The following is a 107,878-nucleotide window of genomic DNA, read 5'->3' on the forward strand; positions in this document are numbered from 1 at the left end:
CGTCGATGTCCGGGTAGGCGCACTCCTGCTCGACGACGAACACGTCCTGTCGGAGCCGCAGGATCTCGTGCAGCGTCACGATGTCGAGGTTGCGCGTCGGGGCGGAGAAGATCGAGACCACGTGCGGCCTTTCCTGAGAATTTCTTCCGTGACCGGTTCCGGTCCGGGATCGATCGGCGTACAGTGCCGGTCAACCACTCTACGTGCGCAGCCGAGATCAGGAGGTGAGCGCATGGACCAGCCGTTGCGCGACCCCTGGCGCGCGCTGCTCCGGACCGCCCTCGTGGGCGTCGGGGTCGCCGCTGCGCTCGTGCTGCTCTCGCTGCTCCTCGGTGCCCGTCCGGCCGCAGCAGCCGAGGGGGCTCCGCAGCAGCGCGGGCTGGTCAGCGGGCTGGTCCAGGACGTCGGCGACACCGTGCAGGGAGCGACGCAGGCCGTCGACAGTGCGGTCGCCCCCGTGCGGCAGGCCGTCGCACCGCCCGCCGCTGCCCCGGTGCCAGCGGCTCCGGCTCCCGCAGCTCCCGCCCCCGCTGCTCCGGCTCCCGTCGCTCCGGCTCCTGCCGCCGCGGCTCCCGCCCCGGCGCGTCCCGCCCCGCCGGCACCCCCGGTCGCGCAGCACACCGCACCGACGGCCCCGGCGACGGCGATCGCGCAGCACACCAGCACGCAGACGCCGACCACCCAGCAGACGACGACCGCACAGCAGACGCCGGCGGCCCAGCAGGCCCCGACCACGCCGCAGGCGTCGCCGACGCCGCCGACCGGCACCGCCGCGATCCCGGCCACGCCGACGACCGCCGGTGGTGAGGACGTGGCGAGCAGTGCCTCCCGGCCGCTCACCGACACCCTCACCGGCGCCCTCCGCCCCGTCACCGAGACGGTGCAGACGGTCACGGGAGCACGGCCCGTCACGGGCGTCGTCGACACGGTCGACAGCGTGGTCGGCGCCCTCCCGGTGACCCGCGACCTGCTCGGTGACGACACCGTCGGCACCGTCACCGCGCCGGTCACCGGAGCGGTCGACGACGTGGTCGACCGTGTCGGGACGACCGTCGGATCGCTGCCCGGCACGGTCGAGCAGGTCCTCCCGCCCGTCGAGGACGCGCTCCCGGTCCTGCCGCTCCCGGTGACGCCGGTCCTGCCGCTCCCCGTCACGCCGGCCCCGCTGCCGCCCCTCCTGCCGGGAGGCACGGCGCCCGTCCCCGGGACCGCGCCGACCCCGGTGGGCGGCACGGACGAGCAGCCGGTGCGCGTCCGGCACGACGCGCCCACCCCAGCCTCCGCCGTCGCCGTGGACGGCGCCAGCGGCCCACCGACGGTGGCCGGTGTCCCGACACCACCGGGTGACGTCGCACGCGACGGCGCTCCGGCCACCGAGCACGTGGCGGTCGCCACCGTCGTCGGTGCTGCCGCCCCGGCCGCTCCGGTGCCGGCCGCGGCGACCGTCGGCGGGGCGGCGCTGCTCGTCCCGGCGGACGGCGACGGCCACGAAGGCCTCCCGTCCGGCCCGGGCGTCTCCGGTGCCGCGGGCGGTGCCACCTCCGGCTCCGCGGGCGCCGCGCCCGTCGGGCTCGACGGCACCTCCGGTGTCCGGTTCTCCCTCGCCGTGGGGTCACGCGGCAGCCTCGCCGACGACGTGGTCCCCGCGTCCGTCGTCGGCGACCACGACGTCGCTCCTGACTGAGATCGGTGCGCCTGTCCAGCACGGCAGGCATGCACCACCCGACCGCGATCGCGGTCGGAGGACAGATCTCGATCAGTGAGGAACGAACGACCATGAACAAGTACGTCTCGAGAGGGCTCTGGTTCACCCTCTTCGTCGGCGGCCTGACGCTCGGGGGGACCGCGGTGGCGAACGCCGCCACGACCTCCGGTGACGACGGCCTCCTGTCCGGCACCCAGGTGGCACCGTCGATCAGTGCCCCGGTGTCCGTCTCCGGGAACGCCCTCGGGGTGCTCGGCGACGCCGTGTCCACGACCGGCTCGGCTCCGGCTCCCGCTCCGGCTGCTCCGGCTCCGGCTCCTGCCCCTGCCCCGGCCACCTCGGGTGACGACGGCATCGCGTCCGGTACCCAGGTCGCGCCCGTCGTGACGGCACCGGTGCAGGCGACCGGCAACGCGGTCGCCGTGGGGGGCGACGCCGTGGCGACCGCTCCGGCGCCCGCTGCGGCTCCTGCGCCCGCCCCGGCTCCTGCTCCTGCTCCGACGACGACCGGCTCGGACGCTGTCGCGTCGGGGACGCAGGTCGTCGGTGACGTCACCGCTCCGGTGTCGGTCACCGGCAACGCCGTCGGTGTCGCGGGTGACGCGGAAGCCGCTCCGGCGTCCGCTCCGGCCGCGGCGACGAGCAGCCCGGCGGTCCCGGAACCGGCAGCCGAGCCGGTGACGTCCGGTTCGGACGGCATCGCGTCCGGGACGCAGGTCGCCCCGGTCGTGTCCGTCCCCGTGACCGTCGGCGGCAACGGCATCGGGGTGCTCGGTGACGGCTCCGCGACGGGGACGGCGCCGACCGCTGCCCCGGGTTCGGGTTCGGGTTCGACCCCGGTAGCGGGTGGCACGACGTCCGGTGACGACGCTGTGCTCGGTGGCACGCAGGTGTCACCGATCGTCGACCTGCCGATCACGATCGGCGGGAACGGCATCGGCGTCGTCGATGACGGCACCAGCACCGGCACCGGCACGACCGGCACCGGCGGGGGTTCGGGTTCGACCCCGGTCGCGGGTGGCACGACGTCGGGTGACGACGGCGTGGGCTCCGGGACGCAGGTCGCCCCGGTGGTCGCGATCCCGGTGACCGTCGGTGGGAACGGCATCGGCGTCGTCGGTGACGGCACCAGCACCGGCACCGGCACGACCGGCACCGGCTCGGGTTCGGGTTCGACCCCGGTCGCGGGTGGCACGACCTCCGGTGACGGCGGTCTGCTCGGCGGGACGCAGGTGATCCCCGTGATCAGCGTGCCGATCACCGTCGGCGGGAACGGCATCGGCATCGTCGGTGACGGCACCAGCACCACGACCCCGGGCACCGACCCGGGTACGGACCCGGGCACCGACCCCGGTACGGACCCGGGCACCGACCCCGGCACGGACCCGGGGACCGACCCCGGTACGGACCCGGGGAACGACCCCGGTACGGACCCGGGGAACGACCCCGGCACGGTCCCGGGGACCGACCCCGGTACGGACCCGGGCGTGACGCCCGGTGACACGACGGGCGGGACGACCCCCGGCACCTCGGTGCCGGAGGCGACCACCGTCCCGGTCGCGAGCACGGAGGTCACCGCGGCCGGCGCGGTCACGGCGACCAGCGCCTCCCGGTCGACCGTGGCGTCCTCGACGGGGACGACCGCCGCTGCTGCGCCGGCGGCGCAGCCGGAGCTCGCGTACACCGGAGCCGGCTCGCAGACGGTCCCGGCGGGCATCGCGTTCCTGCTCCTGCTCCTCGGAGCCGGCGTGCTCGTGCTCCGCAGGCGCATCGCCTGACACCAGGGAGTCGGAGGGGCGTCGTCCGCGGCGCCCCTCCGACCCGTGTCCGCGAACCGGATGCCGCTGTGGAGCGCCTGGAGCATCCCTGGGAGCGATCAGTGCCCAACCTGTGCGCAGTGGAAGCGCTTCCGAGGCTGTGCGGCAGCGGTGCGGGGCCACGATGAACCCGTGCTCCACGAACTCCTCCGCGTCCCGATCACCGGCAGCCGCCTGCTCGTCCCGGTGTACGTCCTCGCAGCCCTCCTCGCCGGGTGGGTCCTGGTCGGTCCGGTGCACGAGCGGCACCGGCTGCGTCGTGCCGCGGTCCGGGTCGGGGGAGCGGCGGTCGGAGGGGCGATCGGCCTCGTCGCCGTGTGGTGGACCGGCGACGTGCAGGACGACTTCGGCGTGCAGTTCACCCCGGTCACCCGGATGTGGGTGGCGTTCGCGTTCGCGGGCGTGGCGCTCCTGCTCGTCGTGGCGGTGCAGGGCGGGTGGCTCGCACGGGTCCTCGCCGTCGCCGCTGCCGGTGCGCTCGTGCTGTCGGCGGGCCTCGGTGTCAACGTGGACTTCGGGTTCTACAAGAACATCGAGCAGGCCGTCGCGACCAACCCCTACCGGAGCCGGGACCTGCCGCCGCTGTCGGACCCGGGGTCGCACCTCGAGGTCGACGCGGCGGACTGGCACGCGCCGGCCGGCATGCCGTCGAAGGGCGAGACCGTCAGCGTGACGATCCCGGGGACGGTGTCGCACTTCCGGGCGCGCAAGGCAGTGGTCTGGCTCCCGCCGGCCGCACAGGTGGCCCACCCGCCGCGGCTGCCCGTCCTCGTCGCGCTCTCCGGGCAGCCCGGGCAACCGGCCGACATGTTCCAGACCGGCGACCTCGGCAGCTTCCTCGACCGCTACGCCGCCGCGCACCACGGTCTCGCCCCGATCGTCGTGTCGCCGGACCAGCTCGCGGCGCCGAACCGGAACCCGATGTGCGTGGACTCCCGGCGCCTCGGCAGGAGCGCCACCTACGTGATGACCGACACGGTGCACTGGATCGAGCGGCACCTGCCGGTCGCCAGCGGAGCAGGAGCCTGGGGCATCCTCGGGTTCTCGCAGGGCGCGACGTGCACGATGCAGTTCTCCACCGAGCACCCCGACGTCTTCGGTGCGGCCCTGGCGATCTCGAGCGAGCTCGCCCCGGTGACCGGCGACGCGCAGCGGAGCACCGCGTTGGCGTTCGGTGGTTCGGCTGCCGCCTACCGTGCCGCGGCGCCCGTCGCGATCATGGCGGCGCACGGGCCGTACCACGACCACCTCACCGTCTTCGGCTACGGTCAGGACGACGCCCCCTACCGGGCGTCGACCGAGACCCTGCACGCCGCAGCGGTCCGTGCGGGCATGCAGACGCAGGTCATCGTTTCGCCGGGTTCGGCGCACGACTGGAACACCGTGCGGTACGTGCTGGCCCACGGACTGCCGGTCGTCCTGGCACACCTCGGTCTCCCGCAGGAGGACGGTGCGCTGTGAGCAGGACCACGTCAGGAGCGGCCGCCTTCGGGTCGCGGATCGTCAGGTCGACCCGGCGGCACCCGGTCACGGCGGTCGTCTTCGTCCTCGTGCTCCTCACCTCGATCGCGGGCCTCGTCGTCCGCGTCGTCGGGCACACCGGCTCCCTGGACACCGTGCACTTCGGACCCTTCCGGGTCTTCGCCGTCACCACCGGGGCGCTGGCGCTCGTCCTCACCCTCGCCGGGGTCGTGGCGCTCGTCGGGGCGTCGGAGCGACTGATGGGCAGCAGGCGGACGGCCCTCGCGTTCGTCGTGACCACCGTCGTCGGCACGGGGCTCGGCGCCCTCACGGCCCTCGTCGACCAGGACGACCGCGCGGCCGGCGCGCTGCTGCTCGGACGCGCGACGAGCTTCGACCCGTGGACGGCCATCGTCGGGACGATCGTCACCGCGAGCGCGTTCGCCGGCCCGCTGTGGCGCCGACGGATCCGGGTCAACGTCGTCGCCGTCGTCGCCGCGCTGCTGCTGTACGCCGGACACGCCTCGGACCTCTACGCATCGCTCGCGGCGGCGGCCGGGTGGCTGCTCGGCGACCTGCTCCGCCGGGGCCCCGCCCGGATCGGCTGGACCAGGAGCTCGCACCGCGAGACCCGGGTCCTGCTCGGCACCGTGGTCCTCGTGTCGGCCGTGGGTCCGGTCATCGCGCTCCTCTCCCGTGCCCGCGTCGGGCTCCTGGCCCCGCTCGCGGCCGTCGTCGGCACCGGGCCGGTCACCCCCGTCCACGGCTGCCACGCGGACAGCGCGTCGGGCGAGTGCCTGCGGGGGCTGCTGGCGTACCGGGCCACCGACCCGTGGACGCTCGTGCTCGCGGTCGCACCGCTCCTCGTGCTCCTCGTCGCCGGCCTCGGGCTGTTCCGGGGGAGTCGCTTCGCGGTCTGGCTCGCCGTGGTCGTCGACGTCGTGCTCGCCGTCGCGGCCGCCGTGACCTACGGGCTCCTGCCCGCCGGGGCGGCGGAGCTGCACGGGGCCGAGAACCGGTTCGTGGTCACCGTCTCGGTGACCGCCTCCGTCGTCGTGCCGCTCGCCACCGCGCTCGTGCTCGTGCTGCTCCGCCGTTCGTTCACGGTGCTGCCCGCACGGCGACGCGTCGTGACCTTCGCCGTGGTCGTCCTCGTCGCACTCGGCGTGGTGACGACCGTCGTGCTCGTCACCGCGGCGTCCACGCGCGAGACGGTCGCGGACCCGCTGCGGCTCGTCGTCGCGGCGCTCGGCCCGCTGTCGCCCGTGGTGTTCTGGGACCGGCTGGCGTCCCTCGACCCGGCGCTGCGCTTCGTGCTCGGCGCCGCTGGCCCGGTGCTCTGGCTGGTCGTGGCCGGTGCCGCCGTCCGTCCCACGGGCGCCGTCGAGCCGGACGCCGACGTCGACGGACTCCGCGAGAGCCGACTCCGCGCCCGCACGCTGCTCGAGGCCGCCGGCGGCGACACCTTCGGGTGGATGACCACCTGGCAGGGCAACGCGTACTGGTTCAGCGAGGACGGCCGCGCCGGTGTCGCGTTCCGCCGCAACGGGCGGGTCGCGGTGACGGTCGGCGGTCCCTTCGGGTGGCCGGACGCCCGCGACGCGGCGATGGTCGCGTTCGCGCGGTGGTGTGACGACAACGGCTGGACCGCCGTCTTCTACGGCATCGGGACCGAGGCCGCCGGGACCCTCACCGCGCAGGGGTGGGAGACGCTGCCGGTCGCGGAGGACGCCGACCTCGACCCCCGCACGTGGACCACGAGCGGCAAGAAGAAGCAGGACGTCCGCACCGCCGTGAACAAGGCGGACCGCGAGGGCATCACCGCCCTGTGGTCCTCGTGGCAGGACCTGCCCCCGGCGACGGTCCGGCAGATCGAGGCGATCTCCGAGGAGTGGGTCTCGGAGCGCGAGCTGCCCGAGATGGGCTTCACGCTCGGTGGCGTCGACGAGATGCGGGACCCGGCGGTGCGCACGCTCGTCGCGCTCGACCCCGAGGGCACCGTCCTCGCCGTCACGAGCTGGCTGCCGAGCCACCGGGCCGGCAGGGTCGTGGGGTGGACGCTCGACGTGATGCGGCGCACGGGCGCGGCCCCGAACGGGGTGATGGAGTTCCTCGTCGCGAGTGCGGCGCAGCGGATGCGCGAGGACGGCGTCGAGCGGCTCAGCCTGTCCGCCGCACCGCTTGCGCAGTCCGCGGAGGGTGCCCCCACGGGCGAGGGTGTGCAGGACCTGCTCGACCTGGTGGGCGGCGTGCTCGAACCGGTCTACGGGTTCCGCTCGCTGCTGCGCTTCAAGGCGAAGTTCGGGCCGGAGCTGCACCCGCTGGTGCTCGCCTACCCGGACCCGGTGGCGCTCCCGGCGATCGGTGTCGCCGTCGTGCGGGCCTACCTGCCGGACCTGTCCCTGCGGCAGGCGGTGGCGCTGGTCCGCGGGCGGAGCTGAGACCGGTCCGGCCGTGTCGGACCGACGCCGGCGTCCCGCACGCACCACGGGACGGACGGGAGGCCCGTGGCGGCGCCGCCCCGCGCCTCCCGTCCGTCCCGTGCCCGGCAGGCATCTCCGCGTCACACGGGGCAACGGCCCCGGACGGGCGCCCGGTGTGTGGGGTATCATTTCAGTCACGCAAGCGCTCCGGGGTCGGTGCAATTCCGAACCGGTGGTGACAGTCCACGAGCTGACGCAGGGTGCGAACCCCGCCGATGTTGACCCGGCGGAACTCCGGGACCGACGGTGAGAGTCCGGACGGGAGGAAGCGCAGGCGGACAGGACGTGCCCTCGTACCCGGGGTGCCACGACCCGTCCGTCCATGCCGACGATCGTCGAGCACCCCCGGAGTCCCGTTGAGAGGACACCAGTGTTCACCGGCATCATCGAGGAACTCGGCACCGTCACCGCCGTCGAGCAGCACGGCGACTCCGTCGCGCTCACCGTCCGCGGCCCGAAGGTCGTCGCCGACGCGCGGCACGGCGACTCCATCGCCACGAGCGGCGTCTGCCTGACCGTGGTCGAGCAGACGGACGAGACCTTCACCGCCTTCGTCATGAAGCAGACGCTCGACATGAGCGCGCACGGCGCGCTCGACGTGGGTGATCGACTCAACCTGGAGCGAGCGGCCTCGGTCGGCGACCGACTGGGCGGCCACATCGTCCAGGGGCACGTCGACGGCACCGCCACGGTGCTCGAGACCGCCGACGGTGACGGCTGGCGGCGCGTCCGGTTCTCGCTCGCCCCCGACCTCAGCCCGCTCGTCGTCGACAAGGGGTCGGTCGCGATCGACGGCGTCTCGCTCACGGTCAGCGCCGTCTCCGCCGAGGACGTCCCGCCGACCGATGCCTGGTTCGAGGTCAGCCTCATCCCGGAGACACTCGAGGCCACGACGCTCGGTACCCGGGTGCCCGGCGACCGGGTCAACATCGAGACCGACGTCCTCGCGCGACACGTCCGCCGCATGCTCCGGCTCGACGCCGCCACGGCTCCCGTCCCGGAGGCACGGTGAGCGCCCTCGACGCCCCGCACGCCGAGCAGGCGGTCGGGCCGCACCTGTCGAGCATCGCCGACGCGGTCGCGGCGATCGCCGCCGGGCGTCCGGTGATCGTGGCCGACGACGAGCACCGTGAGAACGAGGGCGACGTGATCCTCGCCGCCGAGACGGCCTCGCCGGAGTGGATCGCGTGGACGGTCGCGCACTCGTCGGGCTTCATCTGCGCCCCGGTCAGCGCCGAGATCGCCGATGCGCTCGACCTGCCCCCGATGGTCGCGCACAACGAGGACGTCCGCGGCACCGCGTACACGGTGACGGTCGACGCTGCGGTCGGTGTGACGACCGGCATCAGCGCGCACGACCGGGCACGGACGCTGCGGGTGCTCGCCGACCCGACCTCGGTCCGGGACGACCTGCACCGCCCGGGACACGTCGTCCCACTGCGGGCCCGACCCGGCGGCGTCCGTGAACGCGCCGGGCACACCGAAGCCGCGATCGAACTGGTCACCGCAGCCGGGCTCCGGCCCGCGGCGGCGATCTGCGAGATCGTCGGCGAGGACGGCGAGATGATGCGTCTGCCGGGCCTCGTCGAACTCGGGGCGCGCGAGGGCGTGCCCGTCATCACCATCGCCGCACTCGTCGAGTGGCTCGAGGCGGCAGACCGGGCGGCGGCGGAGTCCGCACCCCAGGAGGGAACGACACGATGAGCGGAGCAGGAGCGGCGGAGCGCGACCACGTCGACGGGACGGGCGTCCGGGTGGCGATCGTGACCGGGCAGTGGCACGAGACGATCGCCGGGGGCCTCCTCGCCGGAGCCCAGCGGGAGGTGCAGCGCCTCGGCGCGACCGCACAGGTCGTCCCGGTGCCGGGGAGCTTCGAGCTGCCGGTCGTCGCGAAGGCGGCGCTCGAGAGCGGGTTCGACGCGGTCGTCGCCCTCGGGGTGATCATCCGCGGGGGCACCCCGCACTTCGAGTACGTGTCGAGTGCGGCGACGGACGGTCTGACGAGCGTCGCGCTGCAGACCGGCAAGCCCGTCGGCTTCGGCGTGCTGACGCTGGACGACGAGCAGCAGGGCATCGACCGCGCCGGTCTGCCCGGGTCGAAGGAGGACAAGGGCGCCGAGGCCGCGCACGCGGCGATCGCCACGGCCCTCTCGTTGCGGAGCCTGCGCCAGATGGCCTGACCCGCGACGGCGAGGAGCGGCCGAGCGGGCACGAGCCCTGCGGGGCGTCAGGGTCACCTCCTCGCGCCCACCGCACAACGGGAAGCACCTCGCGCCACGCAGTTGCGTGGCGCGAGGTGCTTCCCGTTGTGCTGGAGCAGTTGCAACCACGACGTGCTCGTGCCCGTCCGACCGCCCGTCCGACCGCCGTCCCGACCGCCCGTCCGCCACGGCGCCCGCACGGACGACGACGGCCCCGCACCCTCCGGAGAGGTGCGGGGCCGTCGCGGTACGGCTGTGGTTACTTCTTGCCGAAGACGTGGATCGGCAGGAAGAACGAGAGGCTCATGAGGACGAGGCCGCCCATGAAGACGAAGGCCTGCCCCGACTGCACCTGGAACGCGAACCCGAACAGGTACATCGACACCAGCAGCAGCAGGATCGAGAAGAAAGCGGCGATGACGCGGCCCACGGTGGTACCTCCGGTTCGAGCGGGTGGATCGGGACCAGTCTATCCCCAGGAAGGAGCGGACCGGTTCACGGACGTCCGGGAGACGCCGACGTCAGGCTGCGGGCCGGGTCGCGATGAGCCGGTCGACGACCGCGAGCAGGGCGTCCATGTCGACGGTGCCGCGGTTCGGGCGGACGTCGGTCGCGATCGCGGCGCCGAGGGACGCCTGGTGGTAGAGCCCGTCGCCGAGCAACTTGACCGCCTGCGCCGTGGGGACGTCCCCGAGTGCGTCGACCAGGGTCTCCAGCCACGCGTTCTCGGTCTCGTCGAGGGTGCGCCCGGCCTCCTCGTACCCGGCCTGCTGCAGCCGGCTGGCCGCGAGCAGGGCGAGGTCGAGCTCGCTGCCCACGAAGAGGCAGTTGCGCACGAAGTACCGCGCAGCGCCGTCCTCGGCGTCGCGCATGCGGTCGACGTCGATGGCGGACAGGTCGGACAGGCGCTCGCACAGCCCCTCGACCAGCGCTGCCTTCGACCCGAAGTGGTAGAGCAGCCCGCCCTTCGAGACACCGGCCCGCGCGGCGACGGCGTCGAGGGTCGCCGGACGCTCGCCCTCCTCGCACACGATGGCGACGAAGCTGTCCAGGACACGGTCTCGGGCACTTGCCATGCGGACGAGTCTAGGGAACCGTCCGGACCGTGACGACTGCCGGGTTCCGTGAACGTTCACGAACGGGTTGTCCCGCAGCATCTGCGCGGCTAGCGTCGCCGTGACCGTGAAGGTTCACGACACGAACAGGATCCGCATGTCAGCGCAGACCGCGACCCCCTCCAGCACGCCCGCCGACGGCCCCGGGACGGACGGCTCGGCGACCCCGGCCCCGACCAGAGCGGGCTGGGCCGTCCTCGGTCCGGGTGGCATCGCCCGCCGCTTCCTCTCCCAGCTGCCCGCGAGCACCGGTACCCTCGTGGCCGCCGGCAGCTCCTCGACCGACCGGGCGCAGGCGTTCGCGGACGAGGCGGCCGACCACGGCTTCACCGACGTCCGAGCGGGGGAGTACGACGCCGTGCTCGCCGACACCGCCGTGGACGCGGTGTACGTCTCGACCGTGCACACCGGCCACGCCGACCTGGTGCTCCGCGCCCTCGACGCCGGCAAGGCCGTGCTCTGCGAGAAGCCCCTCGCCCCGAACCACGGCACGGCGATGGCCCTGGCCGACGCCGCCCGCCAGGCCGGACTGCCGCTGGTCGAGGCGTACATGTACCGCTTCCACCCGCAGACCGCCGCACTGCTCGACCTCGTGCGCGAGGGCGTCGTGGGTGACGTCGTGCACGTCGACGCGTCCTTCGCGTTCCGCAGCGAGGAGCGCACCGGTCGGCTGTTCGACGTCGCCACGGCCGGCGGCGGGATCCTCGACGTCGGCGGGTACCCGGTGACCATGGCCGCCGCGGTCGTGCAGGCCGCCACGGGCGTCGCTGTCGCCGAGCCCGTCGAGCTGACCGCCACCGGCACCCTCGGGCCGACCGGCGTCGACGAGTGGACGGTCGCGCACCTGACCTACCGCGACGGCACCACCGCCAGCGTCCGCACCGGCGTCCGCGTGCAGGACGAGAACGCCGTCACGGTGCACGGCTCGCGCGGTCGCATCGTGCTGACCGACCCGTGGACGCTCTCCGCCGACCCGACGATCACCGTCCACACGGTCGACGAGGAGCCCCGCACGCTCTCCTTCGCCGGTGCGCAGCCCTACGCGCTCGAGGCCGACGCGACCACGGCGGCGCTGGCGTCGAACGCGGTCGAGGCGGCGCAGATGACCCTGGACGAGAGCCTCGCCACCGCCCGCACGCTCGACCGCTGGCGCGCCGCGATCGGCCTGCGCTACCCGTTCGAGGCCGAGACCGCCGACGTCCCGACGGTGAGCGGCCGTCCGCTGCGCGTCCGCGACGACGCCCCGATGCGCTACGGCGAGGTCCCCGGCGTCGGCAAGCGCATGTCCCGCCTGGTGATGGGTGTCGACAACCAGCCCGACCTCGCCCACGCGAGCGCGATCTTCGACATGTTCGTCGAGCAGGGCGGCAACGTCTTCGACACCGGCTACGTCTACGGCGGCGGGGTGCTCGAGGGACGACTCGGCCAGTGGATCCAGAACCGCGGCATCCGCGACGACGTCGTGGTCATCACGAAGGGTGCGCACACGCCGTACTGCGACCCGGAGTCGTTGACCCGGCAGCTGCTGGAGAGCCTGGAGCGTCAGGGCACCGACCACGCGGACATCTACATGATGCACCGCGACAACCCGGACGTGCCGGTGGGGGAGTTCGTCGACGTCCTCGACGAGCACCGTCGCGCCGGCCGGATCCGCGTCTTCGGCGGATCGAACTGGACGCCGGCGCGCTTCGACGAGGCGAACGCCTACGCGGCGGCGAACGGGAAGCACGGCTTCGAGGTCCTCAGCAACCACTTCGGCCTGGCCGAGGCGTACGACGTGCCGTGGGACGGCTGCGAGCACGCCACGGACCCGGCGTCGAAGCGCTGGCTCGAGGAGCGCCAGGTGCCGCTGCTGCCGTGGTCGTCGCAGGCCCGCGGGTTCTTCACCGGCCGCGCCGCCCCGGACGACACGAGCGACGCCGAACTGGTGCGCTGCTACTACTCGGACGACAACTTCGAGCGGCTGCGTCGCGCCCGTGAGCTCGGCGAGCAGTACGGCGTGCCGGCGACGGCGATCGCCCTGGCGTACGTGCTGCACCAGCCGTTCCCGACGTTCCCGCTGTTCGGGCCGCGCACGATCGCCGAGGCCCGCTCCTCGATGACGGGGCTGTCGGTCGAGCTCAGCGCGGAGCAGGTCGCGTGGCTGGACCTGCGCGCCTGAGCCGCACCGTCGGCCGGACCCCGGCGCGCGCCACGATCCACGACGTCGCGGCCGCGGCCGGGGTCTCGCGCCAGACGGTCACCCGCGCGGTGAACGGCCTGTACGGCATCAGCCCGGCGACGAAGGAGCGTGTGCTCGCGGCGGCGGCGGCGCTCGACTACCGCCCGTCGCGCTTCGGCCGTGGGCTCGTCACGGGTGGCGACCGCCAGCTCGGTCTCGTCGTCGACGACCTCCGGAACCCGTACTCGCCGGAGCTCGCGGCGGCGGTGCTCCGGCTCGCTGCGGGTCGTGGGTGGGACGTCATGCTGGCCGACGCGGGGCTCGCAGGCGACTCGGACCGCGCGGTCCAGGCGCTCGGGGTCCAGACGGACGTGGTGCTCGGCTACCTCGGTGCCCGGGCGCCCGAGCTCATCGAGCGTCTGGGCACCGTCCCCGTGGTGGAGCTCGACCCTGCCGGCGAGGTCCTCCGCGGTGCCGTCCGCATCGACCCCGCCGAGGCGGTCGAGGACCTCGCCGACCACCTCGTGCACACGGGGGTCCGGCACCCGGTGATCGTCGATGCGTCGGACACCGGCCGTCCGAGCGGTCGTGGCCGGCTGATGCTCGACGCCCTCCGGCGCCGTGGGTACCTGCCCGAGATCGCGATCGCCGACGCCCCGACCTCGGAGCTGGGCGCGGCGATGACGACCAGGGCGCTCGAGCGCTTCCGTCGCGTCGACGCGGTGCTGGCCTTCAACGACCTCATGGCGCTCGGGGTCCTGGGTGCCTGCCGCCGGGCCGGCGTGGACGTGCCGGGCGACGTGCGGGTGGTCGGGGTCGACGGCCTGGCGATCGGCACGCTCGTCGCGCCGACCCTCACGACGCTCGCGGTCGACCTCGACGCGGTCGCGCGCGAGGCCCTCGACCTCGCCATCGGCATGCTGGCCGGTGACCTGCCGCGCTCCGGCGCGGCGGTGCAGCGCACGGTCCGCCACCGGCTGCTGGTGCGCGAGTCCGCCTGAGCGCGCACGGTCGCCGACGGGAGCGGAGGGCGGACGGGAGGCTCGTGGCGGTCCGGCCACGGGCCTCCCGTCCGCCCGTTGGTTGCACTTGCAACCACAACCGTCCAGACGGTACACTCATGGAGTCCTGACGGGGCGCGTGACCACTTCCGCGTCCCGTCTCGTCTGCCCCACCGAAAGTGTCCGCCGTCGACCTGGTCCGGCTCGTTCCCCAGGGAGTCACCGTGTCCACTCTGCTCACCAGCCCCGTCGCCACCGCCGTCACCGGCAGCCGCGCCCGACGGTTCGCGGCGCTCGCCGTCCTGATGCTGCCGGTGCTGCTCATCTCCGTCGACAACACCGTGCTGAGCTTCGCGCTGCCGACCATCGCGCGCGCCCTCGACCCGAGCGCGACGACCCAGCTCTGGATCGTCGACGCCTACCCCCTCGTGCTCGCCGGCCTGCTCGTCGTGATGGGCAGCATCGGCGACCGCATCGGGCGACGCCGGATCCTCGTGATCGGCGCGACCGGGTTCGCACTGCTGTCCGTCGCGGCGGCCTTCGCGACCGAGGCCTGGATGCTCGTCGCAGCCCGCGCCGTCATGGGGGTCTTCGGTGCGATGCTCATGCCGGCGACGCTCTCCATCATCCGCAACGTCTTCGTCGACGCCGGGGAACGGCGGATGGCGCTCGCCGTCTGGTCGACGATGTTCGCGGCCGGCAACGCACTCGGCCCGCTCGTCGGCGGCGTCCTGCTCGCGCACTTCCACTGGGGTGCGGTGTTCCTCGTCGCGGTGCCGATCCTCGTCGTCATGCTCGTCGCGGTGCCGTTCACCGTGCCGGAGTCGCGCGACCCGCAGCCCGGCCCCGTCGACGTCCCGAGCATGCTCCTGTCGCTCGGCGCCCTCGCCCCCACCGCCTGGGCGATCAAGTCGGTCGTGCACCCCGAGGAGCGCGGGTTCGCGATCGCGCTGCTCGCCGTCGGCGTGCTCTGCGGGATCGCCTTCGTCCGCCGCCAGCTCCGCTCCCGCGCGCCCATGCTCGACCTGCGGTTGTTCCGCAGCACCGCGTTCACGGGCAGCGTGCTCATGAACATGGCCGCGATGTTCTCGCTCACCGGCTTCCTGTTCTTCATCGCGCAGCACCTGCAGCTCGTCGCCGGGCTCGACCCCTTCGCGTCCGGTCTGGTGCTCGTGCCCGGTTCGGTGCTCACCATCGTCGCCGGACTCGTCGTCGTGCCGATCGTCGCGCGGGTGGCACCCCGCTGGGTCGTGGCCGTCTCCCTGACGTTCTCGGCCGCCGCGTACGCGATGGTGTCGGTCCTCGGACACCACGCGTCGATCGTCGCGCTGGCGTTCGCCTTCGTGCTGCTCGGCATCGGCATCGGGGCGTCCGAGACCGTCACGAACGACCTCATCATCTCGACGGCCCCCGCGGACAAGGCCGGTGCCGCGTCGGCCGTGTCCGAGACCGCGTACGAGATCGGCGCGGTGCTCGGCACGGCCGTGCTCGGGACGATCCTCGCGACCGCGTACCGGTCGCACGTCGTGGTGCCGGACGCCCTCGCCGGCTCGGCCCGGACAGCGGCGCAGGAGACCCTCGGCGGTGCCGTGTCGGCCGCCGCCGACCTCGGAGGCTCGGCCGGTCAGGCGCTGCTCGAGAGCGCTCGTGCGGCGTTCGACTCCGGTGTGACGATCACCGGCGCCGTGGCGGCGGTGCTCATGCTCGTCGCCGCGGCGGCCTCCGTGGTCATGCTCAAGCGCGACTGAGCCGGGTCGTCCGGCGCGCCCGGGATCGGACGAAGCTGGGAATCGTTGACCGGAACCCCGGTCGAGGTCCTACGTTGGGAGGTGGCCGCGCAGCCGCGGCCGATCCCACCCGGAGGAACACCACGACTGCCATGCCCGACGAAGCCCCGGCCACGACCGCCGACGCGTACAAGGCCGCCTTCCGCGGACACCCCGCCGGTGTCGCGGTCATCACCGCCGAGGGGCCGGACGGTCCCACGGGCCTGACCGCCTCCAGCGTCGCGAGCGTCGCGGTCGACCCACCCGTGCTCGTCTTCTCGCTGTCGACCAAGTCCGGCTCGGCCGGCGTCGTGCTCGGCGCGGACGTCTTCGTCGTGCACCTCGTGGACTCGCTCAGCGTGGGCCTCGCCAAGCGGTTCGCCGCGACCGGCAGCCCCGCAGCGGACGACCCGATGTGGGGCACGCTGCCGACCGGGGACCGGTACCTGCCCGCCGCCGCGACGGCGCTGCGGTGCCGATCGCGATCGACGACCGAGATCGGCTCGTCCACCGTCGTCGTCGCCGAGGTGCTCGACATCGTGGTGGGTCAGGCGCACGGTGAGCCGCTCGTCTACCACAACCGGGAGTTCCACTCCCTCTCCGAACGTTCCCGGCTCTCCTGAGCCGCGGAGCCCGCTCCACCAACCCCAGATCGAAAGGACCTCGAATGGCCGAGTACACCCTGCCCGAGCTGCCGTACGACTACGCCGCCCTCGAGCCGCACATCAGCGGCAAGATCATGCAGCTGCACCACGACAAGCACCACCAGGCCTACGTGACCGGTGCGAACACCGCGCTGCAGCAGCTCGGCGAGGCGCGCGAGTCCGGCAACTTCGGTGCGATCAACAAGCTCGAGAAGGACCTCGCGTTCCACCTCGGCGGCCACGTCAACCACTCGATCTTCTGGACCAACCTCGGCCCCGACACGAAGGTCCCGGAGGGCGAGCTCGCCGCCGCCATCGACGAGTTCTTCGGCTCGTTCGAGCAGTTCCAGGCGCAGTTCGCCGCCGTCGCCAACGGCATCCAGGGCTCCGGCTGGTCGGTGCTCGCGTGGGACCAGGTCGGTCAGAAGCTCGTGACCTTCCAGCTCTTCGACCAGCAGGCCAACGTGCCGCTGGGCGTCGTGCCGATCTTCATGCTCGACATGTGGGAGCACGCCTTCTACCTCGACTACCTCAACGTCAAGGCCGACTACGTCAAGGCCGTGTGGAACATCGTCGACTGGGAGAACGTCGCGGCCCGCTTCGCGAACGCCAAGTCGCAGTCGTTCGTCACCCTGTGACGCGGCTGCCGGTCACGTGCTGACCGGCTGACGGACGGGAGGCGCGGTGCCGGCTGGCACCGCGCCTCCCGTCCGTCTGTCGGTGCCGATCCGTCCGACGGTGCCGGGCGGTCCGACGGCGCCGGTCCGTCCGACGGTGCCGGTCCGTCCGACGGTGCCGCTCGATCCGACGGTGCCGGTCCGTCCGTCGTGCCGTGTGGCCGTCAGGCGGCCGCCAGGCGGACGGACGACGCGAGCTCCTCGGCGATCGCCCGCAGCGCCCCGTCCACGTCCGAGCGGTCGGGGTCGACGAGTGCGCTCCACTGGGCACCGCGTGCCGCAGCGACCACCGCCCGGGCAGTCCGCTCGGCGTCCGTGCCGCACCGGCCGTGCGCACGGCACCAGGCCGCGAGCTCGTCGACCCGTCGTCGGTGGAGCCGCTGCTGGCGGTCACGGCCGTCGAGGCCCTCGACGCAGCCGAGCTCGAACGTCAGACGGGCTGCGAGTCGCCGCTCCGGGGTGTCGAGCCCGCCGAAGACGGCGAGCAGGTGGTCGGTGAGCGCGCACGGCTCGGCGGCGGGGTCGAGCGCCCGGTCCTGGTCGACGGACAGGTGGTCGACCACGGCGTCGATCAGGGACTCCCGCGAACCGAAGTGGTACACGATCGGGTACGCGCTCGTGCCGAGCACCCGGCCGAGGCTGCGGACGGAGGCGTCCTCGAGCTTGGTGTCCTGCAGGTGCCGGGCGACCTTCGCGACGATCGCGGGCTTCAGGGTCGGGTCGGGTCTCCTGGGCATGGCGTCTCCCGCGAGGTCGAGTGATCGGTCGGCGACCGTGCGCACACGATCACCTGAAATGTTAGCCGATCACCGGCCGGTCCGCGTGGTTCAGTGCTCGGCACGCTCCGGCGTCACCGTCAGGCTCTGCACCCGACCCGCCGCGAGGGGGGCGAGCCGGATCTCGATCCGCAGACGGCCGGCGTTGCCGGGCAGCCACCAGCGCAGGTGCGACGGCACCGAGGACTGCTCGTCGACCGGTGCGGCGGCGAGGTCTGCACCGACGGCGTGCGCGGACTCGAGCAGGGCGCGCCGTCGAGCGGTCCACGGGCGGTCGAGGGGGACGTTCGGCGTGCAGACGGCGGCGCCCAGGTCTGCCGCGCTGTCGTCGTCGACGGCCGGGTCCGCCCAGGCCTGCAGCAGCGTGGTGACGGCCCGACGCGCGGTGTGCGTGGCCTCCGTGGTCTGACGGACGCCCGGCGCGGCTGCTGATCCGCTCGTGGTGGTGGCGGCCGCCGGCGCCGCCGAATCGGCGTTCACCGCCGCGGCGAGCAGCAGGTCGAGTGCCCGCTCGGCCGGCGCCGAGACCTTCGCCTGCGTGGCGTTCTCGAACGCGACCACGCCGAGCCCGTGCTCCACCGACCACCGAATGTGCGCGGAGAAGCCGGGGTAGCCGCCGGAGTGCGACACGATCTCACCCGCGCGGTCGTCCTGCTCCACGAACAGTCCGAACCCGTACGCCGTCGGTCGCTTCGCCGCGGGCACCACCGAGGACGGCACGATCCGCATCGCCTGCTGCATCGCGCGACGGTCCGCGGGGGAGACCGGCCCGTCCTCCGGCGCTGCGGTGGACGCCGACGCGAGGTACCGGGCCCACCGCGCCAGGTCGCGGACGGTCGAGAAGAGTCCGCCGATGGGCGAGAACGCGCCCGGCCCGGTCATCGGCTGCGGGGTCCACGACCCGTCGTCGTCGCGCTGGCCGACGACGACGAAACCGCGCGCCTCGGCGGCGCTGAACACGGTGTCGGTCAGTCCGAGCGGCCGGAGCACGCGGTCCGTCACCGCCCGGGCGTACGGCGTGCCGGCTGCTCGGGCGATCGCGCGCCCGAGCAGGGCGTAACCGGTGTTCGAGTACGCGAACCGGGTGCCCGGGACGGAGTCGAACAGCAACCCTGCCCGGAGGACGGCATCGAGGGCGTCGTCGTCGATCGACTCCTGCCGGTCCGCCCACGGGTCGTCGGTCGGCAGCCCGCCGGACATCGTCAGGAGCATCCGGAGCGTCGGCACCGGGGCGTGCGGCGACGGGAGGGCGACCTCGGCGAAGGCGGGTACGGCGGTGGTGATCGGGTCGTCGAGGGCGACGGACCCCTCGGCGACCAGGGTGAGCAGCGTCGCCGCGGTCACGCTCTTGGTGCACGACGCGATCCGGTAGACGGTGTCGGCGTCGGGCGCGCGCCCGTCGCCTCGGTCACCGTGCCCTCCGGACGCGACCAGGCCCTCCCGGTCGAACACGCCCCAGACGCTGCTCGGCGCGACCCGGTCGGCGACCCGCGCGGCGAACAGGGCGTCGACCTCGGCGAGCACGTCGCGCGGGACCGTCATGCGCGACGCATCTGGTCGTAGGCGTCCAGTGCACGTTGCCGGGAGGCCTTGAGGTCCACCATCGGCTCGGGGCGTTCCTCGTCCGCGGGGACCCAGCGCCGCACGTACTCCTTGTGCGGGTCGAAGCGTTCCATCTGCCGGTCGGGGTTGAACACGCGGAAGTACGGCGCGGCGTCGAAGCCCGAGCCCGCGACCCACTGCCAGTTGCCCGCGTTGTTCGCCGGGTCGGCGTCGACCAGGGTGTCCCAGAACCACTGCTCGCCGACGCGCCAGTCGACGAGCAGGTTCTTCACGAGGAAGCTCGCCGCGGCCAGCCGGACGCGGTTGTGCATCGCCCCCGAGTGCCAGAGCTCCCGCATGCCGGCGTCGACGAGGTCGAAGCCCGTCCGCCCGTGCCGCCAGCGGTCGAGCTCGTCGTCGTCGACGTCACGCCACGGGAACGCGTCGAACTCGCGGCGGACGTTCACGGTCGCGATGTCGTCGCAGTGGAAGTACTCGTTCCAGTTGAACTCCCGCCACGCGAGCTGGCGGAGGAACGCCGGGGCCTGGCGGCGCTGCTCGGGCTCGAGCTCGCCGTGCAGGCGGTGCCACACCTGGTACGGGCTGACCTCGCCCCAGCGCAGGTGCGGCGACAGGTCGCTGGTCGCCGCCATCGCGGGCTCGTCACGCTGGTCGTAGTCCTCGAGCGCGTCGTGCACGAACTGCTCGAGCTTGCGGTGCGCCCCCGCCTCGCCGGGCTCCCACGCGTCGCGGAGGCCGCCGGCCCAGTCCGGCTCCGTCGGGAGCAGTGCCCAGTCGTCGAGGTCGTCGGAGTCCACGTCCGCGGGAGCGGGCAGGTCGCGCGGCTTCGGCAGCGGGTGCCGCGGTTCGGGCATGGCCTGTGCCGCTCGCCAGAACGGGGTGAACACCTTGAACGGCTCGCCCTGACCGGTGAGCACCGTCCACGGCTCCCAGAGCAGGTTCGCCGCGAAGCTGTGGGCCTCCGTGCCGTCGTCCGTCAGGGCGCTCTTGATCCCCGCATCGAGATCGCGCTCGACCCTGCCGTACCGACGGTTCCAGTAGACGGCGTCCGCCCCGGCCTGCGCGACCACCTCGGGGACCACCCGCGCGGCACTGCCACGGCGCAGGACGAGCCGCGAGTGCCGGGACCGCAGTTCGGCGTCGAGGGCGGCGAGGGAGTGGTGGAGCCACCAGCGGCTCGCGGCGCCGACGGGACGGATGCCCGCGGACTCCTCGTCGAGCACGACCACGACGGTGACCGGGCCGCCGTGGTCGATCGCGGCACGGAGCGCCGGGTTGTCGCCGAGCCGCAGGTCCTCGCGCAGCCAGACGACCGCGCCGCTCACGCGGACACCGCCTCGGACGGACGGGGACGGGGACCGGTACCGCCGGCTGCGGTGCGCAGCTTCGTGCACAGCTCCGTGAGGGTGCGGAGTTCGTCGTCGTCGAGTCCGGCTCCGACCTGGTCGGCGATGGTCTGCGCGTGCTGCACCGCCACCGAGCGGTAGACGTCGAAGCCGTGTGCCGTGAGGGCGACGATCACGCCGCGCGCGTCCGACGGGTCGGGTTGCTTCTCGACGATGCCGCGCGAGGCGAGGCGGTCGACCAGGCGGCTCACGCTCGGCTGTGTCAGGAGCAGGTGACCGGTCAGGTCGCGCATCCGGCAGCGTCGTCCGGGCTGCGTCGACAGGTTGAAGCAGACGTCGTACTCGTTGAAGGAGATCTCACCGCCCGGGAAGTCGGTGTTGAGTGCGCGCATCACGGTCACCTGTGCCCGGAACAGGGCTTCCCAGGCCGCGACGGCGGTCGCCTTGTCGCTGCGGCGTACGTCGTCCACGGTCGTCGTCCCTCCGGTCGTACGGTCGGTCCACACTACCGAGGGGCGTGTGACACCGGTCGGGTCGCGGGGGACAGCGGACCGGGCCGGGATGTGACGAGGGCCGGGACGTGACGAGGGCCGGTCGCCTTCTGAGCGACCGGCCCTCTCCCTTGCACCAAGAGTGTCCTGCAATCACATTCCGCAGGCGGTGCCACAGCAAACACTGCCTGCGACTCCGACTGTATAACGGCGAGGTAACGGCGCGCCAGCGTGTCCGGGCTCCGTTCGCTGCGAGTTCGCCGAACGTCGTCGGAGCAGATCAGAAGAGGTCGGGCGACGGCGTCGAGGCGTAGCGCACCGCGACGTCGGCGTGCCGGTCGAAGCGGTAGCCGACGCCGCGCACGGTCCGCACGATCTCCTCGAACGCACCGAGCTTCGAGCGCAGCCGACGCACGTGCACGTCGATGGTGCGCTCGTTCGGGGTTTCGTCCTCGTCGTCGGACCACAGGCCCTCGATGATCGCGGCACGGTCGACGGTCTGGCCCTCGCGCAGCACGAGGAACTGCAGGAGCTCGAACTCCTTGTAGGTCAGGGGAGCGGCTTCGCCGTCGAGCGTCACGCGCTTCCGGGAGATGTCGATGACGACACCGGTCTCCTCCGGCTCGGGCTTCTCGGCCTGCTTGCGGGCGGCCACGGCGGAGCGGTCCTGCAGCGCGAGACGGACCACGTCCACGTCGCGGCCCCCGGACCCCTCGGCGGCGACGGCGACGGCGGCGTAGGTCTCCGACGACGGGACGAGCTGGGCGGTGAGGGCCTTGAGCTGCTCGACCACGGCCGCGAGGCTCGTCCCGGCGGCAGCGGCCGCGGCCTCGTCGATGCCGACGTAGAGCGCGAAGCCACGCGCCTCGGTGCCCTCGGGGAGCGCCCGGTTCCGCTGCGGTGCGACGACCGGGCTCGTCGGGATCCCGCTCGGTACCGGCGGGGCGACGGGCGTGCGACGCGGACGGATCGGCGTGACCGTGCCGAGGTCGGTCGGCACCGTGGTGGCGGGACGGAGGGCGGTGCGGGGCTGGGGGATCGTGAGCGACATGGCGGTTCTCCGGGCGGGGCTGCGGTGCGGTGCACCGTGCGGTGTCGAGTGCGTCGGTCCGGGTACGGCTGATCGCCGTGTCGCCCAGCGGTCCTGCGGTGGACCGGGGCCTCCCGGGAGGTACGGGTGGTCTGCGCTCCGACGGGACGCGGTGTGGGGGGCGTCGTCGAGGTGCTGTCACCCGGGGATCACACGCGCGCGACCGGGGTGGTGTCGCGGGGGATCCGGCTGGAACGGGTACCGATCAGGCACACATTCGACAACGCATGACCGCCGACGCCGGCATCATGGTGCCGGCGTTCCCCAGGGCCTCGGAGAGGACTCGGGAGGACACGGTTGCAGTCATGGGACGAGTATCCGCGGTATACCAAGGCGCTGTCAACCGTCCGCACGGACGGTGACGAGAGCGGACAGCCGGTGGTCGGGCGGACCCCGCTGCCGGACGGGAGGCGCGCTGCCGGCCCGCCACGGGCCTCCCGTCCGCCGTCGCGTGGGCGGGGCGCGGTGCGCGTGACGCGGTCTGCGCGCGAGACGCCGCTTCTCGCGCGAGACGCCGCCCTTCGCGCGAGACGCACCTGGAAGCGGCGGTGTCTCGTCGAGTCGGCGGCGTCTCGCGACGACGACACCGTCCCGCGCGAGCGCCGAAGACGCGAGACGCCCCCGTCGACACGGCCGGAGCCGGGTCGACGGGGGCGTCGGGGGAGCGGGTGCTACTCGGCCAGGCCGTACAGGCGGTCGCCCGCGTCGCCGAGACCCGGGACGATGTAGCCGTTCTCGTCGAGCTTCTCGTCGAGGGCGCCGAGGACGATGCTCACGTTGCGGTCACCGACGGCCTGCTCGACGGCGGCGAGGCCCTCGGGTGCGCCGAGGATGCAGACGCACGTGACCTCCTCCGCGCCGCGGTCGAAGAGGAAGTCGATGGCGGCGGCCAGCGTGCCACCGGTCGCGAGCATCGGGTCGAGCACGAAGCACTGCCGACCGGACAGGTCGTCGGGCAGGCGCTCCGCGTAGGTCTGCGGCTCGAGCGTGTCCTCGTTGCGGGCCATGCCGAGGAAGCCGACCTCGGCGGTGGGGACGAGCTTGACCATGCCCTCGAGCATGCCGAGCCCGGCGCGCAGGATCGGCACGACGAGCGGACGGGGCTTCGCGATCGCGACACCCATCGTGTGCGCGACGGGGGTGTCGATCGGCGTGGCGGTGACCCGGACGCTGCGCGTGGCCTCGTAGGCGAGCAGCGTGACGAGCTCCTCCGTCAACGCACGGAAGGTCGGGGAGGGTGTGGTCCGGTCGCGGAGCACCGAGAGCTTGTGGGTGATGAGCGGGTGGTCGGCGACGTGGACTCGCATGGTGTCGAGCGTACCGTGCCGATGGGGCAGGATCGACGCGTGGAGCACCCAGCCGGACGACCGTTCACCGCGGCGATGGACCGAGCGCTCGACGAGGCGCGTGCCTGCCTGTCGACCGGGGACGTGCCGGTCGGTGCCGTCGTCCTCGACGCTGCGGGCGAGGTCGTCGCGGTCGGCCGGAACGAACGCGAGGCCCGGCAGGACCCGACCGCCCACGCCGAGGTGCTCGCGCTGCGGGCGGCGGCCGAGGCGACGGGGGACTGGCACCTCGCCGAGCACACCCTGGTCGTCACGCTCGAGCCGTGCCCGATGTGCGCCGGTGCCGCACTGGCCGCGCGCGTGCCGAGGATCGTGTTCGGTGCCTGGGACCCGAAGGCCGGGGCGAGCGGCAGCGTCTACGACATCGCGCGGGACCGGCGTCTGCCGCACCGTGCCGAGGTCGTCGCGGGCGTGCGTGAGCAGGCCTGTGCCGACCTGCTCGACGCGTTCTTCCGCGATCGCCGCTGACGGCTCTGCCCTGACGGCCCTGCCCGGACGGCTCTGTCCGGACAGGCCTGGCTCGACGGGCCTGCGCTCAGTCGGCGGCGCGGATGACGATCGCTTCGGTGGGCGGCCGCGGTCCGGTCCGGAGGACGTCCGGCTCGACGTAGATCACGCGGGCGACCGGCACCGCGGCGCGGATGCGCTGCTCGACGGTGTCGATGCCCGCGGCCACGTCCCCGAGCCGGCGGTCCCCGTCGACCGCGACCTTCATGCCGACCATGAGCTCGTCCGGCCCGAGGTACAGCGTCTTGAGGTGCACGATCGACTCGACCTCGGGACCGTCGAGCACGGCGGCCCTGATGCGCTCCACGTCGGCGACGCTCGCGCCCTCGCCGACGAGCAGGCTCTTCGTCTCGATGCCGAGCACGACGGCGACCGCGATGAGGAGCAGGGCGATGAGGACCGTGCCGATCGCGTCGAACACCCCGTTGCCGGTGAGCACGGTGAGCCCGACGCCGAGCAGTGCGAACACGAGACCGGTCAGCGCCGCGGTGTCCTCCAGCATGACCACGGGGAGCTCCGGGGCCTTCGCCCGACGCACGAACTGCACCCACGACTGCGAGCCCTTGTGCGGACGGGCCTCGCGCAGGGCGGTGCGGAGCGAGAAGCCCTCGAGGCCGATCGCGACGACGAGCACGGCGACGGGGAGCCACCAGTTCGTGATCGGGTGCGGGTCGGCGAGCTTCTCGATGCCCTCGTACAACGAGAACACGCCGCCGATGGTGAACAGGATGATCGAGACGACGAACGCGTACACGTACCGTTCGCGGCCGTGGCCGAACGGGTGCTCCTGGTCGGCTGCGCGGCGGGCACGGCGGCCGCCGAGCAGGAGCAGGAGCTGGTTCGCGGAGTCGGCGAGGGAGTGCACGCCCTCGGCGAGCATCGCGGCGGACCCGCTGATCGCGGCCGCGACGAACTTCACGATCGCGATGCCGACGTTCGCGGCGAGTGCGGCGACGATCGCCCTCGTGCCTCCCGAAGCGCTCACGGGTGTCCCTTCTCCCTGCCGTGCACCGGGCCCGCACCGCAGGCGGCCCCCTGACGGACCGATCCTAGGCGTGGGCGCTGGGTAGGGTCGGGACCATGACGATCGAACTGCCCCGCACCGCCATGCTCGGCGTCGGCTCCATGTCCGGCAGCGTCCTCGAGGGACTGCTCGCCGCCGGCCTCGACCCCGCGACCGTGACGCTCACCACCCGGTCCGGAGCGTCGGCGGCGGCATGGCGCGAGCGTGGGCTCGAGGCGTCGGCGACGGAGACCGACCCGGACGCGAACCGGCAGGCCGTCCGCGGGGCCGGGCTCGTCGTCCTCGGGGTCAAGCCCTACATGATCGGCGAGGTCCTCGACGAGGTCGCCGCGTCGCTCCACCCCGGTGCGGTGGTCGTGAGCGTCGCGGTCGGCACCACGCTCGCCTCGATGGAGGCGCGTGTCCCGGCGGGCGTCCGTGTGGTCCGGGCGCTGCCGAACACCCCGATCGGCGTCGGCCACGGGGTCACCGGCATCAGCGCCGGGTCCACGGCCGACGACGACGCGGTCGGGCTCGCCTCGAGCGTGTTCGCCGCGTCCGGACAGGTCATCGAGGTGCCGGAGTCGCAGCTCGACGCCCTGTCCGCCGTCTCCGGATCGGGGCCCGCGTACGTGTTCCTGCTCGTCGAGCAGTGGCAGCAGGCCGCCGAGTCGCTCGGGTTCACCCCGGAGCAGGCCGCGACGATGGTGCAGGGGACCGTGCGGGGAGCCGTCGAACTCCTCGCCGCGTCCGGGCGGGAGCCCGCCGACCTGCGCCGCGCCGTCACCAGTCCGAAGGGCACCACCGAGCGCGCGGTCGCCGTCCTGCAGGAGGCCGACCTCGCCGGCACCTTCACCCGCGCGTCGCGCGCCGCGATCGCCCGGGCCGAGGAGATCGCCGCGTCCTGACCGCGGGTGCCGGTCAGTCCGTCCGGCGTGACCACGGGACGGACGGGAGGCCCGTGGCCGTGTCCGCCACGGGCCTCCCGTCCGACGTCGGGTCGCTACTCGAGCGCGGCGAAGCGCTCCAGGTCGGTCTCGGTCCCCGAGACGATGATGACGTCGTCCTCGCCGATGACGCTGTCCGGGGTTGCCGGCACGAACGCCCTGCCCGGCGACTTGATGCCGAGCACCGTGAGGCCGTGCCGGGTCCGGATGACGGTCGTGGCGAGGTCCTTGCCGCGCACGGCGCGCGGCGGGAACATCTTGACGACCGCGAAGTCGTCGTCGAACTCGATGAAGTCGAGCATCCGACCGGACACCAGGTGCGCGGTCCGTTCGCCGGCCTCGCGCTCCGGGTACACGACGTGGTTCGCCCCGATGCGGGACAGGATCGTGCCGTGCGAGCGGCTGACGGCCTTCGCCCAGATCTGCGGGATGCCGAGGTCGACGAGGTTCGAGGTGATGAGCACGCTCGACTCGAGGTGCGAACCGACGGCCACGACCGCGATCGCGAAGTCCTGCGCGCCGATCTGCCGCAGGGCGTCGATGTCCGTCGCGTCCGCCTGCACGGCGTGGGTGACGCGGTCCGACCACTTCTGGACGAGGCCGGCGTCGGTGTCGACGACCAGGACCTCGCGGTGCTGGCGCTCGAGCTGACCGGCGGTGGCGGCGCCGAAGCGGCCGAGGCCGAGGACGAGCACGGGGGCGTCGTGGCTGACGGCTCCGGTGACGGGGTGGGGTGCGCGACGGTCGGCGCGGGGACGGCGGTCAGCCAACGATCGGCCTCTCCTCGGGGCGGCGGAACAACTGCCGGCTCTGGCTTGCGGCCAGCGCGGCGGCGATGGTCACTGTACCGACCCGGCCCAGGAACATCGTGGCGGCGAGGACGTACTTGCCCGCCTCCGGGAGCTCGGCGGAGATGCCGGAGCTCAGGCCGCAGGTCGCGAAGGCGGAGATGACCTCGAAGAGCACGCGGTCGAGCGAGTCGCCGGTGATCTGCAGCAGGACCACGGTCATGACGGCGACGATCGTCGCCCCCCAGAGCACGACCGCGACGGCGACGCGCAGGACGTCACCGGGGATGCGGCGCCCGAACGCCTCCATGCCCTGGCGCCCGCGGGCCTCGGCGACCGCGGCCAGGAAGAGCACCGCCAGCGTCGTCACCTTGATGCCGCCGGCCGTCGACGCCGAACCGCCACCGATGAACATGAGCATGTCGGTGACGAGCAGGCTGGCGCCGTGCATCTGCTCGACGTCGATCGTGGCGAACCCGCCGGACCGCGTCATCGTCGAGAAGAACAGCGCCTGGAACGCGGTGTGTCCGGCGCCGGCGTCCCCCAGCGTGCGGGGGTTCGAGGCCTCGAGCGCCGTGTAGACGGCCGCGCCGAGGACGAGCAGCACCGCGCTGGTGGCCAGCGTGAGCTTCACGTGGATGGGCCACCGCCGCGGCGTGCGGAACTGCTTGGTGACGGCCCGGATCACCGGGAACCCGATCGAGCCCGCCACGACCGCGACCATGAGGAGCGACAGGAACCAGTAGTCGTTCGCGAAGGGGGTGAGCCCCTCGGCGTTCGGCGAGAAGCCCGTGTTCGTGAAGGCCATCGCCGAGTAGTAGAAGGCGTCCCCGACGGCGGTCCAGAACGGGTAGCCGGCGGCGAGCGTGGACGGCAGCAGGAGCACGCCGATCGCGATCTCGATCGTCAGGGTGCTCACCGCCACGGTGAGCAGGAGCGTGCCGACCTCCCCGAGCCGCACGGCCTGCCCCTCGGGGACGGCGCCGGAGTGCGTGCGGAGCGGGTTCGAGTCGCCGGCGGCGATGAGCTTGGCACGGAGCCCCAGCCGCCGTGTCACGACCAGGCCGAGGATCGAGGCGAAGGTGAGGACGCCGACGGCGCCGATCTGGGTCCCGACGACGATGAGCACCTTGCCGAAGACCGACCAGTGCGTGGCCATGTCGACCGTCGCCAGCCCGGTCACGCAGACGACCGACGCCGCCGTGAACAGTGCGTCCGCGAAGTGCGTCGGGGTCCGGTCCGCAGCCGCCCAGGGCGTCATGAACAGGGTCGTGAAGATGAGGATCAGCGCGACGAACACCAGGATCGCGAGCCGCGACGGCGACGACCGGAGGACGCCGAGGGCACCGTCCAGACGCCGTCTCACCCCGCTCGTCGGCGTGTGCCGGTTGAGCGGCTCGGTGCGGTCGAGCATCCTGTGCCTCCGGAGCCGTGGGCAGGTCAGCGGTCATGGTACATGCGTACGGGTCCGGCTAGCCTTGCCGCATGGCCGACATCTTCACCGTCGTGGCGGACCCGACCCGGCGCGAGCTGCTCGGGGCGCTGCTGACGGCGTACGGCTCGGACGCCACCGGCGGCGAACTCAGCGTCGGGCAGCTCGTCGAGAAGATCGGCGTCAGCCAGCCGACCGTGTCGAAGCACCTCCGCGTCCTGCGCGACCACGGTCTCGTCTCCAGCCGTGAGGAGGGCCAGCACCGCTTCTACCGGCTCGACCCGGAGCCGCTCGTCCGGCTCGAGGAGTGGGTCGTCCCCTTCACGGGAGCGGTCGACGCGGACGGTACCCCGGCGACGACCTCGTGGACCCTCGACGGGCAGCCGGTCTCGTTCCGCCGGACCGGCACCGCAGCGCGGTCCACCGTCGAGGTCGGCACCGAGCTGGGTCGCGTCATGGCGGAGGCCTCGCACCGCGCGACCGCCGCGTTCTCGGGTGCGCAGCAGGGCTGGGAGCGTGTCGTCGACCGCAGCCGGAAGCGCTTCACGCGCCGCGGTGAGGACGACTGACCGACCGGTGGGAGACCTCTCGCGCAGCACGGTCGAGCGTCCGCTCGGAGTCTCCTGGACACGTGGTCCCACGCGCCCCTACACTCGCCCTTGACCACACTGGTCACACCGACCCCGCGCGACCCGCGGGTACCCGAAGGCGGACCATGACCGGCAGTTTCGACGACGTGCGCTTCCTCACCGTCGCTGAGGTGGCCGAGATGATGCGCGTCTCGAAGATGACGGTGTACCGCATGGTGCACGCGGGAGAGCTCCCCGCGATCCGGTTCGGCCGGTCCTTCCGCGTCCCGGAGTCGGCGGTCGCCGAACTCCTGCGCGGCGGCATCGCCGACGTCGGCTGAGGTCGGCCCGGCGCGCGCCCGTTCGACAGGACCGCTGCGCTCCGCTAGACTCGGCCGGGTTGATTTTCCGCGGTCTCTTCGGGCCCGGTGTCCACACATCTGCATCGTTCCGAGCGAGGTCCACTATGGGTTCTGTCATCAAGAAGCGTCGCAAGCGCATGGCGAAGAAGAAGCACCGCAAGCTCCTTCGCAAGACGCGTCACCAGCGTCGCAACAAGAAGTAAGTCCAGTACTTGCACCCGAAGCCCCGGTCCGCCGGGGCTTTCGTGTTCCCGGGCGCGTTATCGTGGGGGACATGCCCGCCGTGACGTTCCTGACGAAGCCCGGCTGCCACCTCTGCGACGACGCCCGTCCGGTCGTGGAGCAGGTCGTGGCCGCCCACCCCGGTGTCACCCTCGAGGAGCGGTCGATCCTCGACGACGACGCGCTGCGCGAGGAGTACGCCGAGGACATCCCGGTCGTCCTCGTCGACGGCCGGGTCCACAGCAACTGGCACGTGGACGCCGACCGGCTGCACGGTGCCCTCGAGAAGGCAGAGAAGGCCGAGGCCAGCGCATGATCCACCACGTCGTCTCCTGGACCGTCCGCGAGGACCTCGACCGCACCGCGACGATCGAGCACGTCCGCGAGCTCCTGACCGGGCTCGTCGGCACGATCGGCTCGATACGGTCGCTCGAGGTCGTCGACAACGTGGCCTACCCGGGGAAGAACCAGGACCTGGCCGTCGTGGCGACGTTCGACGACCTGGCCGGTCTCGACGAGTACCAGTTCCACCCTGACCACCAGGCGGCGGCAGCGGAGATCCGCGAGCTCGTCACGGGGCGGGCGGCCATCGACTGGGAGAGCTGACCCGCGCCTCCCGGCCCGCACGTGACGACGGCCACCCTCCTGTCGGAGGGTGGCCGTCGTCGTCGGTGGTGACTACGGGGTCAGGCGCGTCGGTCCGCGGAACAGGTAGGTGACCTCGCGGATGGACGGCTCGTGCAGGGCGAGCATGAGCACGCGGGCGAGGCCCATGCCGAAGCCGCCGTGCGGCGGGACGCCGTAGCGGAAGAAGTCGAGGTACCAGCCGAGCTCCTCGGGGTCGAGGCCCTTCTCGACGGCCTGCGCCTCGAGCACGTCGACGCGGTGCTCACGCTGGGCACCCGTGGAGATCTCGGCGCCGTTGAACAGCAGGTCGTAGCTGTTCGTGAGCGTCGGGTCGTCGGCGTGACGCATGTGGTAGTACGGGCGGATCGAGGCGTCGTAGTCCGTGACGAACACGAACTCCGAGCCGTGCGTCTCCTTCGCCCAGGCGCTGACGCGACGCTCGCCCTCGGGGTCCAGGTCGCCGTCCGCCCGCACGACGTCGTGTCCGCTGTCGGCGACGATCTTCCGGGCCTCGGCCAGGGTGACGCGGGGGAACGGAGCGGTCGGGACGACGAACTCGAAGCCGAAGACCTCCTCGATCTCCTTGCCGTACTTGTCCTTGACGGCGGTGAAGCCGGCGACGAGGAGCTCCTCGTGCATCGCCATGACGTCGGCGTGCGACTCGACCCACGAGATCTCGGCGTCGACGCTCGTGAACTCGGTGGCGTGACGGCTCGTGAAGGACGGGTCCGCGCGGAACGCGTCCGCGATCTCGAACACCGCGCCGAAGCCGGCGGGCTGCGCCATCTGCTTGAAGTTCTGCGGGGACTGCGCCAGGTAGGCGGTGGTCTCGAAGTACTCGAGCTGGAAGAGCTCGGCGCGCGACTCGGACGCCGACGCCATCAGCTTCGGGGTGTGGATCTCGATGTAGTCACGCTCGACCCAGTACGTGCGGAACGCGTGCTCCAGCGTCGTCTGGATGCGGAAGATCAGGTTCTGCTTGCGGTTGCGCAGGTCGAGGAAGCGCCAGTCGAGACGCTTGTCGAGCGAGGAGTCGTCCGCGATGGGCGTCTCCGGCTTCGCGGCGCTGACCACCTCGAGCGAGCCGACCTTGACCTCGAGCCCGCCGAGCTTCACGCGCTCGTCGTGCTTCAGGGTGCCGCGGACGTGCACGAAGGTGCCGTGCGCGAGCCCGGAGATCTCGTTCGTGACGGTGAGCCGGGCCTGGGCGTCGTCGTCGCCGTCCTCGGCCTCGCGCGTGGCGGGGTTCACCAGCTGCGCGGCGCCGGTCTCGTCGCGGAGGACGACGAACTGGACCTTCTTCTGGTCGCGGACGGTCTCCACCCAGCCGGCGACGGCAACGGGGCCGTCGGGGAGGGCGGCGAGGTCGGCGATGCGGGTGCGTTCGATCACGGTCGTCGAGTCTACGGCCTCCTCCACAGGTGGGGTCCCGGTCCGTTCTCTCCACAGCGTCGGCCGGGAGGCGTGGTTCGGCCCCGGCACGTCCGTAGCGTCGTCCGTGTGGTCGGGTCGCGAGTCGAGAGGGGATCCCGGATGACGGCAACGGGAGCGGGGCTCGCGGCCTGGCCGCCCGTCGCGGTGGCGGCGGTGGTCGCGGCTGCGGTCGGGTCGGTGCTGACGTTGGTCGGCGCGGCCGTGGGAGGCGTCTGGGCGCTGGTGCGGTGGCGGCGGGACGTCGGGCGCGAGGAACGCGACCGGGCCTGGGCGCGGTTCGTGTGGACGGTCGACCAGGTGTGCGACGGCGACGTCGGACGGGCCGAGGTCGGTCGGTTCAGCGCTCGGGCGATGTCCAGAATGCAGATCCTTCGCGCCGATGACGCCGCGATCGGCAAGATCGTGCTCGACCTCATCACGGAAGGGAACGCAGATGGCAGTGGAAGACCCGGTGGTCGCGCTCATCGAACGCGATCGTGACGAGTGGCGGCAGTTGATCCGACGGCAGTACCGCTTCCGACCCTGGGAGGCACGACGGATCATCCGGGTCCACGACGACCTGCTCCGGTGGCGCGATGAACTCCGGGCGGCACAACGGGAGCGGGCGCGGCTCATCGAGTCCGGTGAGCTGCAGGTCGACCGGTGACCGAGCGGTGTCTCCGGCTTGCCGGGTGTCGTCCGGGGCTCAGGGGAGCGTGGCGCGCAGCGTGCTGAGCGTGCCGATGAACTCCTCGGCCATGCCGGCCCGTTCGACGAGCTTCGCGTGCCGGGCGCGGGCGTCCTCGAGCGACGCGTCGAGGCGGGCGGCGAGTGCCGGCTGGTCCTCGGGTCCGGCGTCGGCGAGGGCGTCGACGACGCGCAGGAGCTCCGCCATCTCGTCCAGCGAGAACCCGAGCGGCTTCATCCGACGGATGACGAGCAGTCGCTCGAGGTCCTGCGCCGTGTAGACCCGGAACCCTCCGGTGGTCCGTCCGCTCGGCACGAGCAGCCCGACCTCGTCGTAGTGCCGGATCGTCCGCAGGGACATCCCGGCGCGCTCGGCGAGCTCACCGATGTGCATGGTGTCGCCCGGCGTCGGGGCGGGGGAGTCGATCGCGTGCACGGGAGCCATGGTGGCAGACCGCCGCGCGAGATCGCTCGGAGTGCACGTCTGCCCGGCGCAACCCTCCCCTCACGTCAGGGTATGGTCGCTGGCGATGTCCCTCGCACCGCTCGCCCCCGCGGCACCCACCGTCCTCACCGCGCTCCGGTCGCCCCGGCTCCTCACCCGTGAGGTCCTGGCCGGCGTGGTCACGGCGCTCGCCCTCATCCCCGAAGCCATCTCCTTCTCGGTCGTCGCCGGGGTCGACCCGGCCGTCGGCCTCTTCTCGAGCGTCGTCATCGCGGTGGTCATCTCGATCGTCGGCGGGCGACCCGCGATGATCTCGGCCGCCGCCGGATCGGTCGCGCTCGTGATCGCTCCGCTCGTGCGCGACCACGGCGTCGCCTACCTCGTCCCCGCGGTGGTGCTCGGCGGTGTGGTCCAGCTGGTGCTCGGCTTCCTCGGGGTGGCCCGACTGATGCGCTTCATCCCGCGCAGCGTCAACGTGGCCTTCGTCAACGCGCTGGCGATCCTGATCTTCACGGCGCAGTTGCCCAACCTCCTCGGCGACGACGTCCCGTTCGTGGTCTGGCCGCTGACGGCGCTCGGCATCGGCATCATCGTCGCGTTCCCCTTCCTGACCAAGGCCGTCCCCGCGCCGTTGATCGCGGTCGTCGTGGTCACGGCGATCACGATCGTGTTCGGGGTCGCGGTGCCGACGGTCGGCGACGAGGGCTCCCTGCCGACCGCGCTGCCCGGGTTCGGCGGCATCACGGTCCCGCTGTCGCTCGAGACCCTGCAGATCATCGCGCCGTACGCGTTCGGGGTCGCGATCGTCGGCCTCATCGAGACGCTCCTGACCGCGCAGCTCGTCGACTCCCTGACCGAGACCCGGTCCAGCGGCTGGCGCGAGTCGTGGGGCCAGGGCATCGCCAACATCGCCTCGGCGTTCTTCGGCGGCACGGGTGGCTGCGCGATGATCGGCCAGACCGTGATCAACGTGAAGACCGCCGGCGCCCGGACCCGGGTGTCGACCTTCACGGCGGGCGCGGCGGTGCTCGTCCTGACCATCGTGCTGCACGACCTCGTCGCGCAGATCCCGATGGCGGCCCTGACGGCCGTGATGCTCATGGTCTGCGTCGCGACCTTCGACTGGCACAGCGTCCGGCCCCGCACGCTCGGGCGGATGCCGCTCGGCGAGACGGCGGTCATGGTCGTGACCGTCGTGGTGGTCGTCGTCACCCAGAACCTCGCGACGGGTGTGCTGGTGGGCGTGGTCGTCGCGGCCCTCGTCTTCGCCCGTCGCGCGGCGCACGTCGTGTCCGTGGTGCGCGAGCCGGTCGACGAGCGCACCGTGCGGTACCGCGTGCACGGTGCCCTGTTCTTCGCGTCGTCCAACGACCTGGTGACGCGGTTCTCCTACGCCGAGGACCCGGAGCGGGTGATCGTGGACATGTCGGGCGCGCACGTGTTCGACGCCAGCACCGTCGCGGCACTCGACGGCGTGGAGCAGCGGTACGCGCGGCACGGCTCGACCGTCGAGGTCGTGAACCTGAACACCGGGTCGGTGGCACTGCACGGCCGACTGACCGGACGGCTGGGCTGACGGCAGCGACCGGGCAGAGCCGAACGGTCGCAGGGCTGAACGGTCGCACATCCGGTGAATCCGCTGTGGGGCGGGTGATGACGGTGGAGCGACCTAGACTGGAACCCATGCCCGCGACACGGATCCACCTCGTCCGGCACGGCGAGGTCCACAACCCGGGGCGCGTGCTCTACGGCCGGTTGCCCGGCTTCGGGCTCAGCGAACTCGGCGCCCGGATGGCCGGTGCATCGGCGACCGCCTGGCACGACGCCGGGGTCGACGTCCGACGGATCGTCGCGTCGCCGTTGCAGCGCACGCAGGAGTCCGCCGCGCCCTGGGCCGCCGCCTACGGGCTCGAGGTCTCGCTCGACGAGCGCCTGATCGAGCCCACGAACCGCTACGAGGGCCAGCGCCCCGGCTTCACGAAGCGCTCCATCGGACGCCCTGCGGAGTGGCCCTGGATCGCGAACCCGTTCCGGCCGAGCTGGGGCGAGGCCTACGAGTCCATCGCGAACCGCATGCTCGCCGCGGTCGCCTCCGCCTGGGAGAGCGTCGACGGCGGCGACGTCGTCCTCGTCAGCCACCAGCTCCCCATCTGGACCGTGCACCGCAGGCTCGCGGGGGAGCCGCTCTGGCACGACCCGCGCAAGCGTCGGTGCGACCTGTCCAGCATCACGACCCTCGAGCGTGTGCCCGCCACCTCGTCCGGTCGCTTCACCGAGGTCGGGTACGCGGACCCCGCGCAGTCCCTGCGTGCGTCCGCGGTCGACGAAGGAGCAGTCTGATGTCCGCACGCAGCCGGATCACCGCCGTCGCGGCCTCGGCGGTGATCGCAGCCCTGGCGCTCGCCGGGTGCTCGTCGTCGAACGACGACCTGTCCCGCCAGTACGGCAGCGGCACCACCCAGAACTACATCTCCGGCACCGGTGCGGTGACCGAGGTCGCGACGGACGAGCGGAGCGCCCCGGTCGACTTCACGACGAAGGACACCGACGGCGACACCGTGTCGGCGGAGGAGCTCCGCGGCAAGGTCGTCGTGCTCAACTTCTGGTACGCCGGCTGCCCGCCGTGCCGGGCCGAGGCGAAGTACCTCAACCAGGTGCACGACCAGTACGCCGACGACGACGTGGTCTTCGTGGGCGTCAACGTGCGTGACGAGGAGGGCACGGCGGCGGCGTTCGAGCGCACCTTCGGCGTCGACTACCCGACCGTCCTCGACGCCCGCGACGGTACCGTGCAGCTCGCGCTGTCCGGGCAGATCGCTCCGAACGCCGTGCCCGCCACGATCGTCCTCGACAAGCAGGGCCGCGTCGCCGCCCGCGTCCTCGGCGCGATCGACGGCAAGAGCATCCTGCAGACCCTGGTCAGCGACGAGCTCGACGGCAAGGCGTCCTGACCCGTGCCCGGCAACCCCTTCGCGGACGCGATCCTGAGCGGCCAGATGCTGGTCGCGTTGCCCGTGGCAGCACTGGCCGGGCTCGTGTCGTTCCTCTCCCCGTGCGTGCTCCCGCTCGTACCGGGCTACCTCGGGTACGTCGGCGGGATCGCCGAGGGTGGGCAGCGCCGCGGTCGGGTCGTGCTCGGCGTCGTGCTCTTCGTGCTCGGCTTCACCGCGGTGTTCGTCGCCTACACGACGGTCTTCGGTGCGCTCGGCTTCTGGCTCGTCCGGTGGCGTGACCTCATCACGCAGGTCCTCGGTGTCGTCGTGATCGCGATGGGCCTGGTGTTCATCGGACGCTTCACCTTCCTGCAGCGCTCGATCAAGCCGTCGTGGACCCCCGCGACTGGCCTGGTCGGGGCGCCGCTGCTCGGCATCGTGTTCGGCCTCGGCTGGACCCCGTGCCTCGGGCCGACGCTCGCAGCGATCAACCTGCTCAGCGTGCAGTCCGGCAGCGCGTGGCAGGGCATGTGGCTCGGCGTCGCGTACTGCCTCGGGCTCGGCATCCCGTTCGTCCTCGTCGCGCTCGGCGCCGGGTGGGCGACCGGCGCGATCCGCATCGTGAAGCGTCACATGCGCACCGTCAACATCATCGGAGGAGCGATCCTGATCGTCATCGGTCTGCTCATGGTCACCGGCATCTGGTCGGCCGTCATGTCGAGCCTCGGGGCGGTGATCCAGAGCTTTGTCCCCGCGGTCTGAGCGCGACACCACCCCCGAGCGGTCGGGTAGCGGACCGGGGTCCGCGGACGACGTGTCCGCGGGCGCCGACCCGATGCGGCCGTCCGACCACGTCGACAGTGCCGCACCGGCCCCCGGAGCGGACGACGGCCCGACGCAGCCGAAGCTCGGGTTCGTCGGCTACGTCCGCTTCTTCTGGCGGCAGCTGACGAGCATGCGCACGGCGCTCTTCCTGCTCATGCTCCTGGCGCTCGCGGCGATCCCGGGATCCCTCGTGCCGCAGCGCACCGCCGACCCGAACGGCGTCGTGCAGTACAAGGCGGACCACCCGCAGCTCTTCCCCGTGCTCGACACACTGCAGGTCTTCGACACCTACACCTCGGTGTGGTTCTCGGCGATCTACCTGCTGCTGTTCGTCTCGCTCATCGGGTGCATCGTCCCGCGCACGAAGCACCACTGGCAGGCGCTCCGGACGCGACCGCCGAGGACGCCGGTGCGTCTCGGCCGACTCGCCGGCTACCGGTCCGTCCCGGTCGAGGCGGACGCGACCACGAGCCTCCCGTCCGTCGACGACGCCGTGACCCGCGCGGCGGCACTGCTCAAGCGGTCCGGCTACCGGGTCGAGCGGTTCGGCGACTCCGTGAGCGCGGAGCGCGGGTACCTGCGCGAGACCGGCAACCTCGTCTTCCACGCGGCGCTCGTCGGCGTGCTCGTGGCGGTCGGCCTCGGCGGTGGCTTCAGCTACACCGGGCAGCGACTCCTGGTCGAGGGGCAGACGTTCTCGAACGTCCTCGGCTCCTACGACTCGTTCAACCCCGGCCGCTGGTTCCGGCAGACCGACCTGCAGGGCTACAACCTGACGCTCGACAAGTTCACCACGACGTACGAGGAGAAGAACCTCGACGCCCTCGGCCAGGCACTGGACTACTCGGCGACGGTGACGAGCCGCGAGAAGGGCCAGGAGCCGAAGACCGGTCGCATCGGCGTGAACGACCCGCTGTCGGTCGGTGGCACGAACGTCTACCTGCTCGGCAACGGCTACGCGATGCAGGTCACGATCCGCGACGGCAAGGGGAACGTGGCGTTCCAGGACGTCGTGCCGTTCCTGCCCGAGGACGCGAACTACACGTCCACCGGCGTCATCAAGGTGCCCGACGCCTCGCCGTCGCAGCTCGGGCTCGTCGGGTTCTTCTACCCGACGGCGTCGAAGCTGTCGACCGGTGCGTTCGCCAGCGCCTACCCGGACGCGCAGAACCCGCTCCTGACCCTGCAGGTGTACCGCGGCGACCTCGGTCTCGACAGCGGCGTCCCGCAGAGCGTGTACTCGCTCGACACCAGCGGCCTCGAGCAGATCGCCGGGCGGCAGTCGACGACCCCGAGCATCGAGCTGAAGCCCGGCCAGACGAAGACCCTGCCGGACGGTACCGGCTCGATCACCTTCGACGGCGTGAAGCGCTACGTCTCGCTCGACGTGCACCACGACCCCTCGCAGGCGTTCGTCGCCGGGTTCGCGGTGCTCGCGGTGCTCGGTCTGCTCACCTCGCTGTTCGTGCCCCGCCGCCGCGTGTGGGTGAAGGCGGTCCCGCGCCGGGGAGCCGAGCACGGCGAGTACGACCTCGAGTACGCCGGCCTGGCGCGCGGCGAGGACCCCAACCTCGAGCGCGCCGTCGACGACATCGCCAAGAGGCACCTGTCGGACCTCGGAGTTAGGATCCCTGCGTGAACCCGGACATGACGACCAACCTCGCGACCTACTCGGTCGTCCTGACGTACTCCGCGATGGCGGTCTACGTCATCGCGTTCATCTCGTTCGCGCTCGACATGGCGAAGCGGTCGGGTCAGGTGGCGTCCGCCTCGGCTGCTGCGCCGGCAGCGCCCGCCGCGCGCACCGTCGCGACGGTGCAGGGCGGGACGGTCGTGCTCGAGAAGGTCGAGGCCGACCGGGGTCGCCCCGGCGGCGGCGGGACGAAGTTCGAGCGGGTCGGCATGGCGATGACGATCCTCGCGCTCGTGCTGCACGTCGGTGCCACGGTCCTGCGCGGCATCGCGGCCGACCGTGTGCCGTGGGGCAACATGTTCGAGTTCTCGCTCACGGGCACGGCGCTCATCACGCTGATCTTCCTGCTCGTGCAGCTCTGGCAGAACCTGAAGTTCCTCGGTGTGTTCATCACCGGTCTGACGATCATCCTGCTCGGCATCGCGACCGTGAACTACTGGGTGCCCGTCGTGCCGCTGCAGCCCGCGCTGCAGTCGTACTGGCTGGTCATCCACGTCTTCGTCGCGATCGCCGGGACGGGCTTCTTCGCCCTCGGCGCCGGGCTCGCCGTGGCGCAGCTCGTGCAGACGTACCGCCAGGGTCGTCCCGCGTCGAAGCAGCTCCGCTTCATGGAGACGCTCCCCGACGCCGAACGGCTCGAGGTCCTGACCTACCGCGTGCTGCTCGTCGGCTTCGTGCTGTGGACCTTCACGCTCATCGCGGGTGCGGTCTGGGCCGAGCGCGCCTGGGGCCGGTACTGGGGGTGGGACACCAAGGAGGTCTGGACCTTCATCATCTGGGTGGTCTACGCCGGGTACATCCACGCGCGTGCGACCCGCGGGTGGCGCGGTGCGCGGTCGTCGTGGCTGGCGCTCATCGGGTTCGCCGCGGTGATGTTCAACTTCTCGGTCGTCAACGTCTTCTTCAAGGGCTTGCACAGCTACTCCGGCCTGTGAGGCCGACCGGGCGTCGCTGCGGCGGCGACCCCGGGACGGACGGGAGGCGCGGTGCCATCGGGCACCGCGCCTCCCGTCCGTCGTGTCCGGGCGTTCCTGCCTCGCGTGAATGCGCACGATCTGTCACGCTCGGGGTCGAGGCCGACGAGTCTCGCCCGTCCGGCGGACGTGAGCGGCACGTCCTGCGCGCTCGTCGCCGCCCGGACACCGTTCGGTCGGTTGCTCCCTCGTCGTCGCCCGCGGCAGCCCGGTCTACGCGGCGGCGAGCAGGGCGTGGACGCGCTCCAGCCGCGCGAGCCACCACGCCGTCCGCTCCGGCGATGCCGCGTTCCGCGCCAGCAGCTCCCGCGACACCTCCGCACGGCGGACCGGCACCCGACCGTCGACCGGCAGCAGTGGCGTGTCGGTGACGTCCGTCTCGAACATGGCCGCCGTCCCGAGCCCGGCGGCGTAGCCGGGGCTCATCGCCGCCGCCGCGAGGAACGCCCCGGTCCCGAGCCCCACGGACGTGTCGAGCGCACTCGACACGACGCACGGCAGCCCCGCCTCGGCCACGATCGCCCGTGCCGCGGTGACCCCGCCGAGGGGCTGGGCCTTCACGACGAGCACGTCCGCCGCCCCCGCACGGGCGACGGCGAGCGGGTCCGAGGCCCGGCGCACGCTCTCGTCCGCGGCCACGGGCACGTCGAGTCCCGCGATCCGGCGTCGGAGCTCAGCGAGTTCCGGCACCGACCGGCACGGCTGTTCGGCGTACTGGAGTCCGTACGGCGCGAGTCGTTCGAGGGCCTCGACGGCCTGGTCGACGGACCAGAGCCCGTTGGCGTCCACCCGGACGGCCGCTTCCGGCCCCATCACCCGACGGACCTCGGCGACGCGGGCGACGTCGTCGTCGGTGCTCGTGCCGGGCTCGGCGACCTTGACCTTCGCGGTCGTGCAGCCGGGGTAGCGGGCCAGGAGGTCGGCGACCGCGTCCGGTCCGACGGCGGGCACCGTGGCGTTGACGGGCACGGCGTCGGCGGCGGGGTCGTGCTCGGTCCACCCGAAGTCGATCGTGCTCCGGAGCCACGCGGTCGCCTCCCGGTCCTCGTACTCGACGAAGGGCGAGAACTCGGTCCACCCGGTGGGTCCGCGGAGCACCAGGGCCTCGCGGACGGTGATGCCGCGGAAGCGGACGCGCATCGGGAGTGCGACGACGTGGGCGTCGGCGGTCAGGTCGGCGAGGTCGGGGAGCACACCCCATCCTCGCGCACGGGCAGGTGCGGTGCCCGGACGCGGTGGGCGGCAGGGGCTGGTCGCGCGTCCAGCGCTCCCGCCGGTTCCTCGGAGCCGACCGCCAGGGCCGGGCACTAGCATGCACCGGTCGGCCCAGCGCCGGCGTCGCCACGGACCACCGTGGCGCGTCCGTGAGGGGACCGAGGAGAGGGAGGGCCGGTGGCGTCGGATCCGCAGCAGCGCGCAGCCGCGCAGCGTGCAGCAGCGCAGCGTGCGGCCGCGCAGCCGACCGCGGCCCAGCGCGCGGCGGCCCAACGTGCCGCAGCCCAGCGCTCGGCAGTGCAGCGCTCCGGTGCCGCGCGACCGACGGCGCCGCAGCGCGCCGCCGCCCCCGGGACGACACGGCCGACAGCGAGCGCCGGGAGCCGGTCCGGTGACACCGGCGACTTCGAGCGGCTGATGCAGCGGAACACCGTCGACGCCCGGGCCCTCGAACGGTCCGCCCGGCGGCGTCGGAACCCGATCGTCGGCAAGATCGCCCTCGGGCTCGCCGTCGTCTCCGCCGCGGTCGACGCGAGTGCGTTCGCGGTCTTCATGGGCGGCGACACCACCTTCGCGTTCGGCATCTGCTTCGTGGTGGTCTTCCTCACCCTCATCGCTGCGGTGCTCGGCTTCATCGCCGCGGTCGGGTCGTTCGGCCGTTGGTACGGCGCGATCGGGGTCGTGCTCGCCTTCTTCGCGAACCCGGTCATCCTCATCGTGCTGCTCGTCGTCCTCGTGCCCGAGGCCCTCTCGGGCACCTAGCGCGGGACGGCACCGCACCACGGCCCGCCTCGGGTGCGGGCCGGCGCCGGGCGCCGGCGATACGGTGGGCACATGGCTGCTCCCGTCTCCGACCTGTTCGACCCCGACGTCTGGACCGCCGCACCGGTCGCTGAGCACTTCACCGACATCACGTACCACAAGCACGTCTCGCAGGGCATCGTCCGCGTCGCGTTCGACCGGCCCGAGGTCCGCAACGCCTTCCGCCCCCGCACCGTCGACGAGCTGTACCGCGCCCTCGACGACGCGCGACAGGACCCCCGCGTCGGTGTCGTCCTGCTCACGGGCAACGGCCCGAGCCCGAAGGACGGGGGCTGGGCCTTCTGCTCCGGCGGTGACCAGCGCATCCGCGGCCGCAGCGGCTACCAGTACGTCGGCGACGAGGGCGCCCCGCCGGAGGGCGTCGACCCCGCTGCCGCCCAGGCGTCGATGGGGCGGCTCCACATCCTCGAGGTCCAGCGCCTCATCCGCATGATGCCGAAGGTCGTCATCGCCGTCGTGCCCGGGTGGGCCGCCGGCGGCGGGCACTCGCTGCACGCCGTCGCGGACCTGACGATCGCGAGCGCGGAGCACGGCCGGTTCAAGCAGACCGACGCCGACGTGGGGTCCTTCGACGGCGGGTACGGCAGCGCCTACTACGCCCGCCAGATCGGCCAGAAGCTCGCGCGCGAGGTCTTCTTCCTCGCGGAGGAGTACTCGGCGCAGCGCGCGTACGAGATGGGCGCGGTGAACAGGGTGGTCCGGCACGAGGACCTCGAACGCGAGGCGATCCGGTGGGGCGAGACGATCCTCGGCAAGTCCCCGACCGCCATCCGCATGCTCAAGTACGCGTTCAACGCCGTGGACGACGGCATGGTCGGCCAGCAGGTCTTCGCGGGCGAGGCGACGCGCCTCGCCTACGCCTCCGACGAGGCGGTCGAGGGCCGCGATGCCTTCCTCGAGAAGCGCCCGCCGGAGTGGACGTCCTTCCCGTGGCACTACTGACCCCGCGGGCCCACCGGTGAACCGCGCGCTGGTCGCCGTCGGCGCGTCCGACCCGTCGGCGGTGCTGCGCGGCCTGGAGGCTGCCCTCGCCGGCGGACCCGCGCTGCTCCCCGTCGCCGAGGACGGCCCGGCGCTGCCCACGCGCCCGCCGTCGCACGTCGCCCGCCGGGTCGCCCTGGTGGTCGAGACGAGCGGTTCCACCGGGACCGGCAAGCGCGTGGCACTGTCGTCGGAGGCGCTGCTCGCGGGCGCCGCGTCCGCCGACGCGACGCTCGGCGGGCCCGGCCGGTGGCTGCTCGCGCTGCCGACGCACTACATCGCCGGGCTCAACGTGCTGACCCGATCGGTCACGGCGGGCACGACGCCCGTCGTCCTCCCGCCGGGACACTTCGACGGCCGGGCGTTCGCCGACGCGGCGGACCGGCTCGACGTCGGTCCCGAGGCGCCGCGGCGCTACACCTCGCTCGTCCCGGTGCAGCTCGCCCGCGTGCTCGACGACCCCCGCGCCACCGCCGCCGCGACCCGCTTCGCCGCCGTGCTCGTCGGGGGCCAGGCCACGCCCGCACCGCTCCGGCAGCGTGCCCTCGACGCCGGTGTCCGGGTCGTCACGACGTACGGCGCGAGCGAGACGAGCGGTGGCTGCGTGTACGACGGCACGCCGTTCGGGACGGTCCGCGCGGAACTCGTCGACGGCGCCCTCGAACTGGCCGGCCCGATGCTCGCCGAGGGGTACCTCGACGACCCCGAGCGCACGGCCCGGACCTTCGCCGAGCGCGACGGCCACCGCTGGTACCGGACCGGCGACGCTGCGACCACCGACGACGACGGACGGCTGCGGGTGCTCGGGCGGCTCGACGACGTCATCGTGTCCGGTGGCGAGAAGGTCCCGCTCGGGGCGGTGGAACGGCGCGTGCGCGAGCTCGCGGGCCAGGACGCCGCGGTCGTCACGCGGCGCGCGTCCGGGGAGTGGGGCGAGGTGCCCGTCGTCGTCACGGAACGTCCGCTCGACCTCGACGAGGTCCGCGCCCACGTTGCGGAGACCCTGGGCCGTGCGGCCCGTCCCGCGGAGGTCCTGGTCGTCGACGCGGTGCCGATGCTCGCGTCCGGCAAGCCCGACCGCCGGGCCGTCCGGGCACTCGCGGACCGCGGGGGCGCACCGACCCCCTAGCGGTCACGGATACGATGGTCGGCCGTGGCACGTACGAAGAACAGGACCCCGGTCAAGGGCCGCAGCGGCAACCCGGCGAAGGCCGCGGCACCGCAGCGCACGAAGCAGCGGGCGACCGCGAGCGACTGGATCGGCGGCGCCCGGCTCCGGACCCTCACGCTCGGCGTCGTGCCGGTCGTGCTCGGCACCGGCGTCGCGTTCGTCGACTCCGGTGAACCGGGCGACTTCGGGTCGTACCTCGGCCGCGACCACCACCTGGCGGTCGCCCTGCTCGCGCTCGCGGTCGCGCTGTTCCTGCAGATCGGCGTGAACTACAGCAACGACTACTCGGACGGCGTCCGGGGCACCGACGAGTTCCGCGTCGGCCCGGCCCGGCTCACCGGAGCGGGGCTGGCGAAGCCGCGCACCGTGCTCACGGTCGCGCTCACGTTCTTCGGACTGGCTGCGGTCGCCGGACTGGTGATCGTGCTGCTCACCGGCACGTGGTGGCTGCTCCTCGTCGGGGCGGCGGCGATCGTCGCGGCCTGGTACTACACGGGCGGGAAGAAGCCCTACGGCTACAACGCCCTCGGCGAGGTCTTCGTCTTCGTGTTCTTCGGGTTGGTCGCCGTGCTCGGCACCCAGTACGTGCAGATCCAGGCGGTCACCACGAGCGGCTGGGCGGCTGCGGTCGCCGCCGGGTTCTTCGCCTGCGCCGTGCTCATGGTCAACAACATCCGCGACGTGGACGAGGACCGACAGGCCGGCAAGCGCACGCTCGCCGTCGTCGTCGGCCGCCCCGTCGCACGGGTCCTGTTCGGCCTGTTCCTGATGCTGCCGTACGTGGTGCTGCTCTGGTTCGTGCTGCTGTACTTCCGCACCGGCTTCGCGTACTTCTCGCTCCTGCTCGCGCTCCCCGCGCTCGCGATCGGCGTCTCGTCCCGCAAGCCCCGCGAGCTCATCACGGCGCTGCAGCTGTCGTCGTTCGCGTCGCTCGCCTACGGCGTGGTGCTCGGCCTGACCCTGGTCCTCCTGCCGTAGCAGCGTCGGACGCGGGGACCGAGGTCGAGCCGCCGCTCGACCTCGGTCGCTCGAACGCCCGCCCGAACGACGAGGACCGGGACTAGTCCTCGTCGTGCTCGCGACGCGCGCGGTGCCGGTCGGCGTCCGAGACCGCTCGGTCGGCGGCGGGCGCACCGGTGTCGGCCGCGTCGGTGTCGGCGGCGTCGACGAAGTCGTCCTCGAAGTCCGAGTCGGCGTCCCGCTCCGGTCGACCCCGGCGAGCGGCGATGTCCGAGGTCACCCGACCGCGGAGCCCGGGCAGCGCGATGTACGACACGAGCAGACCGATCAGCGCGGCGCCGATCGCCGCCCAGTACCACCGCAGGCCGATGACGAACAGGACCGCCAGCGCCGCGGCGAAGATGCCGAGTCGGGCAAGGGTGTAGACGAGCCACGCTTTCACCCGATGATCCTACGTGGCGTCGTTCGTGCACCGGCTGACGGGCAGCCCGGTCCCAGGCGCGCTGCCTAGAGTCGTCGCATGGTCCGTCTGTGGTTGATCATCGCCGTCGCCGCCGTGGCCTTCACGGTCTACGCGGTCATCGACTGCGCGACCATGCCGCGGCAGCGCATCCGCTCCCTGCGGCGCGGGTGGTGGATCCTCCTCGTGCTCGTCCTCCCGGTGCTCGGTGGCCTGCTGTGGTTCGTGCTCGGCCGGGCGCCCGCCACCCCGGGGCCGACGCCCAGGTACCGTGGACCCGAAGACGACCCCGACTTCCTCGGCGGCCCGCGCGGCCCCGGGACACTCCGCACCGGAACGGACCAGGACGACGAAACCCTCCGAGACCTCGAGGACCAGTTCCGCGATGAACGACGCGACCGCGACGAACGAGACGACGACCGCCCCGCCGATCGCTGACGGGTCCGCGGGGTCCGGCAGCGCTGCCACCGACTTCGCCCTGGCACTGCTGCGGGAACTCGCCCGTGCCGGGGTGACCGACGTCGTCGTCAGCCCGGGCTCCCGGTCGCAGGCGCTCGCCCTCGCGGCGGTCGCGCTCGAGCGCGCGGGCGGCACGACGGTGCACGTCCGGCTCGACGAGCGGACCGCCGGGTTCTTCGCCCTCGGGCTCGCCGTCGAGTCCGGCCGTCCGGCCGCGGTCGTCACGACCTCGGGCACCGCCGTCGCCAACCTGCACCCTGCCGTGCTCGAGGCGCACCACTCCGGCGTGCCGATGGTCGTCCTCTCCGCCGACCGGCCGGACGAGCTGCGGGGCATCGGCAGCAACCAGACCACGGTCCAGCCGGGCATGTTCGGCCCTGCCGTGTCCTTCGTGCGCGACGTGCAGGCGCCCACCGCTGACGGCGCTGTCGACGCGGACGCCGTCCGGACGCTCGCCCGGGAGGCCGTCGCCGTCGCCGCCGGGCACACCGGGCAGCCCGGTCCCGTCCAGCTGAACGTCGCGTTCCGCGAACCGCTCTCCGCCGGGCTGCGTGCCGAGGACGTCGCCGCCGTGCCGCACGACGAGGTCGACACCGACCACGCCCGTCGTCGGGTGCACGCCGGACTGCCGGTCGTCGAACTCGCGCCGGACGACGAACCCGCGACGGTCGTCATCGCCGGACACGACGCCGGCGAGGACGCCGAACGGATCGCCTGGGAGCTCGGTGCGCCGCTGCTGGCCGAGGTGTCGAGCGGCGCGCGGTTCGGGCGCAACCTGGTCGTCGCCTACCGCGAGCTGCTGCGCGACCCCGAGCTCGGCGGAGCGGTCCGTCGCGCGGTCGTCCTCGGACACCCGACGCTGAGTCGCGAGGTCCCGGCCCTGCTGCAGCGGGCCGACGTCGAGACGATCGTGGTCCGCGGACCCGGGGCCGACCCGTTCGACCCGGCCCGTGCCTCCCGGCCGGACGCCGCGACCACCTTCGTGTCCGACGTGCGCGTGACCGGCCGCACCACCCCGGGACACCGCGCGTGGGTCGGGCGGTGGGTGACGACCAGTCGCGCGCTCCTCGGGGACGGTGACGCCGGTCCGGACCTCGACGCGAAGCGGTCGGGGGACCGCGCCGAGCGCAACCGGTACCTGCGCGACGAGGTCGCCCTGCGTCGCAGGCCCGTCGACCGCACCATGCTGGTCGACGCCGTCTGGGGCGCCACCTGGCCGCACGACCGGCTCGTCCTCGGTGCCTCGCAGCTCATCCGTGTCGCCGACGCGCACGTCCCGGGCAAGAAGGTCCGGGTGCACGCCAACCGCGGTCTCGCCGGCATCGACGGCACGGTCTCGACCGCACTCGGCATCGCGGCCGCGCTCGAACGGACGCCCGACTCCGTCGGCACCACGCGGGTGCTCGTCGGCGACCTGACCTTCCTGCACGACCTCGGGGCGTTCGTCACCGGGACCGAGGAGCCGACGCACCGCGTCCAGGTCGTCGTCGGCAACGACGGTGGCGGTGCGATCTTCCGCGGGCTGGAGGTCGCCGCGACCACCCCGGAGCAGGACATGCGCCGCATGATGACGACGCCGCAGCACGTCGACGTCGAGCGTGTCGTGACCGGTCTCGGCTGGTCCTACCGACGGGCCGGGACGTGGGGCGACCTCGAGGGTGCACTCACCGATCCGGCCCAGCGCCTGGTGGTCGAGGTGCCGCTGACCGACTGACCACGGGGGCCAGGGACCGAAGGCCAGGGGTCAGGGGTCGGGGGTCAGGCGAGCGCGTCGCGGATCGGGCGGAACTTCAGGGCGGTCTCGGCGACCTCGCGCGCCGGGTCCGACCCCGCGACGATCCCCGCGCCGGCCCACGCGCGCACGGTCCCGTCGTCGTCGATCCGGGCGCTGCGGAGCGCGAGCATCCACTCGCCGTCGCCGTTCGCGCCGAGCCAGCCGACCGGCCCCGCGTAGCGACCGCGGTCGACGCCCTCGAGCTCGGCGACCAGTCGGACGGCGACGTCGGTGGGGGTGCCCGCCACGGCCGCGGTCGGGTGCAGGGCGTCGGCGACGTCGAGCGAGGTGGTGCCGACCGGCAGGGTCGCGCGGACGTCGGTGGCCAGGTGCCACAGGTTCGGCAGCTGGAGCCGGAACGGCTCGGGGTCCGCGCGGACGTCGGTGGCGACGGTCCGGAGCGCCTGCAGCAGGCTGGTGATCGCGAAGCCGTGCTCCTCGACGTCCTTCGCGCTCGACGCCAGGGCCTCGGCCGCGGCCCGGTCGGACACCGGGTCGTCGCCGCGCGCGGCGCTCCCGGCGAGCACCCGCGCCGACAGCTCCGTGCCGTCGGTCCGGGCGAGGGTCTCCGGGGTCGCTCCGACGAGTCCGTCGACGGCGAAGGTGACGCACTGCGGGTAGGCCGCCGCCAGGTCGAGCAGGACCGCCCGTCGGTCGGCACCGGCGGGCAGCGTGCCGACCAGGTCGCGCGCCACAACGACCTTCTCGGCCTCGCCTGCGGTGATCCGACGGACGGCGTCCGCGACGGACGCGGCGTAGGCGTCCTCGTCGACCCGGCCGGGGCCGAAGGCGACCGAGACGTGCCCGCCGACGGCCGGCACCGGCACCGAGGTCCGCGAGAACGCGAGGGGCTGCGGGTCCGGTGTCGTGTCGACGGCGGTGAGCCAGGCCTTGCCGCGGCGCTTGCCGATCACCACGCGCGGCACGACGAGCACGCTCTGCTCGGCGGAGTCGTCGGCGAACGCGAAGGACCCGAACGCGACCAGCCCGGTGCCGCGCAGCTGCACGGGGTCGTCCACCGTGGCGCCCTGCACCAGGTCACGCCACACCGCCGACGCCTGCCGCATGCGGTCGGCTCCGGAGAACGTGAACCGGAGCGCTTCGCCGATCCCGACGATGCCGTCACCGCTCCGGACGAACGCCAGCGGCGCGTCCCGCAGGGTGTGGCGCAGGACGTCCCCCGGGTCGTCGAGTATCCGGGTCGAGACCGTGAGCGAGGGGGCCGCCGTGGTGGTTCGGGTCACGGACCGATCGTACGCGCGCAGCGACCCGCCGGACCCCGGCCGGGCGTCCGGGCAGCCCGGGGCCGCGACCTCTAGGATGGTGCGGTGAGCAGAGCGGACCTGAGCAAGCGGCCGGACGAGGTGGCGGCCATGTTCGACGACGTCGCCGCGAAGTACGACCTCACGAACGACATCCTCTCGGCGGGCAACGCCCCGCTGTGGCGCGTCGCGACGGTCCGTGCGGTCGACCCCCAGCCGGGCGAGCGGGTGCTCGACATCGCGGCCGGGACGGGCACGAGCGCAGCGGCGTTCGCGAAGAAGGGCGCCGACGTCACGGCGCTCGACCTGTCGGCGGGCATGATCGCGGTCGGGCGCGAGCGGCACCCGGAGATCACGTTCGTCGAGGGTGACGCGGAGCACCTGCCGTTCGACGACGACTCGTTCGACGCGGTGACGATCTCCTTCGGCCTGCGCAACGTCAACGACCCGATGCAGGCGATCACCGAGATGCTCCGGGTGCTCAAGCCCGGGGGCCGACTGGTCATCTGCGAGTTCTCCACGCCGCCCGTGGCGCTCCTGCGCTTCGGCTACGGCGCGTACCTCAAGCGCGTGCTCCCGGGCATCGCGCGGCTGTCGAGCAGCAACCCGGCGGCCTACCGCTACCTGGCCGAGTCGATCGAGGCGTGGCCCGACCAGCAGGTCCTCAGCCAGTGGCTGCGCGGCGTCGGCTTCACGATGGTCGCCCACCGCAACCTGACCGCGGGCATCGTGGCGCTGCACCGCGGCCGCAAGCCCGTCGCGGGCACGGTCCGCGAGTCCGTCGCCCGCCGGGCGAAGGCCCGTCGCGAGCACCAGCACACCGGCGAGCAGCCGAGCGTCGAACCCGGCGACGCCTGACCGGTCACCCGACCCCGAACACGGAGCAGCACTTGAACCCGAGCGTCCCGGTCGCACGCCGCGCACCGAGCCTCCGCGCCTCGCTGGGCATCGGCGAGCGGTTGTTCGCGACCCCGTCCGAGCGCCGCTTCATCAGCGCGGTCGACGACGGGCTCGAGCTCGTCGAGCAGGGCCTCGAGGAGGCCATGCGCTCGACTGACACCCTGGCGGACACCACGAGCCGCTACCTGCTCTCGGCGGGCGGCAAGCGCATCCGGCCGACGCTGACGCTGCTCATCGCGCAGCTGGGCAACGGGGTGACCGACGCGGTGGTCAAGGCCGCGGTGAGCATCGAGACCACCCACCTGGCGTCGCTGTACCACGACGACGTCATGGACGAGGCCCCGGTCCGCCGGGGGGTCCCGGCGGCGCACGTGACCTACGGCAACAACGTCGCGATCCTGACCGGCGACCTGCTCTTCGCACGTGCCAGCCTGATCACCGCCGACCTCGGGACCGAGGGCATCCGGATGCAGGCGGAGACCTTCCAGCGCCTCTGCATGGGGCAGCTGCACGAGACGACGGGCCCGCAGCCCGGGGACGACCCGGTCGAGCACTACATCCAGGTGCTCAGCGACAAGACGGGCTCGCTGATCGCCACGGCGGCCCGCGCCGGCGTGATGTTCTCCGGAGCCGACCGCGCCTACCTGCACGCCGTCGGGACCTTCGGCGAGAAGGTCGGCGTCGCCTTCCAGCTCGTCGACGACGTCATCGACCTCGCCCCGGCGAAGGACCGCACCGGCAAGATCGCCGGCAACGACCTGCGCGCCGGCGTGGACACCCTGCCGCTGCTGCAGCTGCGTCGCCTGGCCGCCGCCGACGACGGCGCGGCCGACCTGCTCGCCCGGATCGAGCACGACGTGAAGGACGCCCCCGACGACGCCGTGGACTCCGCGCCGTACCGGTCGGCCGTCGCCGCGCTGCGCGAGCACGAAGCCACCACCGCCACCCGCGCCGTCGCCGTCCGTTGGGCGGAGGAGGCGGTCGAGGCCCTGGAACCGCTGCCCGACGGCACCGTGAAGCGCGCGCTGACCCGCTTCGCCGAGTCCGTCGTCGAACGCAGCCGCTGACACGAGGGCCCGCCGAGGCCCACCGGGAGCACCCGCCCGAACGAACTGGAGACATCAGTGCCCACCCTGCGAATCGCCATCGTCGGCGCCGGTCCCGCCGGCATCTACGCCGCGGACATCCTGCTGCGCGAGGCGCACGGCACCGACGTGTCGATCGACCTCTTCGAGCAGCTCCCCGCGCCCTACGGCCTGGTCCGCTACGGCGTCGCACCGGACCACCCGCGCATCAAGGGCATCGTCAACGCCCTGCGGGACGTCCTCGACCGCGGAGTCGTCCGACTCTTCGGCAACGTGCGCTTCGGGGAGGACATCACCCTCGACGACCTCAAGCAGCACTACAACGCCGTGCTGTTCTCGACCGGCGCGATCAAGGACGCCGAGCTCGACGTCCCCGGGGTCGACCTCGACGGCTCCCACGGTGCCGCGGACTTCGTCAGCTGGTTCGACGGGCACCCGGACGTGCCGCGCACGTGGCCGCTCACGGCGTCGAGTGTCGCGGTGATCGGCAACGGCAACGTCGCGCTCGACGTGTCCCGCATCCTCGCGAAGCACGCCGACGACCTGCTGCCCACCGAGATCCCGGCGAACGTGTACGAGGGGCTGCAGGCGAGCCCGGTCACCGACGTGCACGTGTTCGGACGACGCGGTCCGGCGCAGGTGAAGTTCACGCCGCTGGAGCTCCGCGAGCTCGGTGAGCTCCGCGACGTCGACATGGTCGTGTACGACGAGGACTTCGACCACGACGAGGCATCGCTCACCGCGATCCAGACCAACAAGCAGGTCATGGTGATGAACCGTGTCCTGGAGCAGTGGCGCACGCGTGAGGTCGGGCAGGCCAGTCGCCGGCTCCACCTGCACTTCTGGGCGAAGCCCGTCGAGATCGTCGGCGAGGACGGCCACGTCACGGCACTGCGGTACGAGCGCACCCGGCCGAACGGCGAGGGCGGCGTCGAGGGCACCGGCGAGGTCCGCGAGCTCCCCGTGCAGGCCGTGTACCGAGCGGTGGGCTACTTCGGCTCCCCGCTGCCCGGTGTGCCCTTCGACGAGAAGACCGGCGTCATCCCGAACCGCGAGGGCCAGGTGCTCGACGAGGACGGCTCGCCGCTCCCGGGCGTCTACGCGACCGGGTGGATCAAGCGAGGCCCGGTCGGCCTGATCGGGCACACCAAGTCCGACGCGATGGAGACCGTCCAGCACATCGTCAACGACCAGGCCTCGTGGTGGACGCCGGCCGACCCGTCGCCCGAGGCGGTCCCGGCACTGCTCCGCGAGCGCGGCGTGGACTACACCGACCTCGACGGCTGGCACGCCCTCGACGAGCACGAGCAGGCCCTGGGCGCCGCGGAGGGTCGCGAGCGCATCAAGGTCGTCCCGCGCGACGAGATGGTCGACGTCTCGCTCCGACGCACGCCCTCGCCCACGAGCTGACCGCAGCACGATGACCGCGTCACGCCCCGCACCGCCCGCCGCGATGCGGGGCGTGCTCGTCGCGCCCGGTCGTCTGCAGGGCGTCGACGTGGCGCGGGCGCTCGCGCTCCTCGGCATGATGGCGGCCCACGTCGGCGGCATCGCCGAGGCCGTGGACTGGGGTGACCCCGGCACGTGGTCCGCCGTGGCGCACGGACGGCCCTCCACCCTGTTCGCGGTGCTCGCGGGCGTCTCGATCGGTCTGACGAGCGGACGGACGGATCCGCCAGGACCACCGGCCATCGGGCGGATCCGGGCACGGCTGGCGATCCGGGCCGTGGCGGTGGTCGCGGTCGGGCTCCTGCTCATGGCGCTCGGCACACCCGTCTACGTCATCCTGCCCACGTACGGCGCGCTCTTCCTGCTGGTGCTGCCGGCGCTCCGGTGGCGACCGGGCTGGTTGCTCGTCGCCGCGGCGGTGTGCGCGCTGCTGTCGCCCGTGGTCGCGCTCGCGTCGGCACCGTCCTACGCCGGCGCCGGCATGTGGGAGGTGCAACTCGGGCTGGTCTACCCGGTGGTCACCTTCCTGGCGTACGTCCTGGTCGGTCTCGCGGTCGCCAGGGTCGGACCGGAGGCGCGGCGTGCGCAGGTCGCGCTCCTCGCGTCCGGGCTGCTGGTCGCCGTCGCGGCCTACGTGGTCGGCAACGTCCTGGCGCCGGTCCCGGTCGACGCCGGGGTCGAGGCGTTCCCCGGGGTCCCGTGGGCGCCGGACGGCAGCGGGGGAGCCGTGGCGCTCGCGCAGCTGCTGCTGTCCCCGCGCGACCACTCGTCGTCGGTCGTCGACGTCGTCGGGACCGCCGGGGTCGCGGTGGCGGTGCTCGCCCTGTGCACCCTGGTGTTCGACGGCCGCGGCCGGACGGTCTCGCGGATCGCGTTCCCGCTCGCCGCGGTGGGGTCGATGCCGCTGACGGTCTACGCCGGGCACCTCGTCGTGATCGCGCTGCTGCCGGAGTACCCGGAGTCGGGCACGGTGTGGGCGGGGTTCGCGATCGGCTCGGTGCTGTTCGCGATGCTGTGGCGCACGTTCCTCGGGAGTGGACCGCTCGAGCGCGTGGTCGCTCGCCTCACCCGTCTGGTGCCGGCAGCGCCCTGACCGGGGAGGCGGGCGGTCGCCGATCCTCCCGGCCGTGGGTCCCTACTGCAGGGCGGCGGTGAGCCGCGCGACGTTGTCGAGGACCTGGGACCGGCGCGGGCGCTCGAGCCACGCGTCCAGGGTGAGCTCGAACGACGCGTCCTTGTACGCGGCCTGCACATCGCGGAGCGCATCGACGAACCGGCTGCCGCGCACCATCACCGAGACCTCGAGGTTGAGGCTGAACGACCGCATGTCCATGTTGCTCGACCCGATGACGGAGACGTCGTCGTCGATGGTGAAGTGCTTCGCGTGCAGGATCGTCGGCGCCCGGTAGAGCCAGATCCGGACACCGGCGCGCAGGAGCTCCTCGTAGTAGGAGCGCTGTGCGTGCCACGTCATCGCGTGGTCACCCATCTCGCCGACGAAGAGCTCGACCTCGACCCCGCGCTGGGCGGTCGTGGTGATCGCGTAGAGCATCGAGTCGTCGGGGACGAAGTAGGGCGAGGTGATGGACACCTTCTCCTGCGCGGAGTACAGCAGCGCGTTGAACAGGCGCAGGTTGTTCTCACCGTCGAAGCCGGGCCCGGACGGTACGACCTGGCAGTCGAGCGCGTCGCCGCGGTCGGCGCGCTGGACGGGGTCGCTCTCGCGGAGCAGGAGCTCGTCGGTCTCGCTGTACCAGTCCGTCACGAACAGGGCGTTGAGTCCCGCGACGACGGGACCCTCGAACCGGGCGAACAGGTCCTTGTAGACCATGCCCTTCTCGATGTGCGACTGCAGGTCGTACGACGGGTCGATGAGGTTCTGCGAGCCCGTGAAGGCCACCGAGCCGTCGATGACCATGATCTTCCGGTGGTTGCGCAGGTCGGGCCGCTGGAACTTCCCCTGCAGCGGCTGCAGCGGCAGCATGAGGTGCCACTCGATGTTCGCCCGGTCGAGGAACGCGAGCGTGTCCTTGTAGCCCGGGTACCCGCGGCTCGCCCAGTGGTCGAGCAGGAACCGCACGGTGACACCGCGTGCCTGGGCACGGGCCAGCGCCTCGAAGTACGGCCGGGTGGTGTCGTCGATCGTCGCGATGTAGAACTCGACGTGCACGAAGCGCCGAGACTGGTCGATCGCCCGCGTCATCTCCTGCACCGACTCGTACGAGTCGGGGTAGAGCTCGGCGGAGTTGCCGCCGACCAGGGGCATGGCGCCCAGCTCGCGGTTCAGCTTCGTCACGGACTCGAGCCACAGCGGCCACGGGTGGTCGCGGCGCACACGCTCGATGCCCTCGGTCTGCTCGAGGATGTACGCGTTGATCTCGGTCTGCTTCTCGCGCCGTGCCTTCGGCAGCTTCGTCGACCCGATGACCATGAAGACGATGAACCCGATGTAGGGGATCAGGAAGATCGCGAGCAACCAGGCCGTCGCGGTCTGCGGCTTCCGGTTGTAGGGGACGTAGATGATCGAGAAGACGCGGATCGCCAGGTCCAGCAGGACCAGGAGGACGGTGACCGCGACGCCGAGCCAGTGCTCCACGGGCGCGGCGCTAGCGGAAGTTGATGAACTGCAGCGGCACGTCGAACTCTTCACCCTTGAGGAGCTGGATCGTGTTCTGCAGGTCGTCGCGGCTCTTGGAGGAGACGCGGAGCTCGTCGCCCTGGATCTGGCTCTTCACGCTCTTCGGGGCGTTCGCGCGGAGGAACGCGCCGATCTTCTTGGCGACGTCCTGCTCGATGCCGTTCTTGAACTTCACCTCGATGCGGTACTCCTTGCCCGAGGGGTACGGGTCTCCGGCGTCCAGGCTCTTCAACGAGATGTTCCGCTTGATCGCCTTGGTCTGCAGCACGTCGAGGACGGCCTTGGCGCGCTCCTCGGAGTTCGCCTTGATGAGGACGTCCTCGCCGCTGAACGCGATCGAGGCGTCGGCGCCCTTGAAGTCGTACCGCTGCTCGATCTCCTTGGCGGCCTGGTTGAGGGCGTTCTCCGCCTCCATCTTGTCGACCTTGCTGACCACGTCGAAGGAACTGTCTGCCATGCGGGACAGCCTAACGGCGCGACGGGATCCCGGTTCGGTGGTCACGAGCACCCTCCGACGTCCGGTATGCTCTTCAGCGCGCCTTCGGTTGGTGACCACACCGGTCGGGTGCGCACACGGCAAGTTACCCAAGCGGCCAAAGGGATCTGACTGTAAATCAGCCGGCGTAGCCTTCGGGGGTTCGAATCCCTCACTTGCCACAGCGAACAGCCCCGTCCGATCCGGACGGGGCTGTTGCCGTTCCCGGCCTGGCGTCCTTCCGGGGCGTGATCCGGCAGGCTGGTGCCATGCCCGACAGCCTCGCTCCCGCCCAGTTCGCCGACCTCGCCGAGTCGATCGCCCGTGAGGCAGCAGCGCTCGCGGCCCGCCGACGAGCGGAGGGGGTCGAGGTCGCCGACCGGAAGTCGAGCATCGTCGACGTCGTCACGGCTGCCGACCGGGAGGTCGAGGACCTCGTCCGCACGCGGATCGCCGAGGCGCGTCCCGACGACGCCTTCCACGGCGAGGAGTCCGGCTCCGGTGCCGGGTCCACGGGGATCACCTGGGTGGTCGACCCGATCGACGGCACGGTCAACTACCTCTACGGCAGTGAGCAGTACGGGGTGAGCATCGGCGTCGTGCGGGGGAGCGCGGACCCGACGCAGTGGGAGGCGCTCGCGGGGATCGTCGTGGCGCCGGCGACCGGCACCGTGTTCCGGGCGGTGTCCGGCGAGGGCGCGACACGCGACGGCGTCCCGCTCCGCGTGTCGACCCCGTCGTCCCTCGCGGAGACGCTCGTCGCGACGGGCTTCGGCTACACCGCCGACCGTCGGCGTGAGCAGGTCGCGGTGCTGGCCGGCCTGATCGGCGAGGTGCGGGACGTCCGTCGCGCGGGAGCGGCGTCGCTCGACTGCTGCGCGGTCGGGGCCGGCACCGTCGATGCGTACTACGAGCGCGGCATCAACCCGTGGGACATGGCGGCGGGGTCGCTCGTCGCCGCCGAGGCCGGAGCGAGCGTCCGGATATGGGAGGCCGGCGGCACGCGCTCCTTCCTGTTCGCGGCCCCCGCCGTCGCCGACCAGCTGGAGTCCCTGGTCCGTCGGCTCGAGTCCGAGGTGCTCGCCGACTGACGGCCCGGAGGCGCACTCGCCGGGCGCCGGCAGGGTCCGGTGGGGCACCGCTCGCGGACGGTGCACGGTCGTGCAGACGACTGGCGGTGCGCGACGGCCCCTGCTAGCGTGCTCCAGTCCCGTTATCTGCTCGTTACACACGAGCGCCCCGTGCCCCGATCAGGATCAGCCTCGAACACATGCCCCACGCCTCCACGACTGCGCAGACGCCCACCCGCACCGAGACCGAGCCGGTCGTGCACCTGACGCGACGCGCACGCATCGAGGCCGAGCGTCGAGCGGCTGCGACCAGCACCCCGCGCTCCGCAGCGGCTCCGCAGTCCCCGGTCGACGTGCCGTCGTTCGACGAGCTCGTCGCCCCGACGACGCCCGCAGCCCCGGTCTCACCGATCGACCTCGCGCCGGCCTCAGCGGTCCGGCCGGCACCGTCCGCCGGAGCGGTCACGCCGCCCGCGCCGGTCTCGCCCGACGTCGCGCCGGCGGCGGACGCCTCGCGCGCCCCGACCCCGGTCGTCGATGCGGTCCGTCCGTCGGGAGCGCGACGTCCCGCGACCGCCCCGACGTCCGGCGGCAGGGCTCCGGAGGCCGGCCGCGGCCGTGCACGGCGCACCGCCGCGGCCGTCCGCGTCGACCGTGCGACCCGACACATCAGCAGCGCCTCGGCGTCGTCGGTGTCCACGGGCAGCACGCGCGGTGACGCCTTCCGCCGGAACGCCTCGCGGGTCACCGCCGTCGGCGCACTGCTGTTCGCCGCCGGGCTGGTCGTGTCGACGTCGCTGCCGGCGCAGGCGCTCTGGGTGCCGCCGGCGGACACCACCGCGGCTCGCGCCACCGCCACCGGCGGAGCACAGTCCCTCAGTGTGGGCAACGGTGCCGTGGAGGCCGAGACCACCCGCGACCAGTACTCGGTGACGTCCGCCACGCAGTACAAGAACGTCGACGCGTCGTCCTTCTCGAACGACCCGAACGGCTCGATCCAGTGGCCGTTCCTCACCGGGGTGCCGATCACGTCGGGCTTCGGCGGTCGTCAGGTCGAGGGCTGCTCGTTCTGCTCGACGAACCACATGGGCGTCGACTTCGCCCCGGGCGAGGGGACCCCGATCCGCTCCGTCGCCGCGGGCACGGTCATCAAGGTGCAGGCGCACGACGGCGGCTTCGGCAACGACGTGTGGGTGCAGCACGACGTCGACGGCAAGCAGTTCGTCAGCGTGTACGGCCACATGAAGGACGGCACGTTCAAGGTCGTCACCGGGCAGGAGGTCGCCGTCGGCGACGAACTCGGCGAGGTCGGGTCGACCGGCAACTCGACCGGTCCGCACCTGCACCTGGAGATCCACGTCGGTGGCGTCCCGGTGGACCCGCTGACCTGGCTCCGCGCCAACGCGAACTAGCGGAGGAGCGGCGGCACGCCCGGGCGACACGTCCGGTTCCCGACCACCGTCGCACGTCTGCTACGCTCGTCTGGTGCCGCCGAGCGGCACTCGCCCCGATAGCTCAGTGGTAGAGCACTTCCATGGTAAGGAAGGGGTCGTCAGTTCAATCCTGACTCGGGGCTCCGACCCGGAGCTGTTGTCGCTCCGGATCTCCGGCGGGGTAGCTCAGTTGGTTAGAGCACACGACTCATAATCGTGGGGTCACGGGTTCAAGTCCCGTCCTCGCTACTAAAGCCCAGATCAGAACGCAAAAGGCCCCCGCGAAAGCGGGGGCCTTTCTTGTGTCGTCAGGAACCGTCTGCCCACAAACTGCCCACATCTGGTCCGGCAGCTGCGTCGAGCGCCTCTGCCACAGAGTTGAGATCGTCGTCGAATAGGTCCGCGTACGTGTCGAGCGTCATGGCAGCGGAGGCGTGACCAAGCATCTTCTGCACCGCCTTCACGTTCGCGCCAGAGCTGATGGCCAACGACGCCGCCGTGTGCCTGAGCCCGTGAATGGTCATGGTCGACGGAAGGTGCGCGGTGGCTAGTGCCCGGTCCCACCATGACGACTCGCGCATGGTTGGCGTCAGCATGTAGGAGCCGTCTGGGCCGACGAACACCAAATCGGTGCCGCTCTTGCCAGAGCACGCGGCCTCGAACACGGTGCCGAGGAACGCCGGGAACGGCACCGAACGCTTCTGGTGCGTCTTCGGCGTACCGACCACCACTCGCCCTGACACGTACACAGCGTTCTGCACGATGCTCAGGCGTCTCTTCACGAGGTCCACGTCCTTGACTCGCAGCGCCGAGAGCTCGCCCCAGCGGAGACCTGTGTACGACAAGACCGCGACGACCCGACCATTCACCCCACCCGCGGCCTTCACCAGGGAGGCAACCTCCTGGTGACTCAAGTACGTGTGCTCCTTGCTGACCTTGCGCGGCAGGGTTACCCCTCGAGCTCGGTTGGTGCCGATCTTCTTGTCCTTCACGGCAACGTCGAGGATCCCCGCGAGGATGTCGTGGCAGCGTCGCACCAGTGCTGGCGACTTGGGCTTGATCGACTTCGGCTTGGCGCGAGGGTTCCCCGCGCCGAGCTCGATGATCCAGTCCTGTACATCGGAGTGATCGATGCTGGCGACGTTGATGCGCCCCCATCGGGGCTCGACGTGCAGACGCCAAGCTGACTCGTAGACAGCGAGCGAGGACGGCTTGAGGTGCGCTCGCGAGGCTAGCCACCGTTCCCCTAGCGCTGCGACCGTTTCGCGGCCGGCTGCGGGGTCGATGTAGTCACCGGCCGCCTTCTTCACTCGGACGTTCGCTGCGTACAGCTCAGCCTCGCGCTTGGTGGCGAAACCGCGCTTGTCGGTCTGTGATCCATCGGGCTTGCGGTAACGGACGCGGTAGCGCTTGCCCTTGGCTGTCTCGTAGGGCGTCACCGTTGCCATGTTGTGATCCCGTCTGTCAGTGCCATCAAGTAGCGTTCGAACACACGTTCGAATGAGGGGTTGTCGGAATGCTCACTGCTGAGTCCACGCTGATCGAGGCCATCGTGGAGTCGCGCGCCTCTGGGGTAGCGCTCGAGGTGCTGATCAACCGAGTCGCCTGCGAGCTCGAGCGATGATCTCGTCGGGGGTAATGCCAAGGACAGCTGCACTCTCGATGAAGATGCCGAGCGGCATCGACCGCTCCTTCTTGAGGTAGTTCCGCGTCGAGTCGTAGGGGCGGCCAAGCTTCTTGGCGAAGTCCTTCATCGACAGCCCGACAGCGCCGAGCTCGGCGTTGATCTGGTCGATGATGGCAGCCTGCAGCAGGTCGTCGTCGTTGGTCACGAGCACCACTGTATACCCCAAACGGCCAACGCGATAGCGCAAATTGACCAATTTCTAGCGTTGCGGTTGGCCAAACGACCATCTAGAGTGGCCTCATGACCAACGCAGACACCACCCGAGGCGTCGCGGAGCGGATCGAGAACATCCGGAAGATCGAAGGCCGAAGCGTCGCTTGGCTCTCCGAAGCTTCCGGAATCTCGTACAAGACCCTGCGGCGTCGGATCTACGGAGCTCCCGAGCAGTTCACCCTCTCGGAACTGTCGTCCATCGCTCGCTCGCTGAACACCGACGTCGAGCACCTCGTCGTCGCTCTCGAGCCGGCGGCGTGACATGTCCGACTGGATGACGCCCGAGCAGGTGCGCGACGAGTACGGATACGAGCTCGAGCACCTCAAGAAGCTCCGCTACGAGAAGAGGGGCTTCCCGTACTACAAGCCCACCGAGCGCAAGGTCCTCTACAAGCGCTCCGAGATCGACGCGTTCATCGAGAACGCGAAGGTCCCGACCGGGCTCAGTTCATGAGCCCCCGCCGCGCCGAGTACCAGGAGACTGTCTCCTACTCACAGGCACACCTCCGACTCAAGAAGGATCGCGGCCCAGCAGCACGGCACCTCTGCGTGAAGTGCGGCAACCACGCCCAGGAGTGGGCCTACATGGGTGGCTGCCCCAACGAATTGTTCGACCTGGGCAAGCACTACAGCACCGATCAGTCGCGGTACCAGCCCATGTGCGTCTCCTGCCATCGCCGGCACGATCGAGCGCTCGCAGACGGGCGCACCATCAGCACTTGCCCCCGCGGTCACCAATGGACCACCGAGAACACCGGTATCCGAGTCAAGCGCTCGAAGAACACCGGGCTGCGGTTCTGCAAGGCATGCAACCGCGAGCACGCCCGCCGATGGCGGGAACGCAACATCACTAGCCGCATCTGACACGCGGCCGCACTCTTTCGGCCGAACCAGGCCGGTATTCGTCGCGCCCTCGGGCCGACAAGTCGCATCAGCTACCGCTAGCCACGGGAACGCACATCGCTCGCGGATCGGCGGAACTCAACAGCGTCAGCCCCACCGAAGAAGGAGAGGGGCATCAGCGGAGACGCACACGGCACCCCATGGCCCGGACAACCCGTCGTCCCGCACTCACAGAACCACCGTCGCAGCGACGGGGCACCACACGAGCGCATCGCGCCGGGTGTCGAACTGCTGCGGCAGCTCGTCCTCAGGAGTCGGCGCGCAAGCGACCGTCGGGGGCACGTCGGGATCGGCACTCGACGGCGAGCACCAGCGCGCCCGGACCCCTAACCGGGCGCGCTCCCTCATCTACCCAGCGAAGGGAACACCAATGACCGATGTCTTCGCCGCCTTCCATGAGGCAGAGCGCGAATTCCTCGAACACCTCCGCACCTGCAACGGGTGCTCCAAGCCCGAACAGGAGACAGCCGATGCCTACCGCTCGCACCACTGACCCGTCCACGTCGCATGCCGCGGCGAGATCCGTGGCGAACGTCACCGTCGTGCAGTCCCGCATTTTCGACATCATCCGCGACGCAAGCCTGTTCGGCGGCGGGATCACGGATGAGGGGATCATTGCGACGTACTCCCGTCAGGCGCGGGTGAACGCGTGGACGATGCCGTCGCCGTCGTCGATCCGCACCCGCCGTAAGGAGCTCGAGGACCGCGGCGAGATCAGGCCGTACGTCGATGAGGACGGCAACGTCGTCCACGGTCACACGGAGCGTGGCCGCCTGGCGCAGATGTGGACGGTTGCCTGATGGCTGAGATCAGCGGCGACATGTTCGGCCGCGCTTGGCCTGGTGAGCCGTACGCGATCGAGTTCGAACCGACCGCCGAGCAGACCGCAGCCATCGAACGGCTCGCTGCACGACACGACTCGACCGACCTGCTGCCGATGCTGCTGGGGGTGACCGCATGAAGACCGCACTCGCACTCATCGCCCTCGGCATCATCGCTGGCCTGTTCGCGTCTGCCGCGGACCGGTACTCGCTGACGTGGACGTTCCTCGCGTGGCTGGTGTTCGTGTCCGCGGTCGGGTCGCTCCTCCGAGTTCACGCCGTCGTCAACGCAGAAGGAGAGGAAGACCGATGAGCTACGACATCGACCTTATCGTCGATCACGGCGACGGATACCAAACGAACGTGTTCGAAGCGAACATCACCTACAACTTGCGGCCCATGCTCGTTGAGGCGGGGCTAAAGGACTCGTTGCACTCGCTTAACGGGCTGACTGCCGAGTCGGCCGCCCCGCTCATCGGAGACGTGTGGCGGGAGCTCTACCGCCGACCGGACCACTACCGGCAGTGGGACAGCCCGAACGGCTGGGGGCTGCACAAGAACCTCGTCCCTTGGATGAAGCGGCTCTACATCGCTTGCCGCACTCATCCCCGCGCCATCATCCAAATCTCGTGATGACCGGCGCGCACGGCGTCCTCTGCGCTTGCACGGCCTGCTGGACCCTCGACGGCATCCACGACGACGACTCGTTCGGCAAGGCCATCGCCCGCGCCGCCGAGATCGACGACACCGACACCCGCGACTGACCGTCGCCATCATCCCGCGCGCCCCACCCGGAGAGCGCGCCATCAACCATGCCCAGGAGGCAGACATGAGCAACAGTTGGAAGGACGCCGCTGAGTCGTCCGACGCGGCCGTGCAGAACATGAGAGCCGGCAACCACGCCCTCGCGCAGACGCACGCGGTCGTCGCGATCATGCACCTGCTCAGCGCGATGAACAAGCCGGCGGAGTTCACGCTCAACGTCAAGCCAGACCTCTTCAGCCTCAACGACGCCGGCGCACGCATCAACGCGAGCCTCTGGAACGTGCAGCCGCCCACCCTCCCCACCGAGCCGGGCATCTACCAGGACCGGCACGGCCTCCCCTGGTGGAGGACCGCCGTCGAATCCGACGCACCGTGGATGAGCATCACCCACGGGCACTGCGACGACCGCTGGTTCACCGACCAGCACGCCGCGCAGCACGCACCCTTCACCCGGATGGAGGCAGTCGCGTGACAGCCGCCATCTACACCGACATGTCCGAGGACGTCTACCATGCGCGTCCCGAGCTGAGTTCGACGGGTGCACGTCGTCTGCTCGAGTCACCCGCTCGTTTCGACTACTGGCGTCGCAATCGTCAGCCCGGAAAGCAAGCGTTCGACGTCGGTCACGCCGTGCACGCGATGGTCCTCGGAGTCGGCAACGGAGTCATTGCCTACCCGGAAGAGCACATCACCGCGTCCGGGGCAGTCAGCACGAAGGCGGCGACGGTCGCTTGGGCGGAAGGACAGCGCGCTAAGGGACTCGTCCCTATCGCACCCGCACAGGCCCGCAGGGTAGGGGGCATGGCCGACGCGGTGCTCGCCCATCCTGCTGCACGTGCGATCGTTGAGCAGCAGGGCAACCCTGAGGTATCCGTTATCGCGCTCGACGACGCGACGGGCGTTGAAACGCGCGCCCGGTTCGACTGGATCGACGTCGAAGCCGGCGAAGCGACAGACCTCAAGACGACCTCCACCGATGCATCCCCCGACGGGTTCACACGCACCGTCGCACAACACGGCTACGACGTGCAGGAAGCGTTCTACCGGCGCGCCATCCAACGCGACATCCGGTTCCGGTTCCTCGTCGTCGAAACCGAACCACCCCACCTCGTCGGCGTCCACACGCTCGACATCGAGTGGGAACGGATGGGGCAAGCGCGCGTGCAGCGGGCACTCGAGCTCTATGCCGCCTGCACCGCCACCGGCATCTGGCCCGGATACCCGACCGAGCCGCAACTCATCAGCCCGCCCAACTGGCTCGTCTACCAACACGAGGACGAGTACGGGCCGGTCGAGACCACCACCGTGAGGCACCTATGAACATCTCCAAGCTGCGGCAGTCCAACAGCCAGCAGATCAACGCCGATGACATCCTCGGGGCACCCGTCACCGTCACCATCACCGGAGCCGTCGAAGGCACCGCGGAACAGCCCGTCCTCGTGAGCGTCGCCGAAGTGCAGGGGAAGACGTACCGGCCGTCGCTGACGATGCGGAAGGTGCTCGGGGCCGTGTGGGGTGACGAGACTGACGTGTGGATCGGCAGACGCCTCACCCTGTACCGCAACCCGGACATCAGGTTCGGCGGACAGGTCGTGGGTGGCCTCGAGATCTCGCACATGAGCGGCATCGACCGCCCCGTCGAAGTGTCCGTCCTCGAGAAGCGCGGCAAGCGGAAGACGTTCACCGTTCAGCCCCTCCCCGACGCCGCACCCGGACGGGACTGGCTGAGCGAACTGCAGCTCGCTGGCAGCAACGCGACCGCGATCGGTCAGCTCGGGCAGGCAGCGCAAGACGCCGGCGCACCTGCCAACGTCATCGCCGCCATCCGCACCGCCTTCAACGCCGCGCAGGCAGGTGATCCCGAGTGATCAAAAAGATCGCCACCTTCACGGTCGATGGCAACCCACGACCGAAGGAACGGCCACGGTTCGGACGGGGCCGCGGGTACACCACAGAAGCCACCAAAGCTGCAGAGGCCTTGGTGGCTTCGTCGTTCCGCAGCAACCTCGGCATCCGGCACACCATCGAAACGCCGACCACCGCACCACTCCGCATCCGGCTGCGATTCTTCCGCGACAACCGACGCCGCGTCGACCTCGACAACCTGTCGAAGATCCCCCTCGACGCCCTCAACAAGCTCGCATGGGCCGACGACTCACAGATCGTCTCCCTCATCGCAAGCAAGCACCTCGACCTCGACCAGCCACGCACCGAGGTTGAGATCTGGACCGTAGGAGATCAAGGATGCGAGTGAGGCCCGAATGCACCGTCGACGGCTGTTCCCGAGAGCAGCATGCCCGGTCGATGTGCGCAACCCATGACCGCCGTGTCAGGAAGACCGGCGACCCACACGATCGCGGTTACCTCGGCGGGCGTCCTTTGATCGGAGAGCACCCCACCTGGGCAGCAATCCACAAGCGCCTCTACCGATCCCGTGGACCGGCGAAGAAGTACACCTGCGTGGATTGCGGACGCCGGGCGCAGGAGTGGTCCTACGACGGCAAGGACGACAACCAGCTGATTGGCAGGGCGCATGGCTTCGACCTCGCGTACTCGCTGAACCTCGACCACTACGAGCCGCGCTGCATCTCGTGCCACCGCATCTTCGACAACCGTCTGAGGAAGGTCATGCCCGTCATCATCTACAGACCCAAGCAGCCCGCCTCCATGCAGCTGCTCATCGAGGTGATCCCGTGAGCTCCGTCGAGCCCGGCGACTGGTTCCAGTCCAAGGGCAACCCGGCCGCCTTCCTCGAGGTGCTCGCCGTGTGGACGGAGAGCGGCGAGGAGCAGGTAAAGGTCCGCGTCGGCAAACAGGAACGCACCTGCTCGAAGCGGTACCTGCTCAACACGTGGGCGAGGCTCGAGGACGAGGCATGAGGAAGGAGGAACCATGGCACGCGATCACGCGTCCATCCGAATTGACATCTGGAACGACGACGACTTCAGAGCGCTGAACGTCCACGCGCAGTTCCTGTACCTGCAGCTGCTCTCATCGGCCACCCTCTCGTACGCGGGGGTGGCCGACTGGCGTCCGGTGCGACTTGCGGCCCTGTCATCGGATGCCACGAAAGCGACCGTGCAGACGGCCGCTGACGAACTCGCCGAACAGTCGTTCATCGTCGTGGACGACGAGACGGAGGAAGTGCTGGTCCGGTCGTTCCTGAAGCACGACGGCCTGCTGCACAAGCCGAACGTGACGAAGGCGATGGTGACCGCGTTCTCGAAGATCGCGTCACCTACCCTCCGCGGTGTCATCGTGTGGGAGCTGTCGAAGCTGCACGACAGGCACCCTGAGTGGAAGGGCTTCAGCGCGGAAGGGGTCACGGGACTGCTCCATCGGGGTTCGGTTGACCCCTCATCGCTGGTTCCGAATCCGGTCGGGAAGGGTTTGGCGAAGGGTTCCACAAAGGGTTCCGAATCTGACCCCTCACTCCTAACTACTAACTCCCTACTCCTTGCTACCAACTCCTCACACCCTGCTACGTCGACGAACGATGTTCGCGACGACGTGATGAGCCTCTGCCGACTGCTGTCCGACCTCATGGTCAGCAACGGCGACAAGGAGCCCCGCATCACCCAGTCGTGGCTAGACGCGGCACGGCTGATGCTCGACAAAGACGGCCGCAGCCACGAGGCGTCCGAGCGGCTGCTTCGGTGGGCGCTCGATGACTCGTTCTGGAAAGCGAACATCCAGTCCATGCCGAAGTTCCGCGACAAGTTCGACCAGCTCCGACACGACGCGAACCGGAAGCTCGAGCAGAAGCAGCCGCGACCGTCCGCCGCTCAACGTGCCGCGTCTCTCGTCGGCACGTTCGGCACCTCTGACCGGCTGGCACTTGAGGAGGAACCGTGGACCTAGACGACACAGCGAAACTGCTGACCATCATTGCCGCGTACGACAACCGGAACGTGCAACGCGAAACCGTCGTCGTCTGGCAGCAAGCACTCGCACACCTCACGCTCGACGTCGCACAGCAGGCCGTGGTGCTCCACTTCAAGGAGTCCTTGGCCTACCTGCTTCCCGGACATGTCAACGCATCTGCACGACGGGTCTTAGACGACCGGGCCCGGCAGCAGCGGATCAGCGCCCCGGCGCTTGAACGGCCGGCGATCACCCTCGACCGTGCAGCACACGAAGCGGAAGTCGCGCAGTGGGTGCAGCACTACCGGGAGCATCCCGATGAGCGATGACGCGTGGGCGAACTTCATCGCTTCCATCGACCCGGTAACGCTCGAGCAGGAACGAATGCGCGTCCACGGCAACCTCGAACACGAACGCCCCGGCAGCAGGCAAGACCACGAGATGCGTCATGCGCACGATTGGCTGAAGCGGGAGCGCCAACGCGGCGCGGTGGACGAGGACATGGCCGGGGAGACCCACCGGATCCAGACCGCGGACGCAGACCGTGCGATCCGCCGTCACGAATCACAACACGACAGAGAGCTCGAAGCGTCCATCGCGGCGTACCGAGCAAGAAAGGCAGCCTGATGGCTCAGATCAAGTTCACCGCGTTCGTCGAGGATTGGACGCAGAACAACCCGCAGCACCCCGACTGGGCGATGAAGACCGCGGAACCGCACCGGAAGCGCGACGGCGACCAGTGGGTGACAACCGCGCGCACGTTCCGCACCGTAAAGGGCGGGTACGCGGACGACGCCCCAGTCCGCATCGACTTCACCCAGTTCCGAAAGGGCGACCGAGTCGTCGTCATCGGCACCGAAGTCACCGAAGTGCGCGACGCGAACGGGAAGAAGTACTACGACCTCGTCGTCAAGGCCACTTCGGTCACCATCGCCCCACAGAACGGTCAGGGCGGTCAGCAGCGCCCGTCCGACCCGTACGCCGGGCAGACGGACTACACGCAGCAGAACGCGCCGCAGACAGGCACACAGGACGCGTGGGCTGCCGGTGAGTACGCGGACCAGGAGCCCTTCTGATGGCCGCCGAGGGTCGCACCGTGCAGGTGTCCGTGTCGCTGCCGACGCGCGAGCAGCTCGACCAGATGTGGAACCGGGCGCGCAACGACATGACCATCCCACGCACCTACGACGGGGGGATGCTCCCGGTCGATGCGTTTCACGCTGGCGTCGCGGCGATGTCCGCCCTCCTCTCGCAGCCGACCCCGACCGCCGAACCGATTGATGCCGTTTCTGCATCTTGTGTCGACGGTGCCACTCCGGAACAACAGCGAGAAACCGCCGAGCCGCCCCGCATCGAGGACATGGCACCGGGGACGACGTTCACGGCTGCCGCGTCTTCGGACGTGTGGCGCTGGGCGGTCCGACAAGACGGGCAGGTCGTATCGGGCCTCGGCATCGGGCCGAAGTCATCCATCGACCCGTCCACGATCCGCGACGTGACCCCGCCGAGGTCCGCGTCGTGACCACCCGTGAGGAGTGGCGCACGAAGCTCCTCGACCGGGGCGTCGACGAGGACACCGCTGACCTGATGTGCCGCGTCTACGCGGACGACGAGGAGGACGACTGATGACCGAACCGATCAAGACCACGGGCGACAAGGAAGTGACGGTCGACCACACCTCGCGAGGAATCGTGGTCGTCACCGTGGGGCGCTCGCTTCCGATCCGCTACGAGCCGGCCGACGCAGCACGACTCGCGGACGCTCTCAAGACCGAGGCGCAGAACGCGATCCACGCCGAGCGCGTGGGGAGGAGGAAGACGTGAGCGGCGGCCTGTACGTCGTGCCGGTCTCGTTCGCCGACGCACGCCGCTTCGTCGCCGAGCATCATCGGCACCACGAGCCACCGAAGGGGCACAAGTTCTCGATCGGTGTCGCCGAGGGCGGGCTACTCGTCGGAGTGGTGGTGGTCGGCCGTCCGATCGCACGCGCCATCGACGCGGCTGGCGACACGCTTGAGGTCACCCGCAGCGCGACCGACGGCACCGCCAACGCGAACTCGATGCTCTACGGCGCTGCCTGGCGCGCGACATCCGCTCTCGGCTACCGCAGGCTCATCACCTACACGCAGGAAGGCGAGTCCGGATCGTCCCTTCGCGCCGCCGGCTTCCGTGTCATCGCCGAGCGCCCGCCACGCGGCGGCTGGGACATGCCCTCCCGCCGTCGTACGGCGCGCAGCGTCGCGAACATCACCCGTTTCCTCTGGGAGCGAGGCACCTGATGCTCGAACCCCTCCACCAGCCCGGGGAGCTCTGCACCGTTCAGTGCAAGGAGCTCCCCGAGCTGTGCCCCGCCAACACCACCCCACCACCACGGCGAGCGCTCCGACAGCGGAGAGCTCGCCGTAGTCGTTCCCAGAGGAGGAACACGAGATGACCGAACTGACCACCGACCAGCGCGTCGCCCTCGCACTCACCACCACCCTGCAGACCAGCGCCGCCGTCACGCAGGCGTTCACCGCGCTCACCGGCAACGACATCGCCCCCGAACTCTCGCACCTCGCCGAACGGCAAGCCGAGATCCAGACCGACATCGCAGGCCGGATCCTCGAGCTGTCCGAAGCGCTCGCGGCAGGCAAAGTGCGGATCGTCAGCGAGGGCAAGCTCGTGCGGGCGCTGTCGCAGGTATTCGCCGAGAAGCTGACCTACGGCCGCGACGAATCCGGGGAGCAGCCCAGCCAGCTCCGCGAGGCGCAGCTGTTCCTCCTGCGGCTCAAGGACGAGGGAATCCTGCAGTGAACCGCGACGCGGACACCGACCAGCACGGTCGTCCCCTCGGCACCACCGCGACCGTCGGCGACACCGTCACCCACCGATGGTCCACTCGCGGTGTCCGCTGGACCGTCGAAGCGATCATCGACGGCTGGCGGCCCACCTCACCGAAGCACCTACAGCTGCGGTCGCTGTCGAGCAACCGCACCGCTGTCCGCTCCGCCACCGACGTCGTCATCGTCGAACGCGCAACCGAAACCACCGAGGAGACACCATGACCGACATCGAGACACCGCGCCACACGAAGCGCCGCTACGCCCACGAGCTCTACCCGAACGCGGATGGCTGGAATACCCGTCCGCTCTCCACCGAGGTGCCCCACCTGTACGCCCGCGCGATGGGCATGGAGGTCGACGGCACGAGCTGGCGCGAGGAGGAGGCCCCGGAAGCGTTCCGTCGCGACTCCGACCGGATCCTGCTGCTCCTCGATGCCCGACGCATCGCGTTCCTCGCCGACGCCCTCGCGCAGGGCCTCACCGGCGACGACGCCTGGACCTGGGCCGAGGAGCACGCCCGAGACGAGAGCGGCGAACTCGCGTGGGAGCGCGCCGAGCACTACGGCGTCCGGCCGCAGGCGATCAAGCCCTACCCGTGCGGCCCGGTACCAGGCCACCACGACCACTTCACCGACCAGGACGACCGCTCCGGCATCGTCACCCGCATCGACGGCCCAGAGGACACCTGCCTCGTCTGCACCGAGCCAGTACCGGAGGAAGAGACACCATGAGCGACAGCAGCATCATCCAGCAGGCCCGCGACGTGCTCGCGAAGTGGCGGGAGCGCGCAACCGAAGGGCCGTGGACCGTCGTGGACGGTGAGTACTCGGACGACGCTGGAACGTACGACGGCAGTCAGATCGAAGCCGAGCACGAGATGGTCGCGATGGACCACCAGGATCTTGACTGTGGACCAGTGGCCCCGCTCGGTCACGCGGACGCTCGCCTGATCGTCGGTACCGCGGGCAACCCCGACCTGCTCGACGCGATCGATGGAATGTTGGCGATCGCCGCTGCCGACATCGCCGAGTACGGGGTCAAGCCGCCGGGGCTATGGAACGACGTCGCTCGTGTCGCCGCTGCGATCGTCGCCGCCGACGGACGGATGGGCGCATGACCGAACCATCCGCGGACACCATCCGCAAAGCAATGCTGGACGAAGCATCCGGCATCGACGGGCTAGGAACGTGTGTTCCTAGCCCGTCGCCCATTCCGTGGAGATACCCGTACTGGCCGGCGCACGACGTCAGCTACGAGGAGGACGAACGATGAGCGTCGACATCACCGCATGCATCAGCAACACGATGCGCGACCAGAAGCCCTGTCTCCGACGCAACGAACACCTGCCCACCTGCGACGGCACCGAGTACACCTGGTCCATCCACGACGGCGCATGGCTCGAAACCGACCAAGCCTGCACCGGATGCTCGCCCCGACCCGCCGTCCACGGGCTCCTCTGCGGCGGACACTGGGGACGCGTCGACGCCGCTGTGAAGGCGTGGCCCGACCTGCATGACGTCCTCACCCAGTTCGACCGCCTCGTGCAGCAGGACGGCGGTTCGAGCGGCCACGAGTCGTCTGTGCCGATCAGCGCCACCAAGCTCGCCATCGACGAGGTTCAGTCCCACCGGCGGTCGTTCACCGGCAACGTCGACGTGTGGGTCGCGGGGGAGCAGGGCGCGGCCGAGTCGATCCGGTTTGCGGCCGCCGTCAACCGGGCACTCCGCACGTTCCCCACCGAGGAGGCTGCGCACAGCGTGCAGATCCTCCGCTGCCCCGAGTGCGAGCTCCGGTCCCTCGTCTGGCACCCGCCGACGTCGACGGCGGAACCCGTCCGCATCGAGTGCCGCAACCCGAAGTGCACCTACGACGTCGACCAAGACACCTTCGAACCCGAGACCAGAACCGTGGAGGCAGCATGAGCGAGCAGCACAACGACGAACCGATTGTTCTGATCGCCGGCAGGCAGACGGGTAAGGCATCGGCCTTGATCGACTCCATTCTCGATCGAGCGAACGAGCGCGGAGTCCGCGTGCAGGTGGTGCCAGCTACTTCGCGCGAAGAGCTCGGGCGAGCAGTGGGTTCGGTGCTCTTCGACGTGTCGAACTACCCGAAGGAGGCTCAGTCGCGGCTCTGGGGACGCGACATTGGCCCGCTGCGAGAGAAGGTTACAGACGCCGTGCTGGCAGCGATGCAGAGGGGGGTAAGTCGATGACGGGCTGGATCAGCATCCGCGAGGCCGCGATCCTCGCCGGTAGAGCACCGCAGAACATCTACGCGTGGATCAACAAGGGCAAGCTCACTTCCCGGCGCAACGCTCAGGGGCAGCTCGAAGTCAACGGAATCGACGTCCTCCGCGTCGAGTCGACCGTGAAGCCCGGCCGTCCGCGGGGCACGGTGACACGCCGACACGACCTCCTTGACAAAACCCATGAAAGGCGTGAAAGTAAGTAACGAGGATTCACCACTGTGCCCAGCGCCAGCCAGAATCCGAAACACGGTCGGTCACCTACGGGTCACCGGCCGTTTCGCATACCCGCCGCAAGTCGTCCAGGGGACGACAGGCGGGGCCTAACAAGACGCTGGTGCCTCCGCAGACGCATACGGAGGGGCAAGCCGGGTGCCGATCCGGGACCGATCACGGTGGTCAGCCCACCCGCGGAGGCTCGCCGCGACAACAACGAGCTTCGGGAAGGCGGACGGTCGGACCGGTTGGGAACGCCCGACCGGAGCGCACCGACCGTCCGCCAGTCCCACCCCACTCTTCCCCGTCACCCGCAGACCACAACAGATGCTGCTGCGACGAGCTGACGGGGATCTAACGCGCCGTCTTCCCTCGGGCACACCCACCTGACACGTGGACCTGAGACGTGAGCGGCGACCACTTGAGGGCGTTAACGCGAACCTGTAGCGCGAAGGACGTTCACGACGGGTACCTCTTTGGCCCCAGACGCACCTGCGCCCTCAACTCGACACCCGAGGAGCGTCACCGTGGACGACCCGGACCTGAGTGCACACCGAACCCGGAGTAACCGCCGACCGGAGACGCACCTGACGCCCACCGATGCTCTCGCCATCGCAGTCGACGAGGTGTACGAAGCGATCGAGGACAGGAGCTGAGATGTCCGACGACAGTCCACTGTCCGGCGGGTACATGACCTGGGACGACGAACGCCGCGCCCGGTACGACGAGGCACGGGAGCGAGCGGCCACTGCACTCGCAGACCTGGCACGCATCCACACCGAAGACGAGTTCCCCGACGATCCGCCCTACATCCAGGGGTGGATCGCCGCAGTCGAGTGGACCAACGTCGAGTACGAACGCAGCAATGCCGGCGGCCGCTACATCTTCTCGCCCTTCGGCCAGATGCTTTCGGTCGGCGCAGGCCTGGCCGATTGGGCACGTCACCGCCACCTCTAGCCCAGGAGACGAACCGTGAGCATGCGCGTCTGCTCCGTCCACGGCTGCCCCGCAGTGTTCGACGGAAGCGAGGGCACACGCTGCGCCCAACACCGACGGGACGCGGACAGGTACCGAGGCACGGCCACCGAGCGCGGGTACACCAGCGCTGGGCATCAGCGCTTCCGACGTGCGGTCCTCGACCGCGATCCCATCTGTGTGCTGTGCGACGCCGCACAGTCCACCGTCGCTGACCACTACCCCAGGTCACGACGAGAACTACAGGCACTCCACCTCGACCCCAACGACCCCGACTACGGCCGCGGACTGTGCGCCTCATGCCACAACACGGCCACAGCGCACCACCAGCCAGGCGGCTGGAACGACCGGACCCGATAGGCGCACTGATATGCGCATATCACCTCGTATATCACCCCGTATATCAGGGGTGGGGAGGGGGTCGGTACAACGGTTGGTACATGAACCGCCGGAGAGGTGACTCCGAGGTCTGTCAGGTTCAAACGTTCCCCGGGGTGCCCCATCTGACCCCCATCTGAGGGGCAAGCCAGCCGCCGCGCAACGCGGCGAGAGGTGGTCAACATGCCCAGCGGAGGAGCGCGCGCTCGGTCCGGTCCCGCACCGGATCCGAACGCGCTACGACGAGACCGGAAGACCGACGCGGAGTGGACGACCCTCCCCGCGGAGGGCTACCAGGGGCCGATCCCTGAGCACCCCCTGCCGGCGAACCCGATCTACGACATCTACTGGGTCGACAAGCAGCGCGTGAAGGAGCTCGACACCGACGCGACTGAGGCGCTGCGTGAGCGTGAGCTCGCGCTGTGGGAGAAGCTCTGGCGTCGACCGCAGGCGGTCATGTGGATCAAGCTCGGCCTCGAGTACGAGGTCGCCAGCTACGTCCGCGCCTACCTCGAGTCGAACCTGCCCGATGCGGTGTCCGGCATGAAGACCGCGGCGCTGCGAATGGCTGCCGAGCTGGGGCTGTCGATGCCCGGCATGCACTCGCTGCGGTGGAAGATCGCCGACGACGACCTCGCCGCGAAGCGCGCGGAGGCCGGTACGATGCCGACGAAGCAGCCAGCGAAGCGCCAGTCCGCTCGCGACCGGCTCAAGGCGGTGGGCGATGCCTAAGCCGATGATGGTCGTGCCCGAGTGGGTTGAGGCGCACTGCGTCATCCCGGACCAGGAAAGCCGCGGCGAGGCGTTCATCCTCGGCACCGAGCAGCTGCAGTTCATGGCGAACCACTACACGGTCCGCGACGACGCGAAGGTCGGGCAGAAGAGCACCGCGTTCGTCTACCGCCGGTCGCTGCTGGTCCGGTCGCAGAAGTGGGGCAAGTCGCCGCTGATCGGCGCATTCGTGTGCGTTGAGGGTGTCGGCCCGGTCCTGTTCGCCGGCTGGGCGCGCGGCGGCGAGGTGTACGACTGCCGCGACTTCGGCTGCGGATGCGGCTGGCTGTACGAGTACGAGCCCGGCGAGCCGATGGGCCGGCCGTGGGCGACTCCGCTCATCCAGATCACCGCGACCAGCGAGGACCAGACCGACAACACGTACGACGCGCTCCGGCCGATGATCGAGCTCGGACCCCTCGCCGAGGTCATCCCGAAGACCGGCGAGGAGTTCATCCGGCTCCCCAACGACGGACGCATCGACGTCGTCACCAGCAAGGCCACCTCCCGCCTCGGGCAGCGCGTCACGTTCGTCCCGCAGGACGAGACGGGCCTCTGGGTCGCGTCGAACGGCGGCCACAACCTCGCGAAGAAGCAGCGTCAGGGCCTCGCCGGCATGGGCGGGCGTGCGATCGAGACGACGAACGCCTGGGACCCGTCCGAGGACTCCGTCGCGCAGCGCACGTTCGCCTCCACGGCGAAGGACCTGAACAAGGACTTCCGGCAGCCGCCGTCCGAGCTGAACTTCCACCTCAAGCGCGAGCGCCGGAGGATCTTCCAGTTCAACTACGCCGGCGCACCGTGGGTCGACATCGACGCAATCGAGGGCCAAGCCTTCGAGATGCTCGAGAAGGACCCCGCGGACGCGGAACGGTTCTTCGGCAACCGCATCGTGCCCGGACAGGGCCGGTGGCTGGACTCGGCGAAGTGGGGCAAGCGGAAGGACCCGCGCGAGGTCCCGTACGGGGCGCGCGTGTGCCTCGGCTTCGACGGCTCCGACAACGACGACTACACCGGCATCCGCCTCGAGACCCTCGACTACTACCAGTTCACGCCAACCTACGGCGACGCGGAGCGCCCCACCCAGTGGCGTCCGCAGGACTGGGGCGGCCGGATCCCGCGTGCGGAGGTCCGGTCCGCTGTCGAGGAGATCTGCAAGCGGTACGACGTCGTCCGGGCCTACCTCGACCCGAAGATGTGGGAGACCGAGATCGACGAGTGGGGGTCGCTCTTCGGCGAGAAGACCTTCATCAAGTGGCCGACGAACCAGATCGGCCGCATGTGGCCCTCGCTCGAGCGGTTCCGCACCGACGTCTACAACCCCGACTCGCAGTTCACGCACGACGGCGACCCGGAGCTCGAGGAGCACACCCGCAACGCCGTGGTTCGCTCCCGCGGTCTCGACCAGGCCACCGGCGAGCGGCGCTACATCCTCGGCAAGGCATCCGAGCACCAGAAGTTCGACTACCTCATGTCGTCGACCCTGGCGCACGAGGCCGTCTGCGACGCCATCGCCGCCGGCGCGAACAACACCCCGGACGACGAGTTCGTCTACTACTGATCCCGGTTGGAGGCCGTATGGACGCCGATGCGGCCCTGTCCCTCGTGAACACAATCTACGCCCGCCTGGCGGCCCGCAGGGCGGGCTTCCAGACGCTCGAGGACTACTACGCCGGCCAGCAGCCCCTCTCCTTCGCCACGGAGGAGTGGAAGAAGGCGAACGCGTCCCGCTACGCCGACTTCTCGGACAACTGGTGCGGCCCGGTCGCGGACGCCGCGGGCGAGCGGATCCGGCACACCGGTATCAAGCTCGGCGACGACAAGCGGGCAGCGCAGAAGCTGTGGACCCAGTGGGGCCGCAACGAGATGGACATGCAGGCCTCGCAGGGGGTCCTGTCGACGCTCATTACGTCCCGCTCCTACGTCATCGTGTGGGGCGACCGGAAGACCGACGAGCCGATCGTGTCGTGGGAGCACGGCGCGAACGTCGAGATCGAGTACGACTGGTCGAACCTGCGACGCCCGAAGGCTGCACTGAAGGCGTGGGTCGACGGCGACTTCGAGTACGGCATCCTCTACACCGACACCGAGCTGTGGAAGTTCCGGAAGCCCCGGATCCAGCCGCAGGACGCCCGGCAGTCGCAGGCCCGGCAGGCCAAGCTCGGCCGCGCCGAGCAGGGCACGTGGAAGCAGTGGCAGCCCGAGGGCGACGACGTGTGGCCGCTGCCGAACCCGCTGGGTGAGGTGCCGGTCGTCGAGATGCCGAACCGGCCGATGCTCGCCGGGGACCCGAAGTCGGAGATCGCCGGCGTCATGTCGATGCAGGACGCGATCAACCTGCTGTGGGCGTACCTGTTCCTCTCCGCCGACTACGCTTCGATGCCGGCCCGTGTGGTGCTCCACCAGGGCCCGCCGATGATGCCGATCCTCGACGCCTCCGGGCAGCGGATCGGCGAGAAGCCGGTCGACATCAAGGAGCTCGCCGAGAAGCGGCTGCTGTACCTGTCCGGCAAGGACACCACGATCGACTCGTGGGAGGCGGCGAAGCTCGACGTCTTCGGCGACGTCATCGAGATGGCTGTCGGGCACATCGCCGCGCAGACCCGCACCCCGCCGACGTACCTGGTCAGCAAGACCGGCATGGCGAACGTGAACGGTGAGGGCCTCAAGGCGTCCGAGATCGGCCTGGTCAAGAAGACCCTCGAGTTCCACACCTTCGCCTCACCGGCGCTGCGACGCATGTACCGGCTCATCGCCCTCGCGATGAACGACAAGCCCCTCGCGGACCTGGCGTCCCTGGCGACGATCTCGTGGATGAACCCCGAGATCCGATCCGAGGCGCAGCTCGCCGACGCCCTGGTGAAGAAGAAGCAGATGGGGTACCCGCTTGAGTACCTCATGGAGCTCGACGGACTCCCGCCCGAGGAAGTCTCCCGGGTCATGGCGATGGTCGAGCAGGAGCAGTTCGACCCGCAGGTGGAACGCGCGATGAGGGAGCTGAGTGATCTTGGCGACACCGGAGGCGACGCGGACGTATTACCGAACGCAGCAGCAGATCGCGGGGAAGACGGCCTCAGCAGCTGACCGGCTGCTGCGACGTCGCCTCACCGACGACTTCGACTCGTCGTGGTCGCGGCTGCGTCCGGACCTGCTCGCCCTCGTCAGCACCGGACGCGCCGCGGCCGCCGCGTCGGCGATCGACTACATCCCCGCGGTGCTCGACGAGACCGGGCAGCGCGGGGACCCGACAGGCGTCATCGACACCGCCGGGTTCCTCGCGACCGCCCCCGACGGCCGAGACCTCGGCACCCTGCTCGACGAGGCCACCATCCGCGCGAAGCAAGCCGTCGGCCGTGGTCTCGCCGCGACGGAAGCGCTCACCGCGGCCCGGCGCTGGACGACCGGCACCGTGCTCACCGTCATGGCGGACACCAGCCGTGGCGTCGTCGCCGCCGACATCGCCCAGCGGCCAACGATCACCGGATACGTGCGGATGCTGAACCCGCCGTCCTGCGACCGGTGCGTCATCCTCGCCGGGAAGTGGTTCCGGTGGAACGAGGGCTTCCAGCGGCACCCACGCTGCGACTGCCGCCACATCCCCGCCAGCGAGGACGTCGCCGGCGACTACCGCACCGACCCGTACGAGTACTTCCACTCACTCAGCACCGAGGACCAGTACCGCATCTTCGGCAAGTCGAACGCCCGCGCGATCACCGAGGGTGCCGACATCTACCGCGTCGTGAACATCAACACCCGCGGCCTCGGCACCGTGAAGTCCGCGCGCAAGTACGGCACACCGCACCGGATGACCCCCGACGACATCTTCAAGGTCGCCGGCACCCGCACCAACGCGATCCGACTGCTCGAGCGTGAGGGCTACATCACCGGCCCGCAGGTCCGCGGCGGCAACATCCTCGGACAGCGTGAGGGCCTCGGCCAGTTCGGCAAGGGCGGCAAGGCGCGCGGCGCATCCGACGCAGTCCGCGCCGCCCGAGAGACCGGCGTCCGCGACCCGCTGAACCGGTACACGATGACCGCCGCCGAGCGACGCCTCTACGACGCGAAGATCCGGATGGACATCGCCAACACCGGCGTCTTCCCCCGCTCGATCGGCGCGAACTCCGCCGACAAGTACGTCCGGCCGCAGCCGATCACCGACCGGCAGTTGCAGACCATCCGTCAGCAGTACGACGACGAGGTCCGCAAGCTCCGCGCGAACCCGGAACGCACCCCCGAGTCCGTGCGCACGCTCGCGCGCCTGCTCGGCATCAACATCTGATCTTCCCGCCGCCGGCGGGACGCACGGCCGCGCACGGCGGCCACATCGAACAGGGAGCAACTCCTATGTCGGACACGACCGATACCACCACGGACACCACCACCGACGGCACGACGACGGACACCACCACGACGACCACCACCGAGGTGATCGAGGGTGCTGACCAGCTCGGCGACGCGGGCAAGAAGGCGCTCGACAGCATGAAGGGGCAGCGCAACGCCGCCCGTCAGGAGCTGCAGAGCATCAAGGACCAGCTGGCGGCCCTGCAGGCCGAACGCGACAACTCGGGCAAGAGCCCCGAGGAGCAGCAGCTGGACCAGGCCCGCAAGGACGGCGAGACGAAGGCGACGCAGCGGTTCAACGAGCTCCTCGTCGGCGCGGAACTCCGCGCCGCAGCGAAGGGCAAGCTCGCCGACCCCTCCGACGCCTCGCTGTACCTCAAGCTGTCGGACTTCCAGGTGTCCGAGAACGGAACGGTCGACGCCGACGCGCTCAACGAGGCGATCGACGACCTGCTCACCCGGAAGCCGCACCTCGCGGCGGAACCGCCGTCGCGGTTCCAGGGCGACGCCGGTCAGGGCAACCGTGGCGACAAGCCGAAGCCCCAGGTCACCGAAGCCGAGCTCAAGTCCATGACACCAGCCCAGATCAACGCCGCCCGCCGTGACGGCCGCCTCGACAAGGCACTGGGCGTCTCTTCCTGAAAGGGGTAGCCCCGATGGCTATCAACCACTTCATCCCCGAGGTGTGGTCCGCGTCCCTGCTCGAGCAGTGGTCCGACCAGACCATCGTCGCCAGCCTGCTGAACCGTGACTACGAGGGCGACCTGCGCTCGGGCAACACGGTCCACATCACCGGCATCGTCCCGCCCGCGATCAAGGACTACAAGGCCAACAACCGCACCACGTCGGCCGACCCGATCTCGGACACCGGCCTGGACCTCGTCGTCGACCAGGAGAAGAACTTCGACTTCTACGTCGACGACATCGACCGCGCGCAGGCAGCCGGCTCGCTCGAGGCGTACACCGCCGCGGCCGGCACCGCCCTCAACGAGGACACCGAGAAGTTCCTCTTCGCGCTCCTCGTCGCCCAGGGCACCGCCGCGGCCGGCATCACCCCGGTCAACGACCCGGCGACCGCGTTCAACGCCGTCCGCGACCTGCGGAAGGGCCTGAACAAGGCCAAGGCCCCCGCCGGCAACCGGATCCTCGTCGTGAACGCCGAGTTCGAGGCGCTCCTGCTCTCGAACGACTCGAAGCTCACCTCGGTGGACACCTCCGGCGACAACCAGGGTCTGCGCAACGCGACCGTCGGTGGTCTCCTCGGCTTCCGCACGATCACGTCGAACTTCGCCCCGGAGCAGGACGAGCCGCAGGCCATCGCCTTCCACCAGGACGCCGCGGCCTTCGTGTCGCAGATCCAGGAGACCGAGGGCATGCGCGCGACCGACAAGTTCGCCGACCGTGTCCGCGGTCTGCACGTCTACGGCGGCAAGGTCATCCGCCCGAAGGGCGTGCAGGTCTACACCGGGACGTCCGCCTGATGCGCGTCGTCGGCGACTCCGGCATCGAGTTCGACCTCGACGACACCGTCGCCACGTCGATGGTCAACTCCGGCCACGTCCGCGAGGCCGGCAAGAAGGCCGCACGGAAGCCGGCAGCGACCCCGCCGGACGGCGTGCAGGACGGCGAGGTCGCAGCCGGGGAGCCCGAGACCGGTCCCGCCACCGACGAGGCGCAGGACATCCTGCACGACACGAAGCCGGAGCCGAAGCGCACCCGCGCCCGGAAGCCGGCGACCGACGAGTCCTAGGAGGACACGGTGGACGCATTCGCAACAGCCGAGGAGCTCGGCGCTCGACTCGGCCGGAACTTCTCCGACGAGCAGAAGCCGCAGATCACCCAGCTGCTGCAGGATGCGTCCACCTACCTCCGGGACGACGTCATCGGCCAGCAGGTCTACCCGCCGCGCACGACCACGTTCACCGCGTGGCCGGAGAACGGCTGGATCGACCTGCCGCAGCACCCCGTCACCGCCGTCACCGCCGTCACGCGCGACGGCAGCGCCGTCCGCTTCGAGTGGCGACCGGGGATCGTCCGCGTCGACGGTGACGGCCCCGCCGAGGTGACCTTCACCTACGGCTACGCCAAGCCACCGGAGAGCCTGGTCCGCTGGGCATGCGTCCTCGTGTCCCAGACGCTCACCACGCTCGAGCTGAACCTCGGCCTCACCGCCGGCGGGCTCTCCTCGGTCAGCATCGACGACTTCCGCGCCGCGTTCGCCGAGGGCGGCGCATCGACCGGCATGGAGCTCACGCAGGCGAACAAGGACCGGCTCCGCGAGCAGTGGGGCCGCACTGTCAGCGTCGGGAGCACCCGGTGAGCCTCGTGACCGGCATCGTCCGCATGGGCCGCCGAGCAGCCGAGGGACGCATGCACTCCACCTGCCACGTCCAGCGCGCCGAAGGCGAGCCCGTGAAAGGCGACGACGGCGAACTGCACACGCCGCTCGTGACGATCTACGAGGGCCGCTGCCGACTGCGCAGCGACTCCACCGTCACCTCCGACATCGACGCCGCCGGTCAGCTGCTCACCGGGCAGGCGTCGATCCTGTCGCTGCCGGTCGCGGGAAGCGTCGACGTCCGCGTCGGCGACATCGTCACCTTCGTCGCCAGCCCCGACAGCGACGACGACCTCGACCCGGCGCTCATCGGCAAGCGGATGCAGGTCACCGGCCTCCACCTCGACACCGACGCCACCGCGCGTCGCCTGCCCGTCCGGTTGGTGACCTGATGGGCGACGGCATCACCATCGACGCCAGTGCCCTCGATCTCCTGGCCGCCGACCTCGGCGAGGTTGCCTCCTCTGCCGGCCCGTACGTCCGCGACGCCATGGAGCGCACCGCGATCGACGTCCGCGACGACTGGCGCAAGCAAGCCACCGGCATCAAGCGCATGCGTGCGTACCCGAGTTCCATCGGCTACGACTTCATCGCCTTCCAGGGCTTCGGCGCAACGGTCCTCACGTGCGAGATCGGTCCGGACAAGAACCGGAAGCAGGGCGCGCTCGGCAACATCGTCGAGTTCGGCTCTCCCACGTTCGCACCCCGCCACCAGGGTGACCAGGCGCTCGCGGCACACTCCGATGAGTTCGAGGAGCTCCTCGACCAGGCGCTGCAGAAGGCCGAACGGGCGCTGACCTTCGGCGGCATCGTCCGCTCCGTCGCTTCGGGAAGGAACACGATCCTGTGACCCGCAAGCAGCACGTCGACGCCGTCCTCAACCGCCTCCGGGAGAACACAGACCTCGCACCGCGCGTCTTCCAGGGCAACGCCACGAAGGACCCGTCGGGCAAGCCCCGTACCCGGTACGTCACCGCCTGGGTCGGCACACCGCGTCGCACCGAGGGCCGCTACGGCGGCCGGCAGGACGTCGACCGGTACCGGTTCACCCTCCACGCCACGTCGATCGACCCGCACGACGCGGGCGACATCGACGACGCCATCACCGCGCAGCTCCTCGGCTGGACGCCCACCATCGCCGGCCGCGTCTGCCGGCCAATGCGGACCGACGAAGAGTCCGTCGAGATGCAGTACGACCCGGACCTGTCGCCGCCGCTGTACTGGATCCCCTCGACCTGGGAACTGGTCACCGAACCCGAAGCCTCCGCCTGACGCGGGGGCTTTTCTCATGCCACCCGCGCCGCGGGTCACGCCGCCGGGCAACCCGGCATCACCCCTACGAAGGAGAGCCCCATGGGCAACATCGACCCCCGCCCGGCGTCCCGTGCATCCGACGGCCGCCACAAGATCGCGTACGTGCCCTGGGGCGCGGACGTGAACCCGCTGTCCGCCGCCGTCCTCGAAGACGCACACCAGATGACGTACTCGTTCACCCCGGACGGCTTCGACCACGTCCCGAACCAGGCGAACATCGAGGACAAGCGGTACTCGCTGCCGCAGGACCTCGGCCAGCCCGGCAAGACCACCGACACCCTCACGACCAAGTACGTCGACTCGACGGATGAGGAGTCGGCAGCGGTCCTCCTCGCCCCCGGCACGAGGGGCTGGTTCGTCCGCCGCAAGGGCATCGACAACGCCGAGGACTGGGCGGTCGGCCAGACCGTCACCGTCATCCCCTTCACCGCGGGCATCCAGCGCGAGCTGCCGCCGACCGAGAACGGCGTCGACCTGCTCGAGCAGGGCCAGTTCATCACCGACGTCGTGCAGCGGCGCGTGAAGACCGTCGCCTGACCGACTCCCACAGATCCCTGACCGGGGCGTCTCCGCCGTCGCCCCGGTCAGGTCCCACCCACGGCGGAAGAACGGCGGACCCCATGACCACCTTCGAGGAAGACCTCGCAGCCGCACAGGCACCCTCGGACGACCACATCGACGTGCTCGTCCTCATCAACAGCAAGCCGTACCTCCTCCGCTTCCGCCCGATGGACGGCATGGAGTGGGCCGCGGAGACGGACCTGCACCCGCCCCGCCCGAACGTCGTGGTCGACTCCGCGTACGGGTACAACATCCGCAGCCTCACCAAGGGTGCAGCCCCGCAGTGCGGCGTCCTCGTGGTCGACGGTGAGGAGCGCAAGCTCCGCGTCGACCCGCCCGTCCAGCGCAAGCGCGGCGAGAAGGCACCCGAGCGTGTCGACGAGTGGGGCGCGCTGTTCGCGGCGCTCTCCGGCCACGACTTCAAGCGCATCACGGACGCCATCTGGTCGCTCAACGAGTACTACCCGCAGGAGGCGGTGAAGGCCGCGGGAAAAGCGCTCGCGAGCTCGGGGAGCACCTCGCCCTAGCCCTCGAGCTCGGCGTCGCTCCCCGGCGACTCTGGGGATGGGAGCCGCGTGAAGTGACCGAGCACCACTACGACGGTGCGGGACGGCTCATCGGGTCCACCACACACCGGGAAGCGGAGTTCGACGCACGTCAGCGCGACCTGCTCCTCGCGCACCTCCGCAGCCGCCGCGACATCGGCCCGCACGGGCAGCCGATGTCCGAGGCCACGGACCCCCGCGCGAACCCGTCGGTCGAAGGTGGCTGGCACTACGAGGCAGAGCCGGTCACGGAGTTCGCGCAGCTCGCGATCAACACGAAGCGCGATCGCTACCTCGCGCAGTACGGCGAGCACATGACCGACGCGCAGAAGGCGGCCCTGCACTGGACCGTCCGCCGCGTCGACGACACCTAACCGAACACGGGCCCCTTGGAGGCGCAGCATGGCGAACCGCACCACCAAGGTTGCTCTCGTCGCAGAGGTATCGCAGTACCTCTCCGGCATGCAGGCCGCATCGCAGAAGACGCGCGAGCTCGGCTCCGAAACGGAGAAGCTCGGCCAGAAGCGGGAAGCGTTCGAGGGGCTCGGCCGCGCCGGCATCGCCTTCGGTGCCGTCGCGGCCGCCGCGGTCGGGCTCGCCGTCGCGAAGTACGCCGAGTTCGACGCCGCCATGTCGTCGGTGCAGGCCGCCACCCACTCGTCGACGGCGGAGATGAACCTCCTCCGCGACGCCGCGATCGAGGCTGGCGCGTCGACGGTGTTCACCGCCACCGAGGCTGCGAACGCAATCGAGGAGCTCGCGAAGGCAGGAGTCAGCACCAACGACATTCTCGGCGGTGGCCTCTCCGGAGCGCTCGACCTCGCGTCCGCCGGCGAGCTGAAGGTCGCCGACGCCGCGCAGATCGCCGCGACCGCGATGACCCAGTTCGGGGAGAAGGGGTCGGAAGTCCCGCACATCGCCGACCTCCTCGCGGCCGGTGCAGGCAAGGCGCAGGGCTCCGTCGAAGACCTTGCGCAGGCACTCAACCAGGGTGGCCTCGTCGCCGCTCAGTCCGGGCACGACATCGAGGAGACCACCGGCGTCCTCGCTGCGTTCGCATCCGCGGGCCTCCTCGGTTCCGACGCCGGAACCTCCCTCAAGACCGCGATCATCGCCCTGCAGAACCCGTCCGACAAGGCGCGCGGGATCATGAAGCAGTACGGCATCGACGTGTACGACGCGTCCGGCCAGATGCTGTCTTTCGGCGGGATCGCCGCGCAGCTCGAAGACCGCCTCGGCGGTCTCTCCGATGAGCAGCGCAACGCCGCCCTCGCCACGATCTTCGGCAACGACGCAGTCCGGGCCGCGAACGTCCTCTACTCGGAGGGTGCCGACGGCATCGCCGAGTGGACCAGCAAGGTCAACGACAACGGGTACGCGGCGGAGACCGCCCGCCTCAAGCTCGACAACCTCAAGGGCGACATCGAGCGGCTCGGTGGAGCTTTCGACACCGCGCTCATCAACACCGGCTCCTCCGCCAACGACAGTCTCCGCACCCTAGTGCAGACCGCCACGTTCTTCGTTGACGCGGTGGGCGAGATGCCGGGGCCGGTCCTCGGCGCAGGGGTAGCTGTGGCGGCCCTGGCAGCAGGGGTGGGCCTGGTCGGCGGGGCCGCCCTGGTGGCAGTGCCGAAGTTCGCTGCGCTGAAGGTGCAGCTGGACACCATGGGCATCAGCATGAAGACCGCTGCTCTCCGAAGCGTGGGTACGGGGGCGGCCCTTGCCGGGGTCACTCTCGCGATCGGCTACTACGTCTCGCAGGCGGCCCAGGCGAAGGCGACGACGCAGGAGCTCGCCGGCACGCTCGACGAGTCGACCGGCGCGATGACCAAGTACACGCGCGCAGCGGTCGTCCGGAAGCTCACCGAGGACGGGGCGTTCAAGGCGGCGAAGGAAGCGGGCATCAGCCAGCGCGAGCTGACCGATGCTGTCCTCCGCGGCGGCGACGCCTTCGACACTGTGCGCGGCAAGCTCAACGACAGCAACACCGTCCTCACCGCCTTCTCCGGTGAAGCGTTCCGCGTGGGCGCTGCGACCGACAAGATCCTCTCGCTCCGGCAGAGCGTCGAGGACAGTTCCCAGGCGTTCTCAGACCAGAAGGCAGCGAACGGGGAGTCCGGCGACACGGCCGCTTCGGCTGCGGAGCAGTACCAGAAGGAAGCCGTTCAGATCGCGGACCTGTCGTCGCAGCTGAACGACCTGATCACGCAGTTCGACGCCGTCAACGACGTCAACCAGGACGCAATCGGCGCGAACGCTTCCTACCTCGAGGGCCTCGCCGGCCTCACGGAGCAGGTCAAGCAGCAGAAGGACAGCGTCGAGGGCTACACCACCACCCTCGACGAGAACACCGCGATCGGTGCCGGCAACGCATCCATGCTCGCCGACTTGGCGGGCAAGGCGCAGGAGGCAGCGAACAAGCAGTACGCGGTCGACCAGTCGACGATGAGCGCGGACGAAGCGGCAACGAAGTACGCCGGCACCCTCGCTGAGCAGCGGCAGAAGTTCATCGACGCCGCGACCGCTGCTGGCTTCAGCTCCGACGAGGTGAAGAAGCTCGCCGACCGAGTGTTCCAGCTGCCGTCGGAGAAGCAGATCAAGATCCTCGCCGACACCGCGAAGGCACAGACCGACCTCAACGCGTTCATCACGACGAACGATGGTCGGACGATCACGCTCCGGCAGAAGCTGATCACCGACGCGATCGGTGCCGGCGCGGCACCGGGAGCTGCGAAGTCGGCGTACAACGCCAACGGCTCGGTCATGGACTTCTACGCCGACGGCGGTGTCCGCGAAAGCCACGTCGCGCAGATCGCTTCGGCGAACACGGTGCGCGTGTGGGCGGAGCCGGAGACGGGCGGCGAGGCGTACATCCCGCTCGCCCCGTCGAAGCGGTCCCGGTCTCTCGCCATCTGGGAGGAGACCGGTCGGCGACTGCAGGCGTACGCGGACGGCGGGATCCGGAAGCCGCAGGCGACGTACGTGCCGACCCCGCCGCAGCTGGTCTACGTCGGCGGTCAGTCCGGCGGGCAGGCTGCGGCCCCCCAGCGGCCGGCGGCGGACGTCACCATCTACGCGAAGGACTCGGACCCGTTCGAGGTTGCGCGGCTGGTGGCTGACGAGATCGAGTGGAATGCGAGGCGCGGATGATCCCGGAAGACGTCTTCGAGATCGGCGGGATCCGCTTCACCGGCGGTGCTGGCTCTCACGGGTTCACGCTCGAGGAGGGCGGCATCGTCGGGTGGGACGACAGCCCGTCGGTTCGGTTCGACGCGGTCGAACGGGAGCACGGCGACGGCGACTTCGACCTGAACGAGGTGCTGTACAACGCACGACTGCTGACCCTGTCCGGCCTCTGCCATGCACGGTCGTCGGAGGAGCTCGGCGTCTTCCGAAACCGCCTGACGGGGCTGCCCTCGAAGGGGCTGAAGGTGACGGGGACCACGTTCGGGACGACGACCTTCGCGGACGGCAGCACCATCGCTGCCGCGTCGAAGTTCGAGGTCGTCGTCCCCGGCCGCCTCGCCCGGTATCAGCTGTCTCGCCGGTTCAGCAATCCGCGCCGGTACGGCCGCCTCAACCCGGTGGCCGCGGCCGGCGGTGACACGGCGAAGGTCATGCACTACGGCAACGCGCCCGCGTCGCCGGTGATCGTCACCTCCGGGGACGACGGCAACGGGTACGTCCTCAACGGGCCCGGCGGTCGGACGATCGAGGTGACGATTCCGCTGGTGTCGGGTCAGCCGCACAGCATCGACCTCGCGACCGGGCAGCTGTCCATCGCCGGGGTCGTCAGGTACGGCGTCTTCGGTTCGGCCGACATGTTCACCATCCCGCCCGGCCGGACCGTCGACGTGTCGATGACCAACACGTCGTCGGCGTCTCGGATGACGGTCAACACGTTCGACACCTACATCTGATGGGAGGCTGCTGATGGCGTGGTCCTGGTTCATCTGCGACACCATCTCCGGTCGGAAGCTCGCACAGGTGGAAGCGGTCGGCTCCTCCCCGGCGACCCGGAAGCTCAACGGCGTCGGCACGGGAACGCACGAGTTCGTGACGTCAACCATCGGCGCAGGCAGCACGCCCGCAGCACGGCGCTCCTCCCGCTTGGACCTGACCCGGACGTGGGCGCGGACGGTCGTGCAGTGCTGGAACGGGAAGCCGATGTACGCCGGCCTCATCGTCGGCAAGGCCCCGGGTCGCGGTGGCACCGTGTCCCTCCGCACGGTCGACGTGCGCGAGGTGCTGAAGTACCGGACCACGTTCGGCATCAGCGGCTACAACGGTGCCGACGACGAGCAGCTGAAGCTCGAGAAGCAGTCGCTCGCGTCGATCGCCGGCTACCTCATCTGGGACGTCATGCAGGGGCCGACCGGGAACTGGCAGCTCCCGCTGATCCTCCCGCCGCGCGACATCGCCGGCCCCCACGACCGGACCTACCACGAGTTCAACCTGCCGGTGATCGAGCGGGAGCTCGCCGCGATCCAGAACACGGACGGCGGACCAGACGTCGACTTCGACCCCAAGTGGACGAGCAGCGACACCCTGCAGTGGGAAGCCCGCGTCGGTGCGCTCACCGGCAGTGCGCTGCAGTTCAACCAGTCCGTTCCGCAGCCGCCGCTGACGGACTTCGGGTTCGTCGAGGACGGCAACGCGCAGGGCAACGTGTTCTACGCGATCGGCAACGGCTCAGACCGCGACCTCAAGGTCGCACGCTCCGCGACGATCCTCGCCGCGGACGAGCCCGCGCTCGAGCGGATCGTTCGGTACACGCAGGAGCGGGACCAGACGGTGCTGCAGTCGCGCGCCGACGAAGACCTCCGCGTGTACAAGAACCCGACCCGGCAGTACTCGTTCTCGATGCAGGCCGACGGTATCCCGTCTGCCGGCAACCTCCGGCTCGGGCAGCGGATCAGCGTCTACACGCAGGACGACGACTGGCTGCCCGACGGCTGGCTCGACACCCGCCTGGTCGGCTTCACGATCGGCACCGGCAACACCGTGCAGCTACAGCTGCAGGAGCAGTGAGGAGGCCGCATGGGACGCATCGATGACCCGACCTCCGGCGCATGGGAAGAATTCGACCGCCGTCTCGCGGCGCTCGAGTCCCGGGTACCGCTGTCCGACTCCGCAGTGTCCGGCGGCCGGACCAGGTTCATCGGGCAGAAATCGTTCCTCATCGAAGGGTCCGGTGATGTCGAGGGGACGCTCACGATCACCGGCGTCGAGATCGTCGACGGAGAGCTCCGCATTCGCGGGGAATTGAACGTGACCGGACCGACAAGGTTCGAGGGGGACACCGACATCGCTGGGACCACCAGCGTCAGCGGACGCCTCGACGTGACCGGGCCCGCTGCGTTCGACGGGGACGTCGACATCAACGGCAAGGCCACGGTCACTGGCGACACCACCGTCACCGGCCCGTTCCACGTCGACGGCGAAGCCGACTTCGATGGACCTCTGCAAGTCAAGGGCCCGACCGACATCGACGGCGACACCGACATCAACGGGAAGCTCGGCATCAACGGCGACACCACCGTCCGCGGCGACGTCACCGTCGACGCAGGCGGACTCATCCGTGTCGACGACATGGTGATCGGTCGCCTCCCCGGCACGACGCAGGCCGGCATCAACTTCGGCGTCGGACAGCTCAAGTCCACCGGCGACCGCACTGTGCTGCAGTCCGGAGACGCGATCGTCGGCGTCCGCTCGAACCAGGTCGCGCTGCTGTTCGGGGCTCTCGGCATCGAGGTATTCAGCAGCGGCGTCTACCTGCAGGGCGTCGGCTTCCCGCCCGCCGGCATCCAGCAGTTCCCCGTCGTCACCGACTCGAACGGGAAGCTCTACCGCGCTCCCGCGAGCAACTGACCCGACCGACTTCTCTCGCCTCGACAAGGAGCGCCCTTGGCAACCGTCACCGGAACGCTGCGTGACTTCAACACGCAATCCCTCGGCACCACCGCTCGAATGGTCTTCACTCCGAGCAGTCCCGGATTTTCTCCGACTGCCATCCTCGCAGCACGACCCGTCGTCGTTCAGCCCAGTTCGACAGGCTCGTTCTCCGTCGAGCTCGAACCGACCGTCACGGTCTCACCGGAGACCTGGTACACGCTCCGTGTCGACTGGCTCGACTCGGAAGGTGGCTACGTCGCGACGAGCTTCTTCGACGGAAGGTTGTTCGTACCCGAGACGGGCGGGAAGCTAACCGACCTCATCGATGTGTCCCGGCCGCCGACGATCATGTTCGCCAGCCTCACGCCCCCACTGAATCCGACGCCTGGTTTGGCGTGGCTGGAAACCGACCCGGACAACCCGGACAACCCGTTGAACACCGGGAACATCTACGAATGGAGTGCCTAGATGCCGTGGCAGCTGCGTACCAACATCAAGGGCCCGCGAGGGCTGCAGGGCCCGCAGGGGACGCCAGGACAAGGCTTCGGGTCCAACGCGGTCGAGTTCTTCCAGGACTCGGCGGAGAGCGTGTGGGACGTCGCGGTCGGCTACCGCGACTCCTCCGGACGCGCGCGCATCCTGATCGGTCGGCGGAAGGATGGCACCTTCTACCCCGACCTCGGCAGCGGGGGCGGCGGTACGACGCCGACCGACAAGCCGGCGATCGTCCGGTGGGGTGACTCCCTGACGGCGAACTCTTCGAGCTCGGCGGCGGACCTCAGCACGCGGCTGGGCGGTCGGACGATCGTCACGCAGGGCATCGGCGGGCAGACGTCGCCGCAGATCGCTGCACGGCAGGGTGGCACGCCGGCGCGCGCGACCGTGACGGGTGGTCTGATCCCCGCGTCCGGTTCGGTGGCGGTGACACTCAGCGAGCGGCTCCGGTCGGACACGACGACGTCGACCCCGGTGGTCATCGCGGGTGTCGCCGGGTCGTTCGTCGCGACGGACAGCACCGCGTACCTGGCAGGCACGTTCACGCGAACGACAGCGGGTCTGCCAGCTGTCGTCCCACCGGGCACACCGGTACAGACGGGCTACGAGTACCGGGACATGTGGCCGATCCTCTGGTACGGCCGGAACAGCTTCACCTCGGACGCCGCGCAAGCGCAGATCGTCTCCGACCTGCGTGGCTCGCTCGAGTGGAACTACCACCGGGAGCACGCGCTGATCCTGTCCATCCCACCGTGGGTCGGCGAGGAGACCGGATCGTCCGGACGTGCCCGCCTGGACGCGGCGAACGCTGCGATCCGGGATGCGTTCCCCCGCGAGTTCGTCGACACGTCCGCTCGTCTGCGGAACGCAGACGTCATCACGGCGAGCGGGAACACACCGACGCAGCAGGACCTCACGGACATCGCGAACGGGCTCACGCCGACGGTGTTCCGCACCGGCTCGAACGGCACCGTCGACAACGGGCACCTCGGCCCGGCGGGCTACATCGCGCTCAACATGATCATTAACGAGATCTACACGGCACGGGGGTGGAAGTAGATGGGCGTCATCCTGCTCGGTACGGGGAAGGCCCCGAACCCGAACGACCCGATCGAGAACGAGCCGATGTACCCGCTCGGCCCGAACGACTACGCGCACCGGTACGCGGCGGAACGGCTCACCGGCGGCAACGGCACTGCGGTGTCGTCGTGGCCGGACCTCGTCGGCAGCGGCCGGATCGACATGCAGCTGTCCGGTGCGACCGGACAGTTCGTGCTCGCGACGGACACCGGTGAGAAGGTCGTCGTCTTGAGCCCCACGTCGGGCATTGACCGGAAGCTGACCGCGAACGGTGTCGCCGCGACGGGCACGCCAGGCACCATCGCGATGGTCGTCCGCGTCGACCCCGGCAACAGCGTCTCCGGCTCTCGGAGGTTCGCGTCCGGGTGGGGTGCGCGACTCGAGAAGGCCGCGAACCACAACTACCAGTACACGGGCAGCGGCGGCGGCATGTTCACCGGCGGCGCGCTCGACAGCTGGGCAGTCGTGATCTTCGAGACGGACGGCACGTCGCCGATGACCAGCGGCAAAGTGCTGCTGAACGTCAACGGGGCCGAGACGACGACCCTGACCGGACCGATCACGGCGTCAGCGGCGTACCCGACGTTGAGCCTGCAGATGAACGCGGGCACACCGGCGGAGTGCCGGTACGCCGAGGTTGTGCACTGGAACCGGCAGCTGAACGCGTCCGAGCGGGCGCAGGTGCTCGCCGCGATGCAGAACCGCTACGCGTTCATCTGACCTGCCCGCTGACCCACCGAGCCGTCCCGACCGGGACGGCTTTCGTCGTTGAAGGAGGCACCATGACGGTCACCGTCACGCTCCCCGAGGACGCCTACGTCTATACGGACGCCGACGACCTCGACACCACCAGCGCCCCTGTCGAGAACGGCACAGGCGACCAGACCGGCGGGGAGGGCCCCCTGTGATCCTCGACTCCGTCGCAGCCGTCGCCCGCGCTCGCGCCCAGCTCAACCAGCCGGACGGCGCTGGCGCTTGCCTCGCCAACGTCTACAAGTGGTTCGGCTCCGTCCAGTCCATTGGCCCCGGCGCTGGACAGTACGACTGGGCGATCAAGGGGTGGCGGTTCGCCACGAAGCGTCACCCGGGCGACTGGAACCCGCCGGCCGGCGTCCCGGTCTACTACGACGCCGTCGGCGGGGCCCGCTGGTCCGGCGACCGGAACTACCCCTGCGGCGACATCGGCCTGTCGATCGGCGGCGGGTACGCGATCTTCACCGACTCGCCGACGGGGAACACCGGCGTCATGTCGCTCCGCTCGAGGGCGGCACAGATCGGCCGCCCGTACCTCGGCTGGACCGAGGACTTCCTCGGCCACGGCACCACCAGCGGCGTCGCGTACGCAGCAGCAGCCTCCGGGCCGATGCCCGTCCTCGTCGTCATCCCCCATCGCCACACCACCACACCCGTAGGAGACATCGTGAACACGTTTATCGCCCGACTCGGTTCGAAGGGCATCCCCTTCCTCGTCAACCCCGAGACCATGAAGTGCTGCCGCATCAACGACGTCCAGGTCACGTTCTACAAGGCCCGAGGCATGGAAGAGCAGAACGGTAACCAGGCCCCCGGCATCGTCGAGAGCTTCGAGCGCGTGAGCGGTCGGGGCGCTGCCTGATGGGCGACCACGAGCAGACCACGTCCGGAGTCTGGCCGACCGTGAAGCAGAAGGTGGCGGAGATCCGGAAGGCGCTCGTCGCAGGCGCGACCGCGGGTGTCGGCGGCGCGTTCACCGCGGTCATCGCAGCCGTGCAGGAGAAGTCGGCTGGCGGCACGAGCATCACCGGCGACGAGTGGCAAGGCGTCATCCTCGCAGGGGTCGGCGTCGCGCTCACCGCGGGCTACGCCGCGTGGCAGGCGCGGAATCGCCCGACGCCGACCGACTGACGCCACCACCACGGGAAGAGGGAATCCGATGCGGACCCTGAGACAGATGCTGCCCGAGAACCGGGACTACCTCGTCGTGTACGCCTGGGGGGCGCTGTGGACCACGTGGTTCGTGGTGTTCACCCCTGACCCGCTCGCGTCGCTGTTCTACCGCGGCACGGTCGTGCTGGTCGCCGCGACGGGCATCACCGGCGCGGTCCTCGCGGCGGCCGGGGTGGTACGCAACGATCACCTCACGCTCGAGCGGCTCGGCGTAACGCTGCTGATGACGCAGCCGATCGTCTACACCGCGTTCCAGCTGGTGCAGACCATCGTCGACCTCGCTGTCACGGGCACCACGCAGCGATCGCACCTGGTGCTGCTGGGGCTGTGGCCGGCGTGGTTCCTGTGGAAGCGGTACCGGGTCCTGTCGCGTCGCGTCGCGGAGGCGAAGAAGACGCCGCTGCCGTCGGAGCGCACCGAGTGACGGCCGCGCTGATCGTCGCGTGGATCGCGACGAAGCAGACCCCAGCACCCGCCCCCACCGTCGACCCAGCGTCGGTCGCACCTGTTGGCCTCATCACGTCGACGCTCCTCTCCGCGGTCGTCATCGCGGCAGCGATCAGCGCCGTCGTGGCGTGGATCAACAACCGCCGCAACGCGCGCATCCAGGAGCGGAAGAACGCCGCCGACGAGGGCAACGACATCGTCGCCCGGTACAAGGAGCAGGCGGCGGAGGAGCGTGCCGCGAAGGAGTCCGCGGTCCGCACCGTGCAGAACCTCCTCGACATCTCTCAAGCGCAAGTCGTCAGCCTGCAAGCCACGGTCGGTCGCCTCAACGACACGATCATGACGTTGCAGCGCTCCGCCGAGTCGCAGCAGGGCCTCATCGACGCGATCACCGAGGAACGCGACCGGCTGCAGCAGGAGCAGGAACACCTGCAGCAGCAGATCAACGAGAAGCGCGACGAGCTCCTCAAGGCGCAGCAGGAGATCCTTGAGCTCACCTACCCGAAGTCGGTCGTCACCGACATCCGCAAGCGGCACGACGCCTGACACACGAGACCCCCACCGGGTTCCCTCACGGGAGCCGGGTGGGGGTCTTCTCGTCGTTCAGAGGGCGGACTCGACGCGAGCGGCGATCGCAGCGTGGCCGGTGTCGATCACGTGCTGCTTGTCGGATCGGACCATGTCGGGCGTGATGACGTTCGGGTCGAGGAGGCTGACGTAGGTCGCGTCGTTCGCGGACGCTGCAGCCTGTACGGCGGCGTCGAGCCCTGTGATCGCGTCGGTGATAGCTCCGGGGGCTGAGGGTCCGACGGCGATGATGCGGGCGTTGGGGAGGCCCTGGCGGAGGTCGCCGTAGACCTTGTTGATCGCCGCGGTGATGGTGCTGGGGTTGTTCCCGAACGCGCCGAAGTCGTTCTGCCCGCCAGCGACGACGACGACGTCTGGCTGCAGCTCGACAATCTCGGCGACACGATCGGTGTAGGCCGGGCAGACGTCGAGACCACATCCCTCAGGGCCAGCGGTGTGGACGTAGCCGGTGCCGCCCTGTCCGCGGTTCACTTCGCGCCAGCCCTCCTGTTTCGCGACGAGCGCGGTCCACCGCGTTGCGTCGGAAGACGCGCCGGTGCCCTGCGTGTAGGAGTCGCCGAGGAACACGGCACGAGGCGTCTTGTCGGCCTTCGGGGTTGAGCTGAAGGTCGGCGCAGGGGCTGCTACCGCGTTGCTGCCCGGCCTGGACGCTTCAACGTGCTGCATCGCAAGTACGACGAGAGTGACCGCCATGACGGCGACGAGCGCAATGATGATGCCCTTGTACGAGCGTGCAAACCAGGCCTCGAAGTTCCCCATGATGCGTTGATCCTAAGCGACGCTCAGGATGCGGCCCGCTCGTCGATGACGGGCAGATCCCGCGGTGCGTGTCGCTCGCCGCCGGACCCGTAATTCCACTCGCCAGTCGCTTCGTACCAGCGGACCGTCTTGTAGTGACTGGCGAGCGCCGCGACGACAGCGGCTCGGACGACGTAGAAGAGAATGACGAGCCCGAGGATGTACCCGAGGATGACGAGGATCTCCATAGTCGTATGCTGACTCCCGCCGTCGAATCTGACTAGCCCTCATCCGCGGGGCGCTGGTCGCACCGCATCCCTCCACACCCACGCCGTGTCGGAGCCCTGACCGAAGCCCCACTCGACGAGCACTGCACGATCCGTGTATGCCAGCACCCGCGCCTCGACCTCGAGGATCCGGTCGGGGAACTGCAGCCAGACCAGCACGGGGTCCGGCGCAGGCAGGTCGAGTTCGGGACCGCCCCGGGCGACCTCCGGGAGCGAGTACGCGTCGCCGAGCGTCCACCGATCCCGCCGGCGCTTCGCCATCAGTCCCGCCGCGGCGCGAGCGTCCGACGTCGCACGCTTGACCGCGGCACCCACGCACGCTGCAGTCGGCCCTGCCATGCAATCTCCACGAAGACCGCGACGTCGGAGCGTGCGACCGCGAACGCCTTCACGTCGCCGAGCTCGCCGATCTGCTCGAACATGAGCCGGCTGATCGTCACCGGCTCGGGCGGGTCCACGGGCTCCGGGCTGCCGATCTCGTCGAGGGGGAGTGATGCGGCCGCGTAGATCGGGACGTCCTGATGCTCGGGCGGTGCCCACCGGTGTTCGCTCACCCTCGGGATGATGACGGCGACCGCCGACACCCAGTCGACGTCAACCCCTTGAGGTTGATCTCGGGGCAATCAACCCTGACGGGTTGTGAGGGCACTCCGCCATCCGGCGAGCGCGCCGTCTACAGTTGTGGCACGGTGCCACACCGGCACCCAGCGAGCGGGACCGAATGGGCCGATGGGCTGGCGGTTCTGGCGCAAACTACGTCGAAAGGTGCTGCCGTGTTTGGGTTCGAATCCCACACGCCGTCTGCGCGGTTCGGGCATCCTGCGCCCTCGCACGCCACGACACTCCATTCCCCTCTACCGCACAACACTGCCCACGTTTTGCCCACAACCGGCGGCAACTGCACGGCACTCCGTTCCCCCTACATCCCCGCAAACATGCGGCATGACGGGGGAAAGCGGCTCCCCGTATGGAGTACATGTAGAGCACACGACTCATAATCGTGGGGTCACGGGTTCAAGTCCCGTCCTCGCTACCACAGGCCCGGCGGCCAGATCGCCGGGCTTTCGTCGTTCCCGGGGCGCGTCGTTCCCGGGCTGCGTCGGTCTCGAGGCACGTCGGCTCGGGGCGTCATCGGTCTGATCCGAGGCCCGTCGCTCCGCCCGATCCTTCCCATCGCGGGCGCTGTACCGAGTGGGATCGAGCATGCCGAGGATTCCTGGCAGACCAGGTACGCCCGTTCTCGCCAGGTGCGCCCGTTCTCGCCAGGTACGACTGTCCTCATCAGGCGCGCCCGTTCTCGCCGGGTGTGCCCGCCCCTGCCGCGCTGTGACGCTCCGCGGTCGCGCCTCAGCGCGGGGGAGTGGTCAGCACTCCCGCCCCCCGGAGGGCCCGTTCGAGCGTCGCCTCCACCTGCTGCCGGGCGCTCCGCCGACGCCCCGCACCGATGCCGCCCCCGGACACCGCCGTGGCGTGCTGGGCGTGCCGGAGCGTGATCGTGGTCGACGTCCCCGTGACGGTCGTCGAGAGCTCGTACCGCCGGAACTCCCGCGCCGGGTGCACGAGGGCGCCGAGCAGGATCGTCAGCAGCCGGTTGCCGATCGTCGCGGTGATCGTGCCCCCGGTCGACTCGACCCGGTGCCCGGTCTGTCGGAGTGCCGCGCCGGCGACCTCCATGGCGGTGCACCGGTCGCCCGTGTGGACCGCGTACTGCGTCGTGTGCTCCATGAGTCCCTCCCCGTCCCCGGAGTCGTACCCGGCGTCCCCCCGGACACCGTGCGGCGAGCATAGCCGATGCATGCTCAGGGAGAGGGCGTGTGTCGAGCGTGCTCGGTAGACTCCCACGCGTGTCAGTGAACCCCGAGCTCGTCGGCAGGACGTTCCCGCCGGCCCAGCCCTACCTGGTCGGTCGTGAGAAGGTGCGCGAGTTCTCGCGCGCCGTGTTCGCGACGAACCCGGTCCACCACGAGCCCGACGCCGCCCGCGCCGCCGGCTACACCGACGTGGTCGCCCCGCCGACCTTCGCCGTCGTCGTGCAGGAGGCGACGCTCGCCCAGCTCCTGGCCGAGCCGGACGCCGGCATCGACTTCTCCCGTGTCGTGCACGGTGAGCAGTCCTTCACCTACGACCGGCCGATCGTCGCGGGCGACGAGCTGACCGCCACGCTCACCGTCACCAGCGTGAAGACCCTCGGCGGCAACGCCATGGTGACCGCCGAGAGCACGATGCAGGACGCCTCGGGGGAGCACGTCGTCACCGCGACCTCCACCCTCGTGGTCCGAGGAGACGACGCATGACCACCGCACCCGCCACCGCGCTCGAGGTCGGCACCGTCGTCGCCGAGCGCGAGGTCCACCTCACCCGCGACGCGCTCGTCCGCTACGCCGGCGCCTCGGGCGACTTCAACCCGATCCACTACCGCGACGACGTCGCCGCCTCCGTCGGGCTCCCCGGCGTGCTCGCGCACGGCATGCTGACGATGGGGCTCGCCGTCCAGCCCGTTGCCGAGTGGCTCGGCGACCGCGGCTGGGTCCAGCGCTACGGCGTCCGTTTCACCCGCCCCGTCGTCGTCGACCCCGAGCAGGGCGCGACCGTCGGCGTCGTCGCGAAGGTCGGCACCGTCGACGACCAGGGGCGTCCGCAGCGCATCGACCTCACCGTGACCGCCGCCGGGCAGACCGTGCTCGGCAAGGCGCAGGTCACGGTGGTGTTCCGCTGACCGTGTCGACGCGACTCGCCGACCTCACCACGTTCCGCGTCGGAGGTCCTGCGGCGACGCTCCTGGTCGCGGACACGACCGACGAGCTCGTCGCGCACGCGCACACCGCGTGGCAGGACGACGAGTGGCTCGTCGTCGGTGGCGGCAGCAACCTGCTCGTCGCCGACGACGGCTTCGCCGGCACCGTCGTGCTCGTCCGGACGCGAGGTGTCGACGCCGAGCCCGACGAGGACGGCGTCACCGTCCGCGTCGCGGCCGGTGAACCGTGGGACCGGTTCGTCGCGACGACCGTCGAGAACGGTTGGACCGGCCTGGAGGCACTCAGCGGCATCCCGGGCACGGTCGGTGCCGCCCCCGTGCAGAACATCGGCGCCTACGGGGTCGAGCTCTCCGACGTGCTCTCCCGCATCGAGTTCCTCGACGCGTCGACGGGGGAACGCGCGTGGGTGGACGCGGCCGAGCTGGCGCTCGGCTACCGCACCTCGACGCTCAAGCACGGGCGACGAGGCGTGGTGCTGACGGTCGAGTTCCGGCTCGGCGCCACCGTGGTCGAGGGCGTGCCCGTCCGCTACGCCCAGCTGGCCGGCTCGCTCGGCGTCGAGCTCGGCACCCCGGTGGACCCGATGACCATCCGGACGACGGTGCTGCGCCTGCGGTCGTCCAAGGGGATGGTGCTCGACGACGCCGACCCGGACACGTGGAGCGCCGGCTCGTTCTTCACGAACCCGATCGTGTCGGCCGGGTTCGCCGAGACGCTGCCGCCGGAGGCCCCTCGTTGGCCGGCCGGCGACGACGTGAAGCTCAGCGCCGCGTGGCTCATCGAGCACGCGGGGGTGCACCGCGGGTACACGGTCCCCGGGTCGCACGCCGCGATCTCGTCGAAGCACACCCTGGCGCTGACCAACCGTGGGGGTGCCACCGCAGCCCAGGTCGCCGAGCTCGCGCGGTACGTCCAGGTGACCGTCCTGAACCGCTTCGGCGTCTCGCTGGTCCCGGAGCCGGTCGTGGTGGGGGACCTGCTCGGCGCGAGCTGACCACCGGACGGTCGCCGCGCCTCCCGGCCGTCGCAGTCTCGCGAGACGCAACGTGGGCGGCTCCGCGCAGCGGTCAAGCGCTGCGCGGAACCGCCCACGTTGCGTGCTGCGGAGGGGGCTACGCGGAGAAGAACGCCGCCAGCCGCCGGACGCCCTCGGCGATGTCGTCGTCGCCGAGCGCGTAGGACATCCGGATGTAGCCGGAGGGACCGAAGGCCTCGCCCGGGACGACCGCGACCTCGGCGTGCTCGAGGATCAGGTCCGCGAGCTCGAGCGTGGTCGTCGGGGTCGACCCCGCCCACTCGCGGCCGAGGAGCGCCGTGACGTCGGGGTAGACGTAGAAGGCGCCCTTCGGGGTCGGGGTGACGAAGCCCGGGATCGCGTTGAGCCCCTCGACGATGGCGCGACGGCGGCGGTCGAACGCCTCGCGCATCGCCGCGACGGGCTCCTGCGGGCCGGTGAGGGCTGCGATCGCGGCACGCTGCGACACGTTCGCCACGTTCGACGACAGGTGCGACTGCAGGTTGGACGCGGCCTTCACGGCGTCGGCCGGGCCGATGGACCACCCGACGCGCCACCCGGTCATGGCGTACGTCTTCGCGACGCCGTTGACGAGGATCGTGGTGTCGGCGAGGGCCGGCACCGCGTCGAGGATGCCCGTGAAGGCGACGTCGTCGTAGACCAGGTCCTGGTAGATCTCGTCGCTGACCACCCAGATGCCGTGCTCGAGCGCCCACTCGCCGATGGCCTTCGTCTGCTCGGCCGAGTACACCGAGCCGGTGGGGTTCGACGGCGAGCAGAACAGCAGCGCCTTGGTCCTCGGCGTGCGCGCTGCCTCGAGCTGCTCGACCGTGACGAGGTAGTCCTGGTCGCTGCCCGCGAAGACCTCGACCGGGACGCCGCCGGCCAGGCGGATCGCCTCGGGGTAGGTGGTCCAGTAGGGAGCGGGCAGCAGGACCTCGTCGCCCTCGTCCACGATGGTCTGGAACGCCTGGTAGACGGCCTGCTTCCCGCCGTTGGTGACGATGACCTGCGACGGGTCGACGGTGACGCCGGACTCGCGAGCGGTCTTCTCGGCGATCGCCCGCTTGAGCTCGGGCAGGCCCGTCGCCGGCGTGTAGCGGTGGTTCGCGGGGTCCTGGACGGCCAGGACGGCGGCGTCGACCACGTGCTGCGGCGTCGCGAAGTCCGGCTCGCCCGCCGCGAACGAGATCACCGGACGACCGGCGGCCTTGAGCGCCTTGGCCTTCGCATCGACCTTGAGCGTCGCGGACTCGGCGATCGCGGCGATGCGCGACGCGATGCGCGGACGGTCGGAGGTCGCGGCGACGGAGTCCGTCGCGGTCTCGGGGGCGGTGGACTCGGGGCCGGGGGCTGCGGTGCTCACGGCCGCCAGCCTACCGGCGCGGCACGCCGGAGGGAGCGGCCGAGTGGACAGCGTGTGACGGACTCCCGTACACTCGACCACCGGCGCACGGAACGGTGACGGGACGTGCCCCAGGGGGTTCCGACCCCTACAGGGCGGTGGCTCAATTGGTAGAGCAGCGGTCTCCAAAACCGCAGGTTGCAGGTTCGAGTCCTGTCCGCCCTGCAAGTCTGGAAGGTGTGAAGGTGGCGAGCAAGGACATGGAGACGACGGCGGACGACGTCGTCGCGAAGGCCAAGGCCGACCGTGCTCAGCGTGGTGGCCCGATCGCTGCCGTCGTCCTCTTCATCCGCCAGGTCATCGGCGAACTCCGCAAGGTCGTCACGCCGACCCGCAAGGAGCTCTTCAGCTACACCGGCGTCGTGCTCGTCTTCGTCGTCGTGATGATGATCCTGGTGTCGATCCTCGACTTCGTCTTCGGTCTCGGCGTCGGTTACGTCTTCGGCAACGGTCCCACGGCCTGACCCGTCGCCGACCGGCCTGACGGCTGGTCTGCTGCGTCCGTTCACCTGGCCGGACCCCGACAGGAGTACGGTCGCCCGAGACGGCGACGGACGCGAACCGCTCCGGCCACTCACCCGATCCGCACCACCGAACGGAAAGAACCGCAGTGTCTGACTACTCCCGCGACGACATCGACCTCGCCACGGCTGCCGAGCAGTCCTCCGAGGTCGAGGAGAACCAGGAAGGCGACGTCGAGACCGCCGAGGGCCGTTCGGTCGAGTCCGCCGAGGAGCGTGCGATCTCCGTCGAGGACGAGGACGCCGAGTCCCTCGGGACGAGCGACGAGCCGGACGACGGCACGGTGGACACCTCCATCGACGAGGCGCTCACGGCGCTGGCCGAGTCCCGCGACCCCGAGGCGGACGCCGTCGTCGACGACGCGCTCGACATCGACTCCGCCGACGAGGCCGAGGCCGCCGTCGAGGCGGTCGAGGACGAGGAGGAGACCGAGCTCGAGGACGCCTCCGCAGCCGAGGCGAACGAGACGCTCGCCGCGGACGAGGCCCTCGACGCCGACGAGGTCGACGACGAGCCCGCCGAGGTCGACCCGTACGACGCCTTCAAGGCCGAACTGCGGATGAAGCCGGGCAAGTGGTACGTCATCCACTCCTACGCGGGCTTCGAGCGCCGCGTGAAGTCGAACATCGAGAACCGCATGATCTCGATGTCGATGGAGGACTCGATCTACCAGGTCGAGGTCCCGATGGAGGACGTCGTCGAGATCAAGAACGGGCAGCGCAAGCTGGTCACCCGCGTCCGGATCCCCTCGTACGTGCTCGTCCGCATGGACCTCAACGAGGACTCGTGGTCGGTCGTCCGCCACACCCCCGGTGTCACCGGCTTCGTCGGCAACGCCCACAACCCGACGCCGCTCCGCTTCGACGAGGCGTTCGGCATGCTGAAGTCGCTCGTGCAGGTCGCCGAGGCCGCACCGACCAAGGGCGGCGCGAAGTCCGGCGGTGCCGCACAGGCGCAGCCGCAGGCCGAGGTCGACTTCGAGATCGGCGAGACGATCACCATCAAGGAAGGCTCGTTCGCGGGCCTGCCGGGTTCGATCTCCGAGATCAAGCCGGAGAGCGGCAAGCTCACCGTCCTCGTCTCGCTGTTCGAGCGCGAGACCCCGGTCGAGCTCAGCTTCGACCAGGTCACCAAGCTGTAGTAAGCTACTGAGGTTTGGCCCCGCGTGCTGTGGCATGCGGGGCTTCACCGCGGTCCGGATCCGCCGGGCCAGCGGGAGAGTGCACGGATCCCCGTGCGTTCGATTCCAGGAGGAAGCACAACATGGCACCGAAGAAGAAGGTCACGGGCCTCATCAAGCTGCAGATCAACGCGGGCGCCGCCAACCCGGCCCCGCCGATCGGTCCTGCGCTCGGTCAGCACGGCGTGAACATCATGGAGTTCTGCAAGGCGTACAACGCCGCGACCGAGTCGCAGCGCGGGAACGTCGTGCCGGTCGAGATCACCGTCTACGAGGACCGTTCGTTCACGTTCGTCCTCAAGACCCCGCCGGCCGCAGAGCTGATCAAGAAGGCCGCGGGTGTGCAGAAGGGGTCCTCGACCCCGCACACGGTCAAGGTCGCGAAGATCTCGATGGACCAGGTCCGTCAGATCGCCGAGACCAAGCAGGCCGACCTGAACGCCAACGACATCGAGCAGGCCGCGAAGATCATCGCCGGCACCGCTCGTTCGATGGGCATCACGGTCGAGGCGTAAGCCTCAGCGCCCCACACACCCCGACCCCTTTCCGTGGGAGAGCCTCGCCGGCTCGTCAACCACGTAGCTCCTGAGGAGAACACCATGGCGAAGAAGTCCAAGGCCTACCAGGCCGCGGCCGCGAAGATCGAGGCCGACAAGTTCTACACCCCGACCGAGGCAGTCGCCCTCGCGAAGGAGACCGGCTCGGCGAAGACCGACTCCACGGTCGAGGTCGCGCTGAAGCTCGGCGTCGACCCGCGCAAGGCCGACCAGATGGTCCGCGGCACGGTCATCCTGCCGCACGGCACGGGCAAGACCGCCCGCGTCATCGTCTTCGCCGTGGGCGCTGCGGCCGAGGCCGCCATCGCCGCCGGTGCCGACGAGGTCGGTGGCGACGAGCTCATCGCGAAGGTGGCCGAGGGCTACACCGCGTTCGACTCCGCCGTCGCGACGCCGGAGCTCATGGGCAAGGTCGGTCGTCTCGGCAAGGTGCTCGGCCCGCGTGGCCTCATGCCCAACCCGAAGACCGGCACCGTGACCCCGAACGTGGCGCAGGCCGTCAACGACATCAAGGGCGGCAAGATCGAGTTCCGCGTCGACAAGCACGCCAACGTGCACTTCGTCGTCGGCAAGGCCTCGTTCACGCCGGAGCAGCTCGACGAGAACATCTCGGCCGCGCTCGAGGAGATCGTCCGCCTCAAGCCGTCCGCGTCGAAGGGCCGCTACATCATGAAGGGCGCCGTCTCGACGACGTTCGGACCGGGCATCCCGCTCGACGTCAACGCCATCTGATCGACTGATCAGCTCAGGAGGACCCGCACCGATCGGTGCGGGTCCTCCTGCGTTCCCGGGGGTCCGACCGGATACCGTGGCCTCGTGCGGACCCTCGTGAACTCCCTCCGGCTCGTCGCCGTGATCGCGGTCGTCGCCGCGGTCCTCGCGCAGTGGCTCGTGACCTCCCGGACGCCGGACTACCTGTTCTGGAACTTCTTCGGCTACTTCACGATCCAGTCGAACCTCATCGTCGCGGTGGCTTTCGCGCTGACCCTCGTGGCAGCAGCGCGACGGCAGCGCAGCAACCTGCTGCTCACCGGGTTCCGGGGTGCGGCGACGGTGTACATCGCCACGACGGGCGTCGTCTACAACACGCTGCTCGTCGGGGCCTCGGTGTCGAACACGGTGCCGTGGTCGAACGACGTGCTGCACAAGGTGATCCCGCTGTACGCCGTGCTCGACTGGCTGGTGTTCTCCGACCGGGCGCGGCTGCTCCTCCGGCACGTCTGGTGGTTCCTGGTCTACCCGGCGGTCTGGCTCGTCGTGGTGCTCGTCCGCGGCGCGACCGACGGGTGGGTCCCGTACCCGTTCCTGGACCCTGCGCAGGGCTACGGCGTCGTGGCGCTGTACTGCCTCGGCGTCGCGGTGTTCATCGGGCTCATGGGGATCCTCGTGGTGGGGATGAGCCGGCTGCGTCTGCTGCGGGTCTAGACCCGGAACGTCCGGAGCTTGTCGAGCACGAGGTCCGCGAGCTGGACGAGCCCGCGGATCTGGTCGTCGTCGCGGTCGACCCACCGGCACTCGGGTTCGTCGGCGACGGGCACGAAGTCGTCGTGGCGCTCCCACACGAACAGGGTGCGGTCGGCCCCCAGGACGTACTGCTGCCACCAGACCTGGCGCAGGTAGTGCCGGGGGATGCTCCGCCAGCCCTTGCCCGTGGTCTTGATCTCGGCGAGCACGAGTCGGTCCGACGCGTCGTGGCCGACGCCGTCGGGGGTCGCCAGGTGCGCGCGGTTCGTGCTCGCGTGGAAGAGGTGGGCCGACGGCTCGATGCCGTGCGTGGCCGCGACCCAGGCGGCGATCACGGGCTCACGGTCCTTGCCGTGCTCGGTCCAGGCGTTGCCCGAGAACCGGGAGCCGTACCGCTTCTCGGCGACGACGGTCTCGACCGCGCGCAGCGACGCGAGCCGTGCGACGTCGGTCGCGGTGATGCCCATCGCGCGGGCGCGGAGCCACGCCACCCGGTCGGACGAGTGCGCGACGATCCGCTCGGTGTGCCCGCGGAGCGCGGTGAACGCGTCGTGGCCACCGGGCGCGGACCGCGGGCCCGCGGCAGGACGACCGACGGGAGCAGCGTCGCGTGCAGCCGACCGCACGGCGGACGTGGCCGGCGCGGCGGAGGCGGGGAGGGCCTCCAGACCGGGGTCCAGGTCGCCCCACAGGGTGGGCTGCACGATCGTCACCGGACGATTGTCACCCCGCGGGCCGACACGGCGCGAACCGACGCGCGCGGCGTCCGCCCTCAGGAGACGAGCTGACGGCCCTCGGCGGGGGCGACGAGCTCGTCGACGCCGGCGGGGGAGAGCGCGTAGTCGAGGGCGAGCACGGCTGCGCCCTGCAGGGCGGCGACGGAGCCCGCACGGGACTGCGCGATCACGAGGTGCTCGGTGGCGAGGGGCATCGAGCGGGCGTAGACGACCTCGCGGACACCGGCGAGCAGGTGCTCCCCGGCACGGGTGATGGAGCCGCCGAGCGTGATCACGGACGGGTTGACGAGCGAGACACAGGTCGCGAGGACCTCGCCGATGTCCCGGCCGGCCTGTCGGACGGCCCCGATCGCGTCGAGTTCCGACCGGTTCACCAGGTCGATGACGTCGCCGCTGGTGTGCACGTCGTGGCCCTTCGCCCGCAGGGCGCGGGCGATGGCCGGGCCGGAGGCGACGGCCTCGAGGCAGCCGGTGTTGCCGCAGTGGCACGGCACGTCGCCCGCGCGGGACACGCGCACGTGACCGATGTCGCCCGCGGTGCCCTGCGCGCCCCGGCGGAGCTGCCCGTCGGAGACGATGCCCGAGCCGATGCCGGTCGCGACCTTCACGAACAACAGGTGGTCCAGGTCCGGCCAGCCGTACGCCCGTTCGCCGAGCGCGGCGATGTTCACGTCGTTGTCGACCAGCACGTGCGCGGCGACGTGGCCGCGCAACCAGCCGGGGACGTCGAAGCCGTCCCAGCCCGGCATGATCGGCGGGTTCGCCGGGCGCCCGGTGGAGAACTCGACCGGGCCGGGGACGCCGATGCCGATCGCGACGACGTCGTCGCGCCGCCGACCGACCTCGTCGAGCAGTTCGTCGACGGTCTCGACCAGCCACGTGAGGGTGGGGACCGGGCCGGCGGCGATGTCGATCGCGGCCTCTCGCGTCGCCAGCGGGGCCCCGACGAGGTCGGTCACGGCGACCCGCCCGTGCGAGGCACCGAGGTCGGCGGCCACGACGAGGCGTGCGCGCGGGACGAGGGCGACCTGGGCGGGGGGACGGCCGCCGGTCGACGCGGCGGTCTCCACGGGGCCCACGAGCCCCACGTCGACCAGGGCGTCCAGGCGCACGGCGATCGTCGAGCGTGCGAGTCCCGTCAGGGCGGCGAGCTCCGCCCGGGTCCGCGGCACACCGTCGCGGAGGATCTGGAAGAGTTCGCTCGCTCCGACCGGCGGCGACGCTGCCGTCCGGGTGAAGTCGATCATGTCGGGAGTGAAGCACACATCGAACGCGCCACGCAACGAAGACTGTCGAGGACTTCGCAACTTCTGCTTGACCGCCGACAGAAGCGGCCATAGTGTGACGCTCGATCACTGACGATCCACCATCTCGACGAGGAGAACCCCTGGTGACACAACCCCTGTCGGTCCAGCTCTACACGGTGCGGGACGCCCTCTCGGCGGACCTGCCGGGCACGCTCCAGCGCATCGCGTCCATCGGTTACACGAACGTCGAGGCCTTCGGCTTCGTCGACCGCGCCGAGGAACTGCGCGACGCCCTGGCGGCCGCTGGCCTGCAGGCACCGAGCGGCCACGCCCGTCTGCTGGACGCCGGGGAGCAGGACCTCGAGCGCATCCTCCACGCCAGCGTCACGGTCGGGCTGGGGACGCTCATCGACCCGCACATCGACGAGGCCCGCTGGACGACCCGCGAGGACGTCGAGGCCGTCGCCCGCGAACTCAGCGCACTGGCTCCCCGCGCCGCCGACCACGGACTCGTGCTCGGCTACCACAACCACGCGTTCGAGTTCTCGAACCGCATCGACGGCGTGAGCGCCTACGAGGTCTTCGCCGACGCGCTGTCCGACGACGTCGTCCTCGAGCTCGACACCTACTGGGTGACGGTCGGTGGCGACGACCCGGTCGCGATCCTCGGCAAGTACGGCGACAAGGTGCAGTTCCTGCACGTCAAGGACGGCGACGGCTCGCACGACGACGAGAAGCAGGTCGCGGTGGGCAACGGCGTCATGCCGATCCGCGACATCGTCGCCGCGGCGCCGGACGCCCAGCACGTCGTCGAGCTCGACGGCCACGAGGGCGACGTGTTCCAGGCCGTCGCCGACTCGTACACGTTCCTGCAGGGGGTCCGCGCATGACCGACACGACGACCGCGGCGGGCGCGCAGCAGTCCGACGACGCCGCGCGCCGCAATGGCCCGGTCGGGGTCGGCGTCATCGGGGCCGGGGTCATCTCCGACCAGTACCTGTCGAACCTCACGGTCTTCCCCGACGTCGAGGTCCGGTTCATCGCCGACATCGACGAGGCACGTGCCGCCGCCCAGGCCGAGAAGTGGGGCGTCGCCGGATCCGGCTCGGTGGAGCAGCTCCTCGCCGACGACGACGTCGAGATCGTCGTGAACCTGACCATCCCGGCCGCGCACGTCGAGGTCGCCCTCCGCGCCCTCGCCGCGGGCAAGCACGTCTGGGGCGAGAAGCCCTACGCGCTCGACCGTTCCAGCGCGGCCGAGCTCCGGGACGCGGCGCGCGCCGCCGGCAGGACCGTCAGCGTCGCGCCGGACACGTTCCTCGGCGCCGGACTGCAGACCGCCCTCCGGACGATCCGCGACGGTCGGATCGGCACACCGCTCAACGGTCTGACGCTCTTCCAGAGCCCCGGCCCGGAGTCGTGGCACCCGAGCCCCGAGTTCCTCTTCGCGGACGGCGCCGGCCCGCTGTTCGACATCGGCCCGTACTACATCACCACCCTGGTGCAGGCGTTCGGACCCGTCGCGAAGGTCACCGCCACCGCCTCGAGGTCCCGTGCCACCCGCACGATCGGCTCGGGTCCGAAGGCCGGGACGGAGTTCCCCGTCGACGTGCCGACGAACCACTCGGCGCTGATCCAGTTCGAGGACGGCGGGAGCGCGCAGAGCGTGTTCTCGTTCGAGTCCGACCGTGGCCGCACCGGCTTCGTCGAGATCGCGGGGGAGACAGGGACCGTCGTGTTCCCGGACCCGAACGACTTCGACGGCGACACCGAGCTGTACGTGCTCGGTGCGGACGAGCCCGAGACGATCCCCGCCGTCGGGTCCACCTACTCGCGGGGGACGGGCGTGGTCGACCTGGCCCGCTCCCTCCGTGCGGGTGAGGAGAACCGGGTCCCCGGCGACCTCGCCTTCCACGTCCTCGACGTGATGGTCTCCATCGCCGAGGCGGCAGAACGTGGTGAGACGGTGCTCGTGGAGAGCACCGTCGCACCCTCCCCGACCCTCCCCGAGGGCTGGGACCCGGCGGAGTCGACCCTGTCCTGACCGGACGCGCCGGCGTCCGTCCGCGGACGACGGCACACCCGGGCAGGGCATCGGGACGACCCCGCACGCCGGTGACGGCGACGTCGACCGGCACGCACACAGCAGCACCCGACACGTACACCCCTTCGCACCATCTCAACGACGAGAAAGTAGAGAGTCATGCGCACTGCCATCCGCGCACTGGCCATCACCGCGGCCGCGGCACTCACCGTGACCGGCCTGGCGGCCTGCTCCTCCGGGTCGTCCGGTTCCTCCGGCGACTCGAAGACGCTCACGTACTGGGCGTCCAACCAGGGCACGTCCCTGCAGAACGACAAGGAGGTGCTCACCCCCGTCCTCGAGAAGTTCACCAAGGAGACCGGGATCAAGGTGGACCTCCAGGTCATCGGCTGGAACGACCTGCAGACGAAGATCACCACCGCCGTCACCTCGGGCCAGGGCCCGGACGTGGTCAACATCGGCAACACCTGGGCGACGTCGCTCCAGGCCACCGGCGCCTTCCAGGAGTTCGGTGACTCGGAGATGGAGGCGATCGGCGGTGCCGACAAGTTCGGCAAGGTCGCGCTGTCCACCGGTGGTGCTCCGGGCAAGACCGTCACGAGCGTCCCGCTCTACGGCCTCGCCTACGGCCTGTACTACAACAAGCAGATGTTCAAGGACGCCGGCCTCGAGGCACCCACCACGTGGGAGGAGCTGACCGCCGACGCGAAGAAGCTCACCACCGACGGCAAGTACGGCTTCACCATCGCCGGTGGCTCGTACACCGAGAACGCGCACTTCGCCTTCATCAACTCGGCGCAGAACGGCGGCGAGTGGTTCGACGAGGACGGCAACCCGACCTTCACCCAGAAGGCGAACGTCGACGGCATCAAGCGCTACCTCGACCTGATGCAGTCCGACAAGGCGGTCAACACCTCGAACGCGCAGTACGACAACGGCACGCAGGCGGTGTCGGACTTCGCGAACAAGAAGGCCGCGATGATGCTGACGCAGAACAACGCCAACGCCACGATCACGTCGAACGGCATGTCCGCCGACGACTTCGGCGTGGTGCCCTTCCCGGCACCCGAGGGCGCGAAGGACATCGCCTCCTTCCCCGCCGGCATCAACCTGTCGGTCTTCAAGAACACGAAGAACAAGGACGGTGCGCTGAAGTTCGTCAAGTACATGACGAGCGAGGACACCCAGACGACGCTCGACAAGCCGTACTCGGCCCTGCCGGTGCTCGCCTCGGCTGCCGACTCGGTCTCCGACGAGCAGACGAAGACGTTCCTCGACATCTACAACAACAAGGCGAAGCCGCTCCCGCTGGTGCCCGCCGAGGACCAGTTCGAGTCGACGGTCGGCAAGGCGATGAACGACATGTTCGCCAAGATCGCCACCGGCGGCACGGTGTCCGACAGCGACATCAAGACGGCCCTGCAGACCGCGCAGGACCAGGTCTCGCAGTCGGTCGGCTAGTCGGCCGGGAGGCCCGGGGTGCGTCCGCAGGACGCGCCCCGGGCCT

General features: G+C 70.7%; 133 protein-coding genes, 5 tRNA genes, 1 pseudogene and 1 riboswitch (1 of these 140 running past the window's edge). Of the genes and pseudogenes, 110 read left to right on the forward strand and 29 right to left on the reverse strand.

Features of this window, described 5'->3' with window-relative positions; all coding sequences use genetic code 11:
- On the reverse strand, window positions 1-121 hold the 5' end (the start) of the coding sequence (locus Q9R28_RS11145) for a GNAT family N-acetyltransferase (RefSeq protein WP_126892230.1). 311 nt of this gene lie to the left of the window's left edge; only the first 121 of its 432 coding nucleotides appear in the window; the start codon lies at window positions 119-121; the stop codon falls past the left edge of the window.
- 111 nt (window positions 122-232) lie between these two features.
- Between Q9R28_RS11145 and Q9R28_RS11150 the strand changes: the two genes are divergently transcribed.
- The 7 genes and pseudogenes from Q9R28_RS11150 to ribH all read left to right on the forward strand — a co-directional run bounded on the left by Q9R28_RS11150 (window position 233) and on the right by ribH (window position 9,646).
- On the forward strand, window positions 233-1,684 hold the full coding sequence (locus Q9R28_RS11150; RefSeq protein ID WP_311206102.1) for a hypothetical protein: 1,452 nt from the start codon (window positions 233-235) through the stop codon (window positions 1,682-1,684).
- Between the two features lie 29 nt (window positions 1,685-1,713).
- Window positions 1,714-3,483, forward strand: a complete 1,770-nt coding sequence (locus Q9R28_RS11155; protein ID WP_311206103.1) for a hypothetical protein — start codon at window positions 1,714-1,716, stop codon at window positions 3,481-3,483.
- A 171-nt stretch (window positions 3,484-3,654) separates the two neighbouring features.
- Entirely contained in the window at window positions 3,655-4,983 is a 1,329-nt protein-coding gene (locus tag Q9R28_RS11160; RefSeq protein WP_311206104.1) for an alpha/beta hydrolase-fold protein, read from the forward strand.
- The gene (locus Q9R28_RS11165) at window positions 4,980-7,424 is read left to right on the forward strand and encodes a DUF2156 domain-containing protein (RefSeq protein ID WP_311206105.1); all 2,445 of its coding nucleotides are present in this window, start codon (window positions 4,980-4,982) and stop codon (window positions 7,422-7,424) included. The genes Q9R28_RS11160 and Q9R28_RS11165 overlap by 4 nt, the downstream gene beginning before the upstream one ends.
- A 182-nt stretch (window positions 7,425-7,606) precedes the next feature.
- Window positions 7,607-7,740: riboswitch (FMN riboswitch) on the forward strand.
- A 96-nt stretch (window positions 7,741-7,836) separates the two neighbouring features.
- Window positions 7,837-8,478 carry a riboflavin synthase gene (locus Q9R28_RS11170; RefSeq protein ID WP_066655327.1) on the forward strand — a complete coding sequence of 214 codons (642 nt, stop codon included), beginning with the start codon at window positions 7,837-7,839 and terminating at the stop codon, window positions 8,476-8,478.
- 44 nt (window positions 8,479-8,522) lie between these two features.
- Window positions 8,523-9,146: pseudogene (gene ribB, locus Q9R28_RS11175) on the forward strand (3,4-dihydroxy-2-butanone-4-phosphate synthase); the annotation flags it as partial.
- A gap of 20 nt (window positions 9,147-9,166) precedes the next feature.
- Window positions 9,167-9,646, forward strand: coding sequence for a 6,7-dimethyl-8-ribityllumazine synthase (gene ribH / locus Q9R28_RS11180; protein ID WP_066655326.1), 480 nt, complete (start codon window positions 9,167-9,169; stop codon window positions 9,644-9,646).
- Window positions 9,647-9,926: 280 nt separating this feature from the next.
- Here the strand turns inward: ribH and Q9R28_RS11185 are convergent, their stop codons facing one another.
- Window positions 9,927-10,097, reverse strand: a complete 171-nt coding sequence (locus Q9R28_RS11185) for a hypothetical protein (RefSeq protein WP_153257430.1) — start codon at window positions 10,095-10,097, stop codon at window positions 9,927-9,929.
- A gap of 91 nt (window positions 10,098-10,188) precedes the next feature.
- Window positions 10,189-10,743 (reverse strand): TetR/AcrR family transcriptional regulator, encoded by a 555-nt coding sequence (locus Q9R28_RS11190; protein ID WP_066655324.1) that lies wholly within the window; start codon window positions 10,741-10,743, stop codon window positions 10,189-10,191.
- Window positions 10,744-10,879: 136 nt separating this feature from the next.
- Here Q9R28_RS11190 and Q9R28_RS11195 point away from each other — a divergent pair, with 136 nt between their 5' ends.
- The 5 genes from Q9R28_RS11195 to Q9R28_RS11215 all read left to right on the forward strand — a co-directional run bounded on the left by Q9R28_RS11195 (window position 10,880) and on the right by Q9R28_RS11215 (window position 16,992).
- Entirely contained in the window at window positions 10,880-12,943 is a 2,064-nt protein-coding gene (locus Q9R28_RS11195) for an aldo/keto reductase (RefSeq protein WP_311206106.1), read from the forward strand.
- Window positions 12,922-13,944 (forward strand): LacI family DNA-binding transcriptional regulator, encoded by a 1,023-nt coding sequence (locus Q9R28_RS11200; RefSeq protein WP_251159594.1) that lies wholly within the window; start codon window positions 12,922-12,924, stop codon window positions 13,942-13,944. Before Q9R28_RS11195 ends, Q9R28_RS11200 begins: the two co-directional genes overlap by 22 nt.
- A gap of 224 nt (window positions 13,945-14,168) precedes the next feature.
- On the forward strand, window positions 14,169-15,692 hold the full coding sequence (locus Q9R28_RS11205) for an MFS transporter (RefSeq protein WP_066658484.1): 1,524 nt from the start codon (window positions 14,169-14,171) through the stop codon (window positions 15,690-15,692).
- A gap of 131 nt (window positions 15,693-15,823) precedes the next feature.
- Complete coding sequence (locus Q9R28_RS11210) at window positions 15,824-16,333, forward strand: flavin reductase family protein (RefSeq protein ID WP_311206107.1); 510 nt, start codon at window positions 15,824-15,826, stop codon at window positions 16,331-16,333.
- Window positions 16,334-16,377: 44 nt separating this feature from the next.
- Complete coding sequence (locus tag Q9R28_RS11215; protein WP_065960721.1) at window positions 16,378-16,992, forward strand: superoxide dismutase; 615 nt, start codon at window positions 16,378-16,380, stop codon at window positions 16,990-16,992.
- A 203-nt stretch (window positions 16,993-17,195) separates the two neighbouring features.
- Here Q9R28_RS11215 and Q9R28_RS11220 read toward each other — a convergent pair whose 3' ends face one another.
- From Q9R28_RS11220 to upp, 6 genes are all read right to left on the reverse strand, one after another.
- Window positions 17,196-17,768: a TetR/AcrR family transcriptional regulator gene (locus tag Q9R28_RS11220; RefSeq protein ID WP_144411343.1), complete on the reverse strand. Its 573-nt coding sequence runs from the start codon at window positions 17,766-17,768 to the stop codon at window positions 17,196-17,198.
- Window positions 17,769-17,858: 90 nt separating this feature from the next.
- Entirely contained in the window at window positions 17,859-19,349 is a 1,491-nt protein-coding gene (locus Q9R28_RS11225; protein ID WP_311206108.1) for a serine hydrolase domain-containing protein, read from the reverse strand.
- Window positions 19,346-20,695, reverse strand: coding sequence for a deoxyribodipyrimidine photo-lyase (locus Q9R28_RS11230; protein WP_311206109.1), 1,350 nt, complete (start codon window positions 20,693-20,695; stop codon window positions 19,346-19,348). The genes Q9R28_RS11225 and Q9R28_RS11230 overlap by 4 nt, the downstream gene beginning before the upstream one ends.
- A complete protein-coding gene (locus Q9R28_RS11235) occupies window positions 20,692-21,186 on the reverse strand; it encodes a MarR family winged helix-turn-helix transcriptional regulator (RefSeq protein WP_251159590.1) in 495 nt (164 codons plus the stop codon). Before Q9R28_RS11235 ends, Q9R28_RS11230 begins: the two co-directional genes overlap by 4 nt.
- A 301-nt stretch (window positions 21,187-21,487) precedes the next feature.
- Window positions 21,488-22,258, reverse strand: coding sequence for a winged helix-turn-helix domain-containing protein (locus tag Q9R28_RS11240; RefSeq protein WP_144411342.1), 771 nt, complete (start codon window positions 22,256-22,258; stop codon window positions 21,488-21,490).
- A 710-nt stretch (window positions 22,259-22,968) separates the two neighbouring features.
- A complete protein-coding gene (upp, locus tag Q9R28_RS11245; RefSeq protein WP_066655308.1) occupies window positions 22,969-23,604 on the reverse strand; it encodes a uracil phosphoribosyltransferase in 636 nt (211 codons plus the stop codon).
- A 75-nt stretch (window positions 23,605-23,679) separates the two neighbouring features.
- On the opposite strand from upp, the gene Q9R28_RS11250 reads away from it, so the two are divergent.
- Complete coding sequence (locus Q9R28_RS11250) at window positions 23,680-24,111, forward strand: nucleoside deaminase (protein ID WP_251154659.1); 432 nt, start codon at window positions 23,680-23,682, stop codon at window positions 24,109-24,111.
- Window positions 24,112-24,178: 67 nt separating this feature from the next.
- Here Q9R28_RS11250 and Q9R28_RS11255 read toward each other — a convergent pair whose 3' ends face one another.
- The gene (locus Q9R28_RS11255) at window positions 24,179-25,135 is read right to left on the reverse strand and encodes a cation diffusion facilitator family transporter (RefSeq protein ID WP_066655306.1); all 957 of its coding nucleotides are present in this window, start codon (window positions 25,133-25,135) and stop codon (window positions 24,179-24,181) included.
- 95 nt (window positions 25,136-25,230) lie between these two features.
- On the opposite strand from Q9R28_RS11255, the gene proC reads away from it, so the two are divergent.
- A complete protein-coding gene (proC, locus tag Q9R28_RS11260; protein ID WP_311206110.1) occupies window positions 25,231-26,061 on the forward strand; it encodes a pyrroline-5-carboxylate reductase in 831 nt (276 codons plus the stop codon).
- 95 nt (window positions 26,062-26,156) lie between these two features.
- Here the strand turns inward: proC and Q9R28_RS11265 are convergent, their stop codons facing one another.
- Complete coding sequence (locus Q9R28_RS11265) at window positions 26,157-26,795, reverse strand: TrkA family potassium uptake protein (RefSeq protein ID WP_066655303.1); 639 nt, start codon at window positions 26,793-26,795, stop codon at window positions 26,157-26,159.
- Between the two features lie 67 nt (window positions 26,796-26,862).
- Window positions 26,863-28,302, reverse strand: a complete 1,440-nt coding sequence (locus tag Q9R28_RS11270) for a potassium transporter TrkG (RefSeq protein WP_311206111.1) — start codon at window positions 28,300-28,302, stop codon at window positions 26,863-26,865.
- A gap of 71 nt (window positions 28,303-28,373) precedes the next feature.
- On the opposite strand from Q9R28_RS11270, the gene Q9R28_RS11275 reads away from it, so the two are divergent.
- The 5 genes from Q9R28_RS11275 (at window position 28,374) to Q9R28_RS11295 (ending at window position 30,079) form a co-directional block, all read left to right on the forward strand.
- Window positions 28,374-28,889 carry a helix-turn-helix transcriptional regulator gene (locus tag Q9R28_RS11275; RefSeq protein WP_066655298.1) on the forward strand — a complete coding sequence of 172 codons (516 nt, stop codon included), beginning with the start codon at window positions 28,374-28,376 and terminating at the stop codon, window positions 28,887-28,889.
- A gap of 146 nt (window positions 28,890-29,035) precedes the next feature.
- Window positions 29,036-29,230: a helix-turn-helix domain-containing protein gene (locus Q9R28_RS11280; protein ID WP_058729786.1), complete on the forward strand. Its 195-nt coding sequence runs from the start codon at window positions 29,036-29,038 to the stop codon at window positions 29,228-29,230.
- Between the two features lie 125 nt (window positions 29,231-29,355).
- Window positions 29,356-29,454 (forward strand): 30S ribosomal protein bS22, encoded by a 99-nt coding sequence (locus tag Q9R28_RS11285; protein ID WP_003792170.1) that lies wholly within the window; start codon window positions 29,356-29,358, stop codon window positions 29,452-29,454.
- A gap of 71 nt (window positions 29,455-29,525) precedes the next feature.
- Entirely contained in the window at window positions 29,526-29,789 is a 264-nt protein-coding gene (locus Q9R28_RS11290; RefSeq protein WP_066655297.1) for a glutaredoxin family protein, read from the forward strand.
- Window positions 29,786-30,079 carry a Dabb family protein gene (locus Q9R28_RS11295; protein ID WP_066655295.1) on the forward strand — a complete coding sequence of 98 codons (294 nt, stop codon included), beginning with the start codon at window positions 29,786-29,788 and terminating at the stop codon, window positions 30,077-30,079. The genes Q9R28_RS11290 and Q9R28_RS11295 overlap by 4 nt, the downstream gene beginning before the upstream one ends.
- Before the next feature lie 72 nt (window positions 30,080-30,151).
- Here the strand turns inward: Q9R28_RS11295 and aspS are convergent, their stop codons facing one another.
- A complete protein-coding gene (gene aspS, locus Q9R28_RS11300) occupies window positions 30,152-31,492 on the reverse strand; it encodes an aspartate--tRNA(Asn) ligase (RefSeq protein ID WP_251154606.1) in 1,341 nt (446 codons plus the stop codon).
- A 141-nt stretch (window positions 31,493-31,633) separates the two neighbouring features.
- On the opposite strand from aspS, the gene Q9R28_RS11305 reads away from it, so the two are divergent.
- Window positions 31,634-32,014: a hypothetical protein gene (locus Q9R28_RS11305; RefSeq protein ID WP_271825239.1), complete on the forward strand. Its 381-nt coding sequence runs from the start codon at window positions 31,634-31,636 to the stop codon at window positions 32,012-32,014.
- Complete coding sequence (locus tag Q9R28_RS11310; protein ID WP_251154607.1) at window positions 31,968-32,180, forward strand: hypothetical protein; 213 nt, start codon at window positions 31,968-31,970, stop codon at window positions 32,178-32,180. The genes Q9R28_RS11305 and Q9R28_RS11310 overlap by 47 nt, the downstream gene beginning before the upstream one ends.
- A 39-nt stretch (window positions 32,181-32,219) precedes the next feature.
- Here the strand turns inward: Q9R28_RS11310 and Q9R28_RS11315 are convergent, their stop codons facing one another.
- Window positions 32,220-32,594, reverse strand: a complete 375-nt coding sequence (locus Q9R28_RS11315; protein ID WP_235426653.1) for a MerR family transcriptional regulator — start codon at window positions 32,592-32,594, stop codon at window positions 32,220-32,222.
- 136 nt (window positions 32,595-32,730) lie between these two features.
- Between Q9R28_RS11315 and Q9R28_RS11320 the strand changes: the two genes are divergently transcribed.
- The 6 genes from Q9R28_RS11320 to ccsB all read left to right on the forward strand — a co-directional run bounded on the left by Q9R28_RS11320 (window position 32,731) and on the right by ccsB (window position 39,031).
- Entirely contained in the window at window positions 32,731-34,221 is a 1,491-nt protein-coding gene (locus Q9R28_RS11320) for a SulP family inorganic anion transporter (RefSeq protein WP_066655289.1), read from the forward strand.
- A 107-nt stretch (window positions 34,222-34,328) separates the two neighbouring features.
- A complete protein-coding gene (locus Q9R28_RS11325) occupies window positions 34,329-34,985 on the forward strand; it encodes a histidine phosphatase family protein (protein ID WP_311206112.1) in 657 nt (218 codons plus the stop codon).
- On the forward strand, window positions 34,985-35,596 hold the full coding sequence (locus tag Q9R28_RS11330; protein ID WP_311206113.1) for a TlpA disulfide reductase family protein: 612 nt from the start codon (window positions 34,985-34,987) through the stop codon (window positions 35,594-35,596). The genes Q9R28_RS11325 and Q9R28_RS11330 overlap by 1 nt, the downstream gene beginning before the upstream one ends.
- A 45-nt stretch (window positions 35,597-35,641) precedes the next feature.
- Window positions 35,642-36,340 carry a cytochrome c biogenesis CcdA family protein gene (locus Q9R28_RS11335; protein ID WP_251159651.1) on the forward strand — a complete coding sequence of 233 codons (699 nt, stop codon included), beginning with the start codon at window positions 35,642-35,644 and terminating at the stop codon, window positions 36,338-36,340.
- 73 nt (window positions 36,341-36,413) lie between these two features.
- Window positions 36,414-38,042, forward strand: a complete 1,629-nt coding sequence (locus tag Q9R28_RS11340; protein WP_251154660.1) for a cytochrome c biogenesis protein ResB — start codon at window positions 36,414-36,416, stop codon at window positions 38,040-38,042.
- Window positions 38,043-38,050: 8 nt separating this feature from the next.
- A complete protein-coding gene (gene ccsB, locus Q9R28_RS11345) occupies window positions 38,051-39,031 on the forward strand; it encodes a c-type cytochrome biogenesis protein CcsB (RefSeq protein ID WP_209685265.1) in 981 nt (326 codons plus the stop codon).
- 252 nt (window positions 39,032-39,283) lie between these two features.
- Here the strand turns inward: ccsB and Q9R28_RS11350 are convergent, their stop codons facing one another.
- Window positions 39,284-40,264, reverse strand: coding sequence for an o-succinylbenzoate synthase (locus Q9R28_RS11350; RefSeq protein WP_311206114.1), 981 nt, complete (start codon window positions 40,262-40,264; stop codon window positions 39,284-39,286).
- A 198-nt stretch (window positions 40,265-40,462) separates the two neighbouring features.
- On the opposite strand from Q9R28_RS11350, the gene Q9R28_RS11355 reads away from it, so the two are divergent.
- From Q9R28_RS11355 to Q9R28_RS11370, 4 genes are all read left to right on the forward strand, one after another.
- Window positions 40,463-41,047 (forward strand): hypothetical protein, encoded by a 585-nt coding sequence (locus Q9R28_RS11355; RefSeq protein ID WP_209685044.1) that lies wholly within the window; start codon window positions 40,463-40,465, stop codon window positions 41,045-41,047.
- 72 nt (window positions 41,048-41,119) lie between these two features.
- The gene (locus tag Q9R28_RS11360; RefSeq protein ID WP_066655279.1) at window positions 41,120-42,049 is read left to right on the forward strand and encodes a 1,4-dihydroxy-2-naphthoyl-CoA synthase; all 930 of its coding nucleotides are present in this window, start codon (window positions 41,120-41,122) and stop codon (window positions 42,047-42,049) included.
- Window positions 42,050-42,065: 16 nt separating this feature from the next.
- Entirely contained in the window at window positions 42,066-43,217 is a 1,152-nt protein-coding gene (locus Q9R28_RS11365) for an AMP-binding protein (RefSeq protein WP_311206115.1), read from the forward strand.
- Between the two features lie 24 nt (window positions 43,218-43,241).
- Window positions 43,242-44,237 (forward strand): 1,4-dihydroxy-2-naphthoate polyprenyltransferase, encoded by a 996-nt coding sequence (locus Q9R28_RS11370; RefSeq protein WP_235426349.1) that lies wholly within the window; start codon window positions 43,242-43,244, stop codon window positions 44,235-44,237.
- 82 nt (window positions 44,238-44,319) lie between these two features.
- Here Q9R28_RS11370 and Q9R28_RS11375 read toward each other — a convergent pair whose 3' ends face one another.
- Window positions 44,320-44,661 (reverse strand): DUF4229 domain-containing protein, encoded by a 342-nt coding sequence (locus Q9R28_RS11375; RefSeq protein ID WP_066655275.1) that lies wholly within the window; start codon window positions 44,659-44,661, stop codon window positions 44,320-44,322.
- A 78-nt stretch (window positions 44,662-44,739) separates the two neighbouring features.
- On the opposite strand from Q9R28_RS11375, the gene Q9R28_RS11380 reads away from it, so the two are divergent.
- On the forward strand, window positions 44,740-45,117 hold the full coding sequence (locus Q9R28_RS11380) for a PLDc N-terminal domain-containing protein (RefSeq protein WP_251154611.1): 378 nt from the start codon (window positions 44,740-44,742) through the stop codon (window positions 45,115-45,117).
- A complete protein-coding gene (menD, locus tag Q9R28_RS11385; RefSeq protein WP_311206116.1) occupies window positions 45,065-46,852 on the forward strand; it encodes a 2-succinyl-5-enolpyruvyl-6-hydroxy-3-cyclohexene-1-carboxylic-acid synthase in 1,788 nt (595 codons plus the stop codon). The genes Q9R28_RS11380 and menD overlap by 53 nt, the downstream gene beginning before the upstream one ends.
- Window positions 46,853-46,896: 44 nt before the next feature.
- Here menD and Q9R28_RS11390 read toward each other — a convergent pair whose 3' ends face one another.
- A complete protein-coding gene (locus Q9R28_RS11390) occupies window positions 46,897-48,156 on the reverse strand; it encodes an isochorismate synthase (protein ID WP_311206117.1) in 1,260 nt (419 codons plus the stop codon).
- 84 nt (window positions 48,157-48,240) lie between these two features.
- Here Q9R28_RS11390 and Q9R28_RS11395 point away from each other — a divergent pair, with 84 nt between their 5' ends.
- From Q9R28_RS11395 to Q9R28_RS11410, 4 genes are read left to right on the forward strand one after another with little or no spacing between them, the layout of a single operon-like run.
- Window positions 48,241-49,032 (forward strand): demethylmenaquinone methyltransferase, encoded by a 792-nt coding sequence (locus Q9R28_RS11395; RefSeq protein ID WP_066655267.1) that lies wholly within the window; start codon window positions 48,241-48,243, stop codon window positions 49,030-49,032.
- Window positions 49,033-49,064: 32 nt separating this feature from the next.
- Window positions 49,065-50,141: a polyprenyl synthetase family protein gene (locus tag Q9R28_RS11400; RefSeq protein ID WP_066655261.1), complete on the forward strand. Its 1,077-nt coding sequence runs from the start codon at window positions 49,065-49,067 to the stop codon at window positions 50,139-50,141.
- Between the two features lie 57 nt (window positions 50,142-50,198).
- Window positions 50,199-51,569, forward strand: coding sequence for an FAD-dependent oxidoreductase (locus tag Q9R28_RS11405; RefSeq protein WP_066655254.1), 1,371 nt, complete (start codon window positions 50,199-50,201; stop codon window positions 51,567-51,569).
- Window positions 51,570-51,579: 10 nt separating this feature from the next.
- Window positions 51,580-52,701, forward strand: coding sequence for a heparan-alpha-glucosaminide N-acetyltransferase domain-containing protein (locus tag Q9R28_RS11410; protein WP_311206118.1), 1,122 nt, complete (start codon window positions 51,580-51,582; stop codon window positions 52,699-52,701).
- Between the two features lie 42 nt (window positions 52,702-52,743).
- On the opposite strand, the gene cls is transcribed toward Q9R28_RS11410, so the two are convergent.
- Together cls and Q9R28_RS11420 are read right to left on the reverse strand one after the other, a co-directional pair.
- Window positions 52,744-54,204: a cardiolipin synthase gene (cls, locus tag Q9R28_RS11415; protein ID WP_209685048.1), complete on the reverse strand. Its 1,461-nt coding sequence runs from the start codon at window positions 54,202-54,204 to the stop codon at window positions 52,744-52,746.
- A 10-nt stretch (window positions 54,205-54,214) separates the two neighbouring features.
- Window positions 54,215-54,703 carry a YajQ family cyclic di-GMP-binding protein gene (locus Q9R28_RS11420; protein WP_066655250.1) on the reverse strand — a complete coding sequence of 163 codons (489 nt, stop codon included), beginning with the start codon at window positions 54,701-54,703 and terminating at the stop codon, window positions 54,215-54,217.
- A 118-nt stretch (window positions 54,704-54,821) separates the two neighbouring features.
- Here Q9R28_RS11420 and Q9R28_RS11425 point away from each other — a divergent pair.
- The 5 genes from Q9R28_RS11425 (at window position 54,822) to Q9R28_RS11445 (ending at window position 57,473) form a co-directional block, all read left to right on the forward strand.
- A tRNA-Tyr gene (locus Q9R28_RS11425) sits at window positions 54,822-54,903 on the forward strand.
- A gap of 87 nt (window positions 54,904-54,990) precedes the next feature.
- Window positions 54,991-55,812: an inositol monophosphatase family protein gene (locus Q9R28_RS11430; RefSeq protein WP_066655248.1), complete on the forward strand. Its 822-nt coding sequence runs from the start codon at window positions 54,991-54,993 to the stop codon at window positions 55,810-55,812.
- 179 nt (window positions 55,813-55,991) lie between these two features.
- Entirely contained in the window at window positions 55,992-57,203 is a 1,212-nt protein-coding gene (locus Q9R28_RS11435; RefSeq protein ID WP_311206119.1) for a peptidoglycan DD-metalloendopeptidase family protein, read from the forward strand.
- A 92-nt stretch (window positions 57,204-57,295) separates the two neighbouring features.
- Window positions 57,296-57,367: transfer RNA gene (locus Q9R28_RS11440), tRNA-Thr, on the forward strand.
- Between the two features lie 32 nt (window positions 57,368-57,399).
- Window positions 57,400-57,473, forward strand: a tRNA-Met gene (locus Q9R28_RS11445).
- A gap of 59 nt (window positions 57,474-57,532) precedes the next feature.
- Here Q9R28_RS11445 and Q9R28_RS11450 read toward each other — a convergent pair.
- Both Q9R28_RS11450 and Q9R28_RS11455 read right to left on the reverse strand, forming a co-directional pair.
- Entirely contained in the window at window positions 57,533-58,672 is a 1,140-nt protein-coding gene (locus Q9R28_RS11450; protein ID WP_311206120.1) for a tyrosine-type recombinase/integrase, read from the reverse strand.
- A gap of 144 nt (window positions 58,673-58,816) precedes the next feature.
- Complete coding sequence (locus Q9R28_RS11455) at window positions 58,817-59,056, reverse strand: hypothetical protein (RefSeq protein ID WP_311206121.1); 240 nt, start codon at window positions 59,054-59,056, stop codon at window positions 58,817-58,819.
- Window positions 59,057-59,151: 95 nt separating this feature from the next.
- Between Q9R28_RS11455 and Q9R28_RS11460 the strand changes: the two genes are divergently transcribed.
- The 55 genes from Q9R28_RS11460 (at window position 59,152) to Q9R28_RS11730 (ending at window position 92,377) form a co-directional block, all read left to right on the forward strand.
- A complete protein-coding gene (locus Q9R28_RS11460) occupies window positions 59,152-59,385 on the forward strand; it encodes a helix-turn-helix transcriptional regulator (protein WP_311206122.1) in 234 nt (77 codons plus the stop codon).
- A gap of 1 nt (window position 59,386) precedes the next feature.
- Window positions 59,387-59,578: a helix-turn-helix domain-containing protein gene (locus tag Q9R28_RS11465; RefSeq protein WP_311206123.1), complete on the forward strand. Its 192-nt coding sequence runs from the start codon at window positions 59,387-59,389 to the stop codon at window positions 59,576-59,578.
- 819 nt (window positions 59,579-60,397) lie between these two features.
- Window positions 60,398-60,520 carry a hypothetical protein gene (locus Q9R28_RS11470; RefSeq protein WP_311206124.1) on the forward strand — a complete coding sequence of 41 codons (123 nt, stop codon included), beginning with the start codon at window positions 60,398-60,400 and terminating at the stop codon, window positions 60,518-60,520.
- A gap of 31 nt (window positions 60,521-60,551) precedes the next feature.
- A complete protein-coding gene (locus Q9R28_RS11475) occupies window positions 60,552-60,827 on the forward strand; it encodes a hypothetical protein (protein WP_251160310.1) in 276 nt (91 codons plus the stop codon).
- Window positions 60,827-60,988 carry a hypothetical protein gene (locus Q9R28_RS11480; protein WP_311206125.1) on the forward strand — a complete coding sequence of 54 codons (162 nt, stop codon included), beginning with the start codon at window positions 60,827-60,829 and terminating at the stop codon, window positions 60,986-60,988. Before Q9R28_RS11475 ends, Q9R28_RS11480 begins: the two co-directional genes overlap by 1 nt.
- Entirely contained in the window at window positions 60,985-61,161 is a 177-nt protein-coding gene (locus tag Q9R28_RS11485) for a hypothetical protein (RefSeq protein WP_311206126.1), read from the forward strand. Before Q9R28_RS11480 ends, Q9R28_RS11485 begins: the two co-directional genes overlap by 4 nt.
- Entirely contained in the window at window positions 61,158-61,481 is a 324-nt protein-coding gene (locus Q9R28_RS11490; RefSeq protein ID WP_311206127.1) for a hypothetical protein, read from the forward strand. Before Q9R28_RS11485 ends, Q9R28_RS11490 begins: the two co-directional genes overlap by 4 nt.
- Window positions 61,481-61,612 carry a hypothetical protein gene (locus tag Q9R28_RS11495; protein WP_311206128.1) on the forward strand — a complete coding sequence of 44 codons (132 nt, stop codon included), beginning with the start codon at window positions 61,481-61,483 and terminating at the stop codon, window positions 61,610-61,612. Before Q9R28_RS11490 ends, Q9R28_RS11495 begins: the two co-directional genes overlap by 1 nt.
- Window positions 61,613-61,677: 65 nt before the next feature.
- Window positions 61,678-62,085: a hypothetical protein gene (locus Q9R28_RS11500; protein ID WP_311206129.1), complete on the forward strand. Its 408-nt coding sequence runs from the start codon at window positions 61,678-61,680 to the stop codon at window positions 62,083-62,085.
- On the forward strand, window positions 62,082-62,933 hold the full coding sequence (locus tag Q9R28_RS11505) for a PD-(D/E)XK nuclease-like domain-containing protein (protein WP_311206130.1): 852 nt from the start codon (window positions 62,082-62,084) through the stop codon (window positions 62,931-62,933). Before Q9R28_RS11500 ends, Q9R28_RS11505 begins: the two co-directional genes overlap by 4 nt.
- On the forward strand, window positions 62,930-63,481 hold the full coding sequence (locus Q9R28_RS11510) for a hypothetical protein (RefSeq protein ID WP_311206131.1): 552 nt from the start codon (window positions 62,930-62,932) through the stop codon (window positions 63,479-63,481). Before Q9R28_RS11505 ends, Q9R28_RS11510 begins: the two co-directional genes overlap by 4 nt.
- The gene (locus Q9R28_RS11515; protein WP_311206132.1) at window positions 63,478-63,867 is read left to right on the forward strand and encodes a RusA family crossover junction endodeoxyribonuclease; all 390 of its coding nucleotides are present in this window, start codon (window positions 63,478-63,480) and stop codon (window positions 63,865-63,867) included. Before Q9R28_RS11510 ends, Q9R28_RS11515 begins: the two co-directional genes overlap by 4 nt.
- 50 nt (window positions 63,868-63,917) lie before the next feature.
- The gene (locus tag Q9R28_RS11520; RefSeq protein ID WP_311206133.1) at window positions 63,918-64,310 is read left to right on the forward strand and encodes a hypothetical protein; all 393 of its coding nucleotides are present in this window, start codon (window positions 63,918-63,920) and stop codon (window positions 64,308-64,310) included.
- Window positions 64,307-64,492 carry a hypothetical protein gene (locus Q9R28_RS11525; protein WP_311206134.1) on the forward strand — a complete coding sequence of 62 codons (186 nt, stop codon included), beginning with the start codon at window positions 64,307-64,309 and terminating at the stop codon, window positions 64,490-64,492. Before Q9R28_RS11520 ends, Q9R28_RS11525 begins: the two co-directional genes overlap by 4 nt.
- A 13-nt stretch (window positions 64,493-64,505) precedes the next feature.
- A complete protein-coding gene (locus Q9R28_RS11530) occupies window positions 64,506-65,474 on the forward strand; it encodes a hypothetical protein (RefSeq protein ID WP_311206135.1) in 969 nt (322 codons plus the stop codon).
- On the forward strand, window positions 65,465-65,806 hold the full coding sequence (locus tag Q9R28_RS11535; protein WP_311206136.1) for a hypothetical protein: 342 nt from the start codon (window positions 65,465-65,467) through the stop codon (window positions 65,804-65,806). The genes Q9R28_RS11530 and Q9R28_RS11535 overlap by 10 nt, the downstream gene beginning before the upstream one ends.
- A complete protein-coding gene (locus tag Q9R28_RS11540; RefSeq protein ID WP_311206137.1) occupies window positions 65,796-66,104 on the forward strand; it encodes a hypothetical protein in 309 nt (102 codons plus the stop codon). The genes Q9R28_RS11535 and Q9R28_RS11540 overlap by 11 nt, the downstream gene beginning before the upstream one ends.
- Complete coding sequence (locus Q9R28_RS11545; protein WP_311206138.1) at window positions 66,104-66,553, forward strand: hypothetical protein; 450 nt, start codon at window positions 66,104-66,106, stop codon at window positions 66,551-66,553. Before Q9R28_RS11540 ends, Q9R28_RS11545 begins: the two co-directional genes overlap by 1 nt.
- Window positions 66,553-66,999, forward strand: coding sequence for a hypothetical protein (locus Q9R28_RS11550; protein WP_311206139.1), 447 nt, complete (start codon window positions 66,553-66,555; stop codon window positions 66,997-66,999). The genes Q9R28_RS11545 and Q9R28_RS11550 overlap by 1 nt, the downstream gene beginning before the upstream one ends.
- Before the next feature lie 103 nt (window positions 67,000-67,102).
- A complete protein-coding gene (locus Q9R28_RS11555) occupies window positions 67,103-67,300 on the forward strand; it encodes a hypothetical protein (protein WP_311206140.1) in 198 nt (65 codons plus the stop codon).
- The gene (locus Q9R28_RS11560) at window positions 67,297-67,755 is read left to right on the forward strand and encodes an XF1762 family protein (RefSeq protein ID WP_311206141.1); all 459 of its coding nucleotides are present in this window, start codon (window positions 67,297-67,299) and stop codon (window positions 67,753-67,755) included. The genes Q9R28_RS11555 and Q9R28_RS11560 overlap by 4 nt, the downstream gene beginning before the upstream one ends.
- A gap of 151 nt (window positions 67,756-67,906) precedes the next feature.
- Complete coding sequence (locus tag Q9R28_RS11565) at window positions 67,907-68,272, forward strand: hypothetical protein (RefSeq protein WP_311206142.1); 366 nt, start codon at window positions 67,907-67,909, stop codon at window positions 68,270-68,272.
- Window positions 68,269-68,523 carry a hypothetical protein gene (locus Q9R28_RS11570; protein ID WP_311206143.1) on the forward strand — a complete coding sequence of 85 codons (255 nt, stop codon included), beginning with the start codon at window positions 68,269-68,271 and terminating at the stop codon, window positions 68,521-68,523. Before Q9R28_RS11565 ends, Q9R28_RS11570 begins: the two co-directional genes overlap by 4 nt.
- Window positions 68,520-69,032 (forward strand): hypothetical protein, encoded by a 513-nt coding sequence (locus tag Q9R28_RS11575; RefSeq protein WP_311206144.1) that lies wholly within the window; start codon window positions 68,520-68,522, stop codon window positions 69,030-69,032. Before Q9R28_RS11570 ends, Q9R28_RS11575 begins: the two co-directional genes overlap by 4 nt.
- Window positions 69,029-69,418 carry a hypothetical protein gene (locus Q9R28_RS11580; RefSeq protein WP_311206145.1) on the forward strand — a complete coding sequence of 130 codons (390 nt, stop codon included), beginning with the start codon at window positions 69,029-69,031 and terminating at the stop codon, window positions 69,416-69,418. Before Q9R28_RS11575 ends, Q9R28_RS11580 begins: the two co-directional genes overlap by 4 nt.
- A 151-nt stretch (window positions 69,419-69,569) precedes the next feature.
- Window positions 69,570-70,223: a hypothetical protein gene (locus Q9R28_RS11585; protein WP_311206146.1), complete on the forward strand. Its 654-nt coding sequence runs from the start codon at window positions 69,570-69,572 to the stop codon at window positions 70,221-70,223.
- A complete protein-coding gene (locus Q9R28_RS11590; RefSeq protein ID WP_311206147.1) occupies window positions 70,220-70,516 on the forward strand; it encodes a hypothetical protein in 297 nt (98 codons plus the stop codon). Before Q9R28_RS11585 ends, Q9R28_RS11590 begins: the two co-directional genes overlap by 4 nt.
- The gene (locus tag Q9R28_RS11595; protein ID WP_311206148.1) at window positions 70,513-70,755 is read left to right on the forward strand and encodes a hypothetical protein; all 243 of its coding nucleotides are present in this window, start codon (window positions 70,513-70,515) and stop codon (window positions 70,753-70,755) included. Before Q9R28_RS11590 ends, Q9R28_RS11595 begins: the two co-directional genes overlap by 4 nt.
- A 667-nt stretch (window positions 70,756-71,422) precedes the next feature.
- Window positions 71,423-71,722: a hypothetical protein gene (locus tag Q9R28_RS11600; RefSeq protein ID WP_311206149.1), complete on the forward strand. Its 300-nt coding sequence runs from the start codon at window positions 71,423-71,425 to the stop codon at window positions 71,720-71,722.
- A gap of 579 nt (window positions 71,723-72,301) precedes the next feature.
- Window positions 72,302-72,850, forward strand: coding sequence for a hypothetical protein (locus tag Q9R28_RS11605; RefSeq protein ID WP_311206150.1), 549 nt, complete (start codon window positions 72,302-72,304; stop codon window positions 72,848-72,850).
- A complete protein-coding gene (locus tag Q9R28_RS11610) occupies window positions 72,843-74,450 on the forward strand; it encodes a hypothetical protein (protein WP_311206151.1) in 1,608 nt (535 codons plus the stop codon). Before Q9R28_RS11605 ends, Q9R28_RS11610 begins: the two co-directional genes overlap by 8 nt.
- A 17-nt stretch (window positions 74,451-74,467) precedes the next feature.
- Window positions 74,468-75,973, forward strand: a complete 1,506-nt coding sequence (locus Q9R28_RS11615) for a phage portal protein (protein WP_311206152.1) — start codon at window positions 74,468-74,470, stop codon at window positions 75,971-75,973.
- Window positions 75,891-77,168, forward strand: coding sequence for a hypothetical protein (locus tag Q9R28_RS11620; protein ID WP_311206153.1), 1,278 nt, complete (start codon window positions 75,891-75,893; stop codon window positions 77,166-77,168). The genes Q9R28_RS11615 and Q9R28_RS11620 overlap by 83 nt, the downstream gene beginning before the upstream one ends.
- A gap of 65 nt (window positions 77,169-77,233) precedes the next feature.
- On the forward strand, window positions 77,234-77,872 hold the full coding sequence (locus Q9R28_RS11625; RefSeq protein WP_311206154.1) for a hypothetical protein: 639 nt from the start codon (window positions 77,234-77,236) through the stop codon (window positions 77,870-77,872).
- Between the two features lie 14 nt (window positions 77,873-77,886).
- Complete coding sequence (locus Q9R28_RS11630; protein ID WP_311206155.1) at window positions 77,887-78,711, forward strand: P22 phage major capsid protein family protein; 825 nt, start codon at window positions 77,887-77,889, stop codon at window positions 78,709-78,711.
- On the forward strand, window positions 78,711-78,980 hold the full coding sequence (locus tag Q9R28_RS11635; RefSeq protein WP_311206156.1) for a hypothetical protein: 270 nt from the start codon (window positions 78,711-78,713) through the stop codon (window positions 78,978-78,980). Before Q9R28_RS11630 ends, Q9R28_RS11635 begins: the two co-directional genes overlap by 1 nt.
- Window positions 78,981-78,989: 9 nt before the next feature.
- Complete coding sequence (locus tag Q9R28_RS11640; RefSeq protein ID WP_311206157.1) at window positions 78,990-79,550, forward strand: hypothetical protein; 561 nt, start codon at window positions 78,990-78,992, stop codon at window positions 79,548-79,550.
- Complete coding sequence (locus Q9R28_RS11645; protein ID WP_311206158.1) at window positions 79,547-79,960, forward strand: DUF6093 family protein; 414 nt, start codon at window positions 79,547-79,549, stop codon at window positions 79,958-79,960. The genes Q9R28_RS11640 and Q9R28_RS11645 overlap by 4 nt, the downstream gene beginning before the upstream one ends.
- The gene (locus Q9R28_RS11650) at window positions 79,960-80,418 is read left to right on the forward strand and encodes a hypothetical protein (RefSeq protein ID WP_311206159.1); all 459 of its coding nucleotides are present in this window, start codon (window positions 79,960-79,962) and stop codon (window positions 80,416-80,418) included. The genes Q9R28_RS11645 and Q9R28_RS11650 overlap by 1 nt, the downstream gene beginning before the upstream one ends.
- Window positions 80,415-80,840: a hypothetical protein gene (locus Q9R28_RS11655; protein ID WP_311206160.1), complete on the forward strand. Its 426-nt coding sequence runs from the start codon at window positions 80,415-80,417 to the stop codon at window positions 80,838-80,840. Before Q9R28_RS11650 ends, Q9R28_RS11655 begins: the two co-directional genes overlap by 4 nt.
- Window positions 80,841-80,921: 81 nt before the next feature.
- On the forward strand, window positions 80,922-81,419 hold the full coding sequence (locus Q9R28_RS11660) for a hypothetical protein (protein WP_311206161.1): 498 nt from the start codon (window positions 80,922-80,924) through the stop codon (window positions 81,417-81,419).
- Between the two features lie 83 nt (window positions 81,420-81,502).
- Complete coding sequence (locus Q9R28_RS11665; RefSeq protein ID WP_311206162.1) at window positions 81,503-81,970, forward strand: hypothetical protein; 468 nt, start codon at window positions 81,503-81,505, stop codon at window positions 81,968-81,970.
- Window positions 81,971-82,023: 53 nt separating this feature from the next.
- Window positions 82,024-82,362 carry a hypothetical protein gene (locus Q9R28_RS11670; protein ID WP_311206163.1) on the forward strand — a complete coding sequence of 113 codons (339 nt, stop codon included), beginning with the start codon at window positions 82,024-82,026 and terminating at the stop codon, window positions 82,360-82,362.
- Window positions 82,363-82,390: 28 nt separating this feature from the next.
- Window positions 82,391-85,138 (forward strand): phage tail tape measure protein, encoded by a 2,748-nt coding sequence (locus Q9R28_RS11675; protein ID WP_311206164.1) that lies wholly within the window; start codon window positions 82,391-82,393, stop codon window positions 85,136-85,138.
- Window positions 85,135-85,908, forward strand: coding sequence for a hypothetical protein (locus tag Q9R28_RS11680; RefSeq protein ID WP_311206165.1), 774 nt, complete (start codon window positions 85,135-85,137; stop codon window positions 85,906-85,908). The genes Q9R28_RS11675 and Q9R28_RS11680 overlap by 4 nt, the downstream gene beginning before the upstream one ends.
- 13 nt (window positions 85,909-85,921) lie before the next feature.
- Window positions 85,922-87,019 (forward strand): hypothetical protein, encoded by a 1,098-nt coding sequence (locus tag Q9R28_RS11685; RefSeq protein WP_311206166.1) that lies wholly within the window; start codon window positions 85,922-85,924, stop codon window positions 87,017-87,019.
- Between the two features lie 9 nt (window positions 87,020-87,028).
- On the forward strand, window positions 87,029-87,859 hold the full coding sequence (locus Q9R28_RS11690) for a polymer-forming cytoskeletal protein (RefSeq protein ID WP_311206167.1): 831 nt from the start codon (window positions 87,029-87,031) through the stop codon (window positions 87,857-87,859).
- 36 nt (window positions 87,860-87,895) lie between these two features.
- Window positions 87,896-88,351 (forward strand): hypothetical protein, encoded by a 456-nt coding sequence (locus tag Q9R28_RS11695; protein WP_311206168.1) that lies wholly within the window; start codon window positions 87,896-87,898, stop codon window positions 88,349-88,351.
- Window positions 88,352-89,437, forward strand: a complete 1,086-nt coding sequence (locus Q9R28_RS11700) for a hypothetical protein (RefSeq protein ID WP_311206169.1) — start codon at window positions 88,352-88,354, stop codon at window positions 89,435-89,437. It begins immediately after the preceding gene.
- The gene (locus Q9R28_RS11705) at window positions 89,438-90,178 is read left to right on the forward strand and encodes a hypothetical protein (protein ID WP_311206170.1); all 741 of its coding nucleotides are present in this window, start codon (window positions 89,438-89,440) and stop codon (window positions 90,176-90,178) included. It abuts the gene before it with no gap.
- A 62-nt stretch (window positions 90,179-90,240) separates the two neighbouring features.
- Window positions 90,241-90,366 (forward strand): hypothetical protein, encoded by a 126-nt coding sequence (locus Q9R28_RS11710; RefSeq protein WP_311206171.1) that lies wholly within the window; start codon window positions 90,241-90,243, stop codon window positions 90,364-90,366.
- Window positions 90,363-91,073 (forward strand): hypothetical protein, encoded by a 711-nt coding sequence (locus Q9R28_RS11715; RefSeq protein ID WP_311206172.1) that lies wholly within the window; start codon window positions 90,363-90,365, stop codon window positions 91,071-91,073. Before Q9R28_RS11710 ends, Q9R28_RS11715 begins: the two co-directional genes overlap by 4 nt.
- A complete protein-coding gene (locus Q9R28_RS11720) occupies window positions 91,073-91,342 on the forward strand; it encodes a hypothetical protein (RefSeq protein WP_311206173.1) in 270 nt (89 codons plus the stop codon). Before Q9R28_RS11715 ends, Q9R28_RS11720 begins: the two co-directional genes overlap by 1 nt.
- Before the next feature lie 28 nt (window positions 91,343-91,370).
- Window positions 91,371-91,808, forward strand: coding sequence for a hypothetical protein (locus Q9R28_RS11725; protein WP_311206174.1), 438 nt, complete (start codon window positions 91,371-91,373; stop codon window positions 91,806-91,808).
- A complete protein-coding gene (locus tag Q9R28_RS11730; protein WP_311206175.1) occupies window positions 91,805-92,377 on the forward strand; it encodes a hypothetical protein in 573 nt (190 codons plus the stop codon). The genes Q9R28_RS11725 and Q9R28_RS11730 overlap by 4 nt, the downstream gene beginning before the upstream one ends.
- Window positions 92,378-92,434: 57 nt before the next feature.
- Here Q9R28_RS11730 and Q9R28_RS11735 read toward each other — a convergent pair whose 3' ends face one another.
- Genes Q9R28_RS11735 through Q9R28_RS11750 form a run of 4 tightly spaced genes read right to left on the reverse strand, consistent with a single transcriptional unit; the run spans window position 92,435 to window position 93,998 of the window.
- Window positions 92,435-93,178 carry an SGNH/GDSL hydrolase family protein gene (locus Q9R28_RS11735; protein ID WP_311206176.1) on the reverse strand — a complete coding sequence of 248 codons (744 nt, stop codon included), beginning with the start codon at window positions 93,176-93,178 and terminating at the stop codon, window positions 92,435-92,437.
- Window positions 93,179-93,201: 23 nt separating this feature from the next.
- Complete coding sequence (locus Q9R28_RS11740; RefSeq protein WP_311206177.1) at window positions 93,202-93,405, reverse strand: hypothetical protein; 204 nt, start codon at window positions 93,403-93,405, stop codon at window positions 93,202-93,204.
- Window positions 93,406-93,444: 39 nt separating this feature from the next.
- Entirely contained in the window at window positions 93,445-93,705 is a 261-nt protein-coding gene (locus Q9R28_RS11745; RefSeq protein WP_311206178.1) for a hypothetical protein, read from the reverse strand.
- On the reverse strand, window positions 93,705-93,998 hold the full coding sequence (locus Q9R28_RS11750; RefSeq protein WP_311206179.1) for a hypothetical protein: 294 nt from the start codon (window positions 93,996-93,998) through the stop codon (window positions 93,705-93,707). The genes Q9R28_RS11745 and Q9R28_RS11750 overlap by 1 nt, the downstream gene beginning before the upstream one ends.
- Window positions 93,999-94,398: 400 nt before the next feature.
- On the opposite strand from Q9R28_RS11750, the gene Q9R28_RS11755 reads away from it, so the two are divergent.
- Window positions 94,399-94,480: transfer RNA gene (locus Q9R28_RS11755), tRNA-Met, on the forward strand.
- Window positions 94,481-94,791: 311 nt separating this feature from the next.
- Here the strand turns inward: Q9R28_RS11755 and Q9R28_RS11760 are convergent.
- The gene (locus Q9R28_RS11760) at window positions 94,792-95,169 is read right to left on the reverse strand and encodes a hypothetical protein (RefSeq protein ID WP_251159577.1); all 378 of its coding nucleotides are present in this window, start codon (window positions 95,167-95,169) and stop codon (window positions 94,792-94,794) included.
- A 119-nt stretch (window positions 95,170-95,288) separates the two neighbouring features.
- Here Q9R28_RS11760 and Q9R28_RS11765 point away from each other — a divergent pair, with 119 nt between their 5' ends.
- The 3 genes from Q9R28_RS11765 to Q9R28_RS11775 are packed head-to-tail and all read left to right on the forward strand — an operon-like array spanning window position 95,289 to window position 97,194.
- Complete coding sequence (locus tag Q9R28_RS11765) at window positions 95,289-95,738, forward strand: MaoC family dehydratase N-terminal domain-containing protein (RefSeq protein ID WP_251159576.1); 450 nt, start codon at window positions 95,289-95,291, stop codon at window positions 95,736-95,738.
- Complete coding sequence (locus Q9R28_RS11770) at window positions 95,735-96,160, forward strand: MaoC/PaaZ C-terminal domain-containing protein (protein ID WP_066655238.1); 426 nt, start codon at window positions 95,735-95,737, stop codon at window positions 96,158-96,160. The genes Q9R28_RS11765 and Q9R28_RS11770 overlap by 4 nt, the downstream gene beginning before the upstream one ends.
- Window positions 96,157-97,194 carry a UDP-N-acetylmuramate dehydrogenase gene (locus Q9R28_RS11775; protein ID WP_066658454.1) on the forward strand — a complete coding sequence of 346 codons (1,038 nt, stop codon included), beginning with the start codon at window positions 96,157-96,159 and terminating at the stop codon, window positions 97,192-97,194. The genes Q9R28_RS11770 and Q9R28_RS11775 overlap by 4 nt, the downstream gene beginning before the upstream one ends.
- 118 nt (window positions 97,195-97,312) lie before the next feature.
- Here Q9R28_RS11775 and Q9R28_RS11780 read toward each other — a convergent pair whose 3' ends face one another.
- Entirely contained in the window at window positions 97,313-98,497 is a 1,185-nt protein-coding gene (locus tag Q9R28_RS11780) for a pyridoxal phosphate-dependent aminotransferase (protein WP_066658451.1), read from the reverse strand.
- A 215-nt stretch (window positions 98,498-98,712) separates the two neighbouring features.
- Here Q9R28_RS11780 and Q9R28_RS11785 point away from each other — a divergent pair.
- The 6 genes from Q9R28_RS11785 to Q9R28_RS11810 all read left to right on the forward strand — a co-directional run bounded on the left by Q9R28_RS11785 (window position 98,713) and on the right by Q9R28_RS11810 (window position 102,304).
- A tRNA-Trp gene (locus Q9R28_RS11785) sits at window positions 98,713-98,785 on the forward strand.
- Between the two features lie 20 nt (window positions 98,786-98,805).
- The gene (gene secE, locus Q9R28_RS11790; protein ID WP_066658449.1) at window positions 98,806-99,084 is read left to right on the forward strand and encodes a preprotein translocase subunit SecE; all 279 of its coding nucleotides are present in this window, start codon (window positions 98,806-98,808) and stop codon (window positions 99,082-99,084) included.
- A gap of 146 nt (window positions 99,085-99,230) precedes the next feature.
- A complete protein-coding gene (gene nusG, locus Q9R28_RS11795) occupies window positions 99,231-100,283 on the forward strand; it encodes a transcription termination/antitermination protein NusG (RefSeq protein ID WP_209685055.1) in 1,053 nt (350 codons plus the stop codon).
- Between the two features lie 122 nt (window positions 100,284-100,405).
- Window positions 100,406-100,837 (forward strand): 50S ribosomal protein L11, encoded by a 432-nt coding sequence (rplK, locus tag Q9R28_RS11800; RefSeq protein ID WP_017888638.1) that lies wholly within the window; start codon window positions 100,406-100,408, stop codon window positions 100,835-100,837.
- An 84-nt stretch (window positions 100,838-100,921) separates the two neighbouring features.
- Window positions 100,922-101,611, forward strand: coding sequence for a 50S ribosomal protein L1 (rplA, locus tag Q9R28_RS11805; RefSeq protein ID WP_066655236.1), 690 nt, complete (start codon window positions 100,922-100,924; stop codon window positions 101,609-101,611).
- A gap of 84 nt (window positions 101,612-101,695) precedes the next feature.
- Complete coding sequence (locus Q9R28_RS11810) at window positions 101,696-102,304, forward strand: Pr6Pr family membrane protein (protein WP_066655235.1); 609 nt, start codon at window positions 101,696-101,698, stop codon at window positions 102,302-102,304.
- Here the strand turns inward: Q9R28_RS11810 and Q9R28_RS11815 are convergent.
- Complete coding sequence (locus Q9R28_RS11815; RefSeq protein ID WP_066655232.1) at window positions 102,301-103,056, reverse strand: YqaJ viral recombinase family protein; 756 nt, start codon at window positions 103,054-103,056, stop codon at window positions 102,301-102,303. The genes Q9R28_RS11810 and Q9R28_RS11815 overlap by 4 nt on opposite strands.
- A 59-nt stretch (window positions 103,057-103,115) precedes the next feature.
- Window positions 103,116-104,327, reverse strand: coding sequence for an ROK family transcriptional regulator (locus Q9R28_RS11820; RefSeq protein ID WP_066655230.1), 1,212 nt, complete (start codon window positions 104,325-104,327; stop codon window positions 103,116-103,118).
- A gap of 143 nt (window positions 104,328-104,470) precedes the next feature.
- Between Q9R28_RS11820 and Q9R28_RS11825 the strand changes: the two genes are divergently transcribed.
- The 3 genes from Q9R28_RS11825 to Q9R28_RS11835 all read left to right on the forward strand — a co-directional run bounded on the left by Q9R28_RS11825 (window position 104,471) and on the right by Q9R28_RS11835 (window position 107,832).
- Window positions 104,471-105,217, forward strand: coding sequence for a sugar phosphate isomerase/epimerase (locus Q9R28_RS11825; RefSeq protein WP_066655229.1), 747 nt, complete (start codon window positions 104,471-104,473; stop codon window positions 105,215-105,217).
- Entirely contained in the window at window positions 105,214-106,371 is a 1,158-nt protein-coding gene (locus tag Q9R28_RS11830; protein ID WP_311206180.1) for a Gfo/Idh/MocA family oxidoreductase, read from the forward strand. Before Q9R28_RS11825 ends, Q9R28_RS11830 begins: the two co-directional genes overlap by 4 nt.
- Window positions 106,372-106,530: 159 nt before the next feature.
- On the forward strand, window positions 106,531-107,832 hold the full coding sequence (locus Q9R28_RS11835; RefSeq protein WP_066655227.1) for a sugar ABC transporter substrate-binding protein: 1,302 nt from the start codon (window positions 106,531-106,533) through the stop codon (window positions 107,830-107,832).
- The last annotated feature ends 46 nt before the right edge of the window (window positions 107,833-107,878 follow it).

The sequence above is a fragment of the Curtobacterium sp. BRD11 genome (assembly GCF_031844345.1).
Lineage (GTDB): Bacteria > Actinomycetota > Actinomycetes > Actinomycetales > Microbacteriaceae > Curtobacterium.

What these genes read in the sequence shown, in the direction of transcription:
- Q9R28_RS11150 (WP_311206102.1), top strand. Translation starts at nt 233, where the DNA reads ATGGACCAGCCGTTGCGCGACCCCTGGCGCGCGCTGCTCCGGACCGCC.
- Q9R28_RS11155 (WP_311206103.1), top strand. Translation starts at nt 1,714, where the DNA reads ATGCACCACCCGACCGCGATCGCGGTCGGAGGACAGATCTCGATCAGT.
- ribH (WP_066655326.1), top strand. Translation starts at nt 9,167, where the DNA reads ATGAGCGGAGCAGGAGCGGCGGAGCGCGACCACGTCGACGGGACGGGC.
- Q9R28_RS11190 (WP_066655324.1), bottom strand. Translation starts at nt 10,743, where the DNA reads ATGGCAAGTGCCCGAGACCGTGTCCTGGACAGCTTCGTCGCCATCGTG.
- Q9R28_RS11195 (WP_311206106.1), top strand. Translation starts at nt 10,880, where the DNA reads ATGTCAGCGCAGACCGCGACCCCCTCCAGCACGCCCGCCGACGGCCCC.
- Q9R28_RS11210 (WP_311206107.1), top strand. Translation starts at nt 15,824, where the DNA reads ATGCCCGACGAAGCCCCGGCCACGACCGCCGACGCGTACAAGGCCGCC.
- Q9R28_RS11215 (WP_065960721.1), top strand. Translation starts at nt 16,378, where the DNA reads ATGGCCGAGTACACCCTGCCCGAGCTGCCGTACGACTACGCCGCCCTC.
- Q9R28_RS11220 (WP_144411343.1), bottom strand. Translation starts at nt 17,768, where the DNA reads ATGCCCAGGAGACCCGACCCGACCCTGAAGCCCGCGATCGTCGCGAAG.
- Q9R28_RS11225 (WP_311206108.1), bottom strand. Translation starts at nt 19,349, where the DNA reads ATGACGGTCCCGCGCGACGTGCTCGCCGAGGTCGACGCCCTGTTCGCC.
- Q9R28_RS11240 (WP_144411342.1), bottom strand. Translation starts at nt 22,258, where the DNA reads ATGTCGCTCACGATCCCCCAGCCCCGCACCGCCCTCCGTCCCGCCACC.
- upp (WP_066655308.1), bottom strand. Translation starts at nt 23,604, where the DNA reads ATGCGAGTCCACGTCGCCGACCACCCGCTCATCACCCACAAGCTCTCG.
- Q9R28_RS11250 (WP_251154659.1), top strand. Translation starts at nt 23,680, where the DNA reads ATGGACCGAGCGCTCGACGAGGCGCGTGCCTGCCTGTCGACCGGGGAC.
- proC (WP_311206110.1), top strand. Translation starts at nt 25,231, where the DNA reads ATGACGATCGAACTGCCCCGCACCGCCATGCTCGGCGTCGGCTCCATG.
- Q9R28_RS11270 (WP_311206111.1), bottom strand. Translation starts at nt 28,302, where the DNA reads ATGCTCGACCGCACCGAGCCGCTCAACCGGCACACGCCGACGAGCGGG.
- Q9R28_RS11275 (WP_066655298.1), top strand. Translation starts at nt 28,374, where the DNA reads ATGGCCGACATCTTCACCGTCGTGGCGGACCCGACCCGGCGCGAGCTG.
- Q9R28_RS11280 (WP_058729786.1), top strand. Translation starts at nt 29,036, where the DNA reads ATGACCGGCAGTTTCGACGACGTGCGCTTCCTCACCGTCGCTGAGGTG.
- Q9R28_RS11285 (WP_003792170.1), top strand. Translation starts at nt 29,356, where the DNA reads ATGGGTTCTGTCATCAAGAAGCGTCGCAAGCGCATGGCGAAGAAGAAG.
- Q9R28_RS11290 (WP_066655297.1), top strand. Translation starts at nt 29,526, where the DNA reads ATGCCCGCCGTGACGTTCCTGACGAAGCCCGGCTGCCACCTCTGCGAC.
- Q9R28_RS11295 (WP_066655295.1), top strand. Translation starts at nt 29,786, where the DNA reads ATGATCCACCACGTCGTCTCCTGGACCGTCCGCGAGGACCTCGACCGC.
- Q9R28_RS11305 (WP_271825239.1), top strand. Translation starts at nt 31,634, where the DNA reads ATGACGGCAACGGGAGCGGGGCTCGCGGCCTGGCCGCCCGTCGCGGTG.
- Q9R28_RS11310 (WP_251154607.1), top strand. Translation starts at nt 31,968, where the DNA reads ATGGCAGTGGAAGACCCGGTGGTCGCGCTCATCGAACGCGATCGTGAC.
- Q9R28_RS11315 (WP_235426653.1), bottom strand. Translation starts at nt 32,594, where the DNA reads ATGCACATCGGTGAGCTCGCCGAGCGCGCCGGGATGTCCCTGCGGACG.
- Q9R28_RS11320 (WP_066655289.1), top strand. Translation starts at nt 32,731, where the DNA reads ATGTCCCTCGCACCGCTCGCCCCCGCGGCACCCACCGTCCTCACCGCG.
- Q9R28_RS11325 (WP_311206112.1), top strand. Translation starts at nt 34,329, where the DNA reads ATGCCCGCGACACGGATCCACCTCGTCCGGCACGGCGAGGTCCACAAC.
- Q9R28_RS11330 (WP_311206113.1), top strand. Translation starts at nt 34,985, where the DNA reads ATGTCCGCACGCAGCCGGATCACCGCCGTCGCGGCCTCGGCGGTGATC.
- Q9R28_RS11335 (WP_251159651.1), top strand. Translation starts at nt 35,642, where the DNA reads ATGCTGGTCGCGTTGCCCGTGGCAGCACTGGCCGGGCTCGTGTCGTTC.
- Q9R28_RS11340 (WP_251154660.1), top strand. Translation starts at nt 36,414, where the DNA reads ATGCGGCCGTCCGACCACGTCGACAGTGCCGCACCGGCCCCCGGAGCG.
- ccsB (WP_209685265.1), top strand. Translation starts at nt 38,051, where the DNA reads ATGACGACCAACCTCGCGACCTACTCGGTCGTCCTGACGTACTCCGCG.
- Q9R28_RS11360 (WP_066655279.1), top strand. Translation starts at nt 41,120, where the DNA reads ATGGCTGCTCCCGTCTCCGACCTGTTCGACCCCGACGTCTGGACCGCC.
- Q9R28_RS11380 (WP_251154611.1), top strand. Translation starts at nt 44,740, where the DNA reads ATGGTCCGTCTGTGGTTGATCATCGCCGTCGCCGCCGTGGCCTTCACG.
- menD (WP_311206116.1), top strand. Translation starts at nt 45,065, where the DNA reads ATGAACGACGCGACCGCGACGAACGAGACGACGACCGCCCCGCCGATC.
- Q9R28_RS11410 (WP_311206118.1), top strand. Translation starts at nt 51,580, where the DNA reads ATGACCGCGTCACGCCCCGCACCGCCCGCCGCGATGCGGGGCGTGCTC.
- Q9R28_RS11420 (WP_066655250.1), bottom strand. Translation starts at nt 54,703, where the DNA reads ATGGCAGACAGTTCCTTCGACGTGGTCAGCAAGGTCGACAAGATGGAG.
- Q9R28_RS11430 (WP_066655248.1), top strand. Translation starts at nt 54,991, where the DNA reads ATGCCCGACAGCCTCGCTCCCGCCCAGTTCGCCGACCTCGCCGAGTCG.
- Q9R28_RS11435 (WP_311206119.1), top strand. Translation starts at nt 55,992, where the DNA reads ATGCCCCACGCCTCCACGACTGCGCAGACGCCCACCCGCACCGAGACC.
- Q9R28_RS11450 (WP_311206120.1), bottom strand. Translation starts at nt 58,672, where the DNA reads ATGGCAACGGTGACGCCCTACGAGACAGCCAAGGGCAAGCGCTACCGC.
- Q9R28_RS11460 (WP_311206122.1), top strand. Translation starts at nt 59,152, where the DNA reads ATGACCAACGCAGACACCACCCGAGGCGTCGCGGAGCGGATCGAGAAC.
- Q9R28_RS11465 (WP_311206123.1), top strand. Translation starts at nt 59,387, where the DNA reads ATGTCCGACTGGATGACGCCCGAGCAGGTGCGCGACGAGTACGGATAC.
- Q9R28_RS11470 (WP_311206124.1), top strand. Translation starts at nt 60,398, where the DNA reads ATGACCGATGTCTTCGCCGCCTTCCATGAGGCAGAGCGCGAATTCCTC.
- Q9R28_RS11480 (WP_311206125.1), top strand. Translation starts at nt 60,827, where the DNA reads ATGGCTGAGATCAGCGGCGACATGTTCGGCCGCGCTTGGCCTGGTGAG.
- Q9R28_RS11485 (WP_311206126.1), top strand. Translation starts at nt 60,985, where the DNA reads ATGAAGACCGCACTCGCACTCATCGCCCTCGGCATCATCGCTGGCCTG.
- Q9R28_RS11490 (WP_311206127.1), top strand. Translation starts at nt 61,158, where the DNA reads ATGAGCTACGACATCGACCTTATCGTCGATCACGGCGACGGATACCAA.
- Q9R28_RS11495 (WP_311206128.1), top strand. Translation starts at nt 61,481, where the DNA reads ATGACCGGCGCGCACGGCGTCCTCTGCGCTTGCACGGCCTGCTGGACC.
- Q9R28_RS11500 (WP_311206129.1), top strand. Translation starts at nt 61,678, where the DNA reads ATGAGCAACAGTTGGAAGGACGCCGCTGAGTCGTCCGACGCGGCCGTG.
- Q9R28_RS11510 (WP_311206131.1), top strand. Translation starts at nt 62,930, where the DNA reads ATGAACATCTCCAAGCTGCGGCAGTCCAACAGCCAGCAGATCAACGCC.
- Q9R28_RS11520 (WP_311206133.1), top strand. Translation starts at nt 63,918, where the DNA reads ATGTGCGCAACCCATGACCGCCGTGTCAGGAAGACCGGCGACCCACAC.
- Q9R28_RS11530 (WP_311206135.1), top strand. Translation starts at nt 64,506, where the DNA reads ATGGCACGCGATCACGCGTCCATCCGAATTGACATCTGGAACGACGAC.
- Q9R28_RS11540 (WP_311206137.1), top strand. Translation starts at nt 65,796, where the DNA reads ATGAGCGATGACGCGTGGGCGAACTTCATCGCTTCCATCGACCCGGTA.
- Q9R28_RS11545 (WP_311206138.1), top strand. Translation starts at nt 66,104, where the DNA reads ATGGCTCAGATCAAGTTCACCGCGTTCGTCGAGGATTGGACGCAGAAC.
- Q9R28_RS11550 (WP_311206139.1), top strand. Translation starts at nt 66,553, where the DNA reads ATGGCCGCCGAGGGTCGCACCGTGCAGGTGTCCGTGTCGCTGCCGACG.
- Q9R28_RS11555 (WP_311206140.1), top strand. Translation starts at nt 67,103, where the DNA reads ATGACCGAACCGATCAAGACCACGGGCGACAAGGAAGTGACGGTCGAC.
- Q9R28_RS11565 (WP_311206142.1), top strand. Translation starts at nt 67,907, where the DNA reads ATGACCGAACTGACCACCGACCAGCGCGTCGCCCTCGCACTCACCACC.
- Q9R28_RS11575 (WP_311206144.1), top strand. Translation starts at nt 68,520, where the DNA reads ATGACCGACATCGAGACACCGCGCCACACGAAGCGCCGCTACGCCCAC.
- Q9R28_RS11580 (WP_311206145.1), top strand. Translation starts at nt 69,029, where the DNA reads ATGAGCGACAGCAGCATCATCCAGCAGGCCCGCGACGTGCTCGCGAAG.
- Q9R28_RS11585 (WP_311206146.1), top strand. Translation starts at nt 69,570, where the DNA reads ATGAGCGTCGACATCACCGCATGCATCAGCAACACGATGCGCGACCAG.
- Q9R28_RS11590 (WP_311206147.1), top strand. Translation starts at nt 70,220, where the DNA reads ATGAGCGAGCAGCACAACGACGAACCGATTGTTCTGATCGCCGGCAGG.
- Q9R28_RS11595 (WP_311206148.1), top strand. Translation starts at nt 70,513, where the DNA reads ATGACGGGCTGGATCAGCATCCGCGAGGCCGCGATCCTCGCCGGTAGA.
- Q9R28_RS11600 (WP_311206149.1), top strand. Translation starts at nt 71,423, where the DNA reads ATGTCCGACGACAGTCCACTGTCCGGCGGGTACATGACCTGGGACGAC.
- Q9R28_RS11605 (WP_311206150.1), top strand. Translation starts at nt 72,302, where the DNA reads ATGCCCAGCGGAGGAGCGCGCGCTCGGTCCGGTCCCGCACCGGATCCG.
- Q9R28_RS11610 (WP_311206151.1), top strand. Translation starts at nt 72,843, where the DNA reads ATGCCTAAGCCGATGATGGTCGTGCCCGAGTGGGTTGAGGCGCACTGC.
- Q9R28_RS11615 (WP_311206152.1), top strand. Translation starts at nt 74,468, where the DNA reads ATGGACGCCGATGCGGCCCTGTCCCTCGTGAACACAATCTACGCCCGC.
- Q9R28_RS11625 (WP_311206154.1), top strand. Translation starts at nt 77,234, where the DNA reads ATGTCGGACACGACCGATACCACCACGGACACCACCACCGACGGCACG.
- Q9R28_RS11630 (WP_311206155.1), top strand. Translation starts at nt 77,887, where the DNA reads ATGGCTATCAACCACTTCATCCCCGAGGTGTGGTCCGCGTCCCTGCTC.
- Q9R28_RS11635 (WP_311206156.1), top strand. Translation starts at nt 78,711, where the DNA reads ATGCGCGTCGTCGGCGACTCCGGCATCGAGTTCGACCTCGACGACACC.
- Q9R28_RS11650 (WP_311206159.1), top strand. Translation starts at nt 79,960, where the DNA reads ATGGGCGACGGCATCACCATCGACGCCAGTGCCCTCGATCTCCTGGCC.
- Q9R28_RS11660 (WP_311206161.1), top strand. Translation starts at nt 80,922, where the DNA reads ATGGGCAACATCGACCCCCGCCCGGCGTCCCGTGCATCCGACGGCCGC.
- Q9R28_RS11665 (WP_311206162.1), top strand. Translation starts at nt 81,503, where the DNA reads ATGACCACCTTCGAGGAAGACCTCGCAGCCGCACAGGCACCCTCGGAC.
- Q9R28_RS11675 (WP_311206164.1), top strand. Translation starts at nt 82,391, where the DNA reads ATGGCGAACCGCACCACCAAGGTTGCTCTCGTCGCAGAGGTATCGCAG.
- Q9R28_RS11680 (WP_311206165.1), top strand. Translation starts at nt 85,135, where the DNA reads ATGATCCCGGAAGACGTCTTCGAGATCGGCGGGATCCGCTTCACCGGC.
- Q9R28_RS11685 (WP_311206166.1), top strand. Translation starts at nt 85,922, where the DNA reads ATGGCGTGGTCCTGGTTCATCTGCGACACCATCTCCGGTCGGAAGCTC.
- Q9R28_RS11690 (WP_311206167.1), top strand. Translation starts at nt 87,029, where the DNA reads ATGGGACGCATCGATGACCCGACCTCCGGCGCATGGGAAGAATTCGAC.
- Q9R28_RS11700 (WP_311206169.1), top strand. Translation starts at nt 88,352, where the DNA reads ATGCCGTGGCAGCTGCGTACCAACATCAAGGGCCCGCGAGGGCTGCAG.
- Q9R28_RS11705 (WP_311206170.1), top strand. Translation starts at nt 89,438, where the DNA reads ATGGGCGTCATCCTGCTCGGTACGGGGAAGGCCCCGAACCCGAACGAC.
- Q9R28_RS11710 (WP_311206171.1), top strand. Translation starts at nt 90,241, where the DNA reads ATGACGGTCACCGTCACGCTCCCCGAGGACGCCTACGTCTATACGGAC.
- Q9R28_RS11720 (WP_311206173.1), top strand. Translation starts at nt 91,073, where the DNA reads ATGGGCGACCACGAGCAGACCACGTCCGGAGTCTGGCCGACCGTGAAG.
- Q9R28_RS11725 (WP_311206174.1), top strand. Translation starts at nt 91,371, where the DNA reads ATGCGGACCCTGAGACAGATGCTGCCCGAGAACCGGGACTACCTCGTC.
- Q9R28_RS11735 (WP_311206176.1), bottom strand. Translation starts at nt 93,178, where the DNA reads ATGGGGAACTTCGAGGCCTGGTTTGCACGCTCGTACAAGGGCATCATC.
- Q9R28_RS11740 (WP_311206177.1), bottom strand. Translation starts at nt 93,405, where the DNA reads ATGGAGATCCTCGTCATCCTCGGGTACATCCTCGGGCTCGTCATTCTC.
- Q9R28_RS11745 (WP_311206178.1), bottom strand. Translation starts at nt 93,705, where the DNA reads ATGGCGAAGCGCCGGCGGGATCGGTGGACGCTCGGCGACGCGTACTCG.
- Q9R28_RS11760 (WP_251159577.1), bottom strand. Translation starts at nt 95,169, where the DNA reads ATGGAGCACACGACGCAGTACGCGGTCCACACGGGCGACCGGTGCACC.
- Q9R28_RS11770 (WP_066655238.1), top strand. Translation starts at nt 95,735, where the DNA reads ATGACCACCGCACCCGCCACCGCGCTCGAGGTCGGCACCGTCGTCGCC.
- rplK (WP_017888638.1), top strand. Translation starts at nt 100,406, where the DNA reads ATGGCACCGAAGAAGAAGGTCACGGGCCTCATCAAGCTGCAGATCAAC.
- rplA (WP_066655236.1), top strand. Translation starts at nt 100,922, where the DNA reads ATGGCGAAGAAGTCCAAGGCCTACCAGGCCGCGGCCGCGAAGATCGAG.
- Q9R28_RS11820 (WP_066655230.1), bottom strand. Translation starts at nt 104,327, where the DNA reads ATGATCGACTTCACCCGGACGGCAGCGTCGCCGCCGGTCGGAGCGAGC.
- Q9R28_RS11830 (WP_311206180.1), top strand. Translation starts at nt 105,214, where the DNA reads ATGACCGACACGACGACCGCGGCGGGCGCGCAGCAGTCCGACGACGCC.
- Q9R28_RS11835 (WP_066655227.1), top strand. Translation starts at nt 106,531, where the DNA reads ATGCGCACTGCCATCCGCGCACTGGCCATCACCGCGGCCGCGGCACTC.